Source organism: Bacillus silvicola, assembly GCF_050524305.1.
Taxonomy (GTDB): Bacteria; Bacillota; Bacilli; order Bacillales; family Bacillaceae_G; genus Bacillus_A; species Bacillus_A cereus_AT.
Genome location: NZ_JBNGVC010000013.1, coordinates 1,205,001 through 1,320,343, shown reverse-complemented (window position 1 = coordinate 1,320,343; position 115,343 = coordinate 1,205,001). Strand labels below are relative to the sequence as shown.

The window sequence follows — 115,343 nt, the reverse complement described above, 5'->3', positions numbered from 1 at the left end:
TATCACCAACACCACGTGTTAATGAATCACCTAAACTAACTATTTGTAACGTTCCCGTTTTCTTTTTCTCTTTTGCCACTACATCGGTCTTTTTTATTAAATTTGAAGCTTTCGGATTTAATACATCATTTACACCTGAAACAAAGCCATATGCAAATAAACAGAAAGATGCAATTGTAATGAGTAGAATTACTTTTACTACTTTTGATCTCATATCAAAACCCCTTTTAGCCCTCATAGATTGTCCATAATTATACCAAACGCAATTTTGAAAAGCGATTTTCACACCTTCTCCATTAAGTTGTTTCTCTATCTACTAACCCTGGTAATAACTCTACATGCTTCACATCTAATTTCTCTTCATTAATCTTTTCATATAATAATTCAAACGCTTTTATCCCGACATTTTTACTAGGATGTGAAATCGTCGTAATACCTAATATATCTGCTACCTCTTGATCATCACATCCGATAATCGTCATATCTTCTGGAATTTGAATTCCTTGTTTTTTCGCTTCTGTTACCATTCCCGCTGCAATATGGTTACAAGACACAAGAAACGCTGTTGGTTTTACCGACATACGAGCCCATTCCCTGACTACATTACGCCCATCTTCCACCGTAAAACAGCCCTTAAAATTCCATGCTTCTAACGGTGTTACGGCAATCTGTTGAAGCGAATCCTCATACGCCTGTTTTCTTCTTTGACTATTAATGCTATTACTTCTTCCGATGCAATATCCAATGTGTGTATGGCCGGCATCTATTAAGCTTTTCATACCGCGCGAAAAAACTTTATAGTAATCAATATGTACACTTGAAATGTATTTTGAATCTATTTCTTCACACATAACAATTGGACCAAATTTCGTATATTCTTCAAGCTTCTCCTTACTATTTGCTCGGGAACATATAATAACCCCATCAAGCTTTTTCATTTTTAGCATATTTAGGATTTCTAATTCTCTTTCCTCACTATAATTTGTCTGACAAAGCATCATATTATAATTTTTCTGTGCTGTTTCCTTTGATATTCCCTCAATAATAGCGCTATAATATTGATCATTTACATGCGGCAATAAAACACCGATTACATTAGTTTTTCCTTTCACTAAATGAATTGCATTTACATTTTGCGTATAATTTAATTCTTCTATAATTGCCAAAATTTCTTTTCGTTTCTGTTCATTTACGTACGGATGATTATTAAGTACACGCGAAACTGTTGAAACAGATACCCCAGCGAGTTCAGCAATCTTTCTTATATTCGTCATCTCATTTTCCTCTTCTCACAAAAATTCTCCCTTGACCTGGTAAGCTTTTCACAATATATCCTTTCCTAGCAAATACATTTTGAAAGGATATACAACTATGCTTCGATTCAAATTAGAATATATATTTTTCATTGGCGGTTTACTCATTCTCGCCATCGGTATTAATATGATGACGACAATTACTTCCTTTGGACTTAGCCCTTATGATTCCTTCTTTATTGCACTATATCAAAATTTCGGCATAAGTATTGGTTTTTGGATTTTCATGATTAACTTTGTTTTTACCCTTATCGTACTCTTTTGGGACAAAAAACAAATTACAATCGGCACAATTGTAACGATGATTCTTATTTCTCTTTTTGTTGATTGGGTTGGTTCTATTACAACTATTATGGACGCTATCCGCTCTCTTCCAAAATATATAACACTTATTTGTGGAAATCTATTCATCGGAGCCGGAATCGGCCTTTACGTCTCTACAAACCTTTGCGCAGCACCCCAAGAGGCTTTCGTTTTAACTGTTGCTGAGAAAAAGAAATGGACGTTTAGAAGAACAGAAATTTCATTAGCTTTTTTATTTTTAACATTAAGCTTCTTATTGGATGGGCCAATCTATTTTGGAACAATTATCTTATCCTTTACAACAGGTTGGATTATTCAAGCATTTATTCAAGTTGGTACGCAAATTTTAAATAGAAAAAAACCTATTAAGCAAGCCGCTTAATAGGTTTTTTCGTTTTATCCCGCTATTTGTGAGCAGTAAAACTCCCACCTCAAAATCCAGCGAATGCAAAGAAGTTAGGTGGGAGATAACTGCCCCTAAATGCCCGATTGGTGCGGGCTGATAATCAGTGGGGGATGGACAAAACCCCCACTGATTAAAGTTTCACTTTATGATAAGAGATACTACTTAGCATCTCCTTCAATTCGATAGTTTGCTTTCAAACAATCTATTTCTTCATACGATTGCAATGTATGTAGAATGTAATCGTAATCTGCAAGAGAAGCACGATGCGTTACAATTACGATTTCTGCTTTCCCTTTCTCTTCAAGCGGCATTTGAATAATCTTTTCAAAGCTAACACCGCGCTCTGAGAACAATGACGTGATTTTTGCAAACACACCAATTTCATCTTTCACATGTAGTCTTAAAAACTTTTTCACAACAATTTCATCTGGCTCTTTTAATACTTTTTTATACTGAGGAGATACCGCACTATTTCCGTTTACACCTAACCTAATATTTTGCATTACAGCAACTAGATCTGACACAACAGCTGTCGCTGTCGGTAAGCTTCCTGCTCCCGGTCCATAAAACATCGTTTCTCCTACCGCTTCACCATACACATACACAGCATTATATTCATTTTGCACTGCCGCAAGAGGGTGTGTATTTGGAAGTAACGTTGGTTCAACTGTAACCTCTAATTTTTCACCATCTCGCTTTGCAAGACCAATTAATTTAATTGTATAGCCTAAGCTCTTACTATATTCAATATCTTCTGCTGTAATAGAAGTAATTCCTTTTACCTTCACATCTCCAAGCTCTACATTTGTAGAGAAACCGAGAGTAGCCAAAATCGTCATTTTCCTTGCTGCATCTAAACCTTCTACGTCTGATGTTGGATCTGCTTCTGCAAATCCAAGCTGCTGAGCTTCTTTTAACACGTCGTTATATGCTCTCCCTTCGTCTGACATTTTCGTCAAAATAAAATTTGTCGTTCCATTTACAATTCCCATTACTTTCGTAATAAGATCTGAAGAAAGTCCTTCTACGATGCTTCGTAAAATCGGAATTCCTCCGGCTACACTTGCTTCATAAAACAGATCAGCCTTATTATCCTTTGCTACCGCTAATAATTCCGCTCCGTGTAACGCCATTAAATCTTTATTTGCAGTCACAACGTGCTTCCCACTTTGTAAAGCTTGTAAAATATATGCTTTTGCATCATCAATGCCGCCCATTACTTCGATGACAACATCAATATTAGGATTATCTAAAATTTCATTCACATCTTGTGTTAATAGAGTAGAAGGTACTTCTACTTCTCTCTCTTTCTCAATGTTCTGCACTAGTACTTTTGTTACTTTCACAGGACAACCTACTTGGTGTATAAGTCGTTCTTGATGATCTGTAATAATACGAACTACACCGCTACCAACTGTCCCAAGGCCTAATAAACCAACTTGAATTTCTTTCATAATACTGTCCACCCCTCAAAAATTGTGTTTAGATGAAATTATATGAGTAAAAAATCTGAAAAACAATGTTTTTTGAACATTCGGAAAAATATAAGTTAATCTTTACAAAGAAAACGTTGCCACGTGTTACACAATCTTTTTTTATAATACATAAGGGGTTTCTTGATACACGTAATAATTCAACCAATTAGAGAATAATAAATTCCCATGACTTCTCCACCTAACAAGCGGCTTCTCATCTGGATTATTATGTTTAAAGTAATTTCTTGGCACATCAATATTTAATCCTTTTTGGCAGTCCCGTTCGTATTCTTGCTTTAACGTATCACAACTATATTCACTATGTCCGAGTGCAAAAACTTGCCTTCCCTCTTGCCCAATAACAAGATGAACACCTGCTTCTTCAGAATTGGCTAATAACGTTAATTCTTTTACGTTTTCAATATCGCCCTCTCGTACTTCTGTATGACGAGAATGCGGAGCAAAAAATACTTCATCAAACCCTTGTAACAATTTCACATGTTGCTCACGAACCTCATGTTCAAATACACCAAACATTTTTTCCGCAAGAGGATACTTCGGCACACCATAGTGATAATACAAACCCGCTTGTGCCCCCCAGCAAATATGAAGCGTGGATGTTACATTCGTTTTTGAGTACTCCATAATACGCCCAAGCTCTTCCCAATAATCTACTTCTTCAAAAGAAAGAGTTTCAACTGGGGCTCCTGTAATAATGAGTCCATCAAATTTTTCATCCTCAATATCACGGAATGTCTTATAGAAGCTCGTTAAATGTTCCTGCGCTACATTACGAGACAGATGTGATTCCATATGAAGTAAATGAACATCTAATTGCAGTGGTGTATTTCCAATTAGACGCAGTAATTGCGCCTCTGTTTCTTGCTTTGTAGGCATTAAATTTAATATAGCAATTTTCAAAGCACGTATATCTTGCTTTTCTGCTCGCTCCTTCGTCATTACAAAAATATTTTCCTTCTGTAATACTTTGCGAGCTGGTAAATCTTTATCAATTATGATCGGCATGTTGTTTGCCTCCGACTAGCGCTGCTTCTAAATCTGCAATAATATCAGAAACATCTTCTATACCAACCGATAAACGAATTAAATCAGATGTAACACCAGCTAAACGCTGATTTTCTGCACTTAATTGTCTGTGCGTCGTACTAGCAGGGTGTATGACGCAAGTTCTTGCATCAGCTACATGCGTTACGAGCGTTGCCAGTTTTACATTTGCGATAAATTCTTTTGCTGCTTCTAATCCGCCTTTAATACCGAATGTTAAAACTCCACTAGCACCCTTTTTCAAATACTTTTGTGCTAATGAGTAATTTTCATTACTATCTAATCCTGGATAATTCACCCACTCAATACGATCATGATTAGCAAGCCACTTAGCAACAGCGAGAGCATTTTCGCTATGGCGCTCCATTCGTAAATGCAATGTTTCCAGGCCAATATTGCTAATATATGCATTGAATGGGCTCATACAGTTTCCATAGTCTCTTAATAACTGAACGCGTGCTTTCACAATATAGGCTGCTGCTCCAAAATTTTGAACATAGCTTACACCGTGATAACTCGGATCTGGTTCAACAAGCTCAGGATATTTTCCATTTGTCCAATCAAAGTTTCCTCCGTCAATAACAATGCCGCCTAAAGAGCTTGCATGACCATCGATATATTTCGTCGTTGAATGAACGATAATGTTTGCCCCATGTTCAAACGCCTGGCATAAATAAGGCGTCGCTAATGTATTATCAACGATAAAAGGTATTTCTAATTCTTTTGCTGCCGCTGAAAGTTCTTTGAAATTCAAAACGTTCATTGCTGGATTTCCTAGCGATTCTGCATAAACGAGTTTTGTCTTATCATTAGCAAGTGCCGCAATTTCATCTGCTGTTAAATTTGGATTAAAGAACGTAACATCAATGCCAAGCTTACGTAAACTTACTCCAAATAAATTAAATGTTCCCCCATAAACTGTTGAAGAACAAAGAAGATGGTCTCCACTACTACAAATATTTAAAACTGCTAGCATAATGGCCGCCTGCCCAGAAGCTGTCGCAACAGCCCCTACACCGCCTTCTAAATCTGATAACTTTTGCTCAAATGCAGCTAAAGTAGGATTTCCAATACGCGTATAGATATAGCCTTCTGCCTCTAAATTAAATAGTGCCGCTAAATCATCTGAAGTATCGTATTTATACGTTGTACTTTGATAAAGTGGCAAAACACGCGGTTCACCATTCTTTGGCGTATAGCCACCTTGCACACAAATTGTTCCTTTTCCCCATGATTCTCCCATCTCTCATTCTCCTTTCTTTTATCCCGCTACTTGCGGACAGTAAGACTCCCGCCTCAAAATTCAGCGAATGCGAGGAAGTTAGGTAGGAGATAACTGCCCGATTGGTGAAGGCTAATAATCAGTGAGGGAGGGACAAAACCCCCACTGATTAAAGTTTCACTTTATGCAAAATAAAAAACTGCCCCTTTCCTGAAAACAAGAAAGGAGCAGTTTGAAAACACGCTCTAAAGGCTCTTTCTTATCTCTCAGGATTATTACCTGCAGGATTTGGCACAATTCCGCTATACGGCTGTTGCCAAGGTTTCGTCGGGCCTGTCCCTCCACCTTTTCTTGATAAGACTATGCAATTACCGTTGATTTTATAGCAATAATTTCCTGATGTCAATCGGTTTTTCTGAATGTTCTAAATTAAACGCAAGAACTTTAATATAAACAACAAAAGAAATATATTCCATATTCATTTAAAAAAGACCTTTTAAAAACCTCGATCAATATATAGAATTAAATAAGTAGTTTAAGCGTATAGGTTCAAGATTCTCATGAGACTTCAATATATTGAATAAGCCAACCTCTCAAAAAGATACTATATATATTCAATTCATTTCACACTAGCATATTTAATCCTTTCTACATTAAAACTTACATAACGGAGGTATAACATGACAAATAAAAAAGACATGCACTATATACTCGTCCTATATGGCATTCTTTTAGGCTCTATAGTAGGGGCTACAGTTTGGTTATTTTTAGTTACGCTAAATATCGGAATCCACTTTATTTGGGGATATTTACCTAACGTTTTCTCCTCTCCCCCTTATTACACTCTTTGTGTAACAATCATCGGCGGTATCCTCGTTGGTTTAACACAAAAATACTTCGGTACATATCCACGTCTTATGCCAGAAGTAATGGGTGAATATAAAAAAACAGGTAGAATTGAATACCGTTTTGTACATAAAGCTACTTTAACTGCGCTTATCGTTTTAATATTTGGAGCTAGTCTAGGTCCAGAGGCCGCACTTGTTGGAATTATCGGTGGACTTTGTACATGGGTAGGGGATCGCTTTAACTTCGCTTTAAAGGGAATGAACGAACTAACAGAAGTTGGAATTGGTGCTACTTTAAGTGTAATTTTTAATGCACCATTATTCGGTTATTTAGCTCCGAATGAAAATGAGGGTGAACAAATTAATGGGTTTTCTAAAAGAAAAAAAGCAATTGTATATTTAACTACTACTTTTGCTGGTTTTTCCGTTTATTTATTGCTTAGTAAACTTGATAATCGTGGATCTTTTATTGTTGATTTTGGGGAAGGATCTCTTTCAATCAATGAATGGATCGCCTTTCTCCCTCTTGCTTGTATCGGTGCTATCGTTGGTTTCCTTTATTTCAAAGTAGAATTTACATTAGAGAAAATTATCCATCCTTTCCGCGAATACAAACTAACACTTGGAATTATAGGTGGGGTTTTATTAGGAATTGCGGGGACTTTCCTCCCATACACATTATTTTCTGGAGAACATCAATTGAAAGATTTAGTTGTTGAATGGAGCAATTTATCTTTTTGGGTATTACTTCTTTCAGGAGTTTTAAAATTATGTATTACTGCCGTTTGTTTAAATACAGGTTGGCGCGGTGGACATATCTTCCCAATTATATTTGCTGGATCAAGTATCGGATTCGCGATGGCTTCCATTCTTCCTATAGATCCAATCGCATCTGTGGCCATCGTAACAACAGCAATCTCAAGCTATGCGTTACGAAAGCCAATAGCTATAACCTTGTTATTACTTATGTTTTTCCCGCTCAATTTACTATTACCAATGCTTGGAGCGGCAGCGATTGGTAATGCATTTCCACTTCCTAAAAACAACGAAGCTACAAACGAATAAAAATAGGCAGTAGGGACAAAAGTTCCACTGCCTATTTTTATCCCGCTATTTGTGGGCAGTAAGACTCCCACCTCAAAATCCGGCGAGTGCGAGGGAGTTAGGTGGGAGATAACTGCCCGTAAAAGCCCGATTGGTGAAGGCTAATAATCAGTGGGGGATGGACAAAACCCCCACTGATTAAAGTTTCACTTTATTACACACGCTGCTTTAATAGCGCGTATAACTCTTCAAAACTATGCACTTCATATGTTGGCACAATCTCGCTATTATTTGGTTTCTTTTCTGGATTAAACCAACAAGTATCAATTCCCGCTACATATCCACCTTTAATATCGGCACTTAACGAATCCCCAATAATGAGCCCTTCTTCAAAAGCAAAGTTAGGAATCCTTTCAAAAACATAATCAAAATACTCTTTCAGCGGCTTTTGGAATCCCGTATCTTCAGAAACAAAAATATCTTTAAACAATGAATGTAATCCTGCATTACGTAAACGTTTATCTTGCGTCTTAGAAATACCGTTTGTCACTATATATAAATCATACTCACTTTGAATTTGATTTATAAATTCAAATGCACCTTGCATGAGTTGGTTTCCTTCTTCTAAGTAGCTACGATAATTATTTTCGAATAATATCCCATCTACTTCTTCCCCGTACTCTTTAAACAAAATCGAAAATCGTGTATTTACGACTTCATCACGGTTTATTTCACCTTCTTCAAAAGCATCCCAAAGGCTTTTATTAACTTTTTTATACTGCGCTTCAACCTCGCTAGTTAAAGGAATCCCTTTCTCTTCAAAGAGCATACGTAACGCCACTTTCTCCGCCTTCTGAAAATCTAACAATGTATCATCTACATCAAATAGCAATGTTTTATATTTTTTCATAAACCCCTCACACTCCCTTTTCTACAAAAACAAATTTACATAAATCGTATCATTCTTCCTTGTAAAAATAATAGGAGATATCTCATACTACAAACAGGGGTGAAAATATGAAAATCAGTAAAAATGAGAAAGAAATTTATCAATACATGCAAATTCATCAATTCCATACTCTTTTTTCCTTTCATGTCTTACCATTTGTAGAACTACATTCTTTTCAAAAGAAAGAGATGATATGTAAGGAGGGAATCGATCTCCCTTATCTCTATTACTTAATTTCCGGGAAAGCAAAAATATATATGAGCCATAAAAATGGGAAAGTCTCTTTAATTAATTTTATTCAAGCACCTTCATTCATTGGGGAATTAGGATTAATTGGCGTAGAATCTGTTACGAAAGCGGTTGAGGTGATTGAAGATTGTATTTGCTTAGCGCTCCCTCTTAAAGATTGTCAGCATCTTTTATTGCAAGATGCTACCTTTCTACAGAAACTATGCAAATTTATTGGAGAAAAAACAATTACCCGAACAGAAAATTACGCCAAAAACTATAGTTATCCGTTTGAAAACCGATTAGCTGCGTTTATTTTATTAACGGAACAAAATAATTGCTATACCGAAAAACATACTGAGGCCTCAGAATACTTAAACGTCAGTTACCGCCATCTTTTATATGTATTAAACCAGTTTTGCCAGCAAAACTATTTAAAAAAAGAAAGCCGAACATATTATATACAAGATCGAAATCAATTAGAAAAACTTGCTGACGAGCTGAAAATATAAAAAACAGCATTAACATAAAAGTTAATGCTGTTTTTTGAGTGGCGATTATAATTTCAATTAAAATTTGCTTGCTACTTTAGCTGCTTCTTCAAGACCTGCAGTAATGATTTCTTCTGCTTTATCTGGGAATTGGTTATGTCCCTCGATAACTACTGTTTCCATTTTTGTTGCACCGAAGAAGCCCATCATGCTTGCTACGTATTTAACAGCCATTTCCATTTCAGCTGCTGGTCCTTCAGAATATACGCCGCCGCGTGCATTTAATAACGCAATTTTCTTATCTCCAATAAGTCCAACTGGACCTTCTGGTGTATATTTAAACGTTTTACCAGCACGATTTAAATAATCAATATACGTGTGTAATACGGCTGGAATCGTTAAGTTCCATAATGGGAAACCGAAAACAACTTTATCAGCTTCTAAGAATTGATTTAAATACTTATCAGCAACTGCTACTACTTTTGCTTCTTCTTCTGTTAAATCAAATCCTCTGCTTGCTTTGAATGTACCATTAATCATGTCTACGCCTACATATGGTAATTCTTCTTTATATAAATCAAGTTCTACTACTGTATCATTTGGATGTGCTTCTTTATAGTTTGCTAAAAATGCCTCGTATAATTTCACACTTACTGCTTGTTCCGCTGGGCGGTTGTTTGCTTTTACAAATAAAACTGTTGCCATGATTCTTTTCCTCCTACTACTCACTCTTATGTTGTTATATATTACTTACGAAAAAGGGCTACTCCCTTGTAATTGTTGTTGCTTACAAATACATTTTATCTTTATATCAAGACAATTTCGTCCTCACATAGACGTATTTTTCCATAAAAAAAGTCCACCTTCTAAAGGCGAACTAGGTCTTACAACTTTAGTCTTATACAATTCCATTTTTCACTGCATATAATGCTGCTTGTGTGCGATCTGATAAATGTAACTTACTCAAAATACTACTCACATGAGCTTTTACCGTTTTTTCCGTAATAACTAAAACAGAGGCAATTTCTTTATTACTCATCCCTTTCGCTAATAGCTGCAATACTTCATTTTCTCTCGCTGTTAACACATCCACTTGAACGGAAGGTTCTTCTTCTTTCTCTTCCTCCGGTAATGTTTGAGAGAGAAGAGCATTTGCTATCTCCGGATGTAATTGAATATTACCTTTATACGCACTTCGAATAGCTTCAACAAGTTGGTCTGGTTCTACATCTTTTAAAATATAACCACTCGCTCCAGCTTTCAATGCTGGCAATACATGAGCCTGATCAGAAAAACTAGTTAAGACAATTACTTTCACGTTTGGATATTCTTTTTTAATACAAGCTGTCGCCTCAATCCCATCCATCTCAGGCATATATAAATCCATTAGTACAACATCAGGATTTGTTTCTCCTACTTTCACTAACGCTTCTTTTCCATTATTGGCTTCCCCAACTAATTCAAAATCTTCCTGTGTACTTAGAAAAAACGCTAATCCTTTTAAAACGACTGTATGATCATCAACTAACAATACTTTTATTTTCACAAACTTCCCTCATTTTCACATCATAATGGTACATTTACTTTTACACTTGTTCTTTTCTTATCACTTACAATTTTAATTGTTCCACCAACTAATTCTACTCTTTCACGCATCGTAGTCATACCAAGTGATTTCTTCTCTTTTATATCCTTTTCTTCAAAGCCGTTTCCTTGATCGATTATTTCTAATGATACATTTTTCTCCGTCACCTTGAAATAAATCGTCGCTTCTCGTACATTCGCATGCTTACTTACGTTATTTAAAGATTCTTGTCCAATTCGCCATAGCGCTTCCTCTACTACGCGTGGCAAATCACGAACACCAGTAACCTGTTCCCGAATTTTCAATCCCAAACTTTCGCCATATTGCTTTAGAGCTGGTAATAACCCTTTCTCTAATCCTGCCGGACGAAGCTGCCAAATCAAGGTCCTCATTTCTTTCAAAGCACCTTGCGCTAGTTCACGCATCTCATACAAAGAACTATCTACCTTTTCATTTTGGCCTTTTAAAACAGCTTCAGCACCCTTCGTCATAAAAGTTAATGAAAATAATTTTTGTGATACAGAGTCATGCAAATCTCTAGCTAAACGATTACGTTCTTCCATTCGTACAAGCTCTCGGCGTTTTTCATTTAACCTTAAGTTTTCTATCATTAATGATATATGATTTGCTAAAGCCTGTACTACATCTATCGTATTTATATCAAATTCTCCATTATTAGAACTTACACTTAATGCGCCAAATATATGATTTTGAATATGTATTGGAATGGCAATAACTGCACTATTAGGATGTGCTATATTACTAACCTGACTCTTTAACAAAACAGGTTCTTCTTTTTCCAGCGCTTCCTGTGCCGCTAACTTCAAATCTTCTTGTAGCTCATCCATCTTATAAGAAGCCCTTACAGCAAGTTCATTTTCTTCTCTAATGAAGAATACAACTTGCTCCCATAAAAATAATTTCCCTATTTGTTCTACAATCCCCTCTGGCAATGCATTAAATTTATGAATCGCCCTTAAGGCTTGAATAAAACGCTCTAATTTCACATAATAATGCGCTCTTCGCTTTTCATTTTCATATAGTTTTGCCCGCTTTAAAGCCGTTCCAATTTGGAAAGCAACGGATTGGAGTAGTACTAATTCTTCTTCCGAAAAATGTGTTTTACCTGGACTTGCTACATTTAATACGCCAAACTTTTCTCCTCCAGCTTTTAAAGGAACCGTAGCATGATGAAGAATTCCTTCCGTATCTCCCCAATTATATTCAATTGCATTATTAATTCTTTTACATTCAATAATATTAACAGCTCGTTTTAATTTTCCATCTACAAAGCCTCGTAAACACCAACACTCACCTTCACACATCGGACGTTTATTTTCATATGTAAGTGCCTCTGGTAATTGGTAATCGATTAACTTCGTATACTTCCCATTTTCATCCGCAAGAAAAATCCATCCTGTCGTTAAACCTGTTACACTTAGTAATTTTTCTAGGACCGCTTGCAATACATGGTAGGTATCATTTGAGGTATTCAACGTTTCTGCAATCTCTTTTAATATAACTAATTCATTTGTACGATTATCTCGAAACATATCAAGTCTCCTACATACAATATTTTAAATCGCTTCTCAAGTAAATCATCTACTTTTCACTTTGTACTTATTCGTAACATTGATATAATAGTGAAAACATAGTTTTCATTATATCACTTGAGGGGGCTTTCATAATGACATTAAATAAGGCACTTACAATCGCTGGTTCTGACACAAGTGGCGGTGCTGGTATACAAGCAGATTTAAAAACATTCCAAGAACTTGGCGTATATGGAATGACATCTCTTACGACAATCGTAACAATGGATCCACATAACGGTTGGGCACATAACGTATTCCCAATCGCAGCGTCTACATTAAAACCACAATTAGAAACAACAATTGAAGGTGTTGGCGTAGATGCTTTAAAAACAGGTATGCTTGGATCAGTAGAAATTATCGAAATGGTTGCGGAAACAATTGAAAAGCACAATTTCAAAAATGTAGTAGTTGATCCTGTTATGGTATGTAAAGGGGCGGATGAAGCATTACACCCTGAAACAAACGACTGCTTACGTGACGTTCTTGTTCCAAAAGCATTAGTTGTAACGCCAAACTTATTTGAAGCGTATCAATTAAGTGGTGTGAAAATTAATTCTCTTGAGGACATGAAAGAAGCTGCAAAGAAAATCCATGCTTTAGGTGCTAAATACGTACTAATTAAAGGTGGTAGCAAGCTAGGCACAGAAACTGCTATTGATGTGTTATATGACGGCGAAACATTCGATCTTCTAGAATCAGAAAAGATCGATACGACAAATACACACGGTGCAGGTTGTACATATTCTGCTGCAATTACAGCAGAACTTGCAAAAGGAAAATCTGTGAAAGAAGCAGTAAAAACTGCGAAAGAATTCATCACAGCTGCAATTCGTCATTCATTTAAGATTAACGAATATGTAGGACCAACACATCACGGTGCATATCGTAAATTCGTTGCACAGAAAGAGCTTGTCTAATAATGAATTAAAAAACATACTAAAACCGACAGAGCATTCATTGTTCTGTCGGTTTTAGTATGTCTTGCAAAAATGTTTTAAAGTACTCCCCAAATTCCTATGATGCTGAACTAACTTGGTTTCTACCATTTCTTTTTGAATAATATAATGCATCATCCGCTGCTTGAATAAATTGCTCAGGTGATTTTTTATACTCTGAAATCCCAACAGAAACTGTAATTTTAATTTTTTTCCCGTTTTTCAGTTGGAATGAATGCTTTTCAACAGCTAGTCGAATTTGTTCCCCTATACGAGTTCCAAATGCTAATCCCTTTTTCGGTATCAACAGGGCAAATTCTTCGCCACCCTTTCGAAAAACCAAATTAGGGAATGGTCCATTCTCTAACAAAATACGCCCTACTTGTTTTAACACTTCATCCCCAGCAGGATGACCGTATGTATCATTTACATACTTAAAATGATCAATATCGATAAGTAATAAACAGAGTGAACCATTTTTCATATACTTGTTATCAATATGACGATTCATCTCTAAATCAAACTGTCTTACATTTCCTAGATTCGTTAATGCATCTATCGTTGCATAATGCCTCATCGTTTGAAATAATTCATTCGATTGTAATACATAACTTGCACTTACAAATGTGATGTATCCTGCAACAATACTACAAACAAAATATAATACCACTACAGATACATCCTTAAATAAAATAGACAGTGGTAATATTAAAATAGACAAGCTATACACATTAAGCCATATCCACTTTGTAAATATAGAAATTTTCATCCGCCAAATGAAGACAATACCAATTCCGGTTACTATGATAGTATAGCAAGCTAATTCAGAGGCTAAAGAGTAATCAGTAAAAAGTAGCCGAGTTACTAAAATGATAGCAACTGTTATACTACTGGCTATCGGCCCCCCAATTATAACTGCCAAAATAACTGCCAAGTAACGTAAATCCAACAGACTATCTTCAATATGTACACCAAAATACATTAATAATACCCCTAATATCCCAGTAAAAATACCTACTACACATTTTTGCCAAACAGCGAATCCCTCTTTTAACGGCTTATCTCTTAAAAGCTGAGCACCCACAAAGATAAAGGAAAGAATAATTGTCATATTTACAAATAGATCTCTGAACATAAAATAATCTCCCTACTTTTTCTTTTCCATCTATCCCTTTCTATATGCTATTGTATTATGGAATCCCTATAATTCCCAATATTTTTTATTTTACTGTTCCACGTGGAACAGCAAAATAAAAAAGGAGACGAAATTTCGTCTCCTCCATTAGCAACATCGTGATATCTTTCCGCCTTTTGCATTAAATCTAGCTTCTTGTGCCTCAGCAAAAAATTGCTTTTGACATAGAATTTTCTCTTCTGGGTGATGCGCTTTCATATGATTTACATACGTTTCATAACTTGGAACTCCAACAAGTAAACTAATAAATTGCTTTCTCTTTCCCCATACGTTCCGTAAACTTTTAAGCATAGTTCCTCGACTCACTTTCATCTCTAGGAATATATGGCGCCTCTTTTAGCGGCATTGGCTTATTTCTTAATACTTGGATCCAAATTCGAAGTGCAGAAATTAATACAGCGATTACAACTATCATAAAAATCCCACAAAGTGCTGCATCAATATAATCATTGAAAATAATTTGCTTCATCTGAGCGACATTTTTAGCTGGCGCTAACACTTTCCCCTCATCTAATGCTCCCTGAAACACCTTTGCATGGGATAGAAATCCTATTTTAGGATTTTCATGAAATAGCTTTTGATAACCAGCTGTCATGGTTACAATAAGCAATCCGACAGTTGGAATAAGTGTCACCCAAACATATGCTTTTTTCCCCATTTTGAACAAAATTGTCGTTCCAAGTAATAATGCAATACCTGCTAACATTTGGTTTGCAATACCGAAAAGTGGCCATAGCGTATTAATTCCACCAAGAGGATCTACCACCCCTTGATATAAAAAGTACCCCCATCCTAGTACACATAGTGTTGTAGCTATCACATTTGCTAATGTAGAATCTGTTTTCGCAAACGGCTTATATACATGACCTAAAATGTCCTGAATCATAAATCGCCCTACACGTGTTCCAGCATCAATCGTCGTTAAAATAAATAGTGCTTCAAAAAGAATCGCAAAATGGTACCAAAATGCCATCATCGCCGTTCCGCCTATTACTTGTGAAAATATATACGCCATACCAATTGCTAATGTTGGTGCGCCACCTGTACGTGATAAAATGGTCTGTTCTCCGACATTAACAGCAAGTTCTTTTAATTCATTCGGTGTAATAGCAAATCCCCATGAGGAAATAACTTGAGCTGCTTGTGATACATCAGTTCCAATTAGTGCTGCTGGGCTATTAATTGCAAAATAAGTTCCCGGTGTTAATACACAAGCTGCAATCATAGCCATCGCTGCTACAAATGACTCCATTAACATTGCTCCATAACCAATTGGCTGTGCATGTCCTTCTTGTTCAATCATTTTCGGCGTCGTACCTGATGAAACGAGAGCATGGAATCCAGACACAGCACCGCAGGCAATCGTAATAAATAAGAACGGGAATAAGTTGCCTGAGAAAACAGGACCTGTTCCATCGATAAATTGCGAAACTGCTGGCATTTGTAAATCTGGTGCTACAATTAAAATTCCGATTGCTAATCCAAGTATCGTTCCTATTTTTAAAAATGTACTTAAATAATCGCGTGGTGCAAGAAGCATCCAAACTGGTAATGCTGATGCAATGAATCCATATACGATAAGCATAATAGCAATTGTCTCACCACTAAAAGTAAACATACTTGCAAGCGTCGGATTTTCTGCTACATATTGTCCTCCAGCAAGAGATAAAACTAGCAGAATAATACCAATTGCTGATCCTTCTCCTACACGTCCTGGCCTAATGTAACGCATATAAACTCCCATTAAAATAGCAATTGGAATCGTTGCTGCGATTGTAAACATTCCCCATGGACTTCCAACGAGCGCTTTCACGACTACTAAAGCTAATACCGCTAATAAAATTATCATAATACCTAAAATACCAATCATTGCAATTAATCCTGTAACAGGACCAATCTCATCTTTAATCATTTCTCCTAATGATTTACCGTTACGTCTCATCGAAGCAAATAAAATTACAAAATCTTGTACAGCTCCAGCAATAACTACTCCAACAATAATCCAAATTGTCCCGGGTAAATAACCCATCTGCGCCGCCAAAATCGGGCCTACTAAAGGACCTGCTCCTGCAATCGCTGCAAAGTGATGGCCAAATAAAACCCATTTATTTGTCGGAACATAATCCTTCCCATCGTTTAATGTATGAGCAGGTGTTTGCCTATTATTATCTAGTCCGAAAACTTTCCTCGCTATAAATCTACTATAAAAGCGATAAGCAATCGCATACACTGATACAGCAGCAACTAATAGCCATACAGCATTAATTGTTTCACCTTGAGATAAGGCTATTACACCAAAAGCAAATGCTCCTAATGCTGCAATAACTCCCCAAAGTAAAATTGACTTCAACGTTTTCACATACAATCCCCCCATTACTACTTCTTAGTGGAGATTGTACTAAATTTTCTGAATATTTAAGTTAAATCCTCCTTATCATGAAGGATTTCTAGTTTATCATGTTAAAATTCTCTCATTACTTGTCATAGTTCAATTTTATTTCGAAGTCGTTTTACATAATTACGACTTACTGGAATCGGTTGCTCATCGTACCCGTCTAAATACAAATTATACGTGCCATTATAATAAGGTTTAAGTTCTTGTACATATAACATATTAATTAAATAACTTTTATGTACACGTAAAAAATCGTATGTATTAAGCTTATTTTCTAATTCCTGAAGTGTATATGTTGAAATATAATGATTATTCGTTGTATAAATTGAAACTGTTTTATTTTCCTTATTTTTACTTACATATATAATATCTTCTGGAAAAATATATCTAATTCCCTCATGACCTTCTATCGGCAGTTTACGCAAATGGCTCTTTGCTTTCTCACTTTTTTCTTTCCCCATTTTATATAAAATGAATTGTAAATCTTCTTCACGAAATGGTTGCAATAAATAATAAAATGCTTGGAAACGAAAAGCTGTAATTGTCTCTTCTATATCCTCACCAATAAAAATAAATTTTGTATAACAATTCACTTCTCGTAACAAGCTCGAATATTCAAAACCAGTGCCGTCTACTAGTTGCGAATTTAAAAAAACAAAATCAGGTGTATGTTTTTTCATTATTAGCAAAGATTCTGTTCCGGTTCTCGCTTCAAAACATTCTACATTTCGAATGTTCTCAGTAAAGTACTCAACTAATTTTCTTCGCTCTTCTGTCTCTTCCATGATAAGTAAAATTTTCATTTATCCAACCACCTAATTCCTTTGTCCATATGTCTTGTTGTATACATTCGCTTTAGTAAGAAACAATCCCTTTTTCTTACTATACCATTATTTATCTAAAAAAACAGAAAAAAGGAAACCACTTTGGTTTCCTCTTTTCTTTTATCCCGATTGGTGCGTGCTAATAATCAACAGGGAATGGACAAAACCTCCACTAATTGAGGTTTCACTTTATACCAATTCCTGCTGCTTCGTTTCTTTCCCAAGTATAATCACAGCAAGTGCCCCAATTAAAATTGATCCACAGAAAATCGTAAATATTAGCGATAGTGAAGCTTGTGAAGCAACTAAATATCCTACTAATAGTGGTCCAAGAATACCCCCAATACGTCCAAATGCCGCTGCCATTCCTGCGCCTGTACCGCGAATAACTGTTGGATACTGTTCAGGTGTGTAAGCGTATAATGCACCCCAAGCACCTAAGTTAAAGAAGGATAATAACATACCCGCAACTATTAATGCTGTTAATGAATCCGCGATTCCGAACACATAAGCACTACATGCTGTACCAATTAAATACGTAACCAATACAAATTTACGACCAAGACGTTCAATAAACCATGCTGCTGTAAAATATCCTGGTAATTGAGCTAATGTCATAATAAGTACGTACTGGAAACTTTTTATTAAACTAAAACCTTTCAGTACCATTACACTAGGTAACCAAAGGAACATTCCATAATAGGAAAAGACAACACAAAACCATAAAATCCATAACATAATTGTTGCTTTACGATACTTCCCAGACCAAACCGATTTTATATTCTCAATAATGGATGGCCTTTTTTCAACCTTTTGAAACCTTGGAGAATCGGGTAAATTCCATCTTAAATATAAAGCATATAAAGCCGGAACTGCACTTAATACCATCGCAACTTCCCAACCGTATTTAGGAATCACAAAGTACGAGATAAGAGCTGCAATTAACCAGCCACCAGCCCAAAAGCTTTCTAATAGTACAACTATTTTCCCACGTTCGTGCGCTTCAACACTCTCTGATACAAGGGTAGATGCAACTGGGAGTTCTCCGCCGAGTCCCATACCAATTAAAAAGCGTAACACGAGGAACATTGTGAGTGTCGTCGTTAAGGCTGTTAAGCCACTACCAATAGAAAATAGTAATAATGTAATAATGAAGACCGATTTCCGTCCTATTTTATCTGATAGTACCCCAAAGACAAGCGCTCCTACAGCCATACCAATTGAGTTAATACTACCTATCCAACCCATCTCTTGAGTACTTAATCCCCAATCTTTTTGCAACGCCACTATTACAAATGAAAGCATTCCAACATCCATTGCGTCAAATAGCCATCCAAGCCCTGCTATACCAAGTAGCTTTCGCTTCGAAATTTCTTTTACCTTGCTCACAAGAAGTCCTCCTTACACAGCTGTCTTTACACATCATTTTACATGTGTGTATTGTATAAGTAAAATACTTTCGTGTAAAAAATTCTCCTTCATCATTCCCCCAAAGTAAAATATTTATCCCGCTATTTGAGGGCAGTAAAACTCCCACCTCAAAATCCAGCTGGAGCAAAGAAATTAGGTGGGAGTCTGGCTGCCCGTAAACGCCCGATTGGTGAGGGCTAATAATCAGTGGGGGATGAACACCCCCTACTGATTAAAGTTTCACTTTATCAAAAATAAACAAATAAAAAAGTAGCGATGTTCCGCTACTTTTTTGAACGCATTACTTCTTTTAAAAACTCAGCTAGTACTAACTGACGACGCCAGCGTGTTGGATTACTACATAATCTGTAAAACCACTCTAAGTGGATAGCTTGGATCCATTTTGGCGCACGTTTTACCTCTCCAGCCCACACATCTAAACTACCGCCTACTCCAACAGCCATTTTCGTTTCTAAACGATGCTTATTGTTTTGGATAAAGTTTTCTTGTCTTGGGAAGCCCAGCGCAACAAGTAATAGATCTGGTTTTGCTTCTTGAATACGAGAAACAATATTCTCTTCTTCTTCTTGTTTAAAATACCCATCTTGTGTACCCACAATAGATACAGCCGAATATGTCTTCGTTAAATGATTAGCTGCAGCTTGTACAACATGTGGTTTTGCACCTAATAAGAAAACAGATACTGGTTTATTCTCTTCTGACAACTTCGCAAATAAATTACACATTAAATCGAAACCTGCTACACGTTCTTTCACAGGTGTACCAAGCATACCACTTGCTTTTACAACCCCAATACCATCAGGTGTAATTAAATCTGTATTTAATAATGTTTTACGGAATTTTTCGTCCTTTTTTGCACACATAACAATTTCAGGGTTTGCTGTTACTACCTGAAAAGTATGAGTTCGCTCCAATTCTAGTTGTTCCTTTAAATATTGGACCGTTTCATCCATTGTCATTGTAGAAAAAGGAACGCCTAGAACATCAACTGTTTGTACTGCCATAATTAACTATCCTCTCTATTATTAAAGGTTTTTCTCTATTAATCGATTATATGTCTCTTTCGTATCTTCATATAACTTTTGTAGTGAGAAGTTCATAGTAGCATGTTCGTAAATATGTTTTCCCATTGCTGCTAATTCTCCTGTTTTCCACTTATCATATGCCTCTTCTAATGCCGACGCTAATGCTTTTCCATCACCAGTTGGCACAATCCATCCGTAAGTTTCATCTGCGATTAACGGCTCGATTTCTCCCGCCCTAGTCACAATTGATGGTACACGCTGATTTGCTGCTTCTAATAAAACTAACGGAAATCCTTCGCTATGGGAAGTTAATAAATTTACATGTGATGAAGCAAATAATTGTTTCACATCTTGACGGTGCCCTAAAAATTCAACTTTATCATTAATTCCTTTTTCAGTAGCTAACGCCTTTAACTCTCCTTCTAACGGCCCGTCACCAACTAATAATACTTTAATCTTCTCCAATTTTGTTTGTTGTAACGCATCGAATAAAACTTCATGTCCTTTAACAGGATGCAGACGTGCTACTTGGATTGCCGTAAACACATCTTCATCAATATTAAACATTTCCTTTTTATTATAGCCAGCTGCTTTTTCCTGATCATATTCAATACCGTTATAAATAACATGCATCTTTTCATTTGAAATCCCTAATGCCGCTAAGCTTTTTTTCAACCTATTCGTTACAACAAAAAATAAATCTATATTTTTTAAAGCTTTTAAATTTAACTTAGTAAAAATCCAACCTTTTAGGCCTTGTTTAGTAAAGTCTTGAAATGGATCACTATGAATTGTCGTTACCCATTTTGCCACGAATTTCTTTTTCATTAAAGAAACAAAGAAATTTGCCCTAGGACCGTGTGTATGAACTACATCAAATTTTTCTTTATTAATGAATTCACTTATGTTTTTTAAAATGGATAAATCATAGCGAGATTTTTGTGAAAACACATGAACTTTTATCCCTAGCTCTCTTGCTTCTTTCGCAACAATTCCATCTTCAAATACTGCTAATTCTACTTCACCATCCGGAAACTGATCGAGCAGTGAAATAATATGTGTTTTTCCTCCACCATCTTCTGCTCCTGCATTCATATGCAATATCCTCATATTTTTTCCTCCTTTAAATCCTCGCTACATTTCCATCTATCTTTATTTTACTGTACTAAAAAATAAAAGCTAACAAAAGTTAGCTTTTATTTTTATCATTCAATTTCTAGATCTACAATTAGATAAGCTAACACCACTACAAAGTAAATACCCACTCCTGGTGCTGTCAAAATATGTCCTGCAATGTACGCAATGCCTAGTGCTAATAATAAGCTTGCTGAAATCATTCCATATTTTATATTAAATATTTCCTTAAATCTTGTAACAAATGCTAGTAAGATTCTTAAGCCGTAATAAATAAATGGAATCATCATTAATGCAAAACCAATAATTCCGAAATCATAAAACCAATCATGGAAGTCCATTTCTATTAACTTCGGATCTGGCTCTTTTTGTTCATTATACTTAAAGTTACCTGCGTAACCCATTCCTAATAATTTTTGTGACATTGGCGCTTCCTTAAAGAATTGCTTATGTCTTTCTTCATATACTTGACGTCCGCTGAAAATAAGATTTTCTTGATTTTCTTTCTTTTGCTCTTTCTCAACCTCTTTTTTAACTTCCGCTTCTATCTTTGCTTTTTCTTCCGGTTTTTCAGCTTTATGTTGTTTTTCTTCTTTTTCTTTAATTTCTTGTTCTTTTTTTATTTTCTCTTTAATTTCTTGTTCTTTTTGCCCTTGTTGTGCTACATTTTGTTCTGATAAATAGTTATTATGAATACCCATATTTTGTGCTAATGGTGTCATTTTAAATGTTCCAACTACACCAGCTAATAGGACAATAGCAATTAATGCATTAAGTACAAGAGCTTTTTTGTTTGGATTTTTTCTATCAAATAATAATTGTAGTACAATAATCCCGATTGCTGCCGCTAACGTAGCACCAATTGAGCCCATTCCTACCTTCGTTCCAACTTGAATTAAAGAGTAAATCATTAACAGCGATGGAATCCAATATAAAACGTGCTTCACGCTCTTTGTTTTTTGAATAGAATATAGTACCACAATAGGGAAAATAATAGCTAAGATTGACCCAAGTTCATTACCTGCATAGAACCACCCTCGGGAACCAACTTTCATCCACTCATAACTTCCAAAATCTGTAGAAGTTGTAATAGAAATAACCATAACAGCATTAATAATTAATGTTGAATACACAATGTTATTTCTAACTTTATCGCTAATATTTACTGTCTTCTTCAGTGATTTTAAAGCTAAAATGTATGAGCCGAGCATAATATATATATACAATGCTTTTCCAATGAATTTAACTTCTTCTGCGAGTACAATAGGACTCTTGATTAACTTGTTATTAATAAATCCTATTCCTAATACAACTCCTAGTAATACAAGATAAATCAAAAACTTCCTATTTTCTCTTTCTTTTGCCTGAATTAAAATATAAATGCCACCCATTGCCATAATGAGGAATCTTACCATAATTCCAACTGTCGCATTTACTTTTAATAACTCAATGCTAAGAGACGTTAATAAATCTAAAACAGGCTGTAAAATAATAAAAAAGAGCAAAAAATGCTCAAATCTAACCCTAGCTTGATTTGCTAACATTCCAAGACCTCCATACAAAATCTTCACATTATCTTTTAATCATAGTTTTCTACTGTTTAAACATACCTAGCAATTATAACATAACTCATATTTAAATTGAGAACTATTTTTCATGCCGAAACTATTCAAATCCAGCATTATTAGTAACCGAAAACATTGTCCTTTAGCTATCCTTTCCTATCCCTATAAAAACTATCTAACACATATGCACTTATTTTCGACAGTACAAAAATATTTTTTTATCATTTTATATAAATGTATAAAAAAGGACTTCTCCTATTGTACCATCCCCCTAACTAAGCTACCTCAAAAAAACTATGAAATGAATCTTCTCGCACTTTTTTGCTTTACTTCATTGCTACTTATCAAGCATTTTCAAACGCTTTCTTTAGCTATTTCATCCATTTTTCTACATGTAACGAAAAGTAATTGTTATTTCCAAAACTTTAGTGTATATTTTTTCTCTGGAACATCTTTAAGAGGAAGGAATTAAAGCCATGTTATTAATCGATATATTTACGTTTCTTGGCATTATCGCCGCTGCCATTTCTGGTACATTAGTTGGTTTGAAAAAAGATCTAGATTTATTTGGTGTCCTTTGTTTAGCTGTAGCTACTGCGCTCGGCGGCGGTATTATTCGTGATATTATGATTGGTAACCTGCCTCCTGTCGCATTTGTAAAACCCATTTACTTTTTCGTAAGTGTACTATCAGCATTATTCACATGTATGTTTTTTGAGCGTATTAATAAACTTCAAGTTGTTATTATGCTTTCTGATGCTGTTGGTTTAGGTGTATTTACAGCTATTGGTGCAAATGCAGCAATGTCACATCACGTTGACGCCTCGTTTTTGGTCGTTTCAATGGGAGTTATTACAGGTATTGGGGGCGGTATTTTACGCGACATTTGCGCTCAAGATATCCCGTATGTATTCCGAAAAGAAATATATGCAATTGCTTCTATTTTAGGAGCAGTTAGTTTCCTAATTACACATGCAATGGGGGCACACGTCTTAGCTTTCTATGTTTGTTTATTAGTAACATTCGTTATTCGTGTAGTCACCGTAATATATAACGTACATTTCCCAGTTTTCTTTAAAACACATGCAAAAATTAATAAGGGCCATTAAGAGAATTCTATATACTATAGAGTAATTATATATAAAAAATTGAAAATGAATTAGAAACTATCCCATAAGTAATGAAGGGTATTCAAGACGATTCCTCAAAAATGGCCTTAACGGCGGATAATTTACAACTTGAACTAAACCGATAAGGCGAATCGATACAAAAAAAGAATCCGAAATGGATTCTTTTATTTTCTGAAAAATATTTTTTGGCAATAAAAATAACTCATATAAACACCAAAGCTTTGTAAAATAAACAAAGCTGGCATAATAATATTATAGTATGCCATATCTACTTGAAAGAGCCTTAACGATACATATCCGGTAATTAATAATACAAACAACATATATCCTTCATTTTGCTGTTTCTTAATTAGAAAATGTAATAAAGCTATGGCCATAAACAGTGTCACCACTATATATATAAGCTTTTCACATTTAAAAAGAATAGAATTTATTCCCTCATCTGAAAACTGGCTAATAACTGGTTTTAACAGGTTAAATCTTTCTACTTCCATTTCTTTTAACTCTTGATCAATGTGCTCTTTTACACTTTGATTTTCAGATGTTTTTTCTTCATTTTGACTTTTTCCAATTAAAACAGATTGAACATAATTCTGATTAGAAATCGTATACTGTGACATTCCCATCATCTTGATACCATAGCTCACACCAAAATGAGTACTATAAAACAGAATAAGTATTCCTATCATTTTTAGTAGTAATTTTTGTTTCGCCCCTGATTGAAATAATTCAATTAACAGCACATATACAGCTATAAAAACAGGTAAAAATAACCCCACTGGGAAAATCATATTGCTAAGTGCAAATAAAATGGCTGAAATTACCCACATATAAGGATGATCCAATCCTTTATATAAAAGTATGTAACAAGCACAATAAAATAAAAATATTGCGAGTGATTCCGCCGTTAATACCGAACTCATAAATATATTTGGAATATATAAAGCATAAAACACGGACGCAATACGACCACACTCTTCTCCAAATACCATTGACGCAATGCGATAAATGAAAAATGCAGTTCCTGTACAAAATAAAATATTAAATAATTGTAAAGCGAATACCGTATCACCAAATATACGAATGATTATCGATTCATAAATAATAAAAGGTAACTGCGCTACATTCTCTATATTATTGCCAATTGCAATCTGCTTTGCAGACTCATACATAGCTTTCATATCACCTATTATTGGACCATCTACAAATAGAACTGTGATAAATCTTACAACTATAGATACGCTTATAAGAAAAATAAGAAATTGTTTATCTGTGAAACGATATTGCAAAATCGATGCCACTAACAAAATAAGAATAACAAAAATCACTAATACGATTGTTATACTTGTTGTACTTCCCCAAAAAAATTGCTTACTTGTTTCAAAAGCCGACCAACAACTATAAACAAAAAATGCGAGCATCGCACCAATCGTTATTTTACTGAAGAAAGACGAAAAATTTGTTTGTATATGATTCATATGTCCATTGCACCTCTATTTCCATTCATAACAAAACGATTCTATCATGAATGGGTACAAGGTTAACAGGGAATTTCTATGACAAATACATAGTCATTACTTTTTACTTGCAATGTAAGCGAATCCTCTTTTACACTACATTTTAGATAAAATAAATTTTCTTTCAGTTACATGAATACAAATACAGAAGTTTAAATAATCCTCTTTTGGAATACACTTTACTTCATTAAATATCTAATATGAGTAATCCACTTACACATATTATTCTGATTGAAAACAGACTATAGGGGCTGAATATATGGAAAAGAAATTCATGCGAGAATCTAAAGCAATTAAGACAACACGTGTTTTTCCTAACGATTTAAATAATCACCAAACACTTTTTGGAGGGAAATTATTAGCAGAAATTGATAGTATTGCTTCAATTGCGGCTGCAAGACATAGTCGTAAACATTGCGTAACAGCATCTATTGATTCAGTTGATTTTTTAACTCCAATTCACCAAGCTGATTCTGTTTGTTATGAAGCATTTGTATGTTATACAGGGAAATCTTCAATGGAAGTTTTCGTAAAAGTAATCGCAGAAAATTTATTAGCAGGCGAGCGTAGAATTGCCGCTACTTGCTTCATTACATTTGTGGCAATAAAAGATGGAAAACCTTCGTCGGTACCACAAGTACTACCTGAAACTCAGGAAGAACATTGGTTACACACAACCGGTTTAGAACGCGCGGAAAACCGAAAAAAGGGACGTTTAAAAAGTAAAGAGATGGCTGAAGTTTTAACTTTAAGTAAGCCTTGGAATATTTAATACAATCTTTTCATCATACATGCACAGGTTCTTCCTTGCATGTATTTTTTATTATAAAAAATACTATCGCTTGCCTTTGTATTCAGTGGTCTCCTCCTAAAATCACCCATCAGTTTTTCCTTTATTTTCTTATACTTTTAATGGTATATTAAGTAAAGTTGTTTATAAATAACCATAATATAGTTAAATATGTAAGGGGTGGTGCGGTAATGTCTATCGAAGTACCAATTTCAATACCAAAAACTTTAATTATTATTCCAGCCTATAATGAGGAAGAAGCAATTGCAGATACATTAACAAGATTACTAGAACTAAAACAACATTTTACAGCGTTAAGCATTTGCGTTATTAATGATGGCTCACAAGATAAAACAGCTCAAATCGTAAAAAATTTCCCTGTTCATCTTATTAATCTACCATATAATCTAGGCATCGGTTCAGCTGTACAAACTGGCTATAAATATGCATATGAGAATGGATATGATATTGCAATTCAGTTCGATGCTGATGGACAACATAATCCGGATGATTTATACAAAATTATACAGCCTATTGCTGAAGGCCAATGTGATATGGTGCTAGGTTCACGCTTTACAGAAAAAACAGCTTACAAAGGTAGTATTTCAAGAAGAATCGGTATTTTTTATTTTACTGCCCTACTGAAAGTTTTAACGAAACAAACATTTATGGATCCAACTTCTGGATATCGTGCTATTAATCGAGAAGTAATTACGATTTTTGCACACAATTATCCAAAAGATTATCCAGAGCCAGAAGTCCTTATTCATTTAAAAAAGAAAAAACTTCGCATTAATGAGATATCTGTAAATATGCAAGAGCGACAAGGTGGACAATCTTCCATCACACCTCTTAAATCTGCATATTACATGATTAAAGTAAGCCTTGCTATATTGATGCAAAAAATCGTGAAAGGTTGATAGTGAATGCATATAATTACCTTTTCATTCATCTTTATTTTGTTATTATTCTTCTTAATTATTAATTCTATCCGTCGCGGGGCTTTAGAAACAAAATATGCTATTTTGTGGATTTTTGTTTGTGTTGCAATGGCTATTTTAAGTTCTACTGATAAAATTATAAATTGGATTGGAAAACTATTAAAAGTAGAATATCCACCATCCATTTTATTCTTATTTGGATTATTATTCTGTTTCATCTTAATTTTTGACCTAACAAGAAAAATTTCTAAGCTACACCATCAACTTGTAACATTAACGCAAGATTATGCATTATTAAAGCAAAAATTAAAAGTAGCGCAAACTGAAACAGATAGCGAATAATTTTTTCTATTTAAATACTAACAGATACAAAAAGCACCTTGATTCTTCTAAGATTCAAGGTGCTTTTCATTTCAAACTATTTGTTTCTAATTAATAGTTTACTAATTTTCATAACCGTTGCCACGGTTCCTACTCCAATTATAATAAATAAAAATGGGATTAATGGTAATGCATATCTTTCATATGCGGCATAAAAACATGTTAAAGCTGTTTGCAGTAAAAGAATTGACCATAAAAATGTAGTCTCTCTCCACCTTTTTAAAAGGAAGATAAATGAAAGTATTGTACATATTAAAAACATCGTCTTAATAAAATTATGTATTTCATTCATATCCTTTGCAGAAACATTGAATACTTCAATATTATGCTCTATAGAATAATACGGTTTTTTCCACATAATTTCTGGCTTCAAGATTAAATAACTCTCTATCATGGCATTCTTATCTGTTTTCCACCATTCTTTCATTCTATCTTTCGCTATTTTTTCTTCTAATTCCATAAATTCATGTGCTTCCAGGTTAGGGTACTTTGCGTGTAATTCCACTTCAAGTTCTGCCATATTCTTACCTTCTGGGTAACCTTTCCCTTGATACGTTCCAAGTAATAACGGATTCCCTGCCCCAGCAGTTAGTGGAATAAATTTATCAAATTGAATGTAATTGCGGGCCCACCATGGTCCAAGTACGATAAGTCCTATCCCTATACTTATAATCGCTTGCTTCATCATAATGCGGAATGGATAGCGTTTCATTAAGAGATATATAAATAATGGTATTGGATATAAAGCGACTTGTACGCGTAAGTACAATGCTAAAAAGTAGAAAATTAATACAATTAGAAAATGTTTCGTTTTATGAGTATCAGCTAATTTTAAGCTCCAATATAATAATCCCAATGAAAAGAATAGAAACGGTCCTTCTGTTAAAGTTAAATTTTCCATAACAATCTCTGGAGGATACACAGCTAATAAGAAAGCACCTATTAATCCTGCAGCGGGATTCAATAAATAAGTACCAATCTTATAAGTTAGTAAAATACTAAGTACCCCTAATAGGATAATAATTAATTTAGCTACAAAAAGGCCTTCATTTCCATTTCCAAAAAAGTAAAATACAGTAGCTAAAAACGCTGGAAAACCTGGCATAATATGAATAGTTGGTTTATCCGGCTCATGATATGTTAACATTCCTGTTTCCAATAAAATAGTTGCCGTTTTTTGATAACCTATATCATCGCTAGCTATAGTCAAATCTGCACCATGTGTTTGTAAAGTTGCAAAACGAAGCGCAAAACCTACTATCATAATAATCCCTAAAAGGATTACATTAGATTTGCGAGTAAATCGCCTTAACATCTCATCTTCTCCCTTCAAATACATAATTTTCAAATTATATTTCTATATTTTTACAAGGCAATATATTCTATAATAAATACTTTTTATACAAAGTACAATAATAGAAAGTTGATTTACAAAGTTTATATGCGTTAAACTGATACAGATGTTCTTGTAATCTTCTTCCTTTCAAAAGGCTTGTATATATGGTGCAAGACATAAAAAATTTGAGGAGATAAAAATTCTATGATGGAACAAAAACAACTTGTTTCTGTTGTCATACCCCTGTATAACACAGAAAAATATATTGAAGAAACGATGCAGTCAATACTGGATCAAACATATAAAAACATTGAAATTGTAATTGTAGATGATGGAAGTAAAGATCAATCACCTTCTATCGTAAAAAATCTTGCAGAAAAATATCCGGGTCAAGTAAAATACGTTCACCAAAAAAACCAAGGTGTTTCAGTAGCTCGTAATACAGGGATTGAAAATGCTAGCGGAGAATACGTCGCTTTCCTTGATAGTGATGACTTATGGCATCCAACTAAAATTGAGAAACAAATCGAGAGTATGCATAAAAACAACATGGACGCGTGCTATTGTGGTTATATGAATTTCTACGAAGAAACAAGCGAAAAGGTTGAGCATACAACAAACTTTATTAAAGGTGATATGGCAAAAGCATTCTTAACACACCAAGTTGTTGCTCAAACAAGTACTTGGATTTTCAAACGCTCTATCGCAATGAATCATAATATCCGTTTTACACCAGGATGTAGCTGGGGAGAAGACTTGGAGTTTTTATTTAAACTAATGAGTGTGACAAATGTATGCTATGTCGATGAATACTTAACATATTATAGAATCTTATCAGAAGGAAATCTTTCTTCTAAATATAAAGATTACGAATTAAAAACAACTAAAGAACTGGAAGTATTCAATCGTATGAAAGACTGGGTACATAATAAATCTCAAGACTTCATTACGAAAGACCCTCAGTCACTTATTGAGATTCTTGAGCATTATTTATTCCCTTATACGGTTATCAATAATGCTTGTATATACATTAAAGAGAACTCTCAATTAGATAAGTCCCAAGTTCAATTAATCAAAAAAGATATAAAGAAATATTGCCGTAAAATCTATTCAAAAAACGGAAAGCGTAGTAAAAAACTATATGCAATGCTTTGGTTTGTACGAATTAAATTTCTGTTTTCTTAAACCGAAAATATAATACTATTCTCCCTTTCCATAAACAAATCAAACTTACAAATGGGACGAATCGTGTCCTAAAGAATAGAAAGGTCTTTTTCCATGAAAACAAATAAAATCCTTAAAAACGCCTCCTACCTCTTTGTAGGAAATATTACTGTTCGATTTGTACTTGCTATTGCGACGATTTTCTTTGCAAGATATGTTTCACCAGGTGAGTATGGTATGTTTACAACTGCATTAGCAGTTTCCGCTGTTATTTGTTATTTTACAGATGCAGGTTTAACACATACGTTTATGCGTGAAGGAACGAGAAGTGATGCTAACATTAGTGTGCTAATCAGCAGTTATTTACGCATTCGTTTAGTATTAGCTATCGTAATTTCCGTACTCTTCGCTATTTTTGCTCAGTTCTTCTATGCTGATGCTTACTTACGTGCCATGGTATATTGGGTTGTATTACCGACCATGTTTGGAGCAACTTTACAAGGTGTTGGAATGGCTTATTTCCAAGTAACAGAACGTATGCAATTCACAGCGATTATTTCTGTAATACAAGGTGTCACAGCTGCAGCTGCGCTTCTACTAGGAATGTCATTTAAATGGTCACTTATGATGGTCGCTGCCATGTACGGAATATCTAGTCTTGTAACAGGAGTCATCGCCTTTATAATGGTACTCCGCCATACAACAGTTCATAAAGGCTGGGACAAAGGTATTTTAAATCAATTGCTGATTTTCACAATCAATGGCATTATCATTATGCTCTTACCACAGTTAGGGCCTATTATATTAGAAAAAGTTTCAACGTATGAGCAAGTTGGATTCTTTGGCGCTGCATCGAAAATACCCGCTGTACTTTATCAAATACCAGGTGTAATTGCAGCAGCCTTTTATCCAAAGTTATTTGCTTTTGGAAATGAAAACAATATTGATGAACATAGAAAACTATCTCTGTTTGAATTAAAGCTTATGTCTTTCTTAGGAATGGGAATTTCTATCCCATTTATCGCTGATCCAAGCTTTTGGATTGTTACTTTATTAGGTGAAGAGTATGCACCAGCTGGTGATGCCCTTGCAATTTTAGCCTTTATGGTTATTTTACAATCTATCAACTATCCACTTGCTGATAATTTAACGACAATTGGTCAACAGTGGAAGCGTGCGACAACGATGGGAATTGGATTAGCTGTCGCTATCATAAGTTACATCGCATTAGGCAGCCAATTTGGAATGATGGGCGCTGCGGCAGCTGCGATCATTACCGAGATTACATTATTAATCGGATTTACTTTATTCGTTCGTAAAGGTTTTTCATTACTATTCAAAGGAATAATATTCAATGCACTAGCGTTTATAATCAGTTACGCAATATACCGTACAGCATTAATTAACTTACCGCCACTAATAGCTTTAATACTTACTGGTATATTGTACGGTATTATCGGTCTTGCCATTGACCCACAAATACGTGGATTGATTTTAGGATTTATAAATAAAAAGCTGGCTCGAAAGTAAATAAAAATAAAAACTTCAAATTTAATTTGAAGTTTTTATTTTATCTTCTTCACTTAAAATGAGCCCTGTTTTCAATCTATATCTTAAATTGACTTGCCTTTCTGGAATGATTATACTTGGAAACGAACAGCCCTAGATGTACAACACCTAGTATTAATGCAATTCGCAGTTAATCTTCTATACAAACATTAACTCGTTACACCATAAATTACACAACAGAAAACTTTATTACTACCGTTAAAAATCGTCGATTCATCCATAGTTTTTCTTCATTATAAAACAATATCTAAATATGGAGAATACGGATTAAATCTTAATAATTGTATTGAGGAGGCTTATTCATTTAATGACTTCAGAGGTAAATAAAAGGACATTTTTTACTAAAAGCACACTTATTATCATTCCATTATTAATAATATGTGCATTTGCTTTTCATTACTTTTTCTTAAAATCAGACAGTGTATTTTCTAGTACGGGAGATGCATTATCACAATTCAGCTTCTTTACATTCCTTTTACAACATGCATTTAAAGATGGGAATTTATTTTGGTCTTGGGATTATGGCTTAGGTGGAGATTTATTCGGGGAATTTAGTTATTACTATAGTACAGCACCATTTTTCTGGCTTACGCTTCTACTTCCCAAACTAAATTTTGACCAAATCTTTGAGATGAAGCTATATATGAGTATTTTAAAAAGTACATTAGCGATGTTATTCATGTATGGTTCTTTACGTTATCATAATAAAACTATTTTTTCTTCTTTCATTTCTGCCATTATATATGGAGGATGCGTGACTTTTATTCGCCATTCTTTATTATGGGATTTCATGGCAGATGCTATAGTGTTTTTACCTTTAGTAATATGGGGATTAGATAAATATATTTTAGAGCGAAAAAAGGGATTATTCCTGTTTGCAACAGCACTTATGCTTGCATCAAATTTCTATTTCGCTTTCATTACTAGTATTTTCATCTATATTTATGCCTTTTTCCAATATTTCGCTACACAGCAGAATAAAACAATTAAAACATTTATAACTTATTATATTAGAATTGCTTTCCTATATTCTTTATCACTAGGTTTAGCCGCTGTTTGCTTTATACCATCTGTAAATGGGGTATTTAGTTCAGATCGACTAGCTACAAAATTTACTATTCCATTATTTTTTGAAGATACGTTTTATAAAAACTTAATGGAAAGTATCTTTTTCATTAATAATACAGAGGATTATCAGCTCGCATTCCCAGTTTTCATCCTCTTCCTTATTACAAGTGCGCTTCTAATACGCAATAAACTTGTCACAAATAAGTTACTCTTTACTGGGTTTATGTTAGTTCTATATATGCTTCCATATACGTATTCCATATTTAATGGCTTTTCCGCTATGCAATATAGATGGTTTTACTTATTTGCATTTGTAGTTGCGCAAACTGTTGCCTACATTTTAGACTGGATGCTACTTAACAAAAAGAAGGTTAACTCTTTAATAGGTCCTTTGCTAGCAACAGCACTATTTATTTACGCATTCTATAGAAAAGTAAATATAAACGGACAACCGCTAGAAACGATTGATAAAATTTTAATTGGCACTACTGCTTTATCTATTATTACAATATTACTATGGCGCTATTTGTCAAAAGTAGCTTTACAGTGTTTCATTATATTAAATGTACTGGTCAATGTAATATGTATTAATTACGTCTATTCAGATATTGCTCTTAGTAAACACTTTAATCAAGCAGGCGTAACAAAAGAATCATTACATGGGCCAGGTCTCGATAATAAGGATGAAATTGACGCAATTCGTTACATACAAAATCAAGATAAAGATTTTTATAGAATTATCAACCCAAACAATAATTATAAGAATACACCGATGCTGCAAGGTTATCATGGTACAAGTACTTATCAAAGCTTAGTAAATTATCATGTTCATGACTTTATGAAGAATAAGTACAATGTTTTCCAAGGATATGATAGCCCATCTATGTTCTTCCAGTTAGATAAACGACTATTCCTTGAGAACATGCTAGGGGTAAAATATTATGTATTAAGTGAAGGTGCTAATAAAACTGATATTCCGTATGGTTATAAGTATTTACAACAAGTAGGTCCTTACAACATTTACAAAAATGAATATGCCCTACCATTAGGCTATGTATACGAAGCTGGAATAAGTGATGAAGAATTTTCAAAACTTAATTTCGCTGAGAAAGATCAACTTTTATTAGATGCTGTAGTTGTAGATAACGTTGGAAGTCTTCCATTAAAACAATTTAATACAAAACAGCTAGATTCAAAACAAATTAAGATTAATCCAAATAAAATTAAGTGGGAAAATATAGAGAAAGACAAAGATATACTCACTGTTCATGAAAATGGGCGTATAATAGTACCTGTTGATAATAACGATATGTTAGGTGATCTCCTTGTTGAAATTAAGATTAGAAATATAAACAAGGAATCATTTGGGGTTACTGTGAATGACAAATCTATGATAAAAGGTAATGAAGATGGAGCTTATGCTTACCCGTTAGAAAGATTTGTTTATAACTTAGGAAAAGATGCGAAGCCAACCGAGCTAATCATTTCTATCCCTACTCCTGGTCAATACGAGTTGAAAGACTTACAAGTCAACAGTACCAACTATAAAACTGTCCCGAAAAAAGTAAGTACTTTAAAAGAAAATAGCCTACAAAATATTTACTATAAAGGTAACTACTTAAAAGGTAATATTAATTCTACTAAGGATGGATTACTATATTTATCTGTACCGTATAGTAAAGGATGGTCAATAAAGGTTGACGGTAAAGAAACTGAGTTTACGAAGGCTAATTCTGCCTTTATTGGTGTTCCTATTTCCAAAGGGCAACATGTAGTTGAAATGAAATACGTCACACCTTATTTCAAAATGGGTCTCGTTATTTCTATCATTTCATTTATCATTTGTATCTCGCTTCTAGTTCTCGGAGATAAGGATCGATATACAAAATTTAAAAATCGTTTTAAAAAAAGTTAGTAAAATAGAGTGAAGTAAAAGTTGAAGATAATTGCTTCAACTTTTACTTCATGCTCAGTTTAAAATTACATCTAAGGAGGTCCTAACATGACCCTTTCAATAGTAGTACCTTGTTATAATGAGGAGAAGGTACTTCGAGCTTTCTATTCAGAGACTTCTCTTGAAATTCATAAGCTAACTACTGATTATGAATTTGTTTTCGTCAATGATGGAAGTAAAGATAAAACATTAGAGATTCTACGTGACCTAGCCAATTCAGACTCAAATGTGCATTATATATCATTTAGTAGGAACTTTGGAAAAGAAGCTGCCATGCTTGCCGGTCTAAAGTACGCTGCAGGCGACGCTGTGGTTATTATGGATGCTGATCTACAACATCCACCCGAGCTAATAAAAGATATGTTAGACGGCTATAATAACGGCTATGATCAAGTAATTGCAAAACGAACTAGAACAGGTGATTCACCAGTACGCTCTTTCGTTTCTCGCTTATATTATAAAGTCATGAATAAATTCGTTGATATTGAGCTAGTAGATGGCATCGGTGATTTTAGACTTTTAAGTAGAAGTGCAGTCGATTCATTACTATCTCTAACTGAATACAATCGTTTTTCAAAAGGTTTATTTTCTTGGATCGGTTTCAAAGAACACATTATTGAATACGAAAATGTATTACGTTCTGACGGAGAAAGTAAATGGACTTTCTCTAAGTTATTAAATTACGGGATAGATGGTGTAATTTCGTTTAACAATAAACCATTACGATTATCTATATACCTTGGATTATTAACAACCCTTTTAGCTGTTTTATATGTAATCACTACGTTTATTCAAATTACCGTTAGCGGTGTTGATGTACCAGGGTACTTTACATTAATTTCTGCCATATTATTTATCGGTGGTATTCAACTCATTTTCCTAGGAGTTATCGGCGAATACATCGGTCGTATTTATTATGAAACAAAGCGTAGACCACATTTCATAGTAGCAGAAAAAAAAGTTAGTAAAGTAAAACAAAAAGCTTAGTAAAAAAGTTACTTCTATAAATAGAAGTAACTTTTTTACTATGATATTTCCACAAAAAATGAACGTAAAATAATTCTTGAAAAAATATACATTTTGAAATGATAGCATTATACGAAAGAATTTAGTATCATGATTCAAGGTACTATTTCAAGTTGGACGGAGGATACTATGAGCTTATTAACAGTCGACAAACTAGGACATACATTTGGTGATCGTACATTATTTAAAGATGTATCTATGCGATTACTCGCAGGGGAGCACGTTGGATTAGTCGGTGCAAACGGTGTAGGTAAATCAACATTTATGAATATTATTACTGGTCAACTTATCCATGATGAGGGCCGTGTAGAATGGACACCTGGTACAAATTACAGTTACTTAGACCAGCATACAATTTTAACACCTGGTCGCACAATTCGTGATGTATTAGCTGACGCATTTTTACCTTTATTTGAAAAAGAAAAAGCTTTAAATGAAGTTGCAGAAAAAATGGGAACTGCAACACCAGAAGAATTAGAGGAACTTCTTGAGGAGATGGCGGAAATACAAGATGCCCTCGAAGCAGGTGGTTTCTATTTATTAGATATTAAAATTGAAGAAGCGGCACGTGGTCTTGGAATTGATGCAATCGGTTTAGACCGTGATGTTGCTGCATTAAGTGGTGGACAACGTACAAAGGTATTACTAGCAAAATTATTACTTGAACAACCAGAAGTATTACTATTAGATGAGCCTACTAACTATTTAGATGTTGAACATATTCATTGGTTAACAACTTATTTAAAGGAATACCCACATGCATTCTTATTAATTTCCCATGATACAGAATTTATGAATAAATGTGTTGATGTTATTTTCCATCTAGAATTTACAAAAATGACGCGTTATACAGCGACATATGAAAAATTCCTAGAACTAGCAGAAATTAATAAAAATCAACATATAAATGCTTATGAAAAACAGAAAGAGTTTATTAAAAAGCAAGAAGACTTTATCGCGAAGAACAAGGCTCGTTATTCAACGACAGGTCGTGCAAAGAGTCGTCAAAAACAACTTGATCGCATGGAGCGTATTGATCGTCCTGAAACAGCAATTAAGCCGGAATTCTCATTTAAGGAATCTCGTGCAAGTAGTCGTTTCGTCTTTGAAGGCGAAGATGTAGAAATCGGATATACACATCCATTATTACCAAAACTAACAATGACAATTGAACGCGGTGAAAAAATTGCCATCGTTGGTTGTAATGGTGTCGGTAAATCAACATTACTAAAAACGATTTTAGGAAAAATTAAACCTTTAAGCGGTAAAACAAGTCTTGGTGACTTCTTAGAGCCTGCATACTTTGAGCAAGAAGTAAAAGCGGATAATATAACACCAATTGATGATGTTTGGAACACATTCCCTAGCATGGACCAACATCAAATTCGTGCAATGTTAGCGAAATGCGGATTAAAAAATGAGCATATCTCTCGCCCGCTAAATCAATTAAGTGGTGGCGAACAAGCAAAAGTTCGTTTATGTAAGCTAATGGGTGAAGAAAGTAACTGGATCCTATTCGATGAGCCAACAAACCATCTTGATGTTACAGCAAAGGAAGAACTTCAAAAAGCTCTGAAAGCATATAAAGGGACAATCCTTCTTGTATGTCACGAACCAGAATTTTATGAAGGCTGGATTACAAAAACTTGGAATGTTGAAGAGTGGGCAGAAAAAAACAACTAAATTATTTCATGTCAGTTAAAAAGAGCCGTTCCTAAAAAATATTTAGGGACTGCTCTTTTTTTATAAAAAAGGATTTTTTGTATCTCTCACAATATAAAAAAATTCAAAATGTAAATACTATCCTATTTTTTATAATCTTACATTCCAAAGATAATTTTGGTATTATTTAGATAAAATAGGAAAGGAATTAATTGAAAATGGTATTTAGTAATCTTGTCTTTTTATGTTTATTTTTACCTGCCGTGCTCTTAATTTATTATGCTGTGCGCAAAGAACTAAAAAATATGGTTTTATTATTTTTTAGTTTAGTATTTTATGCTTGGGGCGAACCCATTTATGTTTTCCTAATGCTGTTCTCTATCTTTGTTAACTATTGGTTTGGTATCTTGTTAGGGAATAGTCGCTTCACAAATGGTCAAAGAAAAATATTGTTAACGTTTGCAATTGTAATGAACACCGCTATTTTAGGATATTTTAAATACGCAAACTTTTTGGTCGATAATATCAATTCTATCTTCCATACCAATATTATTCTTGAAAAAATACCTTTACCAATTGGTATTTCATTTTTCACGTTCCATGCAATGAGCTATATTATCGACATTTATAAGAAAAAAGTCGATGCTCAACGAAATATCTTTGATTTAGCTTTATACTTTACTGTATTTCCACAATTAGTAGCAGGACCAATTGTTCGTTATAATACAATTTCTCACCAATTACATCAACGAACTGTTGATGCCGAAAAATTCTCTGAAGGTGTCCGCCGATTTATTATTGGTTTAGGTAAAAAAGTTTTAATCGCTAACCAATTAGGCGCTATAGCCGATGAGATTTTCGCAATGAACCCTTCTGATATGAGTGTATCATTAGCTTGGATGGGGGCCATTGCCTATACACTACAAATTTACTTTGATTTTTCTGGATATAGTGACATGGCAATTGGGTTAGGAAAGATGTTTGGATTTGATTTTCTAGAAAACTTTAATTATCCATATATTTCAAAATCCATTTCTGAATTTTGGCGCCGTTGGCATATTTCACTCGGTTCTTGGTTCCGTGATTATGTCTATATTCCACTTGGAGGAAATCGGGTTACAACTTGGAAAGTTTATCGTAACCTCTTCATCGTATGGGGATTAACCGGTTTTTGGCATGGTGCCAGTTGGACCTTTATGATTTGGGGTATTTATTATGGAATACTAATTGCACTTGAAAAAGCGGGACTTGAAAATCTACTTCAAAAATTATGGAGTCCTCTCCAACATATTTACGTTATGTTTTTAGTTATTATTGGATGGGTATTCTTCCGTGCAGATAATTTTAGTTATTGCCTTGAATTTCTAAAATCCATGTTCGGATTTAACGGTCCGTTAACAGATATTAACAGTTATTTCTATATAATGAATTATTGGGGTATTTTCTTATTAGCTATTATTACTGCAGCGCCCGTATTCCCATGGTTACAAAAAATATTATCAACAAAAAGATTTGTCGTTTTATCGCCAGTATATTATTTAAGTATTTTAGTCATTGTTTTAGTATTCCTAACAAATGCAACTTATAATCCATTTATTTATTTCCGTTTTTAAAGGAGGTTCACTATGAAAAAATTTCAAAACCTCACTTTAATAATGGGGTTCCTTACAGTTATTTTTGGAGTCGGTATTTGGACAGCAAAAGTTATCCTTATAGATAAAAAGACATTTTCTGAATTTGAGAATAGAAACTTAGCAATTAAACCTGCTGTAAATGCTTCTACTATAAAAACTGGAGAATTATTTAAAGGTATCGAAACACATTTTACAGACCATATTGGACCTAGAGATTTCTTTCTTGAAAGTTATATAAAATTCCAACTGTCTATGAATAGAACATTCGTAAACAACATTCATGTTACAAACGATCAATTTATTTTTAATAGACCTAATATGGAAAATCATTTAAACGATGTTGATGCTGGGGTTCAGGAATTAAATACCCTGAAAAACGATTTCCCACAAACAGAATTCTATTTTTCTTTAGTTCCTAGTAAGCAGACAGCGTTACAGTATAAGCTTCCCTCTTACCTAAATCTTGGTTACGAACAAATTCTTAGGGATCACCTTGCTGAGAAATTAACAGAAACGAAATTCCCTATTATTGATGTATTACCAATGTTTAAAGAAAGGTTTACTAACGAAGAATTAGAACGAATGTATTTAACTACAGACCACCATTGGAATATGGAAGGTGCCTTTTATGCGTATGAGGATACGATGAACTTTATTAATTCTCATTCAGACAAATATAAAGGACAACCAATAAAGAAAGATGACTACACGATTAACTGGGGAAAACCGAAAGGAAAGTTTGTTGGTAGCTGGAATAATCAATTGTACCGCTTAATTGATACTTCATCTGTACAAATTCCATATGTCCACTATAATTCCAGTGAATCTTGGGACAACTACACGGTTTACTATGGTGCTATTAAAGATGATACCGCTAAGGAATCTATGGCTCAGTTTTACGGAAAAGAAAAGGATATTCCTGCCCCTGGATATGCTAGTGTTTATCAAACGGATTTCCCTGAAATAAACATCATTAACGAAAAGGCAGAAAACGATTTACACCTTGTTATCTTAAAAGATTCGTATGCTGATGCTACATATCCTTTATTTGCACGTAATTTTGCTAAAACAACGTTTATTGATCCTCGTTACACACAAGGAAAAAGTGTGAAACAGCAACTAGAAGAACAAAATGCAGATATTGTATTGTTTATTTACAACGACACCAATGTTTATGGTGACATGTATAAATTTCAGAATGTAAAATAAAAAATTATTTTCAACTTTAATCAGTGGGAATGAAATCCCACTGATTAAAATCTCAATTTATATAGTAATATCGAGCTAACCTCAATCTAAAATCATTCAAATCATTATACGCTTCCAAATTCGCTAACATCCCTCGAATAACTGGAATCCTCGGATTTTGAACTCTCATTTCGGATTCTAAAACATCTAAAGTGACTAAAACCTCATCATTTTCCAGTTGGTCTGCTAATGTTCGTTTTAATATAATAATTTCATTTAAAAAGTGCTCTTTCACCTGTTCTTTAATAAGCTCTGAGCTACAAAAAAGCTCCCCAATCTTTTCTTCATTTAAAACAGGCTCCTCCGAAGAGTCTAGAAGCCCTTCTACTAAATCGTCTACTCTTTTTAAAATAAAGGAAACAACATGAGAGAAATCAATTTCCGGTTCATTTAAAATAATCAATTGTAAATAACCGTGGCATATCCCTTCTACCATAATTACCAAATCTAATAAATATGGACTGACTTTGTCACCATAAATAGACAGTAAGCTATTCCGATAAAATGCATGAGACTCTAATTTCATCCTCATCATAAACTCTTCTACTTCTTTATTAAACGGAATTGCATTTTCTCTTGCATGCATAATAATAAATTCTTTATGTCTTTGCACATCAGTAAACTGACAATATAATTGTTTTTCAAATTTTTCACGTGGTAATAAAGATTCTTTTTCAATATCCAGCATTTTCTTTTGGATCTTGTCATAATAATATCGAAGTGTGGCCAATAATAACTCATCTTTTGATTTGAAATATAAATAAAAAGCTCCTTTTGATATACCACATGCGGTTACGATTTCTTGTACTGACGTTGCATTTACACCTTTAGTTGCAAATAACTTCATAGCCATCTCTATAATTAAGCGCTCTTTTTCTTTCATATTTTCTCTCCTAAATTTAATCTCGCATCTTATGTAAATTCAAACTTGATTTTATTCCACATTAGCTGAAAATAAAACTTCTCATCTAAAATTTAATGGAGTAAATGGTTTATATAGAAGCCTTTCCATCTTTAAAATCCGGTTAGTAAAAGCCAATGATCAGAAAGAATAGGAAACCGACTACTTACAGTTTGATTTTATTATACCATCTCTTTTCATTGACTACTGACCAATCGGTCAGTTATATTATGTATTAGACTGACCGATTGGTCAATACAATGAAAAGGGAGCGCAAACATGAACAAAATCATCAATTTCTCGTTAAAAAATAAGTTCGCAGTTTGGCTACTAACCATTATTGTTACTATTGCAGGTATTTATTCTGGACTCAATATGAAGCTGGAGACAATTCCTGATATTACAACACCTGTTGTAACAGTAACGACGGTTTATCCTGGTGCTACACCAGAAGAAGTAGCTGACAAAGTTTCAAAACCGATGGAAGAGCAACTGCAAAATTTAAGCGGTGTAAACATTGTTAGTTCATCATCTTTTCAAAACGCATCTTCTATTCAAGTAGAGTATGATTTTGATAAAAATATGGAAAAGGCCGAAACAGAAATTAAAGAAGCTCTCGCGAATGTGAAACTTCCTGAAGGCGTAAAAGATCCGAAAGTTTCTCGAGTAAACTTTAATGCTTTTCCTGTTATTTCGTTAAGCGTAGCTAGTAAAAATGAATCTTTAGCTACGTTAACAGAAAATGTAGAAAAAAATGTTGTTCCAGGATTAAAAGGACTTGATGGTGTTGCATCTGTTCAAATTTCAGGTCAACAAGTAGATGAAGTACAACTTGTCTTCAAGCAAGATAAGATGAAAGAATTAGGTTTAAGTGAAGATACTGTAAAAAATGTAATTAAAGGATCGGATGTATCCTTACCACTTGGCTTATATACATTTAAAGACACGGAAAAATCAGTTGTTGTAGATGGAAATATTACAACAATTAAAGCATTAAAAGAGCTAAAAATCCCAGCTGTACCTTCATCACCTAGCGCTCAAGGTAGTCAAAATGCTGGAGCTGGTGCACAAACGCCGCAAATGAATCCAGCCGCTATGAATGGAATTCCAACAGTTACATTAGACGAAATTGCTGACATTAAAGAAGTTGGGAAAGCAGAATCTATTTCTCGAACGAATGGAAAAGAAGCAATTGGAATTCAAATTGTGAAGGCCGCTGATGCAAATACAGTTGATGTTGTAAATGCAGTGAAAGATAAAGTAAAGGACCTTGAGAAAAAATATAAAGACTTAGAGATCATCTCAACATTCGACCAAGGTGCACCGATTGAGAAATCCGTTGAAACAATGCTTAGCAAAGCAATTTTCGGGGCTATCTTTGCGATTGTTATTATTATGTTGTTCCTACGAAATATCCGAACAACGTTAATTTCTGTCGTTTCTATACCACTTTCTTTATTAATTGCTGTTTTAGTTATAAAGCAAATGGATATTACACTTAACATTATGACACTTGGAGCAATGACAGTCGCTATCGGCCGTGTTGTCGATGACTCAATTGTTGTTATTGAAAATATTTACCGACGCATGTCGTTATCAGAAGAAAAATTGCGTGGGAAAGATTTAATTCGTGAAGCTACGAAGGAAATGTTTATCCCGATTATGTCTTCTACCATTGTAACAATTGCTGTATTCTTACCACTTGGACTTGTAAAAGGTATGATCGGTGAAATGTTCTTACCATTTGCCTTAACTATCGTCTTCGCCTTATTAGCATCGTTACTAGTGGCAGTTACAATCGTACCAATGCTAGCTCACTCCTTATTCAAGAAAGAGAGCATGAGGGAAAAAGAAGTACATCACGAAGAAAAACCAAGTAAATTAGCAAACGGTTATAAACGTATACTTGAATGGGCTTTAAATCACAAAATCATTACATCAAGTATCGCTGTCCTTCTATTAGTTGGTAGTCTCGCACTTGTGCCAATTATCGGTGTAAGTTTCTTACCATCTGAAGAAGAAAAAATGATTATCGCAACGTACAATCCTGAGCCAGGTCAAACGTTAGAAGACGTTGAAAAAATTGCAACAAAAGCTGAGAAGCACTTCCAAGATAAAAAAGAAGTGAAAACAATTCAGTTCTCATTAGGCGGAGAAAATCCAATGAGCCCTGGCCAATCAAATCAAGCTATGTTCTTCGTTCAATATGATAACGACACGAAAAACTTCGAAAAAGAGAAAGAACAAGTCGTTAAAGATTTACAAAAGATGTCTGGAAAAGGCGAATGGAAAAATCAAGATTTTGGAGCAAGTGGCGGTAGTAACGAAATTAAACTATACGTTTACGGAGATAGCTCTGAAGACATTAAGCCTGTCGTAAAAGATATTCAAAATATCATGAAGAAAAATAAAGACTTAAAAGATGTAGACTCTAGTATTGCAAAAACATATGCAGAGTACACTTTAGTCGCAGATCAGGAAAAACTAAGTAAAATGGGTCTAACGGCTGCGCAAATTGGAATGGGACTTTCTAATCAACATGATCGCCCTGTTCTGACAACAATTAAAAAAGACGGTAAAGATGTCAATGTATATGTAGAAGCTGACAAACAAAATTATGAAACAATCGATGACTTAACAAATCGCAAAATTACAACACCACTTGGTAATGAAGTGGCTGTGAAAGATGTGATGACTGTAAAAGAAGGTGAAACTTCGAATACAGTAAAACACCGCGATGGACGCGTTTATGCGGAAGTAAGTGCAAAATTAACATCTGATGACGTTTCAAAAGCATCTGCAGCAGTTCAAAAAGAAGTAGATAAAATGGATCTTCCTTCTGGCGTAGATGTTTCTATGGGCGGCGTTACAAAAGATATTCAAGAATCATTCAAGCAACTTGGTTTAGCGATGTTAGCTGCGATTGCCATTGTATACTTCGTTCTTGTCGTTACATTTGGCGGTGCACTTGCACCATTCGCAATTTTATTCTCGCTACCATTCACAATCATTGGTGCACTCGTTGCCTTATTAATCTCTGGCGAAACATTAAGTATATCTGCGATGATTGGTGCGCTTATGTTAATCGGTATCGTTGTAACGAACGCAATCGTGCTTATTGACCGCGTTATTCATAAAGAAAATGACGGCCTATCAACACGTGAAGCATTATTAGAAGCTGGTACAACACGCCTGCGTCCTATTTTAATGACTGCAATTGCAACAATCGGAGCTCTTATCCCGCTTGCATTAGGATTTGAAGGCAGCGGCTTAATCTCTAAAGGGCTTGGAGTAACAGTAATTGGTGGATTAACAAGTTCAACGTTATTAACACTTCTTATTGTTCCAATCGTTTATGAAGCACTAAGCAAATTTAAAAAGAAAAAAGTAAAATAAACTAAAAAAATAACCTCGCTAACTGCGAGGTTATTTTTTATTTCCAAACAAAATTAAGAAATCACCGTATCCTTCTTTCTCTAACCCCTCTTTTGGGATAAATCGGAGAGCTGCTGAATTTATACAATATCGAAGGCCATTTGGTCCTGGACCATCTGGGAATACATGCCCTAGATGTGAATCGCCTTCCTTGCTTCTCACTTCCGTACGCGTCATATTATGACTAACATCCATCTTTTCTTTCACACTTACTGACATAACTGGCTTTGTAAAACTAGGCCAACCGCATCCACTATCAAACTTATCTAAAGAAGTAAATAATGGTTCTCCTGAAACGATATCTACATACAGTCCTTCCTCTTGATGGTTCCAATATTCATTTTGAAAGGGCGGTTCAGTTCCATTTTCCTGCGTTACATAAAACTGCATCTCATTGAGTTTTTCTTTTAAATGGGCATTATCTTTTGGCCAATGTTGTTTAATAAAAGCATCTCGTCCTGAACCTTTACGGTATAACTCATAACGGAATGTATTTTTCTTATGATACCCTTGATGATATTCTTCAGCTGGATAAAACGTAGTAGCCAGCAATATTTTTGTTGCAATTGGTTTTGAAAAGCGCCCGCTCTTTGCAAGCTCTTCTTTTGAAGCCTCTGCCTTTTTATGTTGTTCTTCATCGTGATAAAAAATCACTGTTTCATAAGACTGTCCGCGGTCGTGGAATTGGCCTCCAATATCGGTCGGATCAATTTGTTTCCAATATATATTTAACAATTCCTCATACGGCATCTTATTTGCATCAAATGTAATCTGTACTGCTTCATAATGTCCCGTTGTTTCCGCGCACACTTCTTTATACGTCGGATTTTCTTTATGACCACCTGTATAACCTGAAACGACCTGTATAATCCCTTCCATCTCTTCAAATGGCGAAACCATACACCAGAAACACCCTCCAGCAAACGTAGCCAATTCTATCTTTTCATTTACAGCCATTATTTCACCCCTATTCTATATTCTCCTTACAGTATGGCATAAGAAACATGATGTTATAAAAGAAAAAGCATCGAATATCGATGCTTTTTCTTTACTTTATTTTTTAGAAATATCTTTCTCATTTTCATCACTTGTTACATCTAAAACATCTAATAAGAAAATGAAAATCGGAATACCGATAATAAGTCCCCATACACCTAAGAAGTGCTCTGAGAAAATTAATACCATAAATGTATAGAAAATCGGTAAATTCGTTTTTTGCGACATAAACTTTGGATTTAATACGTAACTTTCAAGCGCATGAATGACTGTTACGATAACTATAATATAAACAACATACATAATACCGCCGATGTTGTAAGCAATCATACAAAGTGGGAATAACGAAATGATAACACCTGCGACTGGAATTAAACCAAGCAAGAAAATCATTAACGCTAAACCTAGTAATTGTGGGAATCCTAATATCCATAATGCGATAACAGATAAAACACAGTTAACAATTGCGATCAAAAATTGTGCTTCGATTACTTTTCCGAATGAACGTGCAAATTTCTTTCCGAAATACTCTATTTCGTTATAGAAAATTGCAAGTCGACTTTCTTTAAATTTCGAAGTAAAAGCAACGATACGTGCTTTTTCAAGTAAGAAAAATAAGCTTAAAATTACAGAAAGTAAAACTTGAAGGCCAAATTTCCCAACATTCGTAATAGATTTATACAAAATGTCTACGCCTTGCCCCACATATTTAGAAAGCTCCATATGATTAACAGCATTAACCGCATACTTAATTAATTCACTATCAGGTGGATTTCTTAAAAATACATTAAATTGATAAATCAATTGTGAAATTTGTATTGTTAATACCGGCAAATATTTGAATAGCGTAATGGCAATTCCCGCCACTAACATTACATATAAAAGCGCTATAATAATTTTCCGATTAATTGGCATGAAATGATCTAATTTACGAGAAATAAACTTTTGGAATCGATCCATTAAATACGTCAGCATAAACGTAATTAAAATTAAATTTAACATACTTTGCATCCCATACAATATGAGAGCAAGTAATACTAATACGATTAACCTCTGAAATCCTTTGCTTTGAAACAGGTTTTTTATTTGCATAATCGACGAGTACTCTCTCCTGTCCTATAAAGTAAAACGTTAACAAGTAGATCTCTCTCTATTCTCTACTTATAATTATCCTTTAATATTAAAGCCATTGCGAGCAATTTATCTTCAATCCTAACCGCTCGTTAATTGTGCTAATATATTATGTTACTTCTTATTTTACAATACAATGGCCTATTTCAAAATGCATTATGCACAGTATTAATGAAGATTTAAGGAAATTTTTACTCTCCTAAAAATAGGTCTTACCACCACTGTAACATAAAAAGCAAGCTATCAGTAGAAATCCGTCCTACAAATAACTTGCTTTTATATTTTTTTAAGTACGTTTTATCATCCAATAAATGGCATGAACATCGGGATAACCACCACTGTCACGACACCAACTACTGTCACAGCGATACTTGCCATAGCTGCTTCTACTTCACCCATTTCGATACCTACTGCAACCCCTAACGCATGTCCAGCTGTCCCAAGCGCTAAACCTTTAGCAATCGGATGTTTAACTCTAAACGTTTTTAAGAATAAAGCTCCTAATGCGTATACGATAACTGCGTTAAAGATAACTGCAAATGATGTAATTGCTGGAATACCACCGATACTTTCAGAGATTGGTAACGCAATTGCTGTTGTTGCTGCCTGCGGTAACATTGAGTTCATTACAGCTGTATCTAAGCCAATTGCTTTTGCGACAATGAACACGACAACCACTGAACAAATAGATCCAACCACGATAGCCGATAAAATTTGCCACCAATATTTTTTTAACTTATCAACTTGTTTATATAATGGAATTGCAAAAGCGATTGTTGCTGGCTCTAAGAAGAAACTAATCATTTTTCCGCCAGTATTATATTCTTCAAAAGTGAAGTTACCTACCTTTAAAAATACAATCCCTAATACCATTGCTACGAATAGTGGTGTAAATAAGAAGAATCCCTTTGAGTGTTTGAATAAAAACGTTCCGATTCCGTATGCAATTAATGAAACGACGATTCCGAAATATGGAGTCATTGTGCTTGTCATGTTCATTACCTCCTAACCATGTATGGTCTAAAATAGTTATGCGACTTTTCCGTGTTTGCTTCCTTTGTTTACAACTTTCAATTCTTTTGTATCTTTTGTTTCCTTGTCATCCTTACCTAAAATCAATTGTGCAAATAAACCTGTTACAGCAAGTAAAATAATTGTTGCGACAACGATTACAGTTAAGATTTGTACGAAATATTGGCTCATTACACCAAGAGAATTAATAACTGAAATACCTGATGGGACGAAAAGAAATCCGATGATACCTGTTAAAGCTGTTCCGAGTGATTCAACTTGCTCCAATTTAATAACCTTTAAACATAATAGACTAAATAATACGACTAACCCGATTACTGATGAAGGCATCGGAATTGGCAAATGTGTTGAGATAATATTAGAAACCAACATAATAGCTGAAAAAACGAATATTTGTGATAGAAAACCATATACTTTTTTTGTGCTCATTTTGGCCACCTCTTTTGATTTGGTACCTTTATTGTATAGGATATAAATGGATAAGTAAGCGTTTACATAATAGGGCGTCAAATATAAACGGCCAGTTGCAAAAATTATAGGATGAAATACAAAAGCTGCTCCTTAAATACGAAGCAGCTTTTTAAGTTCTTTTGCATATGTACGGCTAACCGGGACTTTAGATCCCTCTTTCATAATTAAGTTATAAGTCGAATTAAACCACGGCTGTATCTCAGTAATATGATTAATATTAGCAATGAAACTACGGTGAACACGCATAAAAATGGTTTGCGGTAATTTCTTTTCCAAAATCACAAGTGTATCATGTGTTACATATGTTTCTTTCATTGTTTTTACAGCTACTTTCCCATCTACAAGCCCTACATAAACAATATCTTCAATATTAATAAGTACAATTGATTCCTCAATTGGTAATGCTAATTTATGCATCTCGGTCGTTACATCTACACTCTTTACATCTTGCTTTGTTTCTAATTTTATTTGCTTTTGTTTTTTATATTTCTTTAATGTCTGTACGATACGTTCTTCATCAAATGGCTTTAAAATGTAATCTAACGCATCTACCTCAAACGCTTGCAGCGCATATTGATCGTATGCAGTAGCAAACACTATTGAAGGTGGATTCTTCATCTTCTTTAATATATTTGCAATTTCAAATCCATTATCATCAGATAATTGAATATCTAGAAAAACAATATCTGGTTTGTTTTTCATTAATTCTTCTAATGCATCCTCTACACAATCCGCCTCACCTACTATCTCTACTTCTTTCGTTTGCTCTAATAAATATTTCAATTCATCGCGTGCTAACATTTCATCATCAACTACTAATACTTTTAACACTCCGTTTTTCCTCCCCTACTTTTTTCGGAATTACAAAGAGGATCTTTGTCCCTTGCTCTAATTCACTTTCAATTTGAAGCATTGTCTCTTTCCCAAACAACCCGATAAGTCGCTCATTAATATTATATAAAGCTGTTCCAGTCCCTTTCTTTGATGGAACTACCATTTTTCCTAATTGCTCTAGACGTTCACTCTCAATCCCTTGTCCATTATCCCTCACTTCAAAATGAACCATCCCCTCCTTTTCAAACACATGTACCTCAACCTGGCACACTGGCTGCTTTTTCGGAAAAGCATGGCGCAATGCATTTTCAACTAATAGCTGTAGCACAAATGGTGGCACTAAAGTTACCTTTAGTGCTTCTTCAATATACATCTTCACTTCATACTTATTCGGAAATCTCGCTTGCTCTAACGATAAATATGCATGCACATGATTCAACTCTTGTTCTAATGGAATAAGTAATTGACGTGCCCCTTGCAAATTACAACGAAAATAAACGCTAAGCTGTAGCAATAATTTTCTCGCTTTCTCTACATCTGTTCGGCATAAAGCTGACACTGTATTAATTGCATTAAATAAAAAATGCGGATTGATTTGTGCTTGCAGCGCTTTTATTTCGGCATCTTGCAATAGCTTACTTTGTAACTCGGCTTCACCTAACTCAAGCTGTGTGGAGAAGATTTTCGCCAGCCCTTCCGCTAGCTCTTCTTCAACACGACTTAATTGATTAGAGTTTTTAAAATAAAGCTTTAATGTTCCTATTGTATTCCCATGTGAAGTTAATGGAATAACAACTGCCGCTTGTAATGGACACCCCTCATGTTGACAATTAATAATCTCACGAGACTTCGCTTTCATTATCTTCCCTGTTTTTAATACGGATTTTGATAAACCTGTTATTAAACTGTGTGAAGGAATATGATGATCTGACGCTAATCCAACGTGAGCTAAGATTTTCTCTGTATCTGTTAAGGATACCGCATCCGTTCCCGTAAAGCGGTGAATAATTTGTGCCACATGTTTACAAGACTCTTCTGTTAACCCTTGGCGAAAATATGGTAATGTCTTATCGGCAATTCGTAATACTTTATGTGTTTGTAGAGCTTTTGCATTCTCTTCCTGACGCAAAATGGCTTGTATCATAGAAAGTAAAATAAAGCTCCCGAAACTATTCACAAGGATCATCGGTATCGCAATTGTTTTCACAATACTAATTCCATCCTCTACAATTAATAGAATCATAACCATTTCTAAAGAAACGATAAAAACACTTAAAACCGCTGAAAATTTAGGTGTAATTGTACGATTATATTTTTTAAAAATGTATCCAATATAACCCGTTATAACTCCTGCTAAAATTGACGAGATTGCACAACTTAGCGCTGTCGTCCCGCCAAGCATATAACGGTGAATACCAGCAATTGATCCTACTCCAATTCCAACGATAGGGCCGCCAAGCAATCCACTAATTCCAACACCCATAATACGTGTATTCGCGATTGTACTTGATGAAGAAACACCTTGTAGCCAATTTTCATTCATAATCGTATTTCCCGCTATTTCAATCCCTGTGTAATTGCTTACAATTGTAAACACTGAAAAAATACAAATAAGCTTAATCCTATCTACATATCCGTCTTGCTTATGAAGAAGACGCCTAAACGTTTTAATATGAGAAAGTAAAAATCCTAAAATAACAATAAGTCCGACACGTTCAATCATCATAAGTACTAAATTTAGCATCTGTGATTCATTCCTTTTTATATTAGTTAGTTTTATTATGGGAAAATAATGAAGCGTGCGTCAAGGAGAATGAAGTATCTTTTGAAATATTTTACACATAACAATACACTCTTTATTTGACAATCTAATAGAAGAGTGCTAAAAATAAGGTAATATAATACAGTCCTTTAACCCAACCCCGTGAGGTTGAGAAGGAAGTCGGAATATACTATACGTATGGTCTTTTTTAGGGATACGTATGCTTTTTTGGCCTTCTCATCATATCAGGTGAGAAGGCCTTTTGTTATTCTTCCATAGCGACTGTAGAAGAAAATTAGGAGGAGTAATAATGAACATTACTACTGATGTACAACCAACAACAGAGGAAACGAAGGAGAAAAGATATAAAACACTGTTTGGTTCTGCGCTAGGATATGCAGCAGAAGGTTTAGATATGTTGCTCTTATCTTTCGTACTCGTCTACATTTTAAAAGAATTTCATTTAAGCCCTGTTGAAGGTGGAAACTTAACATTAGCTACCACAATTGGAATGCTAATCGGGTCTTATTTATTTGGATTTATTGCTGATTTATTTGGGCGTATCCGTACGATGGCCTTCACAATCTTACTATTCTCACTAGCAACAGCACTTATTTATTTCGCAACAGATTATTGGCAATTATTAATTCTTCGCTTTTTAGTTGGAATGGGAGTTGGTGGTGAATTCGGGATTGGGATGGCCATCGTAACTGAAACATGGTCTAAAGAAATGCGAGCTAAGGCGACATCCGTTGTTGCACTTGGATGGCAATTTGGCGTACTAGTCGCTTCACTCCTTCCAGCATTTATCGTACCGCATTTCGGATGGAGAGCTGTTTTCTTATTTGGACTCATTCCCGCTCTACTAGCTGTCTATGTACGCAAAAGTTTAAGTGAACCGAAAATATGGGAACAAAAACAACGATACAAAAAAGAGTTGTTACAAAAAGAGGCTGAAGGTCATTTAACAACTGCTGAGGCAGAACAACTAAAACAAATGAAAAAGTTCCCACTTCGAAAGTTATTTGCAAATAAAAAAGTAACGATAACAACAATTGGTCTTATTATTATGTCATTCATACAGAACTTCGGATATTATGGAATTTTCACATGGATGCCAACTATTTTAGCAAATAAATATAACTACACATTAGCAAAAGCGAGCGGTTGGATGTTCATCTCTACGATTGGCATGCTAATTGGAATTGCAACTTTTGGTATTCTAGCCGATAAAATTGGTCGCCGTAAAACTTTTACAATCTATTATGTCGGTGGTACTATATACTGTCTCATTTACTTCTTCTTATTCACAGACTCAACATTATTGTTATGGGGAAGTGCATTGCTTGGATTCTTTGCCAATGGCATGATGGGAGGATTCGGAGCAGTTTTAGCTGAAAACTATCCTGCTGAAGCTCGCTCGACAGCAGAGAACTTTATTTTCGGAACAGGACGCGGTTTAGCTGGATTTGGGCCTGTTATTATCGGCTTACTTGCTGCAGGTGGAAATTTAATGGGAGCACTATCTCTCATCTTCATTATCTATCCAATCGGTTTAGTTACAATGCTACTATGTGTCCCAGAGACGAAAGATAAAGTATTAGAATAGATTGAAACTGTATAGAGTATGATCCCCTTCGAGAAAAGTAGTTAAATAAATAGTAAAGAGGAAGCATCTCAAATAAAATGCTTCCTCTTTTTATATAAATACAATTATTTATTTTGATTTACTAGCTTTTTGGAATAAGAAAGAAGTTTTCTCTTCTTCTTTTACAATACCTTGTTTTAAGGCTAATTCCCCTGCAACTTTAGGCGCTAGCCATAGCATTGGGAATAACAGAATGGATACCGGGACAGCTGTTACTACGATAAATGATTGTAATGCATTAATACTTCCCTCACCCATGTATAAAAGAATCGCTGCAACTGTTCCCATAATAAGCGACCAAAACACTCGCAAACTAATTCTAGGATCTCCATCTCCAGTCACTGCCATTGAAATCGAATAAGCCATTGAATCTCCTGTTGTCACTACAAATAAGATTGTTAATAAAAGAAATGCAGGTCCAATAATATTAGAGAGTGGCAGTTGCTCTGTAATTGCAATCATAGCCGCTGGCATACCAGATTCACTTAATGCGGTCGAAATAGAACCAGGCTTCATTAACTCATAAAATACACCTGACCCTCCCAAAATCGTAAACCAAAACGTTGTAATAATAGGTGCAATAATTCCAATTGCAACGATGATTTCTCGGATTGTTCTGCCTCTTGAAATACGACTCACTAAAATTGCCATCATCGGTCCATATCCAATAAACCATCCCCAGAAAAAGATTGTCCACGACCCTAACCAACCTGTATCACCACGATATGTGCTCATTGGAATAAATTCATTTATATAAAATCCAAACGAAGAAACAAATGAATCAATAATAAATCCACCTGGTCCAAACAGTAATACGAATACCATTAATAAAACTGCTAACCTAACATTTAAATTACTTATAATTTGAATCCCTTTATCAATTCCCGTTACCGCAGATATAGTAGAAACAGCTACTACACAAACAATAATCGCTAATTGAGTAGTAAACACATCAGGAATGTCAAACAATGCTTGTAACCCATAACTTGCTTGTAGTCCTAAAAATCCGATCGGACCAATCGTCCCTGCAGCTACCGCGATAATGGCAAATACATCGATCATTGTTCCAAGCCAACTCTTTCGCAACTTCTCTCCAAAAATAGGATATAAAAGTGTTCGAGGTTTTAACGGCATACCTTTATGATAATGTCCGTACATCATAACTACCGCACTAATTGTACCTAAAATCGTCCAAGCGAGGAAACCCCAGTGCATATAGCTTTGTGCTAAAGCAGGCATTACCGCTTCTTTCGTTCCAGCAGTTATACCTTCATGTATTGGTGGCACCGTCATCAAATGGTACATCGGCTCTGCAGCTGCCCAAAAAACGCCACCTCCGGCAAGCAATGTAGACATAATAATAGCGAGCCATTTTGTCGTACTAATCTCAGGTTTTTCTAGCCCCCCAAGTTTAACTCTCCCATATTTCGAAAACGCCATACACATTGCCACAATAAATGTACCAATTAATAAAACCTGCCAAAAGGCACCAAAATATTTAATTGAAGCTGCAAAACTGCTATTAATGACTCCCTCTACGTAACTTTTATTTAAAATAACTGCAATTACAAATAATAAAAGTGAGCCACCACTAATAAGAAATACAGGCCAATCCGTTTTTCGACTCTTCATTCTCATTTACACTTCCTCCTTCCTCAGCAATCTAAAAAAACAACTTTATTATGTTTTATTGTTTACACCTAAAACATAATGATTATATAAGTATAATAATTCATCGATTTTCTACACACTTATGTTGTCCCTAAAAATATGCTAAATCCCTTATTTAAAAGAAAATTTCTATTCCTATTACATAAAAAAGCAAAATAAAAGACCTTATATTTCTATAAGGTCTTCGAAACAGAAATTTGATTATAACATAAGGAACTCCTTGGTTCAAAAAGCTCCTTCCAAAAATAACCGAGAGTAAAGGCTTCCATTTGCTACGTAACAGTAATTAAAAAAAATTATATTTTGCATAAAAAACTATACTAAATATCATTTATGAAAGAAATTCGGCTTCAAAATTTCATTCGGATACGGTTTATGATAAATATGAGTGGTAGCTGGTGACAGCGGTGGAATGAGCCACACCCAATTGCCTGTTACAACCCGTCCACATGCTGCTTCTTGCTTCTCAAATTGTTGAAATTGTTGTGCAGCTGTATGGTGATCCACAATACTAACTCCTTGTTTTTTGAAGGAATGTAATACAGCAATATTCAACTCAATTAGTGCCTTGTCTTTCCATAACGTACCGTTTCTCGATGTATCTAACTCCATCATCTCCGCAACAGCCGGCAGTAAATTATAACGATCATGATCCGCTAAGTTACGTGCCCCAATCTCCGTCCCCATATACCATCCATTGAACGGAGCGGCTGTATAGGAAATACCGCCAATTTCTAAGCGCATATCTGAAATCATTGGAACCCCATACCATTTTGCTCCAAGGGATGAAATCGGGTATTCTGGGTGTTCAATTGGCACTTCTTTTACTTCTTCTCTCGGAATTTCTTTATATGTAGGCGCCTTCCCGTTTATAGAAAAAACAAGTGGCAATACATCGAAATTCGTACCTTCTCCTTGCCATCCAAGTTCCTGGCAAAAATCCGTAAACGCAGTAGAATGAGAGTCACCAATCACCCCTATTTCTGTTTTATATCCTGCATACCGAATCAATTGGTGATTATAAATTCGTATATTATTTTCTTCACCTTGATATTGCTTAAAAATTGTAATCGTCGGTTTAACTTTCCCATCGTTCGTTGCATATTTAATATGATGAATTAATGCATTATATAAACCTTCCTCATCATTTACTTCACGTGCATCTAATATGTGCATCTTACTCCAAAATAGTCTTCCGATACATCGATTACTATTGCGCCATGCCATTCGCGATCCATGAACAAGTTCTTCAAATGTATGCTCATACGTCCCCGTCTTCTCTATCTCTATTAAAATTTCTTCCATACGCTCTTTTATTAATTGCTCTTTATTAAGTTCCTTATAGCAAATAGTAATAAAGTTACTTGCTTCCTCTATTAATTGTTTCGTTTTACTCATAAACAATCTCCTTCTATCTCAACAAGACACTACTACTTTACAGTATAAGCAAAAAGGATAAGAGTCACAAACGAAAGTGGAAGTGTTACTTTTATTGTAATATTTTTCAGAAAATTAGAGAATTTACTATTGACTTACATGAAGAATAGGTGTAATTTTGACTCAGGTAAAGTTTTTTTACCTAGACCAACTTTTAAAGAGAAAGGAGGTAATTTTATGTCTTCATTTCAATTGCCAAAGCTTTCATATGACTATGATGAACTAGAGCCATATATCGATAGCAATACACTCTCCATTCATCACGGAAAGCACCATGCGACGTATGTAAACAATTTAAATGCTACTTTAGAAAATTATATTGAATTACATAATAAATCTTTAGAAGAGTTACTATGTAATTTAGATGATTTACCAAAAGAAATTGTTACAGCTGTAAGAAATAACGGTGGTGGACATTATTGTCATAGTCTTTTTTGGGAAGTGATGAGCCCACGAGGTGGCGGCGAGCCTAATGGAGACGTTGCAAAAGTAATTGATTATTATTTCAATACCTTTGACAACTTAAAAGACCAACTGTCCAAAGCGGCCATTAGTCGTTTTGGAAGTGGATATGGATGGCTTGTTCTTGATGGTGAAGAACTCGCTGTTATGAGTACACCAAATCAAGATACACCTTTGCAAGAAGGAAAAATTCCATTACTCGTCATCGATGTATGGGAACATGCCTATTATTTAAAGTATCAAAATCGGCGCCCTGAGTTTGTTACCAACTGGTGGCATACGGTAAACTGGGAACGCGTAAACGAAAAATATTTACAAGCAATTCAATCACAAAAACATTAGTCTTACGTATAAGGTAAATTTGGTAATGTAAAATCAGTATTGTCGAAATCCTCCAGAATCCCCCGGATTGCCACCGGGGGATTTATGATTACTTCATTGTACTTATGTACTGTTGTAAAACATTTTTTATTTCTAGTTTCAGCTCTCGGAACAAAAATCCTAATTCACGAGCCTTTCCGTTATGTAACGTACAGTTAGTTACTTCATTATAAGGAGCTATATTTTCTCCTGCTTCTTGAATGAGCGCTTTTATCCCCGTTTTCTCTTCTATGAAATGAATAATTTCTTCCGTGGAAACTACCCCGTTACTACAGGCATTAATTGGCCCTTCTATGCTTTCCATCCCGCACCAAGCTAAAAACTGCCCTGCTTCTTTTTCATGTATAAACGACAACTCTCCATCTACATGATCCACAACGATAGACTCTTGCTTCACAATATGTTCAACGTAAAATTGTAACCTTTTCGTATAATCGTTTTCTCCAATAACAACTGGAAAACGCACTGCAACGGCTGGGAATGTTGCATGTTGAAATAAAGCCGCTTCGGCTAATCGCTTGCCTTCACTATAATTAAAATCATTCCTATCCCCATACGTAATCGCATACTCGTACGGATTAAAGTTCTCTTCTGCCAAGTCTAGCGCAGGCTCATAGACAGCCATTGAAGATGTCATAATATACTTCTTCGTTTTTCCTTTCAACACTTCACACACTATCTTCGCTGCATTCGAGCTATAACATAAATTATCGTATACAACATCATAGCTTTTACCTTCCAAACGCTCTTCCAGTAACTTTTCGTCTTCTCTATCTACTACAATTCTTTTTACTGTATACCCAAAGGAATCTTCGGTAATTCCCCGCGTAGCAATTGTTATATCATGCCCAGCTTGTAAAAGTGCTTCTACTAAATGTTTGCCGAAAAACCTTGTTCCCCCTAGCACCAATACTTTTTTCACCTTCATCATCCCCATTTTATAAATTGTAAAATACTACCTCTATTATTATAAACGCTAAAATAGAAAAAACATGGAATCAGTTTAACGATTCCATGTTTTTTCTACATACGATACATTAACGTACTCGATATTTAAAGATACAATAACAGAAATATAAAATAGAAATTACTGATACATAAACCCATAGTTCATATACGAATCCCTCTCCCCACACCCCCATAAAATAAAAGAGTGCAGGCAACGTCAATGTTACCCATGATTGTACGAAAGCAATTCTTCCAAGATATTGATTGATATTCTTTTTTTGTGTATTTAATACAAAGAATAAATACCAAAGTAATGCCCACATAAACCATGTTAACGCATTAACAACATCATGGAATTGAACAAACGAAACAACCATATAGAATAACGCAATAATCGCTACCCATATACAAAACCATCCTAGGCCGCTACTATCCATACCCTTAATAAAAGTAACCCCTACGTACAAATACGTTAAACCAAATAAAAAAGTAGCTGCATATGAATATACCGTCCAATTACTTTGATCAGAGATCATAATTAAATAAAACGGAATGATAATTTGTAATGCCCCCACAAATAAATTAAAAACACCTGCACTCTTCATCTCTGCTTTGCCTAGTATGACAAGGCTATTTAAAAATAAGGCTGCACCTGAAAGTAATAATCCTACATAACCCATATATACTCGTGTGAAAATCTTATGTTTTCACACTGTAACCTCCCCACCATATAAAAAATCATATTTCTTATTATCTTTCTTCTTACTTAAAACCACATACATAGTTTTTTATGTTAAAAGTCAGACTTCCTACCTCAAAAAATGAAATGAAACTACCTTTAATAACTGCTATACAGCAATATTATTTCTTGTATAATCTCAGTCAACTTTTCAGTATTTGAAAGTAACAGCATTCCCCTAACATCGCGAATTAAAAACGCTTTCAAAAAGAAGTAATCCTATCAAAAAGTTAATAGGATTACTTGATTATAAACGCACTCTAACAACAAGACAAGACCTGGGATGATTTTTAAATTATTCTCTTTTATTTCCATGAGAATTAATAGAATGATTCATTTATACTAGTTCATTCTACTAATCTTTTACATAGAATATTTTAAATTCATATTAATTTCTTTAGAAAGGTAAGATGTATATGTTTCATCATGGAATTCCTCGATATGTAGTTCGTTCAACTGGCGTTTTAACGAAAGAATCTAATACTATTTCTGCTGTAGTTAACATTGTGAACTTGGATAAATATTATCCCCATCACATAACTATAGAAGTATGGGATTGGTCCACTTATTCTACTCCAATAAAGCTTCCCGTACTAGTCGGGGAAAATGTAGAAGCAAGTTTCCCCTACTCTCTCGACAGTAATAATCTTGCCGTTTTTTACGCCGATTTAGATGACACTGTAGATCTATATGAAATTCGAATTTCCTATAACGATCACCCCAACATTATTGCAAATTGCTTTGGACGAAGCTTACCACCATATTCAAGCCAAGAAGGTAACACAGTGTACCATAAACAGCTCGTTCGAATTCATTAAGTCCATTATTATGTAATAGGTGCTGGTCAGTAATACATTCATCTTTATAAGATAATCGTATTACTGACCTAGGCTGTCATAGTCAATCTTGATAGTTTCTCATTCCTAATAATTGCTATTTATCATAAATATCATTCGGATTGATTGTAGGAATAAATCCATTTATAGAACTATATTTTTTAGATACATTATTTGGAGTAACGGTAAACGTTACAATTTTATTACTTTGTTGTTTAAAATAGCGCATCCAATTTTGACTCCATTCATCTTTCGCAATAACTTGTTTATTGAAGTCTTCCCACAGTACACCATGTATAAAATTCAAGGATGTGTTCTTGATTGTGTCAAATCCCCAATTCTGTATAAGAAACAAGTTGGAATCAACACTTTTAATTTCTTTTAATAAATTTACATATGCTTCTCGAAATTCCCCTTGTGTAGACGGCTGATCATAAAAATAGTCATCAATATCACCAACTGTATCTAAAAACACCCCATCTATTCCTTTTCCAATAGCTTGCTGTTTCACCTTATTCACAACAATCCCACGGTAATGTTCATCAGCTAAATTCATAATATATGTATCCCATTGCTCAATCTTCATTTTCTTACCGTCTCTATAATAATAGTCTGATTCAACTACTTGCGATTTATGCCACGATTCTAATTCTAAAACACTAACATACCCAAGGACTACCGTTCCTGATTTTTTTAATTGCTGAACCTGCTCTTTTGTAAATGCATATGGCTCTATAATAACCATGTCATACTTTGAAAGTCTCTCAATTACTTGCTCATTTGCTTCACCATAATAAATTTTATAACTTCGTACATTTTTTAAAACTGATTCCACAACATTTGCTTGTGCGGATGTACTTGAAGAAAAAATAAAAGAAAATATAGCTAAAAAGCATATAGAACGTTTCCACTCCATAATAATATTACCCCCTATACAATTGTAATTTTCTATTGTTTTAACTTTTAACACCTTTAAATGTTAATACAATTATAGTAATGCCATAACATTCTACATTTTTTTAAACTCGATATCCTTATAAAAATCCCAATAAATACAATACATTAACAGAAATTAGAATTTATTTCACTTGAATTTACTACATCCCTGTTGATAAAATAGTTTGGGCTTTATATATTATCTATATAAGTTGAATTAAAAGATTACAATCGAATGCATAATCGATCGATCACTTTTTCAGGTGTGCGATTTAATTCCTGAATAAAAGCCTGTACATTTTTTTGAATTTCATAAATCGATGAATAAAAAACATTATGAATGATGTCTGATTTGAGCCATTTCCATACCCCTTCAATTAAATTTAAATCGGGACTGTAGGGAGGTAAAAACACTAATTCTAAGCGATGACAGTGTTTCCTTAAAAGTGGTTGGATGAGCTTCGCATGATGAATACGCGCATTATCTAGAATAAGAGCTATTTTCCCGTTGGGATACAGTTCAAGTACATGCTGAAGAAAACGAAGAAATGCTTCGGCATCATACCGCTCCTCTTCTACACAAACTAACTCACCTGTTTCATAATTAAGTGTACCAATAAGTTTAACACCTTGGTGTTTCCCATAAGTAGGAATACTGCGTTGTTTTCCTTTTAAAAACCATGTATGCTGCAGTGCTTGGTAATCGCGGATCATGGACTCATCTTGAAACAGAAGATGGTCAATCTCCTCGTTTAAAAGTTTTTTTTTTATAGGCGGGGAAGGTAACTTCCCTAAACTCTTGTTGTTTCACCGGGTCTGCTTTCGCTAATGTATACGTCGGTTTTGTGTAACTAAGCCCTAAATCATGTAAAAGTCGAGACACCCCGCGAAGTGTGTAACTTACGTTCCATTCTCTTTTAATGAAAGAAGCGATAATGGATAAAGTCCAATTATGTTTAGCTGGAAATCCAACATCAACGGGTAGATGAGATGCAATCACTTGAACTAACTCCTGTTCTTGTTCAGGGGCTAATTTACGTGGTGCTCCTGTTGATTGTCCCATGAGTAAGCCATGCAATCCTTTTTCTTTGTAAGCATTCACATAATTATAGATTGTTTTTTCAGAACGACCAATCATGTTCATTATTTCTTTTATAGAAAAGCCTTGTACATAGAAATAGATCGTTTGATAACGTTCATACATTCGTTTCGTTTTAGTCGTTTTCATTGCTACAAGTAGGCTTTCTTTTTCGTTTTGGTGTACATGTGTCATTTTGCTCCGCTCCATTTGTCAATATATGTTACTTATTATATTTCGACAAACAGTAGCTGTAACCTTTTAATTCAACTTATATATCTTAAAATAATTCTTTTAAATTATGTATTTTATTTCAGTGTACTATTCCTCAAAATTAAATTTGCAAACGAAAGAAGGGATTTTTTTATGCACTATAGACAATCTAATTTATTACAAAAAATGATTGAACCTACGATTCTCTTTATTGCTCTATTTTTTCTCTCAATACTAACTGATTTTCTTACACCAACGTATGAATACTTCTTACTCTTATTTATTACATTAATTGTTTCTAGCCGGTATGGCATATCTATTGCCCTTTTCGCCTTTCTGGAAGCAATGATTTATATCTTTGTAAGCGGTATATGCAAAGGAAATGATATATTGCTGTACTTTTATTCATTAGATTACTGGATAAGTTGGATTTTCTTACTTGTTATTAGTTTATGTTGTGGACTAATGAGTACTGCACAAAAAGAACGTTATGAAGATGTACATATGATAAATAATGAGCTAAAAGCTGAAAATAAAGAATTAAAATATGTTGTGAAACAATTGGATGAAACACGTATTACACTACGTTCTCGTGTACTTGAATCAAATAACCACTTATCTAAAATGTATCATATGTTTAAAGCTTTAAATCATACACATCCTGAAATTGTACTCGATGAAGGAATGAATGTATTAAAAATGTATTTTGGGGCAAAAAAAATTGGTATCTATCACGTCGATAACAATAAACAGTCGCTTCGCATTAAATTAAGAGCAGAAACTGGTAAAAATACATTATCTCAATCCATTTTTGTTAAAAGCGCTTCGTTAGTCATCAAAAATGCGCTAGCGCATAATCGACCTTTTTTCCGTACAGACGAGGATTCTCAAGATGCTCCACTTTTAGTTGGTCCCGTCCTATTCCAAGATGATGTACAATACGTCATTATATTAGACGAAATCGAGTTTTCAAAAGTAACTTCCGAGCAATTTGAACTTTTCACATGGTATTTACGCTGGATGGGTGATCGTTTACAAAACGCTTCTAATCTTTGGCTATCAAGTCAAGAGGATCGCACATTCCCCAAAACAAGCATTTATTATGAAGATGAATTTGAACATTTACTAAAAATAGAAAAGAAACGGTACGAAACATTATCTTATCCATATTCCTATTTTGAGTTCAATGCTCCACAAGATTCTTTAGAAATGATAAATTCTATTTTAAAAGATCATTTACGTAATATCGATATATTAGGTTATAATATGACCGCGCAAAAAATTATGATTTTATTACCTGGCACTGAAGAAAAGTATTTATTACAAGTTCAAACTCGTATACAAAACGCCCTTTCTTCTAAAGGAGTGATATTCTAATGATTTTGCTCCTTCTCTATTTTATTTACGCTATTTTAGTTTTTCTTTTATTCCGATTTACAAAAGGTTTAATTGCTGAAGATAAAAAAGGGATTATTGAATTTTGCTTAATTATCTCGCTTTTTTTCCCGCTTATCGGACTTATTGTATCAGTAATCATGTTATTACTTAATATAAGACGATCAAAAACCGAGTGGTTACAGCAATACTCTGATTATGTTGCCTTTCACGTTGATAATTACGAAGATATTTTAGAATCAGCAAAACAAGATATGGACTTAATTTCATTTTCTTCTGGATTAGAACTAGATAAGCCTGAATTACATAAACAGCTCATTGTACAGTTAAGCTCCTCCTCTATCTCTAATGAAGGAGGCTTATTGAAAGAAGCCATTAACCATAAAGATCCTGAAACTGTACATTACGCAGCAACTACTATTAATTTACTAAATGAACGGTACGAAAAACAGATTGAATACTTAAATAAGCAATTTCTACAAAATCAACAAAATGAAATTGCAAAAGAGTTGGTTTCTAACTATTTAAGATATATAGACAGTGGTCTTCTTTCTAATCAGCAAAAAGAAAAAATAATCGCTGAATTTATGAATTTTATTACACAAAGTGTAGAACTATTCCCTAACGAACCTCTTTACCCTTTCCACCTTGGAAATCTGTTTCTACACACAAAACAATATGCAAAGTCTGAAGAACAATTTTTAAATCTTATTCATTTCTATCCGGAATCATATTACGGTTACGTTGGGTTACTTGAACTATATTATGAGCAAAAGTTATGGGACAAGCTCTATGACTTAATCAATAATCTAGCAGCTGCAAAAAGAATTCATATACTACCGCGTAAATATCAATTATTTGTAAGGCAGTTTGGAGGCGCACACATTGAAAAAGGGGATTAATATATATATCGGGATTATTAGTATCATTTTATTTCTCTTAATTATATCCATCCTTATATATCGAACAGAAAATTTTTATCAAAAATTTTCTGTTCCTAAAAAAGAAACAGATACTGTTAAAACACTCAAAGCGAAAGATGTAGCTCAAAATGGGCAGAAAATGCAATTATACGTTTTAAAAACGGATAATACATTAGGGCAACAAGTCGAATTTAATACGAAGAAGGCAATGGATTACGCACACCTACACTATAAAGATATTACAGCTAATGAAATTAAGGGACTTACTCCTTCTCCCTATACAGGGATTATTATTACAGGTGAAATAATGGAGCAACTTCCACAAGCCGATATTCAAAATTTTGTACAAATGGGCGGAAGGATTATTATCGCAAACCGACTTGATTCAGATCCTTCATGGAACACATTATTTGGTATTACGAAAAAAGAAGGTTTCAAAGATGCGAAAGGATTAACCTTTGAAGAAGTTTTATTCCCTGGTTATCCAGATCTCTCAAGTTCTTCTCCATTGTTTACTCATAGCTCAATGAATATTACGCTAGATGAGAATACAACTAATACCTGGATTACAGCGGAAGATACTCCCATCCTTTGGACCAATGACTACGGTGAAGGAAAAGTCCTATATTGGAATACAACAGCATTGAACGATAAATTAGGTAGAGGTATGTTCGTTCAATCACTGGGTACTATTTTCCCGACTTTCGCTACAGCACAACTTGGAGCGGAGATTATGTATATCGATGACTTCCCATCTCCGATTCCACAGGGAGAACTAAAAAACTTAACAACAGAAAAAATTTCTGTTGAAGAATTTTATAAAAAACATTGGTGGAAAAATATGAAGGATATCTCTGAAGAGCTTGATATTAAATATACGGGGGTTGCAATTGGGACATACCAAAATAAAGTAACGCCACCTTTTGAAGATTTCACAGGTAAAAATAGAAATACCTATTTATTATTTGGAAGAGAATTATTAAGTCACGGCGGGGAAATCGGTATTCATGGCTATAACCATCAACCTTTATTATTACCACCAGACCCAGTAGATAAAGCACTTGAATATGTTCCTTGGAATTCAAAAGAGGATATGGAGAGTTCCTTGGATGCTCTACAAAAACTCGTGTATAACTTCTTTCCAAACGAAAAACTAAAAACCTATGTACCACCATCCAATATTATAAATACAACTGGATTAAATGCATTAAACGACGCGGTTCCAACTATGGAAACAGTTGCTTCTCTATATGTGGGAAGTAAAAGTAACGGCAGTCTAATTCAAGAATTTGGTCCAGATGAATATAACAAAAACATTTATCACTTCCCGCGTATTACGAGTGGCTATGCCATCACAGATGAAGAGCAATTTATCTTAACTGATGTTACCGCAAATTTAGGGGTTATCTCACATTTCGTCCATCCAGATGATATCCTTGATGAAAAACGATCAGGTGAATTAACATGGGAAGAATTATTTAAAGCTTATAAAACGACAATTAAAGAAATACGAGAAAAATATCCTTATATAAAAAGTATGACCCAAAGTGAAGCAACTGCTTCTATGAAAATTTATCAAACTGGTGACCTAGATGTTTCTTATGAAGATGATGCTGTTCACATTGCATATAAAGGGTTGCCAAATCATACTTCAACAATTATACGTGTAGAAGAGGGTAAGAAGATACAACCTGGCTCATTCTCTTACGGTACGGTTAAAAAGCTTGATTCCCAAATTTATAGCGTTACGTTAACGAAAGCCAGTGCTACGATCCCAATTAAAGGAGAATAACAGATGAGAATAGGTTTGGTCGTCGAAGGCAGCTACCCCTTTGTAAGTGGAGGAGTAGCAAGCTGGGTTCAAATGATTATCCAGCAGTTTAAAGAACATGAATTTACGATTTTTGCGATAGTCCCTCAAGTAAAAACAGAAGATGAATATCAATATGAAATTCCAAGCAACGTAAAAGATATCATCATGATTCCTTTGCAATCAGAAAATGAATCAAAACATATAAAAACTAATTTAACTGAGCAAGAAGTACAGACACTTCAAAAATGGTTTACATTTCAAGCCAACGATACAACAGCATTACAAATATTAGGGGATAAACAAAAGCTAGGAACACTCCATTCCTTCTTCGAAAGTCGTGAGTTTTATGAAATTGTTAAAGAAAGCTATTTATATGAAGAAAGTAGTGGTTCCTTCTTAAATTATTTTTGGATGTGGAGATCTATGTTCACACCAATCATTCAAATTTTACAAATTGACTTCCCTGAATTAGATCTTATTCATTCTGTATCGACAGGTTATGGTGGACTGCTTGGTGCTGCAATTAGCGCCAAGTCTGACATACCATTTATTCTAACTGAACACGGTATTTATTCTCGGGAGCGCGAAGAAGAAATACTACAGTCTACTTGGATACCAATTGAATACAAAAAAAGATGGGTTTCTTTCTTTCATCACTTGTCTCATCAAGCATATGAACAAGCAGCTGATGTAATTACGTTGTTCGGCCGAAATAGTGCATATCAAAAAGAATTAGGTGCCCCGGCTCATAAACTAAAAATCGTTCCAAACGGCGTTACTTTATCTGACTATAACGGGTTACGTAAACCAAAGTATAATTCGGATAAACTCATCATTTCCGCTATTATACGAGTTGTGCCAATTAAAGATGTAAAAACAATGATTTATGCAGCTAAATTATTATTTGAAAAAAATATTCCATTTATATTTTACTTACTAGGTCCTGATACGGAAGAAGCAGAATATGCTCAGGAATGTCGTGATTTAATTCAACAATTAGGATTAGAAGAGCATGTAATAATGACCGGCAAAGTAAATATTAAAGATTACTTAAAACAAACAGATATTCTCGTATTAACAAGTATATCTGAAGGGCAACCATTAGCTATGTTAGAAGGAATGGCGGCAGGATTACCATGGGTTGTTACAGATGTCGGTTCTTGTAGGGAGTTAATTTACGGGCAAGACGAAGATCCTTACGGGCAATGCGGATTTGTTGTACCACCTGTATCTCCTGAGCAAGTTGCCATTCATTTAGAGTGGTATTATCGTCACCCTGAATCCATTCAACAATTTGGGGATAATGGGCGCAATCGTATTGAAGCGCACTACCAATTATCAGGTGTCGTTGATAGTTATCGTAAGCTCTACTTAGAAAGAGGTAAAAAAACATGGCAGGAATAGGATTTCGTTTACAAAAATTATTCCAAGAAGACTACTATTCTTCAAGAATAAAAGCGTACGGATTTTCATTATTTGTTACAGCTGGTCCGTGGTTAGTCGTTATTTTAGCAGTAACAGCTATTCGATACATTTTAAGTTTGTTCCATTCTATTTCAATTGAGGAACAGCGCCTTTTCACAATTTCAATTTCATACTGCTTTATTTTTTCTCAAATTATATACGGTGCCTTGCAGCTCATCGTAACTAGATATGTGGCTGACCTTTTATACGAGCAAAAAGCTGATAAAGTATTTTCTTCCTTTTTAGGAATGACGAAAATCACACTTTTCTTAGCTATTATCTTATGGCTTTTGTTTGCAATTTTTACACCATTAGCCTTGTATTATAAAATCGTGATGCTATTTTTATTTTTAGCTTTAAATATCATTTGGATTCAATCCATTTATTTAACAGCAGCTAAAGATTATCAGTCAATCGCTCTTGCATTTTTAATCGGTTCAATTTTTTCTCTATGTGGAATTGCACTTATCGCTTACTTTAATCCAACACTTGGATTAGAGCACGGATTTGCCCTATTGCTTTTAATTTCTTTTACAATCGGGACCTTCATTACATTAGTTTGGTTAAGTATCGTTATTGTACGAATGTTTCCAAATAGTGATGCTACTGAACAATTTACCTTTCTTTCTTATTTAGATAAATATCCAGAACTATTTTGGTCGAGCCTACTTTACAATATTGGCATTTGGGTATGTAACTTTGTTATTTGGTTCGGAGAAGGGCGAGGAAATATTGAAAACACGTTTATTTATCATCAAATATATGATACCTCTGTTTTCTGGGCTTATTTAAGTATTATCCCAACTTATATTTTCTTCGTAGTATCCATTGAAACAAGATTTTATGAACGGTATAAGAAGTTCTTCGGTTCAGTTAACAATGGGGCAACATTAAATACAATTTTACAATTAAAAGAATCAATGAACTTTGTCCTAAAACAAGAAATGGAACGAATACTTCGTAATCAAGGTATTTTTTCTTTACTCATTATTTTTATAATATGGATGTTTAGTTCACAATCTGGGAATGTAGCACTTGAATACTCTATTTTGCAGCTGACTATAATTGGTGCTTATGCAAACGGTATGGTTCTTGTTATTACGTTACTACTCTTATATTTTGAAGATCGTAAAGGGGCATTTCGAACATCGGCTCTGTTCTTTTTTGCAAACCTGTTATTAAGTCTTCTTCTACTACCATTTGGATTCGATGGTTACGGTATTAGTTTTGCACTCGGATCTTCTATTACATTCTTATATGCCATTTCTAGACTCTTTACTTATATTAAAGATATTGACTACTATACATTTTGTCAGTCAAATACTTCTATGAAACAGCGAACTTTCTTTACTAAAGTGGCCAATAAACTTAATGGAAAATAAACAGAAAAAAAATGACCTCTTGCTTATGCAAAGGTCATTTTTTCTGTTTATTAAACTTCTAGATAGCCATTTTTGTTATTTGATTGCCATCTCCAAGAGTCTGCACACATCTCTTCTAATCCGCGTAGTGCTTCCCATCCTAATTCACGCTTCGCTTTTGATGCATCTGCAAAACATACTGCAACATCACCAGGACGACGTTCCGTAATTTTATAAGGAACTTCCTTGCCTGAAACTTTTTCAAATGCTTCAACCATTTCTAATACACTATAACCAGTACCTGTACCGAGATTGTATGCATCTATCCCAGTAGTGCCAAGTACCTTTTCAAGCGCCTTCACGTGACCATTTGCTAAGTCTACAACATGAATATAATCACGGACACCCGTGCCATCTTTTGTTGGATAGTCATTTCCAAATACACTTAATTCCTTTAACTTCCCTACCGCTACTTGTGTTACATATGGCATTAAGTTATTTGGAATTCCATTTGGATCTTCTCCAATACGCCCGCTTTCATGTGCGCCAAATGGGTTGAAGTAACGAAGTAATGCAATACTCCATCCTGCATCCGCAAATGCTACATCACGCATAATTTGTTCAATCATTAATTTCGTTTGACCATATGGATTTGTTGCACTTAATGGAAACTCCTCCGTAATTGGTGATGTTTCTGGGATACCATACACTGTTGCAGACGAACTGAAGATCATCTTCTTCACATCATGCTTCTGCATCACTTCACATAGCACTAATGTGCTTGTAATGTTGTTATGATAATACGTTAACGGAATTGCTACTGATTCTCCTACGGCCTTAAAGCCTGCAAAATGAATAACAGCTTCAATTGTATTTTCTTCAAAAATCGTATCCAGTGCTTCGCGATTTAAAATATCTTCTTTATAAAACTTAAACTGTTTTCCTGTTATCTCTGTCACTCGATTTATAGACTCTACCGAGCTGTTCGAAAGATTATCTACTACTATAATTTCGTAACCGTTATTTAGTAATTCCACGCATGTATGACTACCAATATATCCTGCTCCACCTGTTACAAGTATTGCCATAATTATAGTCCTCCATATTTCATTCATTATAAACTTCTCAAAGTATATCACATATTTCTTATCCCATGTTTATTATGCGAACACAAAAACTTACATTTTATCCCACACTTATTTTATACAATACACGATTCCAATTAGATAATAAAAAAACGCCACATAACAGACATCACGTGGCGTTTTTTGATCAAATTACGTAACAATATACACTTAGAAAATGCGCAAGACTACCTAACAATACAAAAACATGAAAAATTTCATGGTGTCCCATATATTTAAACTCCAACCATTTTGGCTTCGCACCATAAATAAACCCACCAATCGTATAAAAAATACCTCCAAGTACTAGGAAAAGAATACCTCCTGTACTTAAATTATCAGCTAGCGGTGCAAAGAATAGAACAATTAACCAACCCATCAGAAGGTAAATTGCTGTCGATAACCATCTTGGACAATTAAACCAAAACATTTTAAAAACAATACCACAAATCGCAGTTCCATAAACTAAACAAAATAATAGCAAACCATTCGCCGAATTTAATGTAATTAAGCAAAAGGGTGCATATGTACCTGCAATTAATATAAAAATCATAGAATGATCTAGCTTCCTAAAGAAATAAATAACACGTTCACTGGCTACAACACTATGATACACAGCTGATGCCATATAAAGGACCATCATCCCCATACCAAATAAAATAACAGCTGTAATTGCAGCAAAAGATGGCATCTTAACAGAAACCTTCACAATCATAGCTAATAATGCAATAAATGATAATACAGCTCCTCCTAAGTGAGTAAATGCATTAACCGGTTCTCTTACATAAGCATTCATATAAACACCCCTCATATAATTACATGTAGTTTTAATAACTACTTGTAATTATATATATATTATTCATACGGGTCAACATTTACATTTCATTTGTTTCGTAATACCATATTTAAAGATATACTAAACATTAAGTTCCACTAAGTTATAAAAGTGAGGGGTTCTACGTGGAAAATATAAATAAATTACTTGAATCATTACATTTAGAAAAAAATATTAAACTTGAGGATATCCCAAATGTCGACTTATATGTAGACCAAGTTGTCCAACTATTTGAGAATACTTATGCGGATACAACGAGAACTGATGATGAAAAAGTATTAACAAAAACAATGATTAACAATTACGCAAAAGGGAAACTATTCATCCCTATCAAAAATAAAAAGTATTCAAAAGAACATATGATTTTAATCAGCTTAATATATCAATTAAAAGGAGCACTCTCCATTAATGATATAAAAAGCTCCTTAGAAAATATAAATGCACCGTTAATAAACGATGATACATTCGAATTAAATACTCTATATAAAGATTATCTTTCTCTTACTGAAACCAATGTGGAAAACTTTAAGCAAGACGTAAATAAGCGTGTTACGGAAGTAAATGAGGTTTCTTCCTTAGAGGATCCAACACTAGAAAAGTTTTTATTACTAACATCCTTCGTGACAATGAGTAATATGTACAGACGATTGGCGGAGAAGTTAGTGGACGATTTAAAAGAATCGTAAATAAAAAAACTATCCACCTGTTACAGTGGATAGTTTTTTGTTTATTTAATTGCTTCATGAACCTTTAATTGTTTCCCTTTAATCGTTGTATTTTTCATGATTTTTAAAACAAGTGGTCCTTTTCCATTTAATATTTCAACGTAAGAAACATTGTCTTGTATTGTAATAATGCCTATATCTTCTGCTGTAACACCTTTAATTTTAGCAATTGTACCGACGAAATCTACCGCCCTGATTTTCTTTTTCTTCCCGCCATTAAAGTACAATTTCATAATTCCTTTGTTTAGGTCTGCATTTTTATCTTTCTTTATAATTGGTTTAGCATGTATCTTTTCCTCAAATACTGCTTTCCCTTTCATAACTTCTTCCTTTGAAGGTGCAAGTGCCTTTGGAATTTCAAAGCCGATGTACTCCTCAATCTCTTCTAAAAATCTATTTTCATACGGTGTTATGAATGTAATAGCTTTTCCTTTATTACCAGCTCGTCCCGTTCTTCCCGTACGATGTACATAACTTTCTTTTTCTAATGGAATATCATAGTTAATAACATGTGTAATATTATCAATATCAATTCCTCTAGCCGCTACGTCTGTCGCTACTAAATAACGGAACTTTCCTTTTCTAAAATCGTCCATAACTTCAAAACGATCTTCTTGTACCATACCACCATGTATTTTGTCACAAGGATAGTTAACGCGATCTAACTGTCTAAATACGTGATCTACATTTTCTTGTGTACGGCAAAAAATAATACAACTATCTGGATTCTCAATCGTTGTTACATCTTTAAGAAGTGACAGCTTCTCCTCTTCTCTCGTCTCAAAAAGTGTATGTTCAATTTTATCTGTTGTAATCCCAGCAGCCTTAATTTCAATATGCGTTGGCGAATCCATATACTTACGAGATAACTTTTCAACATCTTCTGGAAGTGTTGCTGAAAATAACATTGTCATTCGTTTTGTAGGTAACTCGTCAATAATTGCCTCTACTTGATCGATAAAGCCCATATTCAGCATTTCGTCTGCTTCATCAATAACTAAATACTTCAAACAAGCTAAAGAAAGAGTACCTTTTTCAATATGATCTAACACACGGCCAGGAGTCCCAACTACAATATGTGTTTTTTGCTTTAACTCTAATTTTTGACGTGCAAATGGAGATTTACCATAAACTGCAGCAGCCTTAATTCTTTTGAAGCGGCCTATATTCGTAATATCTTCTTTTACTTGTACCGCAAGCTCTCTCGTCGGTGTTAAAACTAAAGCTTGTGGCTTATTCTCTTCCCACTCCACCATTTCACAAAGCGGTATACCGAATGAAGCGGTTTTTCCACTTCCAGTCTGTGATTTCACAACAAGGTCTTTCTTTTGCAGTGCAACTGGAATAACCTCTCCTTGCACTTCCGTTGGATGTTCATAGCCTAAACCAGTAAGTGCTCTTACAATTTCTTTACTTAATGCATAATCAGCAAAACTTTTTTTACTCATATATTAACCTCTTTTTATGATATATTATTTTCTTTTTTTGCTTTTCCTATCACTGAATCATCATATACGTTATTATCACCTTATTCATTATACTTGAAAGCTCACATAAAAAGGCGAATCATTCGTGATTCGCCTGACTAAACAAAAGGGTTTTCTATTTCAAAAATTTTATAAAAATATTATTTCATTATAAAAATAAACATCTATCATTTCATATACTGTTCAACTAACTGATAACATCTTTCCCTAGTACTAGTTGCCTTCGATGAAATAGTTGCTATCCCTGATAATGTTCCCTGCCCAGATTCATTCCAAGCTTCTTCCGCCTTGCGATCTCGATACGTAATCCATTCACGCTGTTTCTCTCTCAAAGTGTTCATTTCACTTGTAGAAAGTTGCTTTTTCAAAACAGCATAAATCTCATTTAAAGCTTGATCCCATGCATCGTATCTTTTAACTTCCCCTTCTTTCATTTCAGTTGTAATTCCGTTCTCATATAAGTAATCGAACTTTTTCAAACTCTCCTCAATACTATTTAGTTTAGTAATATATTCTGCCTTCTGATCGGTAATAACACTTTCTTTCTTCGGCTTCCCTGCTATTACTTTTTCTTCCTTACGGTTCTCATCTTTTGTTTTATCTACCTCTACTGTCCTCGGCACAATCTGTGTAATTTGTTCATTCGCATTTTGATAATATATTTTAAACTGTTCTTTCCCTTTCGTTTCCCTAATAATTACGTTCAGTTGCTCTTTTACATCCACAAACTTCTGTTGGTTTTTCAACTCTTCTACTTTAGCAAGCATTTGCTTATATTTTTCTTCCTCATCTTTTTGATTAGATAAAGCTTCTCGTTTTTCTTTTGCTTGTTTGGCTAATATAACTGAACTAGCAGAATCATTTTCAATTTCTCTTAATAACGAAATTGCCCGATCTATATTACTTTCCTGCAATGCTTCACTCATTTTATTCGTTTGATTCATCTTCAGCCTTACTTCTCGATCATCCTCCTTTTCTTTTAATGCTAATTCAAAAGATGCGACTGCTCTATCGTATTCTTTATTTTCCAGTGCTAAATCTCCTTGTTTCTTCGCCTTATCAAATGCATCATTATTGCTGCATCCAGCAACAACCAACAAAGTTATTCCTATTGTTAGTATTAACTTTTTCATATTATTTCCTCAGCCCCCTCACCCAAAATAAGAAGCACACATACAATTTTATGCAATTATTGAAACTTTCCTTACTTTTTTTATAAACGAACGTTATTTATATAAAGAACTATTTAAATTCGTTTTTAACGTTATTTTCGAAAGATATTAGCTTTTTTTTAAAAAAAATGTTAAGAAAATCTTTGACTTCTTAATAAAAATAATGTAAATTATCCTATGGACGAACATTTTTAATCAATAAAAATAAAATATTCGTATTTTAGGGGTGTAAATGATGGAAAACGTATTTGACTATGAAGACATTCAATTAATTCCTGCAAAATGTATTGTAAATAGCCGATCTGAATGTGATACAACTGTCACTTTAGGAAAACATAAATTTAAATTACCTGTCGTACCTGCAAATATGCAAACGATTATTGATGAAAGAATCGCAACTTATTTAGCTGAAAATAATTACTTCTATATCATGCATCGTTTCCAACCAGAGAAACGAATCTCATTCATTAGAGATATGCAATCACGTGGATTAATTGCTTCAATCAGTGTTGGTGTTAAAGAAGACGAATACGAATTCGTACAACAATTAGCTGCTGAGCAACTTTCACCTGAATACATTACAATCGATATCGCACATGGTCACTCTAATGCCGTGATCAACATGATTCAACATATTAAAAAACATTTACCAGAAAGCTTCGTTATCGCTGGAAACGTTGGAACTCCAGAAGCGGTAAGAGAATTAGAAAACGCTGGTGCTGATGCAACAAAAGTTGGTATTGGACCTGGTAAAGTTTGTATTACTAAAATTAAAACAGGCTTTGGAACTGGTGGTTGGCAGTTAGCTGCACTTCGCTGGTGTGCAAAAGCTGCAAGTAAGCCAATTATCGCTGATGGTGGTATTCGTACGCATGGTGATGTAGCTAAATCAATTCGATTTGGAGCAACTATGGTTATGGTCGGTTCTCTATTCGCTGGTCATGAAGAGTCTCCAGGGGAAACAATCGAAAAAGATGGCAAACTTTATAAAGAGTACTTCGGTTCAGCCTCTGAATTCCAAAAAGGCGAGAAGAAAAACGTTGAAGGTAAGAAAATGTTCGTTGAGCATAAAGGTTCTTTAGAAGACACTTTAATCGAAATGGAACAAGATCTTCAATCTTCTATCTCTTACGCTGGTGGAACAAAGTTAGACTCAATTCGTACTGTAGATTATGTAGTCGTGAAAAACTCTATTTTCAACGGTGATAAAGTATATTAATTTTTAAATCTAACTAGAAGGACAAGCATTTTTATGCTTGTCCTTCTTTTTCATGTATAAAAATGTAAATTATTTTCATTTTACTGAATTTTCTAGTATCATATTTTTAGATACTTATAATAAGGGGGATATAACAAATGAAAAATGTAATTGAGAAACGCCTTATTCGCGCAGAAGTCCCTACTGAATTGACATGGGATCTTTCTGATTTATACGAATCTGATAAAGAGTGGGAAATTGCATTACGTGTATTAAAAGACGATATAAAAAAGCTTGATACATTTAAAGGACAATTACACACTAGCCCCACTACTTTATTAAATTGCCTGCTTTTAGAGGAAGAGCTTTTAATGAAATTAACAAAACTATATTCATATGCAAATTTAAAAGAATCTGCTGATCGAACGGATCCAGTTATTCAAGCGAACTCTTCAAAAATTTCTGCTTTATGGACAACTGTACATACTGCACTATCCTTTATCCATAATGAAATCCTCTCACTCGAAGAAGGAACAATTGAAAAATATTTAATTGAAGAAACAAAACTTGAACCTTTCCGTAAATCGTTACTAGAAATACTACAAAAAAGGCAGCACACTCTCTCACCTGAAACAGAAGAAGCTCTTGCTGCACTTGGTGAAGTTCATAGTTCTCCCTACAAAATTTACGGTATGACTAAATTAGCCGATATGGATTTCTCTTCTATACAAGATGAACAAGGAAATGATTTGCCTGTATCGTTTGCATTATTTGAAAGTAAATATGAATTTTCTCCAAGCGCATATATACGTAGAAAAGCATATTCATCATTTGTTGCCACATTGAAACGATATAAAAATACAGTTGCAACAACGTATGCTACTGAAGTAAAAAAACAAGTGACACTTTCTCGTTTACGTAAGTACGAGTCTGTTACCCATATGCTTTTAGAACCTCAAAAAGTTCCACTTGAAATGTATAACAACCAACTAGATATTATTTATAACGAATTAGCGCCTCATATGCGCCGTTTTGCAGATTTAAAAAAGAAAGTATTAGGTCTCGATCAAATGCTCTTCTGCGATTTACACGCACCGTTAGATCCTGAATTTAATCCAACCATCACATACGATGAAGCTGGTAAATTAATTCAAGAATCTTTAAAAGTATTAGGACCTGAATATAATACGATTATCAAAACAGGCTTTAAGGAAAGATGGGTAGACCTTGCAGATAATGTTGGAAAATCAACAGGTGCTTTCTGCTCTAGCCCCTATGGTTCCCATCCTTACATTTTAATTACATGGCAAGATACGATGCGCGGGTGCTTCACATTAGCTCATGAATTTGGACATGCTGGTCATTTTTATTTAGCCAATAAAAATCAGCGCATTATGAACGTACGTCCATCTATGTACTTTGTTGAAGCACCATCAACGATGAATGAATTACTATTAGCCCAGCATTTACTAGCGACTACTGACGATAAGAGAATGCGCAGATGGGTTATTCTGCAACTACTCGGCACATATTACCACAACTTCGTCACCCATCTACTTGAGGGAGAATATCAAAGACAAGTATATACCCTAGCGGAAGAAGGGCAAGCACTCACAGCTACAACTTTAACCGAAATAAAAACAAAGGTCCTTTCAACATTCTGGGGAGATTCCGTAGAAATTGATGAAGGCGCTGGCTTAACATGGATGCGTCAACCTCACTATTATATGGGCTTATATTCTTACACATATTCTGCGGGCTTAACTGCATCTACTACTGTAGCTCAAATGATTAAAGAAGAGGGACAACCCGCTGTTGATCGCTGGCTTGATGTACTCCGTGCAGGCGGTACAATGAAACCACTCGAATTAATGAAACACGCTGGAGTAGACATGTCAAAACCAGATGCAATCCGTAAAGCTGTTTCTTACGTCGGTTCCCTAATCGATGAATTAGAGCGCTCTTATCAAGAATAAAAAATAAGCCCTCGCTTTATGAGGGCTTATTTCATATTTATTTTCCAAATCTTTTACGGTATCCACATTTCCTACATAGCTCTTCGACTGCAACTCTTTTCGAAAATCCATCGACAATATTTGTTGCTCTTTCACCTTCAATAATGTTAGAAAATGAATCAGTATTAATATTACCAAGATTGATGATACCTTCACCATCTAAGCAACAAGGAATAACAGTTCCGTTCGCTAAAATTCCAGCCTGATTACGAAGTCCATGACAGAACCCTTTTCCATCATCCTCTTCTTCATGTAATGCCGGCCACTGGAATTCGTAGTCTTGATTAATAAAGACACGTTCCGCAATTTTTATACCTTTTCCTGGTGTAAGCTTCTCTTCAATTTGATAAGATAGATCAAACTCATTTTCAATTATAGATAATAAATCCCTATTTTTCTGGATTTCAGCATTTGTTTTATTATCCTGAGTTAAATTCCATAATCTTAGTGAAACGATTAAATCCGATTGACTTGTCGCCTCTCTAATGAAAGAAAGTATACTCCTTACATAGCCTTCTTTATCTTGCGATCCTGGGTGTCCATCAAAACTGTGCAGCGAAAAATTCATTTGTCTTAACGCAGGCTTATTTAACAGCCTATGCCTTCTCTTATTAATTAACGTTCCGTTCGTTGTAATATTAACTTTAAACCCTTTTTCATGGCTTAAATCTAATAGTTGATCTATTTTCGGATGGAGCAACGGCTCACCCTTCACGTGCAAATAAATGTAGTCTGTGTGAGGTTTAATTTGGTCTAATCTTTTAGCAAAATCCTCTACAGAAATGAATTGCTTCTGCCTTTCCGTCGGCGGACAAAAGCTGCACGCAAGATTACATACACTCGTAATCTCCAAGTAAAACTTCTTAAACTTCTTCACCTTTAATTCCTCACTTCTCTGACTACTTATACTTTTTCCTCTTCATATTACAGCATATTTTTTTAGAAATAGAAACATACTTATTTTAGGAAATAAGCGTTTACTGTATAAAATACTCCTTCAATCTATTTCTAATTTCTGGAAGTTGCATATTACTATCATGTTTTCTATCTTTAATCTCTTGAATACCTCTCTCAAGGATTTCTTTTGCTTTCTCTTCTTTCCCTGACATCATATAAAAATCACATACTTTTTCATAAAAAATAATCGGACTTCTTGTAGCATAATCTGCCGCAGTATTCCAATCATCAATTTGCGAATAATAGGGAATCCCAATATTCATTACATTATGCATGAATTCACTAAATTCCACTTTATCACATTCTAAATTTTTCAGCTTAAAATGCTGGATATTCCTTGTCCATCCTGGAATATTCCACATAGTCCAAAACTCACAATAATTTTCAGAGTTCCATGTACTGAGCGAGAAGCTAAAGGTTAATTCAAAATCGCCTTGTTTACGAGAAAATTTAGGTACACTCTTTGCATAACGGAAGCCCAATCTTTGTAGTTCATCGACTAAAAAATTTTCTATATATAAACTTAGTAGTTGTTTTGGCTTCATACAGTTCTCCTATTACATATTATGAAATATAGAAAACGGCCACATCTGTAGCCGTTTTAATGTACTAGTATACAACTATTTATGATACGGTTCACCGCGATTAATACGAAACGCTCTATATACTTGCTCAAGCAATACTAAACGCATTAATTGATGTGGTAATGTCATCTTTGAGAAAGACAGAGATTCGTTTGAACGCTTCATTACTTCTGAGCTAAGTCCAAGTGATCCACCAATTACAAACGTTACTTTACTCTTTCCATATGTAGCAAGACGATCTAGACTTGCTGCAAATTCTTCTGATGATTTTTGTTTTCCTTCTATTGCTAACGCAATAACGTGCGTATCATCGGAAATTTTATCCAGTATACGTATACCTTCTTTTTCTTTTACAATCAACATTTCTGCTTCACTTAAATTTTCTGGTGCCTTTTCATCTGGCAATTCAATTATTTCTACTTTTGCGTAAGAAGATAATCGTTTTAAGTATTCTGCTATACCTTGTTTTAAGTATTTTTCTTTTAATTTTCCGATTGAAATAATCGAGATATTCACACCTATTCCCCACCTTACAAACACGTTATCCACAGCACTTATCCACATATCCACAAATGTTACCCACATATTGTGTGAGAATCTGTGTTCGATACAACATATGTCGCCTCATTTTGACAAAATTCACATGTTTTCTTCTCTTCTTCAGAGTTATCCACATTGTTAATAACCGGCGCAACTTCACACTCATCCACAATAATATCTAATGCTAATTCAACATGTTCTAAACAACAAGGTAAATTCATATTCTTCACCTCACTTTTCTACAATAGAAAACAGGAGGTAGGCCCTCCTGTTTTTAATACTTTTGAATGCCTAATTTCACAGTTGTTGTCGCTCGTTTTGTACCACGATAAAACGTAAGAGTCATTTTATCATTAATTTTTTTATTATATAAGGCCGTGCGGAACCCAATAATATCGCGCACTGGTTTTCCATCTACCGCCACAATAACATCATGTTCTCTTAGACCAGCTTCCGTACCTGGCGAAGGACTTTTCACATCTAAAACACAAACCCCTTCTGTTACGTTACCTGGTAAGTGTAATGTTTTTGACCAATAGTAATTTGGAATCTCATTTAATGATCTTAGTTCAATCCCAACGTAAGGTCTTTTTACTTTACCGTACTTTTCAAGCTCATTCATAACAGGAACAGCTCTCGTAACTGGAATAGCTAGTCCAATTCCCTCTACTTCTTTTGCTGCAATTTTCATCGAGTTAATACCTATTAATTGTCCAGATACATTTACAAGCGCTCCACCACTATTACCTGGATTAATTGCCGCATCTGTTTGTAATACTTCTACTTGCCAATCGTAATGTCCATCTTGATTTAAATCTACAGGAACAATGCGCTCATTAGCCGAAATAATACCTTGTGTGACAGTTCCGGAAAATTGTAGCCCCAGTGGATTTCCAATTGCAATAACTGGTTCTCCTCTACGAACGGTATTAGAATCACCAATTTCAATCACTTTCTTCACATACTTTGCATCTATTTCTAGTACTGCTAAGTCCGTGACTACATCGGTTCCCAATACTTTACCTGGAACTTTCTTACCGTCACTTAAGCTAACTTCAATACGATTCGCCCCGGCGACAACGTGGTTATTGGTTACAATATACGCATGTCCATCTGTTCTCTTATAAATCACACCAGAGCCTGTACCAGCTTCCGAATCAGCCTCTGAAAAATCATCTCGTTGAATATTAATAACACCCACAACAGCCTCCGAAGCACGATCAACAGCGTCTACAAAGCTAACTTGTTTAACAGACACATTTCCGCTTTGAGCTTCAGCCATATTTTTTTCACTCGCTTCAACTTGCGGAAGCTTACCTTCATGATTTGAAAATAAAGGCGCTCCAAATGCAAATAATGAAGCCCCTACAATTGTTCCCGCTATACTAGAAATAACAATACCTTTATGTTTCTTTTTCCCTGCACGTTTAATACGATATTTTTCTTCATCAATAAAGGACATATTTGTTCACCTATCTTCCTGAAAACAACTATATTCACCTTTATTGTTTACTAAAATGAAGAATTATACGTATTGAATTTTCGTAGGCATTTTTGGATCTGTATCATGTATTTCAAAGGATTCTCCAACCCAAAAACCTTTTTCTTCTAATACTTGTGATACAGACATACGCGCTAATTCTTTCATGTTATTATCTAAGCTTAAATGCGCTAAATAAATGTGTTTTGTCTCGTCTGTAATAACATCCGCCATCGCTAATGCAGCATCCTCATTACAAACGTGACCTACATCACTTAATATGCGTCTTTTAATGCTCCATGGATAGCGTCCCATACGAAGCATTTCCACATCATGATTGCTTTCAAATACGAAAGCGTTCGCTCCCTTAATAACACCTTTCATACGGTCACTTACGTATCCCGTATCTGTAATAAGAGCTAACTTTCTATTGTTGTTATGAAAAGCATAAAACATCGGTTCTGCCGCATCATGAGAAACACCAAATGATTCAACTTCAATATCCCCAAATGTTTTCACGTCGCCTACTGAAAAAATGAATTTTTGATCGGTTGGGATATTACCTATTAAATGTTCCATTGCATTCCATGTTTTCTCGTTCGCATAAACAGGTAAATCATATTTACGCGCCAATACACCTAATCCTTTAATGTGGTCACTATGCTCATGTGTTACAAGAATACCTGATATGTCATTTATATTCAGTTCAGCTTGCTTAAATAAGGCCTCTGTAGCTTTACCACTTAAACCTGCATCGACAAGCAATTTTTTTTCATCTGTTCCTACATATAGCATATTCCCTGTACTTCCACTTGCAAGTACACTAAAATGCATACTCATTCTTTCTCACTCCATTATGTTCTTCCGGCACTTGAGTTTCCCCTAATTCCATAACTTGTCCTTCAATTGCATTCACAAAATAGTCCTTTTTCTGCTCAGTCTTTAAGTTCCACGTTGGAGCAAGCACTTGTATATTAGAAGAAGATTCAGCTAGAGTCGCATATCCAATCTGCGCCTCTTTCACGTGCGTATTTTCTGCAATTTTATTTTTTACATATATATTTTCTAAAGCTGTTTGAGCAGTGATAATTTCTTGTTCTTTCGTTTTTTCACTTTCGCCCATTTCCTTCAAATCCGTTAACATTGTTTGTGTATACGAAACAAGCTCATTTTTTTCATTTAAATCTACAACGATCATTGCATGATTGTTGTAGAAAATCGGCTTCTCCTTATACTTTTGAAAGAAATAAATTTTTGAATCTTTCATTGCCCCAAACTCGTATTTCTGCCCATCAAGCACGTAGTTTTTTAAGAAATCATTATACTTGTCCTTTGATAACGATTTTGCATTTAAAAATGGTTCTTTCAACTTACTTTCTATCTTATATTCTTCTTGCAGATGCACTGTTTGATTTTTTAAAGACTGCACATCTTCTTCCTTAAAGCTTTTATTTTTCGCCATAATAAACGACTCTTTTTTCGGCTCTTTAGGAAAACTCCCCATAGTAATTTTAGACTCTTTTAATTGTTGATCAATTTTTGTTTCTGTCACAAGTTCCAATTGATTACTATCTTGCTTTTGAATGAACTGAAAGATAAGAAAGAGATCTAAAACAAAAAAGGTCACAATAAATATGGTTTTAATTCGATCCCAATCCATTTAGTCCCCCCTCACTCCATTCAAATATTTTTTGCTTACCATTTTCTTCACATTTTACATACCATATCGGCTTTAAAATAACGTTTTTTCCTTCGTTAATGGAATTTTCCAATGATAACTTATAACCAATTCCAACATCCTGAATTGAATTTTTATCAATTTGCGGATTATTCTCTAATGATGTCATCACTGTACGACCCGATGCAAGAGAAGTTGTTAATTGTTTACTAGGTAATTTGAAACTTGGATCAAAAAGGGATCTTTCATACTGCATGATTTCACCCGAACCCCATGCTTGCTTTAATTCCGCCATTCCATCGCTATTAAATACAGGCAACCCATCCTCATATAAACGGAAGGACGTTTTCCCTTTATTAATATAATCAAAACGATAGAGTTTTAAGGCACCACTATGCCCACTTACAAAGTCAAAACTTTTTTGTAAAAGTGCTGCATTATCCATAGATTCATCACTATGTACAGCGGAGTTTTTGTATTTCAACATTGCATTTGACTGATCAATTTCCATAGAACGTATACCATCTGTAAATATTTTTTTTGATTTCTCAGAAATAGGGCTTAAATAACGTGGATCACTAAATAGTGCATTTTTAAATGTATCCTCATCTAACCTAGATCCAAAATACTCTACCTCACTTAATTCCGTAATTCCATCTGGTAAGTACAGTTTTTTTCTATCACTTATTTGATATTCAAAATACGGTCTCGCTACTGTTATAAGTTGATTTTGAGCATTTATAACATCCTTTACATAAACACCACTCAATTTCGCTTCATATATTTTACGATAAGGATAAGTATCATAGGAAACAAAACTAATTTTAATTTCTTGGTCCTTACTTCGAGAAGGGTCGATTATAATACGATTGAAACTCCTATTACCTTCTATGTTTTTATCTTTAAAATTAAACATACTTTTAATCGTATCCAGTGGAATGTTTGTAGGAAAAACAAACTCGATTTTTTCTTCTCCATGTACATACGAAAGAAAATCACCTTTAGGAACTGTCCCTGTCACTTCCTTTAAATCATGTAACTCTCCATTTTCAAGAATTCTATAAATTAAATCCACATTACTCTTGTTTTCACTCACATAATGATTTTTCTCTTTATGAACAATGACAGAGGATGGACGAACAACCTCCGAAAGTTTTATTGGATTTATCTCTTCATTACCTTGAACAAATTTTGCATTTTGTATCGAAGTAGAATCGGGGACATATGTCCATAAGTTAAAAGTAAGAAATAGGCTAATAACAACTAGATTAATTAAAACTATCGTTTTAAAGTTTTCCATACTCATTCCCAATCGTCCTCTTCATCAGTTGCCATTGGCAGTGTGAAATAAATAGTTGTTCCTTTTCCTTCCTCACTTTTCGCCCAAATCGAGCCGCCGTGTGCCTCAATCATTTCTTTCGCAATGGCTAATCCAAGACCTGTACCACCCATTTGTCTTGAGCGAGCTTTATCTACACGGTAAAAACGTTCAAATATTTTATCTACATTTTCCTTCGGAATACCCATTCCTTGATCACTCACACTAATTTCTAATAACTCACCGCGGTCACGCAGACGATATGTTACTGTGCCACCTTCTGGCGAATACTTCAATGCATTGGAAATAATGTTATATAAAACTTGTGTAATTTTGTCTGCATCCATATCAATAAATCGAGATTTTTTAGAGAAAGATCGTTTGAAGCTTACATTTTGCTCTTTCGACATTTCAAAGCGATCGATAACGTTATTAAAGAAATCAGTAAAGTCGACCCATTCCTTCATTAAGCGATGTTCTGTACTATCTAGTTTAGATAGTTGTAACAACGCATTTACAAGTCTAATCATTCTTTCTGTTTCTTCTTGTGTAACTGTTAAAAATTGTGGTGCGATATTCGGATCTTGCCATGCACCATCCGTAAGTGCTTCTAAGTAACTGCGCATTGTTGTTAACGGTGTTCTTAGCTCATGAGATACGTTCGCAACAAACTCACGACGCTCTCGCTCTATACGCTCCTGCTCCGTTACATCATATAATACAGCAATTAAACCATTCGCCTTCCCTGTTTCCTTTTGAATGACAGAGAAACTAGCACGTAAAATATATGGTTCATTCCTCGTACTAAAATCTAATAAAACTGAATCAGGTTCTTCATATAAATGATCCAGCGTAAATTCTTCTTGTATCCCTAACACTTCTAAGACAGATTGATCTAGTGCCGTTTCACGCGAAACATTTAACATTTTTTCCGCAGGATCATTTAATAAAATGATGTCACCTTTTCGATCAGTAGCAATTACTCCATCTGTCATATGTGATAAAACAGATGATAGTTTGCGCCTTTCACTCTCTGTTGAAGAACGGGCTTGTTGTAATTTTTTTGATAAATTATTGAAAGATAATGCTAGTTGTCCAATTTCATCATGGCTATGCACTTTTACTTTTCTCGAATAGTTTCCTTTTGCCATTTCAATTGCTTGTCTCCGCATATCTGAAATTGGTCTTGTAATTGTTTGAGCCAACAAAATCCCAAGTACAGCTGTTACTAGTAAAGCAATTACTGTCCCTGTCGCGAAAATTTGGTTTATATCTTTCATTTGTTTATACACATCTTCCATAGATGCAACAATACGAATGACGCCAAGTACCTCTCCTTCTTGTTCTTTTAGAATAGGAGTAATCATCACTTGAACCCGATGACCTGTTTTCACGTCTTTCTCAACCTTTGACTCTGGTTTTTTTTGTACCATTACCCGTTGTACAGCTGTGTCTGCTGACGTTCGTCCTACTTTATTTTGCTTAGACGCGTCTGAAATTGCCATTAATTTTTTAGTAGAATCAATTACGCTTATTTCTTGAATATCTCTCTTACGATCCGATGCAAGTTTTTGAATCGAATCATTAATAGCTTTATCTACTGATTCTGCTTTAGGACGTTCTTTTACAAACTCTTGCTTCAAGTTATAAGAAAGTAAATTTGTTTGCTGCGTTAAGGAATCTTGAAAACCTTTTACAAGGCTTTTTTCTAATTCCCTAACGAAATATACACCAATTACTTGCATTGCTATTAATATTAACAGCATATATATGAGCACAAATTTTAAATGAATAGATTGAAAAAAACCAACTTTCTTCATATACTATTCCTGTTCTGGGTCACGCAAGTAATACCCTACCCCACGTCTAGTTACAATTAAAGTAGGATGACTTGGATTATCTTCAATTTTTTCGCGTAAACGACGTACTGTTACGTCTACTGTACGTACATCTCCAAAATAATCATAACCCCAAACTGTTTGTAATAAATGTTCGCGAGTCATAACTTGACCTAAATGCTTCGCTAAATAATGTAGTAATTCAAATTCACGATGTGTAAGCTCAATGCTTTCTTCACGCTTCGTTACACTATAAGCATTCGGGTTGATAACGATTGGTCCAATAACCATTTCAGTATTTTCTTCTTTCTCTGCAGCACCACCCTGCTGATGACGACGTAAATTCGCCTTCACGCGGGCAAGTAACTCTCTCGTACTAAAGGGCTTCGTTACATAATCATCCGCCCCAAGCTCAAGCCCTAATACTTTATCAATTTCAGAGTCTTTTGCTGTAAGCATAATAATTGGCATTTCTGAGCTTTTACGTATTTCACGACATACCTCTAAGCCGTCTTTTCCCGGTAACATAATATCTAATAAAACCATATCTGGCTGCTCTTCATTTGCTTTTTCAATCGCCTCATCACCATCATGCGCCATTACAATTTCAAAACCTTCTTTTTCTAGGTTGAACTTCAAAATATCCGCAATCGGTTTTTCATCATCAACTACTAAAATTTTCTTTCCCATCATCGTCTATTTCCTCCTTATAAAAATATGGTCAATAATCCCTAAACACATTGACGTTTATATAGTATGTCCCTATATGACCGCATCCTTGGTTTAAGTATTTTCTCCTCTATTCTCATAGACTCATGTATCATCCACTTTTACACGGAATCCTATACGATCTATAGAAAAACCTCTAGCTTCAACTGCTAGAGGCTCCTCATTCTATTGTAAAATAACTACCCACTTTTGTAAAACTGGACAAAATAAAAAGGATATTAAGTGGGCCCACTTAATATCCTGAGAGTGGCTCGGGACGGAATCGAACCGCCGACACGAGGATTTTCAGTCCTCTGCTCTACCGACTGAGCTACCGAGCCAAAACTATATATAAAACCACTAATGGTGGTATAAACAAAAGTGGCGGTCCCGACCGGGGTCGAACCGGCGATCTCCTGCGTGACAGGCAGGCATGTTAACCACTACACCACGGGACCAAAAATGAACATAAAAAAAACATGACCCGTACGGGATTCGAACCCGTGTTACCGCCGTGAAAGGGCGGTGTCTTAACCACTTGACCAACGGGCCACGAAAAATAAAATGGTGAGCCATGAAGGATTCGAACCTTCGACCCTCTGATTAAAAGTCAGATGCTCTACCAACTGAGCTAATGGCTCATACTCACCAACGTCATGTTTTCGTGACGACAAGACATATCATAACATATTATCTTTTATTTTTGCAATACATTTTTTTATTTTTTTATAAAAGATAAGAAAAAACTCATGAGAGCATGAGTTTTTTCTTACAAAAATCAATTTCTTATATCACTTAAGCTTCGTATACATTACGAACGATATTTGTTTGATTACGATCTGGTCCAACTGAGAACATAGATAATTGGATTCCTGTTAATTCAGAAACACGCTCTACGTATTTTCTTGCATTTTCAGGAAGTTCGTCTAATGATTTTACACCAGTAATATCTTCTTCCCAACCTGGAAGCTCTTCATATACAGGCTCACATTTCGCTAAGATGTTTAAGTTTGCTGGAACTTCATCGATAACTTCGCCATTGTATTTGTAAGCAACACAAATTTTAAGAGTTGGAATACCTGTTAGAACGTCGATAGAATTTAATGATAAATCCGTTAAACCACTAACACGACGTGCATGTCTTACAACAACGCTATCGAACCAACCTACGCGGCGTGGACGACCAGTTGTCGTTCCATACTCACGACCAACTTCACGAATTTGGTGACCAATTTCATCATGAAGCTCAGTAGGGAATGGACCATCACCTACACGACTTGTATATGCTTTACATACACCTACAACGCGAGTAACTTTCGCAGGACCAACTCCAGTTCCAACTGTTACACCACCAGCAATCGGGTTAGAAGATGTAACGAATGGGTACGTACCGTGGTCAATATCAAGCATAACACCTTGTGCACCTTCAAATAATACACGGTGATTGTTATCTAGTGCATCATTTAATACAACAGATGTGTCGCATACATATTGCGCGATTTGTTGTCCATATTCGAAGTACTCTTCAAAGATTTCTTCTACGCTGAAACCTTCTGTGTCGTACATTTTTTCAAATAAACGATTTTTCTCTACTAAATTGCGCTCAAGCTTCTCTTTAAATGCTTCACGGTCTAAAAGATCAGCCATACGGATACCAATACGAGCAGCTTTATCCATATATGCAGGACCGATACCTTTTTTCGTTGTACCGATTTTGTTATCACCTTTACTAGCTTCTTCTAACTCATCTTGTTTTAAGTGATAAGGTAAAATAACGTGTGCACGGTTACTTACACGTAAATTATCAGTACTTACACCACGATCGTGTAAGTATTTTAACTCTTCAAGTAATGCTTTCGGATCTACTACTAAGCCGTTTCCGATTACACAAATTTTCTCTTTATAGAAAATACCAGATGGAATTAAGTGTAATTTATATTTAACTCCGCCGAAAACAATTGTATGTCCCGCGTTATTTCCACCTTGATATCTTGCAACTACTTCCGCATGCTCAGAAAGAAAATCAGTGATTTTACCTTTTCCTTCGTCGCCCCATTGTGTTCCTACAACTACTACTGAAGACATTATTAAAGCACCTCCGCGATTTTCAAACGATCTATTCAAACAATATAATTGTACCAAAACCGAAAAAGAAGTCAACCAAAAAGCGAACATTTTTTTAATAAAATTCATTTTCGTTCGTAAGAATTATATTTTCACATTATGAAAGCCTTATCTTTCCTATATAAAAAAAGAAACACATCTTATTATAAGAAATGTGTTTCTTTTTTATACTGCCTTTATGCCCCATCTTCAAAGCGTCGTTCTAAGTTGACGAATTTATTAAATTCCTTAACAAACGCAAGCTCTACTGAACCTACGGGACCATTACGCTGCTTTGCAATAATAATTTCAATGGTGTTTTTATTTTCCGTTTCTCGGTCATAGTAATCTTCACGATACAGGAAAGCTACAATATCCGCATCCTGCTCGATACTTCCCGATTCACGAATATCAGACATCATTGGACGTTTATCTTGACGAGATTCTACACCACGAGATAACTGCGATAAGGCAATAACTGGCACTTGCAATTCACGTGCAATCCCTTTTAATGTACGAGAAATCTCAGATACTTCCTGCTGACGGTTTTCTCCTGATTTCCCGCTACCTTGAATAAGCTGCAAATAGTCAATTAAGACCATACCAAGACCTTGTTCTTGCTTTAACCTACGACATTTTGCTCGAATCTCATTTACTTTAATCCCTGGTGTATCATCAATATATATACCAGCATTAGAAAGGCTACCCATCGCCATTGTTAATTTTGCCCAATCATCAGAAGTTAATGAACCGGTACGAAGTCTTTGTGCATCAATATTTCCTTCTGCACAAAGCATACGCATAACAAGCTGATCAGATCCCATCTCTAGACTGAAGATCGCTACATTTTCATCAGTTTTTGTCGCTACGTTTTGTGCGATATTTAATGAAAATGCAGTTTTCCCTACCGATGGACGCGCCGCCACGATGATTAAATCATTTCGCTGGAAACCTGCGGTCATCTTATCTAATTCAGTAAATCCAGTTGGTATTCCCGTAACTTCACCTTTTTGATTATGCAAAAGTTCAATTTTATCATAAGCATCTACAAGAACATCTTTAATGTTTTGAAATGCTTTTGCATTTGTTTGATGAGATACTTCTAATATTTTTTTCTCAGCCTCATTTAAAAGGCCGTCCACATCATCTTCTCTCTCATATCCATCAGACACGATATGGGTCGCCGTTCGAATTAAACGACGTAACAGCGCCTTTTCAGCGATGATTCGTGCATAATACTCTACGTTAGCAGCAGTTGGAACAATCTCTGCTAACTCCGCTAAGTAAGAAACCCCACCAACTTCTTCTAGTAATCCTTGATCAGCCATCGCTGACGTCATCATTACTAAGTCAATTGGTTCTCCTTTATCCGACAACCCAAGCATCACTTCAAAGATTTTTTGATGTTTCGTTCGATAAAATGAGTCAGGTACCAATAGTTCTGATGCTGACGTTAACGCATCTTGATCAATCAATATGGCACCTAAGACTGCCTGCTCAGCTTCTATATTATGCGGAGGGGTACGATCAGCCATTACATCACTCATGCGCAATCCTCCTTATTTAATTTATTTTTATTGTTCACTAACATGAACTTTTACTTTTGCTGTTACTTGCGGATGCAATTTCACAGTCACATTTGTATAACCTAATGCACGGATTGCATCATCCATTTCAAATTTACGTTTATCAAGTTTGATTTTGTGTGATTTTTGCATTGCGTCTACGATTTGTTTGCTTGTGATAGAACCAAATAAACGGCCACCTTCTCCAGATTTCGCCTTCAGTTCCACAGTTAATTTCTCTAAAGTTTCTTTCAGCTCTTTTGCATTCTCAAGCTCTGCTGCTGCATCTTTTTCTTCTTTGCGTTTTTGAGCTTCTAAAGTTTTCATACTGCTGTTTGTTGCTTCCGCAGCTAATCCTTGTTTTAATAAGAAATTATTTGCATAACCGTCTGGTACGTTTTTTATTTCTCCTTTTTTACCTTTACCTTTTACGTCTTTTAGAAAAATTACTTTCATGATTGTGTGCCTCCCTGTAAATAGTCATCAATAACAAATCGAAGCTTCTCCTCAGCTTCATCTACTGTAACATTTTTCATTTGTGTGGCTGCATTTGTCAAATGCCCGCCACCTCCTAAATTCTCCATGATTAGCTGTACATTCAATTCACCTAAAGACCTGCCGCTAATCCCAATGAAATTCTCTCCGCGTTTCGCAATAACAAATGATGCAATGATACCTGTCATCGTCAATAACGTATCCGCTGATTGTGCAATAAGCACCTGATCATAATAATCATCGCTATCAACTTTAGCAATCGCAATTCCATTTTTATAAATGTACGCATTTTTAATGGCTTTTGCAACTCGTAAATACTGATTCATGTCTTCTTTTAAAAGCTCTTGTACAAGTACAGTGTCTGCACCATGCGAGCGTAAATAAGAAGCTGCATCAAATGTGCGAGCGCCTGTACGGAATGTAAAACTTTTCGTATCAACAATAATACCAGCTAACAATGCCGTTGCTTCTAACATTGTCATCTTTAAATTTTTCGGTTGATACTCAAGTAATTCTGTAACAAGCTCTGCTGTTGAAGAAGCATACGGTTCCATATAAACAAGCAATGGATCTTCAATGAAATCTTCCCCGCGGCGATGATGGTCAATAACCACTACATTTTCAATCTTATGTAACAGTTTTTCCTCCATCACCATCGAAGGTTTATGCGTATCAACAACAACAAGTAATGAATCATCATTTGCAAATTCCATCGCTTGCCCTGGTGTAATAAAGTGTGACCATAACTCTTCATTTTGTTTCACTTTATCCATCAAACGTTTGATTCCTTTATCCGAATCATTTTCGTCTAACACAATATATCCTTTGCGCTCATTTAATTGCGCTACCTTTAAAATACCAATCGCTGCACCAATCGCATCCATATCAGGAGCTCTATGCCCCATTATAATGACATTACTGCTTTCTAATACTAAATCCTTTAACGCATGCGAAATAACTCTAGCACGTACACGAGTGCGCTTTTCGACCGGATTCGTTTTACCGCCGTAAAATTTAACTTTACCTGTCGCTTGTTTAATAGCTACTTGATCTCCACCACGTCCAAGCGCAAGGTCTAAACCAGATTGAGCCATTGCTCCAAGCTCTGATAAAGGCATATCACCCGATCCGACACCTACACTTAATGTAAGTGGTATATTCCTTTTGGATGTTTCTTCACGCACTTGATCTAAAATGTTAAACTTACCTTTCTCCATTTGCGCTAAAATACTTTCATTTAGTACAACGAAGAACCTCTCTGAAGATGCACGTTTTAAATAAGCACCATACTTAACAGCCCATTCATTTAGACGTGACGTGACAAGGCTTGTTATATTCGTACGTAATTGATCATCTAATCCTTGTGTAACTTCATCATAATTATCTAAATAAATAACGGCTAAAACCGTACGCTGATCCTCATACATTTTTTCAATCTCTGTTTGCTCAGTTACATCAAAAAAATAAATTAGTTTTTCTTCTTTCCTTACAAAAACACGGAACTTTCGACTATTTAAAGATACTATATCGTCCGAAGTCTCTCCTTTAATAAAAAGGAGTAATGTTTCTGATACATCGTACAGATGCCACCCAGCTAATGCGTGTTGCCCCAAACATGAAGACAAGTAAGGATTTGCCCAATCAATCCCATACTCTTTATTGTATAACAATATACCGATTGGCATCTGGTTGAATGCTTCGTTACTCACTTTTTTTACCCTAGTAATCATATCTGTCGTATACTTTTCAAAATTCCTTTGAAAGTTAAGTTCAAATCGTATAACTAAAAAGAAAACGATGCTAAAAATAAAAAAGGCGGCTATCCCCATAATTAAGTGAAAATAACAAAGAATCGAGATTAGCACCAAAACAAAAAATGCCAATACGTAAACAGGATATAAAAACCACTGTTTCTTATAAAATTCAGGCATGTATACAACTCCTATAACGTAAAACCAACACAATTTCTAGTTAGTTAAACAGATTAAACACCTTAAAATAGCATAAAAATGCTATTTTACCCCTTTGTTTTTCATTGCATTTTAGAACGCAATGAAATCCCTAAATCAATTATACCTAAGATTGTCACAAGAGGAAACAGCATTGGAATAAACATACATACAATAAAACTAATAATAGGAACGCCTTTCGTAAAACCTTTTTTGTGTGCTAAAAAAGTGATAAACGTTAATCCTTGCAATACAAGTAGCAAGGCAAAGATTACATGTAGATTAGCAAATACCATATGCAAATATGATGTTGGTTCAACTTTCATGAAAGTTGATAGCAAAATAAACATGACGTAATACCAGACAATACTCTTTGGCAATTGTATATCTTTAAATTTAGGCCAAGGTGTCGCGTCGTACTTTAACTTTCTCAAAACACTACCTGATATTATCACTGTGATCCAAGAAAAACATACAGAAACTAGCACAAGTATACTTGGAAATAACGTTTGTAATATATCGTTCATTTGTGCAAATAACTCTTTTTGTTCTTTACTAACTGGCATACCAGCCGCATTTGCTATTTTTTCACTTTGCGCGATGCTTTCACTAAACATATTTTGCATTTGCTTCATTAAATCTATGTTAAAGAACTTTATACTTCCCACATAAATGAGCATCATACCAATTAAATATGCAAGTGTTCCAGCTATCAATATCTCCACTGGTTTTTTCCCTTTTTTATACATATATCCTAATACAATACCTATTAATCCAAACATCACTGTCTTTATGAGACTAATCGGTTGACTCACGATAACTGTAACAAAAAGCGCCGCTACAAAAATTACGAGCACATTAGATAGTTTATGTCTTACTGTTAATAATATAAATGGTAACGGCAACGCAAATATTGCAACTGTGCCTAAAATCGGAACATACATAGATATCAGCAATAACATTGCATATACAGCCAATAACGCTGCGCCTTCGGTAATAAACCTTGCTTTTTTCACATTTTAACCTCTCTTTCAAAAAGAAAAGCATAGCAAAATGCACAGTAGAGTCCGACTCTACTGTGCATTTCATACGCTATTATTCACCAACATATGGTAAAAGTGCCATTTGACGAGCACGTTTAATTGCAACTGTAAGTTTGCGTTGGTATTTTGCGCTTGTTCCTGTTACACGACGAGGTAAAATTTTACCACGCTCAGAAACGAAACGTTTTAATAAATCAACATCTTTATAGTCAATGCGAGTGATGCCGTTAGATGTGAAGAAACACACCTTACGACGCTTCGCACGTCCACCTTTGCGTCCTGCCATGTCTATTCCCTCCATTCTTTGTTAAAAATAGCCGATTCATACCATTAAAATGGTAAATCGTCGTCCGAAATGTCAATCGGTTGACCAACATTCGAAAATGGATCGTCATTCTTCGTAAATCCAGAGTTACCTTGATTACCTTGGTTACCTGAATTACTAGATTGACCAAATGGGTTAGAGCTTTGGTTACCGAAACCAGCTCCTGATGGTTGCTGATTGAATGAACCACGTTGCTCCCCACCGCCATTACGCGGCTCTAAAAATTGTACGCTCTCCGCAAGAACTTCTGTTACATATACACGTTTACCATCTTGTCCATCGTAATTACGAGTTTGAAGACGTCCGTCTACGCCTGCTAAGCTACCTTTTTTCAAATAATTTGCCACGTTTTCTGCTTGTTTACGCCATATTACACAATTAATAAAGTCAGCTTCACGCTCACCTTGTTGATTCGCAAATGCGCGATTCACAGCTAACGTAAAAGTAGCTACTGCAACACCATTGGGCGTGTAACGTAAGTCAGGGTCCTTAGTTAAACGACCAACGAGGATAACACGATTCATCAATCGAACCACTCTCCCTTATATATCAATTATTTTTCTTCTTCTTTAACAACGATATGACGAAGGATATCTTCGTTGATCTTAGCTAAACGGTCGAATTCGTTAATCGCCTCTGAGTTAGAGTTCACGTTTAAGATCATGTAGAAACCTTCACGTAAGTCGTTGATTTCGTAAGCTAAACGACGCTTACCCCACTCTTTCGTGTTAATGATTTCTGCACCATTGTTTGTTAAAACACCTGCAAAACGTTCAACTAAAGCTTTTTGAGCTTCTTCTTCAACGCCAGGACGAATGATGTACATAATTTCGTACTTTCTCATTACACTTTCACCTCCTTTTGGTCTAAACGGCCCATAATGGGCAAGGAGCAATTAATTTATAGTAATTACTCACGAGTTTAGATTATATCATAGTAAGTTATATGAATCAACTCACCAATACGTAAAAAACTTGGCAAACATATAATATATTTGCCAAGTTCATATCTTTATTTTTCCTAGGAAATATTAAATTAAACGTTAAAGCGGAAGTGCATAACATCTCCGTCTTTTACGATATACTCTTTTCCTTCTAAACGTACTTTTCCAGCTTCTTTTGCAGCTGTCATAGAACCGTTTGTCATTAAATCATCATAAGAAACTGTTTCTGCGCGAATAAATCCACGCTCAAAGTCTGTATGAATTACGCCAGCACATTGTGGTGCTTTCATACCTTGTTTAAACGTCCATGCACGCACTTCTTGCACACCAGCTGTGAAGTAAGTAGCAAGTCCTAATAAGTCATATGCAGCACGAATTAACTGATCTAAACCAGATTCTTCAATACCTAATTCTTCCAGGAATACTTTTTTCTCTTCTTCGTCTAACTCAGCGATTTCTGATTCGATTTTTGCACATACAACGATAACTTGAGAATTTTCATTTGCAGCAAATTCTTTTACCATTTGTACATATTTATTTTCAGAAGGATCCATAATATCATCTTCACTTACGTTTGCTACGTATAGCATTTCTTTCGTTGTAAGTAAATGAAGGCCTTTAACAATCTTCATTTGCTCTTCTGTAAATTCAACAGTACGAGCTGGTTTTCCCTCTTCGAAAGCTTCTTTTAAACGCACTAAAATTTCATGCTCATATACTGCTTCTTTATCTTTTTGTCTTGCTAATTTCGCGACACGCTCGATACGTTTATCAACTGATTCTAAATCCGCTAAGATTAGTTCTAAGTTGATTGTTTCAATATCATCAATTGGATCTACTTTCCCTGAAACGTGTGTAATGTTTTCATCTTCAAAACAACGAACAACTTGGCAAATTGCATCTACTTGGCGAATGTGAGATAAGAATTTATTTCCTAATCCTTCACCTTTACTTGCACCTTTTACGATACCTGCAATATCAGTAAATTCGAATACAGTCGGAACAGTTTTTTTCGGTTCTACTAATTCCGTTAATTTATTTAAACGCTCATCTGGTACTTCTACGATCCCTACGTTTGGGTCAATCGTACAGAATGGATAGTTCGCAGATTCTGCTCCTGCTTGTGTAATTGCATTAAATAAAGTGGACTTTCCTACGTTAGGTAATCCAACAATCCCAGCCGTTAATCCCATATTTTTCACTCCTATGTCTCAATCTTTCATCATTATAGATAGTAACGAAAAAAATGACAAGTTTCCTCCAAACGAAAAAAAGTAACAATTGCCCACTGCAACTGTTACTTTCTCTCTATTCTTCATGCTTCACAAGTATTTTTTTTACCTTACGATCAAACTCTCTTCGAGGAATCATTACCGAATGGTCACATCCCTCGCACTTAATGCGGATATCCATTCCCATACGAATAATCTTCCAGCGATTTACACCACATGGATGGGCCTTCTTCATTTCCACAACATCGTACAAGTTATATTGCTTTTGCTCCACTCTCCAAACCCCTCTCTATACTAAATTGCTTTTTCACTAACCAATTCTTCACGATTATATAAAACCATACGTGGATATGGAATTTCAATTCCATGTAAATCTAGACGATTTTTAATTTCTTTACGAAGGGCTCTTGCAATAACTGCATGTTGCATTGGCTCCACTTCAACAATAACACGTAATATAACTTCTGATGCAGCTAATGTTTGTACACCTAACAATTGAGGTGTTGTTACCATCTTCTCGTACTTTGCAGGTAATTCTACTAATAACTCTTCAATTACTTGCTCTGCTTTTGCTATGTCAGCCTCATACGAAATAGATACATCAACGAATGCCACGCTATTACTGACTGAAAAATTAGTAACTTGAATGATACTTCCGTTTGGCAAAGTATGAATTTCACCTGTCCAACTCTTTACTTTTGTCGTACGCAGTCCAATTTCTAAAACGACTCCTTCAAACTGACCAATTCTTACATAGTCACCTACTGAAAACTGATCTTCTAACAAAATAAATAGTCCTGTAATGACATCTTTCACTAAACTTTGAGCACCAAATCCGACTGCTAAACCAATGACCCCAGCACCAGCTAATAGACCTGATGCATTAATATTGAACACGCCTAAAATCGCAATTAACATGATAAACATAACAACGTATGCCACAATATTTTCAAGTAACTTCGCTACTGTAACTGTACGACGTTCTGAAATTTGAATTGGCGAGCGACTTCCCATACGAAACGCATTTCGTACAATTGCCCTTGCAACTCGCACAACGATTGCACCAAGTATTAAAATAACGACTATTTGTAGTGATTTTACACCTATATTCGTCCAATCAATAGACTCAAACCATTTCAACGCTAAATCCATGTACCTCTACCTCTCCAGCTAAAATTTCTTTTTAGTTATCCTTCTTATTGTATCAGAAGTCTCTCTGATTTCTGAAAAAATTTTATGACTTTAATTCCATTTGTTAACTTCTATCCAGGTATAAAATGGAGCGAATATATATATACTAGTACTATTATTTCCGTTTTCACTCACATTTTGCAAAAAGTACGCACTTATAGTTTTCCATTTTACTCAACGTATAACATATTTTGAAAATTTATTAAAAGGATGGGTGCTTCATGAATATTGGAAGTTTTCGCTTACCTTTTTTCGAAAAAGAAACTCAAAATGTTATGCATCAAGACTTAGAAGCCTCCGAGACAATCAGTAATTTCCTACTTTCCCATATCCCTATTAGAACTAATACACCACTTATTCTCGTTTGTATTGGGACGGATCGTTCCACCGGTGACGCACTCGGTCCATTAGTCGGTACAAAACTGGAACAAGTAGAAATTAAGAACTTCCAAGTATTCGGCACACTAGATGAACCAATACATGCGTTAAATTTAGAAGAGAAAATTCAGAATATACAGAAAGGAAATCCTACTTCTTTTATAATTGCTGTTGATGCATGCTTAGGAAAATCTCAAAGTATCGGTTCAATCACTACCGGAATGGGACCTAGTAAACCTGGAGCTGCGATGAATAAGAAATTACCTGCAGTTGGTGATTTGCATATACATGGCATCGTCAATCTAAATGGTTTTATGGAGTTTTTCGTTCTTCAAAATACAAGGTTAAGTTTAGTCATGAAAATGGCTGATGTAATCGCACAAAGTATCAAAGAAACGGACCAAAAATTATCTACGTTAAAAAAAGCAAACCATCTCTAAATAATAAGATGGTTTGCTTTTTAGTTTTTCTGTGCTAATAATTCTAAAATACGATTTAAATCTTCTTTATTGAAAAATTCAATTTCAATTTTACCTTTTTCTTTTTTTGTTTCTTTAATTTTTACATCTGTACCAAACTTTTCTCTTAAGAACGTTTCGCGCTCTACGAAGAATATATTTCGCTCTTTTTTTATCTGTTTTGTTTCACGTGAAACGCTTTGATTAATCTCTTGGACAATTTTTTCTAATTGGCGAACATTTAATCCTTCTTTTTCGATTCGTTTCAATAAAGACTTCAGCTGTTCTTCATCTTTTATCGTAAGTAAGGTTCTACCGTGAGCCATTGAAAGTTGACCATTTGCAATCATATCTTGTACGAACGAAGGGAGGCTTAATAACCGAGTATAATTTGCAATGTAAGGTCTGCTTTTACCAAGACGTTTCGCTAATCGTTCTTGCGTTACATTTAGCTCATTCATTAACATCTGATATGCCATTGCCTCTTCCATAGGATTTAAATCTTCTCGTTGTAGGTTTTCAAGCAAAGCAAATTCCATCATTTGCTGCTCGTTTAATTGCCTTACAACAGCAGGCACCTTTTCAAGTCCAGCCTCTTTAGCAGCACGATATCTTCTTTCACCTGCAACAATTTCATATCCCTTAATACTCTTTCTAGCGATTAATGGTTGCAATATGCCATGTTCTTTAATAGAAGCCGCCAATTCCTGAATTGCTTCTTTATTGAAATGCTTACGTGGTTGATATGGATTCGGCCTTAATTCAGTTACTATAATCTCCTGAATCGTTTCTTCTTCCTTCACATCCAAATCAGGAAAAAACACATTAATTCCTCTTCCTAATCCTTTAGCCACCTGCAATCACTTCCTCTGCTAAATCTATATATACTTCTGCTCCTCTTGATTTAGCGTCATACTGCATAATCGGTTTCCCATGACTTGGCGCCTCACTTAAGCGCACATTTCGAGGAATAATCGAACGGTATACTTTATCCCTAAAGTATTTTTTCACTTCATCTATAACTTGAATCCCTAAATTTGTACGGGCATCCAACATCGTTAACAATACACCTTGGATTGCTAAATTTTTATTTAAATGTTTTTGCACAAGTCGAACTGTATTTAATAGCTGACTTAATCCTTCTAGTGCGTAATATTCACACTGAACAGGAATAATAACTGAATCTGCTGCTGTTAATGCATTAATCGTTAATAACCCTAAGGATGGGGGACAGTCGATAATAATATAATCATATTCATCACGAACTGGCTGTAATGCCCTTTGCAAACGTACTTCCCGGGAAATAGTCGGTACCAATTCAATTTCAGCACCGGCCAATTGAATTGTAGCGGGTAGAACATCTAAGTTTTCAGTTGCGGTTTTCCGTATAACTCCTTGAACATCTGCATCTTCCACCAGAACATTATAAATACATTGATCTAATTCGGATTTTTCAATTCCCACACCAGTCGTGGCATTTCCTTGAGCATCAATGTCTACGAGAAGGACCTTTTTACCTACTTGCGCCAATCCAGCCCCTAAATTAACAGATGTTGTTGTTTTTCCAACACCGCCTTTTTGATTAGCAATAGCAATGATTTTTCCCATGATGTCACCTACTTTCAACCTTTCTATCTTATTCTAGTAACAATTACGTTTATTGTAACATGAAATAAAAGCTTTTCTTTTACGTCCTTATTAAACTTCAAAATTTATTTCTAAACTCCTTCTTCATTAACAAGAAAATATAGTAAAAGAGACCTCTCCACTAGGATAAGGTCTCTAACACGCCATTATTATTTTTTCTTCGGAATTTTAATCGTAATTTGATAGTACTCATCAAATTCTTCTTCCTCAGAATTAACATTTAAACCACTATTAGTAACCATTTGTAATGACTGCCTAATTGTATTCATAGCAATTCTCGTATCTCTACTTACAGCTTTTTGCTTTGCTTTACGCTTCGGTTTTGCTTCCTCTAGTAATTTTGCAATTCGTTCTTCTGTTTGCTTTACATTCAGTTGTTTTTCCACAATTTCTTGTAAAACCTTCAGTTGTAATTCCTCATTTTTTAAAGGAATGAGAGCACGAGCGTGACGTTCTGTAATAGTTTTTTCTAATAACGCACTTTTTATTTCCTCAGGCAACTTTAATAATCGCAACTTATTTGCGATTGTGGATTGCCCTTTTCCAAGTCGTTGTGCCAATGCTTCTTGTGTTAAATTATGTAACTCAATCAGCTTTTGATATGCCACAGCTTCCTCGATTGCTGTTAATTCCTCACGTTGCAAATTTTCAATTAGCGCTACAGAAGCTGTCTCTGTATCATTTAAGTTCTTTATAATTGCAGGAACCTTTTCCCACCCTAGCTTCGTTGCTGCGCGGAAACGTCTTTCTCCAGCAATAATCTCGTACTTATCATCCTCATATTGCCTCACGACAATCGGCTGGATAAGCCCATGAGTACGAATCGTTAATGCTAGTTCATCGATTCGTGCATCATCGAAAACTGTTCGTGGTTGATAACGGTTAGGGGTAATATTTACTATCGGGATTTCTTGTATTTCCTCATATACCTTTTTATCTATTTCTTCATGGCTTTCCTCTTGTAATTCGAATTCGCTCTCTTTATCTCCAAAGCCAAATAAACGAGAAAACGTATTTTTCATACATATTCCACCACCTTTTAGGCCTATTGACTATTCTCCATAAAATGTTTCCTATGAAACATTTACGTTTTCATTTATATAATTCAATCTTACGTCTAATAAGATTTATTTTTCAATAGGTAATTTATTGGGTGTTCCCGGTTTGCGTGGATATTTCTTTGGTGTCTTGCGCTTTTTCTCGATTAATAAAATATTACGTTCACTTTCCTCAAATGGTAATTGGAATGTAGACATTTCTTTTAATTCCCCGCCTAGCACCTCTAAAGCATACTTACCATTTTCGATTTCTTCATTAGCTGCAGCGCCTTTCATTGCAATAAATGTTCCTCCAACTTTTACAAGCGGTAAACATAGCTCACTTAATACAGAAAGACGCGCAACTGCACGTGCCATTACAATATCGTATGATTCACGTACACCTTCTTTTTTCCCAAATGTTTCAGCACGATCATGACAAAATGCAACATCACTTAACTCTAATTTTTGCGCTAAGTGATTTAAGAAATTAATACGTTTTTGTAATGAATCTACAATTGTTACTTTTAAATGCGGGAAACAGATTTTCAGCGGGATACTTGGGAATCCAGCTCCTGCGCCAACATCACAAATAGAGAATGGTTTCGAAAAATCATAATAAAAAGCAGCTGTAATAGAATCAAAAAAGTGTTTTAAGTATACTTCTTCCTTCTCCGTAATAGCTGTTAAATTCATTTTTTCATTCCACTCTACTAACGTTTCAAAGTAGATTTTGAACTGCTCTAATTGTCTAGAAGAGAGGGTGATACCCTTCTCTTCTAGCATAGATTGAAATTGTTCTATGTTCATCTAGCAATATCTCCTTACTATTTATTGGTTCGATACTCGTGCAATTTTTCCTTGTTCGATATACACAAGCAAAATGGAAACATCAGCTGGATTTACGCCAGAAATACGTGAAGCCTGCCCCATTGAAAGTGGACGAACATCTTTCAATTTCTGTCTCGCTTCTGAGGCAAGGCTAGAAATCGCATCATAATCAATATCCACAGGAATTTTTTTGTTTTCCATTTTCTTCATACGCTCTACTTGCTGTAAAGATTTTTCAATGTATCCTTCGTACTTAGTCTGAATTTCAACTTGTTCCGTAATTTCATCACTTAACGCTACTTCACTTGGTACTAAAAGATGAATATGCTCATATGTCACCTCTGGACGACGTAATAAGTCACTTGCACGTATTCCATCTTTCAATTCACTTCCGCCAATACTACGAATTAATTCTTGAACTTCAGGACGTGGTTTAATAATAATGCTCCCTAAACGTTCCTTTTCCTGTTCAATTTGTAACTTTTTATTTGTAAATCGCTCATAGCGATCTTCTTTAATTAAGCCAATTTCACGACCAACTTCAGTTAAACGAAGATCAGCATTATCGTGACGTAATAATAGGCGATATTCTGCACGAGACGTTAATAAACGATATGGTTCATTTGTACCTTTCGTTACAAGGTCATCAATTAAGACACCGATATAAGCATCAGCACGACCTAAAATAACTTCTTTTTTACCTAAAGAACGACACGCTGCATTAATCCCAGCCATAAGCCCTTGTCCTGCTGCTTCTTCATAACCAGAAGTTCCATTAATTTGTCCTGCTGTATATAAATTTTTAATTTTTTTCGTTTCAAGTGTCGGCCATAATTGAGTTGGTACAATTGCATCATATTCAATTGCATAACCTGTACGCATCATTTCAACATTTTCTAGACCAGGGATTGTTCTAAGCATGTCACGTTGCACATCTTCTGGTAAACTTGTCGATAACCCTTGAACATATACCTCTTGTGTATTACGTCCTTCTGGCTCTAAGAAAATTTGATGACGTGGTTTATCATTAAATCTAACTACCTTGTCTTCAATTGAAGGGCAATATCTAGGCCCTGTTCCTTTAATCATACCAGAATACATAGCTGAGCGATGTAAGTTTTCATCTATTAAACGATGTGTTTCTGTACTTGTATACGTCAACCAACATGGAATTTGATCCATAATAAATTTTGTCGTTTCAAAAGAGAAAGCTCGTGGCTTGTCATCACCTGGTTGGATTTCTGTTTTACTGTAATCAATCGTATTACTATTTACACGCGGAGGCGTACCTGTTTTAAATCTAACAAGATCAAAACCAAGTTCCTCTAAATGTTCAGATAAAGTAATAGATGGTTGCTGATTATTTGGACCGCTTGAATATTTTAAATCTCCCATAATAATCTCACCGCGTAAAAATGTTCCAGTTGTAATTACAACTGTTTTCGCTGTGTATTCAGCACCAGCTTGTGTAATTACCCCTTTACATACACCATCTTCAACAATTAAACGCTCTACCAGGCCTTGAAACAACGTTAAGTTTGGTGTTTCTTCAATTGTTTTCTTTAATTCATGTTGGTAAGAGAATTTATCAGCTTGTGCACGAAGCGCACGTACAGCTGGTCCCTTACCCGTATTTAACATACGCATTTGAATATGTGTCTTATCAATATTGCGTCCCATTTCTCCGCCTAATGCATCAATTTCACGAACAACAATCCCTTTTGCTGGTCCACCAACAGAAGGGTTACATGGCATGAATGCTACCATATCTAAGTTAATTGTTAACATTAAGGTGTTTGAGCCCATTCGTGCTGCCGCAAGACCAGCTTCACATCCTGCATGACCTGCACCGATTACTATGACATCGTATGAACCGGCATTGTATCCCATTGTTTATTCCTCCTAATAATCTCTATCTTTCTAAAACGTTGCTTCGCTTTATTATTTTCCTAAACAAAACTGAGAGAATAACTGGTCAATTAGGCTTTCATGGACGGTATCACCAGTAATTTCACCAAGTATTTCCCACGTTCTTGTTAAATCAATTTGTACCATATCGATTGGAACACCATTTTCTATCGCTTCAATTGCATCTCCAATTGTCGTTCCTGCTTGTGTTAATAATCCAATATGTCTCGTGTTAGAAACATATGTCATATCTGCAGAATCAATTGCTCCTTCAAAGAATAAATCAGCTATCGCCTTTTCAAGCTCATCAATTCCCTGCTCCTCAATTAAAGACGTCGTAATAACACGATTTCCTGCAGCTAGCTCTGTAACACGTTCCATATCAATTTCTTGCGATAAATCTGTCTTATTGACAATAATAATGAAGTCTTTTCCTTGTACGGCACGGAATAGTTCTTCATCTTCATTCGTTAAAGCTTCACTATAATTGACTACAACTAACACTAAATCGGCTTGGCTCATCATTTCTTTTGAACGCTCTACACCAATTCGTTCAACAACATCTTCTGTTTCACGAATACCAGCTGTATCTATAAGTTTAAGTGGTACACCACGCACATTAACGTACTCTTCAATAACATCTCTCGTTGTTCCTGCAATATCAGTTACGATTGCCTTTTTCTCTTGAACGAGACTATTTAATAGCGATGATTTTCCAACGTTAGGTCTACCAATAATCGCAGTAGCAATACCTTCACGTAAAATCTTTCCTTGCTTCGATGTCTCTAATATTTTTGCAATTTCAGCACGAACATGTGTAGCTTTCTCAATTAAGATATTATGCGTCATCTCTTCTACATCATCATATTCTGGGTAATCTATATTTACCTCAATATGGGCTAACGTTTCCAATATGTCTTGACGCAGGCGACCAATTAATTTAGATAATCGCCCTTCCATTTGGTTGATTGCCACGTTCATAGCACGATCTGTTTTTGCACGGATTAAATCCATAACAGCTTCCGCTTGTGATAAATCAATACGCCCATTTAAAAAAGCACGTTTCGTAAATTCACCAGGCTCTGCCAAACGTACTCCTTGTGCTAAAATAAGCTGTAATACTTTATTTACCGAAACAAGTCCACCATGACAGTTGATTTCTACTATATTTTCACGCGTAAAAGTCCTAGGTGCACGCATAATCGATACCATAACTTCTTCAATTACTTGATTTGTATCTAAATCGACAATATGACCATAATGAATTGTATGAGAATCAACCTGTGTTAAATCTTTCCCTTTAAAAATACGATCGACTTTCTCAATCGCATCATCCCCACTTACTCGAACAATGGCAATTGCACCTTCCCCAAGAGCTGTGGAAATTGCGGCAATTGTATCGAATTCCATGTCCTTTCACCTCACTTGCTTATTTATCTCTATTTCAACATGATTTTTTTACGTCACTAAATTATTAGGATACCATAACGAACCTATCTGCAAAAGAATAATAACTCATTTTATTATGTCCTCATGTAAAAAACACTAAACTTATTAACAGTGGATAAGTTTAGTGTTTTTTAGTTATCCACATTTGTTTTCGCCTCAAAAAAAACCGGCACTCAATTGAGTCACCGGTCACTTGGAAGATATTACAACATATCGATGTGGTTCTTTTCCTTCAGAAGTTGTAATGATATTTTGATGATTAGATAATGCTTGATGAATAATCTTTCGTTCAAAAGATGGCATAGGTTCCAACATAACTCTTTTTTTCGTACTTACTGCTTGTTTTGCTAATCGATAAGAAAGCAATTCTAACGTAATTTTTCTTTTACTACGATAATTTTCAGCATCTAGTGTGATGCCAATATATTGCTTTGTATTACGATTCGCCACAAGTTTTGTTAAATACTGTAAAGAATTCAAGGTATTTCCTCTTTTACCAATCAAAACACCTACATTTTCACCATAAATTGTAAATTCCACTTCGCGGCCTTTTACAACTTTTCTAATCTCAACTTCCACACCCATATTGCGAATAACATTTTTCAAATATTCTTCACACTCTTGGATGGGATCTTTCTTCACTACAACTTCTACTATAGCGGGGCGATTCCCAAATAAACCCAGGAATCCCCTCTTACCCTCATCAATAATCTTTATATCTACTCGATCTTTCGAAACATTTAATTGTCTTAAAGCATCTTGTACTGCCAGCTCGACTGTTTGTCCTTTAGCAGTAATTATACTCACTTGCTTGATCCTCCTGCCTTACTAGCCTTAATTTCAGGCCCTTTGATCAAATACATTTGAGCAATACCAAAGATGTTACCAACTACCCAGTATAGTGATAATGCTGCTGGGAAGTTAATTGCAAAGACTAAAATCATGATTGGCATAAGCCAAATCATCATTGCCATTTGCGGGTTTTGTCCAGCTGTCCCTGCCATTGCAAGTTTTTGCTGAATAAAGGTCGTAATAGCCGCAACAACTGGAAGGATATAGTAAGGATCTGCCTGTCCTAAATCAAACCATAAGAATGTATGCTTACTAATTTCTGATGTTCTCATAATCGCATGATAAAACGCGAATAAAATAGGCATCTGAACAAAAATTGGTAAACATCCTGCTAATGGATTTACACCATTTTTTTGATATAACTGCATCATTTCTTGTTGTAGTTTTTGCTGTGTTGCTTGATCTTTAGAGCTATATTTCTCTTTTAATCTTACCATTTCTGGTTGTAACGCTTGCATTGCCTTCGTACTTTTCGTTTGTTTAATCATTAATGGTAATAATGCAAAACGAATAATAAGAGTCGTAACAACGATTGCTAAACCATAATTCTTACCGAATAATTCTGCAAAATACGTGATTAACTGAGACAGTGGATATACGAAATATTCGTTCCAAATCCCAGTACTATTTGGCGTAATCGGCTGACCCGTTTCACTACAACCAGTAGCAATTGCCATTAATGCAACAACCATGGCTAGTAAACCTAGTTTCTTTTTCAAAGCCTACTCCTCCTTGTATCGGTATGTATATAGTGTAATTCATTTCCTTACGCTACTTTTTTATTCTTTTCATACCAGAGCGTTTAAAGACATGAATTAAGCTTTTCTTTACTTCTTCATATGTCATCTCTGCACAAGGCTTCCTTGCTATTATAACAAAATCTTTTCCAGAATCTATCTCATCTTTTAATTCCATAATCGCTTGGCGAATCATACGCTTAATTCGATTACGAACTACTGCATTTCCTATTTTCTTACTAACAGAAAGGCCGATGCGAAAGTATGGCTGTTTTTCTTTATTTAATTGGTATACAACAAACTGACGATTAGCATTCGACTGTCCTTTTTGGAAAACAGCCTGAAATTCATCATTCTTTTTTATACGATTTTTTTTCTTCATATCAATTGACACTCCTGTATTTCATCAGCGGAAATTCATTATTATTAGAAAAAAAGACCACTGAACGATCAGTGGTCTACGCAGATAATACTTTTCTTCCTTTACGACGACGAGCTGCTAGCACTTTACGTCCGTTCGCTGTGCTCATACGGCTGCGGAAACCATGTACTTTGCTGCGCTTACGTTTATTTGGTTGGTAAGTTCTTTTCATTATATGACACCTCCCTGAGGAATATCTGTTAAAGACAGTCTAATAAATTATAGTAAATCAACTAGGAAAATGTCAATGGTTCTTGAAATTTTCATCAAATATTCATTTTGAACCTATTCACAGACTTTTTCACAGCCCCTATATTTCCTTGTGGATAAATATATTTTCTCTTTTTTTGTATCCACAAACTCTTTTTTTACTTTTACACAGTATATCGTGTTGTGGACAAGTTTATTCCACAAGGTATTGATTTTGTGGATAACTTTCTTAAATTCATTGCTATAGCTACTGTTTTTTGATATTATAGTTGTGTTTTCACTTTGAATAAGTTTTCCACATCTTTATTTTATCCACAATTTGTGTATAACATGTGGACAGTTTAAATCACATGTGGGTAAATAGTTGTCCACATTTGTTTTTTTGTCGAAAACTCTATCTCGGATACAAACAACGTTTTTATATTTTAAAATACGTTTCGTATAAATATGCATTTAAAATACTTATGGGTTGTACAATTGTTGCGCAACCTTATTCTTTTACCATCTTTGTAAAGGAGGGACACCTTTGGAAAATATCTCTGATTTATGGAATAGTGCCTTGAAAGAATTAGAAAAAAAGGTAAGCAAGCCAAGTTATGAAACATGGTTAAAATCAACAACCGCTCATAACTTGAAAAAAGATGTATTAACTATTACAGCTCCAAATGAATTTGCTCGTGACTGGCTAGAATCCCATTATTCGGAACTAATCTCCGAAACACTTTATGATTTAACAGGGGCAAAACTAGCTATTCGTTTTATTATTCCCCAAAGTCAGGCGGAAGAGGATATAGATCTCCCTTCTGTTAAAAAAAATCGAGCACAAGACGATTCTACTCATTTACCACAGAGCATGTTAAATCCAAAATATACATTTGATACATTTGTTATTGGCTCTGGTAATCGTTTTGCACATGCTGCTTCTTTAGCTGTAGCTGAGGCGCCAGCTAAAGCTTATAATCCGCTCTTTATTTATGGGGGCGTTGGACTTGGAAAAACACATTTAATGCACGCAATTGGGCATTATGTAATTGAACACAACCCGAATGCAAAAGTTGTATATTTATCATCTGAAAAATTCACAAATGAATTCATTAACTCAATTCGTGATAATAAAGCTGTCGATTTTCGTAATAAATATCGTAATGTAGATGTCTTATTGATAGATGATATTCAATTTCTTGCTGGAAAAGAACAAACACAGGAAGAGTTTTTCCACACATTTAATGCGTTACATGAAGAAAGTAAACAAATCGTGATTTCAAGTGATAGACCACCAAAAGAAATCCCAACTTTAGAAGATCGCCTTCGTTCTCGCTTTGAATGGGGTTTAATTACGGATATTACGCCACCAGATTTAGAAACTAGAATTGCAATTTTACGTAAAAAAGCAAAAGCAGAAGGCCTTGATATACCGAATGAGGTTATGCTTTATATTGCAAATCAGATCGATTCTAACATTCGTGAGTTAGAAGGTGCACTTATTCGAGTTGTAGCTTATTCATCTTTAATTAATAAAGATATTAATGCTGATTTAGCAGCTGAAGCACTTAAAGATATTATTCCAAACTCTATACCTAGAATTATTTCTATTTCTGATATTCAAAAGGCCGTTGGGGGCGTCTATCAAGTAAAATTAGAAGATTTCAAAGCAAAAAAACGTACAAAATCCGTTGCATTCCCTCGCCAAATCGCAATGTATTTATCACGTGAACTTACGGACTCATCTTTACCAAAAATAGGTGAAGAATTTGGTGGCCGCGATCATACAACAGTAATCCATGCTCACGAAAAAATTTCGAAGCTATTAAAAACGGATACTCAATTACAAAAACACGTCGAAGAAATTAATGATATTTTAAAGTAGTAGTAGCTGAATAGTGTGAATAACTTACCTTATTTTACGCACAGTCTATCCACATGTAGATAGACTGTTTTTACATCTTTAAATGGGGTTATCCACATATCCACAAGCCCTATTACTATTACTACTATTTTTTTATCTTTATTAAATAAATAAAATCTTATACTTACCGGAGGTTTTTCGTTATGCGTTTTACAATACAAAAAGACTATCTTGTAAGAGGTGTACAAGATGTAATGAAGGCAGTTTCTTCTCGTACAACAATTCCAATTCTTACAGGAATTAAGGTTGTAGCAACTGAAGAAGGAGTTACTTTAACAGGTAGCGATGCAGATATCTCTATCGAATCATTTATCCCAGTCGAAGATGCTGGAAAAGAAGTTGTTGAAATTGAACAATCAGGAAGTATTGTTTTACAAGCAAAATACTTTAGTGAGATCGTAAAAAAATTACCTAAAGAAATTGTTGAAATTTCTGTGGAAAATCATTTTATGACAAAAATAAAATCTGGAAAATCAGAGTTTAATTTAAATGGTTTAGATTCAGCTGAATATCCGTTACTACCTCAGATTGAAGAACATCATGTATTTAAGATTCCAACAGATTTACTTAAACATATGATTAGGCAAACAGTATTTGCAGTTTCAACTTCTGAAACAAGGCCCATCTTGACAGGTGTAAACTGGAAAGTATATAACAGCGAGTTAACTTGCATTGCAACAGATAGTCACAGACTAGCGCTTCGTAAAGCAAAAATTGAAGGGCATAATATTGCTGATGAATTTCAAGCCAATGTCGTTATTCCTGGTAAGAGCTTAAATGAATTAAGTAAAATCCTAGATGAATCTGAAGAAATGGTAGATATCGTTATTACGGAGTATCAAGTATTATTCCGTACAAAACATTTATTATTCTTCTCGAGATTGTTAGAAGGTAACTACCCAGATACAACACGTTTAATTCCAGCCGAGAGTAAGACAGATATTTTTGTGAATACAAAAGAATTTTTACAAGCAATTGATCGTGCTTCGCTATTAGCAAGAGATGGTCGTAACAATGTTGTTAAATTATCGACATTAGAACAACAAATGCTTGAGATTTCTTCAAATTCACCAGAAATCGGAAAAGTAGTAGAAGAAGTTCAATGTGAAAACGTAGATGGAGAAGAATTAAAAATATCTTTTAGTGCAAAATATATGATGGACGCATTAAAAGCTTTAGATAGTACAGAAATTAAAATTAGCTTTACTGGGGCGATGAGGCCGTTTTTGATTCGTACAGTGAATGATGATTCCATCATCCAATTAATTTTACCGGTACGTACTTACTAAGTAAGGGTTGAGGGTTGCTAGTTTAAAGGTACTAGTGACCCTTATTTGATTTTAGGGTATTGCTTTCCTAATGCTAGTTTATTTAGTACAATGAAAGAATGAACACTTTCAGAAAGTGAGCGATTTTTATGAAAAGTATTAAAATTTCAACAGAATACATTACACTAGGACAATTTTTAAAGCTAGCCGATGTAATTGATACGGGCGGGGCTGTGAAATGGTTCTTACAAGAATATGAAGTGTACGTGAATCAAGAACTTGAGAATAGAAGAGGTCGCAAGTTATATGCGAATGATATTATTGAAATTCCGGGAAGTGGAACTTTCCAAGTTCAGGCATAAAGGGGGATCCCTTTGTTTATTACAGAAATACAATTAAAAAACTATCGCAATTATGAAAAATTAGAGCTCTCCTTTGAGGACAAGGTCAATGTAATTATTGGTGAAAATGCACAAGGGAAAACAAATTTGATGGAAGCCATTTATGTATTAGCGATGGCGAAATCTCATAGAACCTCTAATGATCGTGAGCTTATTCGATGGGATGAGGATTACGGTCAAATCAAAGGTAGATTACAAAAAAGAAATAGTTCTTTGTCTTTAGAATTAAATATTTCCAAAAAAGGTAAAAAGGCAAAGCTAAATCAACTTGAACAACAAAAGTTAAGCCAATACATTGGTGAAATGAACGTTGTGATGTTTGCCCCAGAAGATTTAAATCTTGTAAAAGGAAGCCCTCAAGTAAGAAGACGCTTTTTAGATATGGAACTAGGACAAATAGCGCCCATTTATTTGTATGAACTAAGCCAATATCAAAAAGTGCTCACGCAACGAAATCACTTGCTTAAAAAGATGCAAGGGAATAGTAAAAATGAGGAAACGATGTTGGATGTATTTACACTTCAACTCATTGAGCATGGTGCAAAAATATTGCGAAAACGTTTTGAGTTTTTGAATTTACTACAAGAATGGGCTGCGCCGATACATCGCGGGATTAGCAGGGGATTAGAGGAATTAGAAATCGTCTATAAACCAAGCCTAGATGTATCAGAATCAATGGATTTGTCGAAAATAAAAGAAGTATACTATGAAAGTTTTCAATCTGTGAAACAACGTGAAATTTTCCGTGGTACAACTTTAATTGGTCCTCATCGTGATGATTTACAATTCTTCGTTAATAGTAAAAATGTTCAAGTCTTTGGTTCGCAAGGACAACAACGAACGACCGCACTGTCCCTAAAATTAGCTGAAATTGAATTGATTTACTCAGAAGTTAAGGAATATCCTATTCTTTTATTGGATGATGTATTATCAGAATTAGATGATTATCGTCAATCACATCTGTTAAATACAATTCAAGGAAAAGTGCAAACATTTGTGACAACGACGAGTGTCGACGGAATTGAACACGAAACATTAAAAGAAGCGAAAACAATTCATGTAATGAACGGCACGGTAGATTGTGAAATGGACAGGGCATAATCCCTGTTTAAATGGAAAAGTAGGTGATCTTTGTGTCAATGGAACAAAAGCAAATGCAAGAAAATGCATATGATGAAAGTCAGATACAGGTACTTGAAGGACTAGAGGCAGTTCGGAAACGTCCGGGTATGTACATTGGTACTACAAGTGGAAAAGGACTTCACCACCTTGTATGGGAGATTGTCGATAATAGTATCGATGAAGCCTTAGCGGGGTATTGCGATGAAATCAACGTTAGTATTGAAGAAGATAATAGTATTCTTGTAACGGATAATGGACGTGGTATTCCAGTTGGTATACAAGAAAAAATGGGACGCCCTGCAGTAGAAGTTATCATGACTGTCCTTCACGCTGGAGGTAAATTTGGCGGTGGCGGTTATAAGGTTTCTGGTGGTTTGCATGGTGTTGGTGCATCTGTTGTAAATGCCTTATCAACAGAACTAGAAGTATTTGTACATCGTGATGGGAAAATCCATTACCAAAAGTATGAGAGAGGTATTCCAGTTGCAGATTTAAAAGTCATCGGTGATACAGATAAAACTGGAACAATAACTCGCTTTAAGCCGGACCCAGAGATTTTTAAAGAGACGACAGAATATGAATTTGATACGTTAGCGACTCGTATGCGTGAGTTGGCATTTTTAAATCGTAATATTAAATTAACAATTGAAGATAAGCGTGAACATAAGCAAAAGAAAGAGTTTCACTATGAAGGTGGAATTAAATCGTATGTTGAACATTTAAATCGTTCAAAACAACCAATTCATGAAGAACCTGTATATGTAGAAGGTTCAAAAGATGGTATTCAGGTTGAAGTTGCACTTCAATATAACGAAGGATATACAAATCATATTTACTCATTTACAAATAATATTCATACGTATGAAGGTGGTACACATGAGGTAGGATTTAAAACTGCCCTAACACGTGTGATCAACGATTATGGTCGTAAAAATAATATTTTAAAAGATGCGGATAGTAATTTAACTGGTGAAGATGTTCGTGAAGGTTTAACAGCGATTGTGTCAATTAAACATCCGAATCCACAATTCGAAGGACAAACGAAGACGAAACTTGGAAATAGTGAAGCAAGAACAATTACAGAGTCAGTATTCTCAGAGGCATTTGAAAAGTTCTTACTGGAAAATCCCAATGTTGCACGTAAAATTATAGATAAAGGGACGATGGCAGCGCGTGCACGTGTAGCAGCTAAAAAGGCTCGTGAGTTAACTCGCCGAAAGAGTGCTTTAGAAGTTTCAAGTTTACCAGGGAAATTGGCAGACTGCTCTTCTAAAGATCCAGCAATTAGTGAAATTTATATCGTAGAGGGTGACTCTGCGGGTGGATCTGCAAAACAAGGGCGCGATCGTCATTTCCAAGCAATTTTACCGTTGAAGGGTAAAATTATTAATGTTGAAAAGGCACGCTTAGATAAGATTTTATCAAATGATGAAGTTCGTACAATTATTACGGCGATCGGTACAAATATCGGCGGAGACTTCGATATTGAGAAAGCACGCTATCATAAAGTTATTATTATGACCGATGCCGATGTTGATGGTGCACATATTCGTACCCTATTATTAACGTTCTTCTATCGTTATATGCGTCAAATAATTGAGTGTGGATATATATATATCGCACAGCCGCCTTTGTTTAAAGTACAACAAGGTAAGAAAATTCAATATGCTTACAACGATAAGGAACTTGAAAAAATCTTAGCGGAATTACCAGCTCAACCTAAGCCAGGGATTCAGCGTTATAAAGGTCTAGGGGAAATGAATCCAACTCAGTTATGGGAGACGACAATGGACCCGGAAGTACGTTCATTACTTCAAGTTTCTCTTCAAGATGCAATTGAAGCAGATGAAACATTTGAAATTTTAATGGGAGATAAAGTAGAGCCACGTCGTAACTTTATCCAAGAAAATGCAAAATACGTGAAAAACCTTGATATTTAAATGAGTAATGACAGGAATCTAAGTATTCCTGTCTTCTACATATAAATCAATGTATGTGTAACGGAAATGTAAGAGGAGGTGCTCGTTGATGTCAGACAATCAACAACAAGCACGAATTCGAGAAATTAATATTAGTCATGAAATGCGTACCTCGTTTTTAGATTACGCAATGAGTGTTATCGTATCTCGTGCATTACCAGATGTTCGTGATGGATTAAAACCTGTGCATCGTAGGGTTTTGTATGCGATGAATGATTTAGGGATTACAGCTGATAAAGCGTATAAGAAATCAGCGCGTATTGTCGGTGAAGTAATCGGTAAGTATCACCCGCACGGTGATTCAGCTGTTTACGAGACGATGGTACGTATGGCGCAAGATTTTAGTCAACGTTATATGCTTGTTGATGGGCATGGTAACTTTGGTTCTGTTGATGGTGATTCGGCAGCAGCAATGCGTTATACAGAAGCAAGAATGTCTAAGATTTCTATGGAATTAATACGTGATATTTCAAAAAATACGATTGATTATCAAGATAACTATGATGGTTCTGAAAGAGAGCCAATTGTATTGCCAGCGCGTTTCCCTAATTTATTAGTGAATGGTACGACGGGTATTGCAGTTGGTATGGCAACAAACATTCCGCCGCATCAACTTGGTGAAGTAATTGATGGCGTATTGGCGCTAAGCCATAATCCCGACATTACTATTGCGGAATTAATGGAGTTTATTCCGGGACCAGATTTTCCAACAGCAGGTTTAATTTTGGGACGAAGTGGGATTCGAAGAGCGTATGAAACAGGTAGAGGCTCTATTATGCTCCGAGCTAAAGTTGAAATTGAAGAGAAGTCAAATGGTAAACAATCTATTCTCGTAACTGAACTACCTTATCAAGTTAATAAGGCGCGATTAATTGAAAAAATTGCAGAATTAGTTCGTGATAAGAAAATTGAAGGTATTACGGATTTACGTGATGAGTCAGATCGAAACGGTATGCGTATTGTTATGGAAGTACGTCGTGATGCAAATGCTAATGTACTATTAAATAATCTATATAAACATACAGCACTTCAAACAAGTTTCGGTATTAATATGTTGTCTCTTGTAAATGGAGAGCCACAAGTATTGAATTTAAAACAAAATTTATATCATTACTTGGAGCATCAAAAGGTAGTAATTCGTCGACGTACTGCTTATGAATTAGAAAAAGCAGAGGCGCGTGCTCATATTTTAGAAGGATTACGTATTGCTCTAGATCATCTCGATGAAGTTATTACGTTAATCCGTAGTTCGAAAACAGCAGATATTGCAAAGCAAGGCTTAATGGAACGTTTCGGTTTAAGTGAGAAACAAGCACAAGCAATTTTAGATATGCGTCTGCAACGTTTAACAGGATTAGAACGTGAAAAAATTGAGCAAGAATATCAAGACTTAATGAAGTTAATTGCTGAATTAAAAGCAATCTTAGCAGATGAAGAGAAAGTTCTTGAGATTATTCGTGAAGAATTAACGGAAGTAAAAGAGCGCTTCAATGATAAGAGACGAACGGAAATTACAATTGGTGGCATGGAATTTATTGAAGATGAAGATTTGATTCCAGAGCAAAACATTGCAATTACGTTAACTCATAACGGTTATATTAAGAGGCTACCAGCTTCTACGTACAAAACGCAGAACCGTGGTGGGCGTGGTGTGCAAGGAATGGGAACGAATGATGATGATTTCGTAGAGCATCTATTGACTACTTCTACACATGATCATATTTTATTCTTCACTAATAAGGGTAAAGTATACCGTACGAAAGGATATGAAATCCCAGAGTATAGCCGTACAGCAAAAGGTATACCGATTATTAACCTATTAGGTGTAGATAAGGGTGAGTGGATTAACGCCATTATTCCAATTCGTGAATTTGGTGATGATCAGTTCTTATTCTTTACAACAAAACAAGGTATCTCTA

Annotated in this window: 100 protein-coding genes, 4 tRNA genes, 1 pseudogene and 1 riboswitch (2 of these 106 cut by a window edge); of the genes and pseudogenes, 34 read left to right on the top strand and 71 right to left on the bottom strand. The window is 34.9% G+C overall.

Translation table 11 applies throughout. The features are described 5' to 3' along the window. Window positions 1-286 carry the 5' end (the start) of an SGNH/GDSL hydrolase family protein gene (locus ACP6L7_RS28935; RefSeq protein ID WP_141533519.1) on the bottom strand. It extends 596 nt beyond the left edge of the window, so only the first 286 of its 882 coding nucleotides appear in the window; its start codon is at window positions 284-286; its stop codon lies beyond the left edge, outside the window. A 10-nt stretch (window positions 287-296) separates the two neighbouring features. Continuing rightward, the gene (locus ACP6L7_RS28930; protein WP_097831416.1) at window positions 297-1,274 is read right to left on the bottom strand and encodes a LacI family DNA-binding transcriptional regulator; all 978 of its coding nucleotides are present in this window, start codon (window positions 1,272-1,274) and stop codon (window positions 297-299) included. A 97-nt stretch (window positions 1,275-1,371) separates the two neighbouring features. Here ACP6L7_RS28930 and ACP6L7_RS28925 point away from each other — a divergent pair, with 97 nt between their 5' ends. After that, complete coding sequence (locus tag ACP6L7_RS28925; protein WP_097831415.1) at window positions 1,372-1,998, top strand: YczE/YyaS/YitT family protein; 627 nt, start codon at window positions 1,372-1,374, stop codon at window positions 1,996-1,998. Window positions 1,999-2,180: 182 nt separating this feature from the next. Here the strand turns inward: ACP6L7_RS28925 and ACP6L7_RS28920 are convergent, their stop codons facing one another. From ACP6L7_RS28920 to ACP6L7_RS28910, 3 genes are all read right to left on the bottom strand, one after another. Then, window positions 2,181-3,476 carry a homoserine dehydrogenase gene (locus tag ACP6L7_RS28920; protein ID WP_097831414.1) on the bottom strand — a complete coding sequence of 432 codons (1,296 nt, stop codon included), beginning with the start codon at window positions 3,474-3,476 and terminating at the stop codon, window positions 2,181-2,183. 141 nt (window positions 3,477-3,617) lie between these two features. Beyond that, window positions 3,618-4,523, bottom strand: coding sequence for a homoserine O-acetyltransferase MetA (gene metA / locus ACP6L7_RS28915; protein ID WP_097831413.1), 906 nt, complete (start codon window positions 4,521-4,523; stop codon window positions 3,618-3,620). After that, complete coding sequence (locus tag ACP6L7_RS28910; protein WP_097831412.1) at window positions 4,507-5,805, bottom strand: bifunctional O-acetylhomoserine aminocarboxypropyltransferase/cysteine synthase; 1,299 nt, start codon at window positions 5,803-5,805, stop codon at window positions 4,507-4,509. Before ACP6L7_RS28910 ends, metA begins: the two co-directional genes overlap by 17 nt. Window positions 5,806-6,040: 235 nt before the next feature. Beyond that, a riboswitch (SAM riboswitch) is annotated at window positions 6,041-6,145 on the bottom strand. Between the two features lie 319 nt (window positions 6,146-6,464). On the opposite strand from ACP6L7_RS28910, the gene ACP6L7_RS28905 reads away from it, so the two are divergent. Further along, window positions 6,465-7,697 carry a chloride channel protein gene (locus tag ACP6L7_RS28905; protein WP_097831411.1) on the top strand — a complete coding sequence of 411 codons (1,233 nt, stop codon included), beginning with the start codon at window positions 6,465-6,467 and terminating at the stop codon, window positions 7,695-7,697. Between the two features lie 193 nt (window positions 7,698-7,890). Here the strand turns inward: ACP6L7_RS28905 and ACP6L7_RS28900 are convergent, their stop codons facing one another. Beyond that, window positions 7,891-8,586: a YjjG family noncanonical pyrimidine nucleotidase gene (locus ACP6L7_RS28900; protein ID WP_097831410.1), complete on the bottom strand. Its 696-nt coding sequence runs from the start codon at window positions 8,584-8,586 to the stop codon at window positions 7,891-7,893. Window positions 8,587-8,693: 107 nt separating this feature from the next. On the opposite strand from ACP6L7_RS28900, the gene ACP6L7_RS28895 reads away from it, so the two are divergent. Continuing rightward, the gene (locus ACP6L7_RS28895) at window positions 8,694-9,365 is read left to right on the top strand and encodes a transcriptional regulator YeiL (RefSeq protein ID WP_097831409.1); all 672 of its coding nucleotides are present in this window, start codon (window positions 8,694-8,696) and stop codon (window positions 9,363-9,365) included. 57 nt (window positions 9,366-9,422) lie between these two features. Here ACP6L7_RS28895 and ACP6L7_RS28890 read toward each other — a convergent pair whose 3' ends face one another. The 3 genes from ACP6L7_RS28890 to ACP6L7_RS28880 form a co-directional block, all read right to left on the bottom strand. After that, the gene (locus tag ACP6L7_RS28890) at window positions 9,423-10,049 is read right to left on the bottom strand and encodes an FMN-dependent NADH-azoreductase (protein WP_097831408.1); all 627 of its coding nucleotides are present in this window, start codon (window positions 10,047-10,049) and stop codon (window positions 9,423-9,425) included. A gap of 193 nt (window positions 10,050-10,242) precedes the next feature. Then, complete coding sequence (locus ACP6L7_RS28885) at window positions 10,243-10,890, bottom strand: response regulator (protein WP_097831407.1); 648 nt, start codon at window positions 10,888-10,890, stop codon at window positions 10,243-10,245. A 20-nt stretch (window positions 10,891-10,910) separates the two neighbouring features. Beyond that, a complete protein-coding gene (locus ACP6L7_RS28880) occupies window positions 10,911-12,482 on the bottom strand; it encodes a GAF domain-containing sensor histidine kinase (RefSeq protein WP_097831406.1) in 1,572 nt (523 codons plus the stop codon). A gap of 134 nt (window positions 12,483-12,616) precedes the next feature. On the opposite strand from ACP6L7_RS28880, the gene pdxK reads away from it, so the two are divergent. After that, complete coding sequence (pdxK, locus tag ACP6L7_RS28875; RefSeq protein WP_097831405.1) at window positions 12,617-13,441, top strand: pyridoxine/pyridoxal/pyridoxamine kinase; 825 nt, start codon at window positions 12,617-12,619, stop codon at window positions 13,439-13,441. Between the two features lie 97 nt (window positions 13,442-13,538). On the opposite strand, the gene ACP6L7_RS28870 is transcribed toward pdxK, so the two are convergent. From ACP6L7_RS28870 to ACP6L7_RS28835, 8 genes are all read right to left on the bottom strand, one after another. Then, window positions 13,539-14,594 (bottom strand): diguanylate cyclase, encoded by a 1,056-nt coding sequence (locus ACP6L7_RS28870; protein ID WP_097831404.1) that lies wholly within the window; start codon window positions 14,592-14,594, stop codon window positions 13,539-13,541. Between the two features lie 147 nt (window positions 14,595-14,741). Next, on the bottom strand, window positions 14,742-14,945 hold the full coding sequence (locus tag ACP6L7_RS28865) for a YbdD/YjiX family protein (RefSeq protein ID WP_097831403.1): 204 nt from the start codon (window positions 14,943-14,945) through the stop codon (window positions 14,742-14,744). Continuing rightward, complete coding sequence (cstA, locus tag ACP6L7_RS28860; protein WP_097831402.1) at window positions 14,938-17,013, bottom strand: carbon starvation protein CstA; 2,076 nt, start codon at window positions 17,011-17,013, stop codon at window positions 14,938-14,940. The genes ACP6L7_RS28865 and cstA overlap by 8 nt, the downstream gene beginning before the upstream one ends. A 122-nt stretch (window positions 17,014-17,135) precedes the next feature. Beyond that, entirely contained in the window at window positions 17,136-17,852 is a 717-nt protein-coding gene (locus ACP6L7_RS28855) for a LytR/AlgR family response regulator transcription factor (RefSeq protein WP_097831401.1), read from the bottom strand. Between the two features lie 210 nt (window positions 17,853-18,062). Then, complete coding sequence (locus ACP6L7_RS28850) at window positions 18,063-19,262, bottom strand: MFS transporter (RefSeq protein ID WP_097831400.1); 1,200 nt, start codon at window positions 19,260-19,262, stop codon at window positions 18,063-18,065. A gap of 305 nt (window positions 19,263-19,567) precedes the next feature. Beyond that, window positions 19,568-20,308: a WecB/TagA/CpsF family glycosyltransferase gene (locus tag ACP6L7_RS28845; protein WP_097831399.1), complete on the bottom strand. Its 741-nt coding sequence runs from the start codon at window positions 20,306-20,308 to the stop codon at window positions 19,568-19,570. Between the two features lie 21 nt (window positions 20,309-20,329). After that, window positions 20,330-21,439 carry a glycosyltransferase family 4 protein gene (locus ACP6L7_RS28840; RefSeq protein ID WP_097831398.1) on the bottom strand — a complete coding sequence of 370 codons (1,110 nt, stop codon included), beginning with the start codon at window positions 21,437-21,439 and terminating at the stop codon, window positions 20,330-20,332. Between the two features lie 95 nt (window positions 21,440-21,534). After that, window positions 21,535-23,007: an O-antigen ligase family protein gene (locus ACP6L7_RS28835; RefSeq protein ID WP_098361898.1), complete on the bottom strand. Its 1,473-nt coding sequence runs from the start codon at window positions 23,005-23,007 to the stop codon at window positions 21,535-21,537. 497 nt (window positions 23,008-23,504) lie between these two features. On the opposite strand from ACP6L7_RS28835, the gene ACP6L7_RS28830 reads away from it, so the two are divergent. Next, complete coding sequence (locus ACP6L7_RS28830) at window positions 23,505-24,137, top strand: trimeric intracellular cation channel family protein (protein ID WP_097831396.1); 633 nt, start codon at window positions 23,505-23,507, stop codon at window positions 24,135-24,137. 185 nt (window positions 24,138-24,322) lie between these two features. Here ACP6L7_RS28830 and ACP6L7_RS28825 read toward each other — a convergent pair whose 3' ends face one another. Then, the gene (locus ACP6L7_RS28825) at window positions 24,323-25,636 is read right to left on the bottom strand and encodes an ArnT family glycosyltransferase (protein ID WP_097831395.1); all 1,314 of its coding nucleotides are present in this window, start codon (window positions 25,634-25,636) and stop codon (window positions 24,323-24,325) included. A gap of 298 nt (window positions 25,637-25,934) precedes the next feature. Here ACP6L7_RS28825 and ACP6L7_RS28820 point away from each other — a divergent pair, with 298 nt between their 5' ends. The 3 genes from ACP6L7_RS28820 to ACP6L7_RS28810 all read left to right on the top strand — a co-directional run bounded on the left by ACP6L7_RS28820 (window position 25,935) and on the right by ACP6L7_RS28810 (window position 27,748). Beyond that, entirely contained in the window at window positions 25,935-26,447 is a 513-nt protein-coding gene (locus ACP6L7_RS28820; RefSeq protein WP_000412126.1) for an acyl-CoA thioesterase, read from the top strand. Window positions 26,448-26,656: 209 nt separating this feature from the next. Beyond that, window positions 26,657-27,385 (top strand): glycosyltransferase family 2 protein, encoded by a 729-nt coding sequence (locus ACP6L7_RS28815; protein ID WP_000021473.1) that lies wholly within the window; start codon window positions 26,657-26,659, stop codon window positions 27,383-27,385. Between the two features lie 6 nt (window positions 27,386-27,391). Next, on the top strand, window positions 27,392-27,748 hold the full coding sequence (locus tag ACP6L7_RS28810; RefSeq protein ID WP_097831394.1) for a DUF2304 domain-containing protein: 357 nt from the start codon (window positions 27,392-27,394) through the stop codon (window positions 27,746-27,748). Window positions 27,749-27,824: 76 nt separating this feature from the next. Here ACP6L7_RS28810 and ACP6L7_RS28805 read toward each other — a convergent pair whose 3' ends face one another. Then, window positions 27,825-29,102: a glycosyltransferase family 39 protein gene (locus ACP6L7_RS28805; RefSeq protein WP_141533518.1), complete on the bottom strand. Its 1,278-nt coding sequence runs from the start codon at window positions 29,100-29,102 to the stop codon at window positions 27,825-27,827. 225 nt (window positions 29,103-29,327) lie between these two features. Here ACP6L7_RS28805 and ACP6L7_RS28800 point away from each other — a divergent pair, with 225 nt between their 5' ends. The 7 genes from ACP6L7_RS28800 to ACP6L7_RS28770 all read left to right on the top strand — a co-directional run bounded on the left by ACP6L7_RS28800 (window position 29,328) and on the right by ACP6L7_RS28770 (window position 40,409). Next, complete coding sequence (locus ACP6L7_RS28800) at window positions 29,328-30,308, top strand: glycosyltransferase family 2 protein (protein WP_097831393.1); 981 nt, start codon at window positions 29,328-29,330, stop codon at window positions 30,306-30,308. 93 nt (window positions 30,309-30,401) lie between these two features. After that, window positions 30,402-31,817, top strand: coding sequence for an oligosaccharide flippase family protein (locus tag ACP6L7_RS28795; protein WP_097831392.1), 1,416 nt, complete (start codon window positions 30,402-30,404; stop codon window positions 31,815-31,817). Window positions 31,818-32,163: 346 nt separating this feature from the next. Beyond that, window positions 32,164-34,839 (top strand): YfhO family protein, encoded by a 2,676-nt coding sequence (locus ACP6L7_RS28790; protein WP_097831391.1) that lies wholly within the window; start codon window positions 32,164-32,166, stop codon window positions 34,837-34,839. A gap of 87 nt (window positions 34,840-34,926) precedes the next feature. Beyond that, window positions 34,927-35,865, top strand: coding sequence for a glycosyltransferase family 2 protein (locus ACP6L7_RS28785; RefSeq protein WP_097831390.1), 939 nt, complete (start codon window positions 34,927-34,929; stop codon window positions 35,863-35,865). Window positions 35,866-35,994: 129 nt separating this feature from the next. Then, window positions 35,995-37,587, top strand: coding sequence for an ABC-F family ATP-binding cassette domain-containing protein (locus tag ACP6L7_RS28780; protein ID WP_128856139.1), 1,593 nt, complete (start codon window positions 35,995-35,997; stop codon window positions 37,585-37,587). Window positions 37,588-37,784: 197 nt separating this feature from the next. After that, window positions 37,785-39,179 (top strand): MBOAT family O-acyltransferase, encoded by a 1,395-nt coding sequence (locus ACP6L7_RS28775; RefSeq protein WP_097831388.1) that lies wholly within the window; start codon window positions 37,785-37,787, stop codon window positions 39,177-39,179. Window positions 39,180-39,191: 12 nt separating this feature from the next. After that, the gene (locus ACP6L7_RS28770) at window positions 39,192-40,409 is read left to right on the top strand and encodes an alginate O-acetyltransferase AlgX-related protein (protein ID WP_097831387.1); all 1,218 of its coding nucleotides are present in this window, start codon (window positions 39,192-39,194) and stop codon (window positions 40,407-40,409) included. A gap of 52 nt (window positions 40,410-40,461) precedes the next feature. On the opposite strand, the gene ACP6L7_RS28765 is transcribed toward ACP6L7_RS28770, so the two are convergent. Continuing rightward, window positions 40,462-41,331 carry a TetR/AcrR family transcriptional regulator gene (locus ACP6L7_RS28765; protein ID WP_097831386.1) on the bottom strand — a complete coding sequence of 290 codons (870 nt, stop codon included), beginning with the start codon at window positions 41,329-41,331 and terminating at the stop codon, window positions 40,462-40,464. 297 nt (window positions 41,332-41,628) lie between these two features. Here ACP6L7_RS28765 and ACP6L7_RS28760 point away from each other — a divergent pair, with 297 nt between their 5' ends. After that, a complete protein-coding gene (locus tag ACP6L7_RS28760; protein WP_097831385.1) occupies window positions 41,629-44,745 on the top strand; it encodes an efflux RND transporter permease subunit in 3,117 nt (1,038 codons plus the stop codon). Window positions 44,746-44,775: 30 nt separating this feature from the next. Here the strand turns inward: ACP6L7_RS28760 and msrB are convergent, their stop codons facing one another. From msrB to lytS, 6 genes are all read right to left on the bottom strand, one after another. After that, entirely contained in the window at window positions 44,776-45,741 is a 966-nt protein-coding gene (gene msrB / locus ACP6L7_RS28755; RefSeq protein ID WP_097831384.1) for a peptide-methionine (R)-S-oxide reductase MsrB, read from the bottom strand. A 96-nt stretch (window positions 45,742-45,837) separates the two neighbouring features. Continuing rightward, window positions 45,838-46,872, bottom strand: a complete 1,035-nt coding sequence (locus ACP6L7_RS28750) for an AI-2E family transporter (RefSeq protein ID WP_097831383.1) — start codon at window positions 46,870-46,872, stop codon at window positions 45,838-45,840. A 339-nt stretch (window positions 46,873-47,211) separates the two neighbouring features. Beyond that, entirely contained in the window at window positions 47,212-47,904 is a 693-nt protein-coding gene (lrgB, locus tag ACP6L7_RS28745) for an antiholin-like protein LrgB (RefSeq protein WP_002113184.1), read from the bottom strand. A 36-nt stretch (window positions 47,905-47,940) separates the two neighbouring features. Beyond that, window positions 47,941-48,372, bottom strand: a complete 432-nt coding sequence (lrgA, locus tag ACP6L7_RS28740; protein WP_002113185.1) for an antiholin-like murein hydrolase modulator LrgA — start codon at window positions 48,370-48,372, stop codon at window positions 47,941-47,943. Window positions 48,373-48,504: 132 nt separating this feature from the next. Further along, window positions 48,505-49,245, bottom strand: coding sequence for a LytR/AlgR family response regulator transcription factor (locus tag ACP6L7_RS28735; protein WP_097831382.1), 741 nt, complete (start codon window positions 49,243-49,245; stop codon window positions 48,505-48,507). Then, entirely contained in the window at window positions 49,223-50,992 is a 1,770-nt protein-coding gene (gene lytS / locus ACP6L7_RS28730; RefSeq protein ID WP_097831381.1) for a two-component system sensor histidine kinase LytS, read from the bottom strand. The genes ACP6L7_RS28735 and lytS overlap by 23 nt, the downstream gene beginning before the upstream one ends. Before the next feature lie 328 nt (window positions 50,993-51,320). On the opposite strand from lytS, the gene ACP6L7_RS28725 reads away from it, so the two are divergent. Beyond that, window positions 51,321-52,619: an MFS transporter gene (locus ACP6L7_RS28725; RefSeq protein ID WP_097831380.1), complete on the top strand. Its 1,299-nt coding sequence runs from the start codon at window positions 51,321-51,323 to the stop codon at window positions 52,617-52,619. A gap of 108 nt (window positions 52,620-52,727) precedes the next feature. Here the strand turns inward: ACP6L7_RS28725 and ACP6L7_RS28720 are convergent, their stop codons facing one another. Both ACP6L7_RS28720 and ACP6L7_RS28715 read right to left on the bottom strand, forming a co-directional pair. Continuing rightward, window positions 52,728-54,296, bottom strand: coding sequence for a BCCT family transporter (locus ACP6L7_RS28720; protein ID WP_097831379.1), 1,569 nt, complete (start codon window positions 54,294-54,296; stop codon window positions 52,728-52,730). Between the two features lie 360 nt (window positions 54,297-54,656). Beyond that, window positions 54,657-55,727 carry a nitric oxide synthase oxygenase gene (locus ACP6L7_RS28715; RefSeq protein WP_097831378.1) on the bottom strand — a complete coding sequence of 357 codons (1,071 nt, stop codon included), beginning with the start codon at window positions 55,725-55,727 and terminating at the stop codon, window positions 54,657-54,659. Between the two features lie 216 nt (window positions 55,728-55,943). On the opposite strand from ACP6L7_RS28715, the gene sodA reads away from it, so the two are divergent. Beyond that, a complete protein-coding gene (sodA, locus tag ACP6L7_RS28710; RefSeq protein WP_097831377.1) occupies window positions 55,944-56,570 on the top strand; it encodes a superoxide dismutase [Mn] in 627 nt (208 codons plus the stop codon). 88 nt (window positions 56,571-56,658) lie between these two features. Here sodA and ACP6L7_RS28705 read toward each other — a convergent pair whose 3' ends face one another. Both ACP6L7_RS28705 and ACP6L7_RS28700 read right to left on the bottom strand, forming a co-directional pair. Next, the gene (locus tag ACP6L7_RS28705) at window positions 56,659-57,546 is read right to left on the bottom strand and encodes an NAD-dependent epimerase/dehydratase family protein (protein WP_141533517.1); all 888 of its coding nucleotides are present in this window, start codon (window positions 57,544-57,546) and stop codon (window positions 56,659-56,661) included. Between the two features lie 100 nt (window positions 57,547-57,646). Next, the gene (locus ACP6L7_RS28700; protein WP_097831376.1) at window positions 57,647-58,237 is read right to left on the bottom strand and encodes an AmiS/UreI family transporter; all 591 of its coding nucleotides are present in this window, start codon (window positions 58,235-58,237) and stop codon (window positions 57,647-57,649) included. A gap of 475 nt (window positions 58,238-58,712) precedes the next feature. On the opposite strand from ACP6L7_RS28700, the gene ACP6L7_RS28695 reads away from it, so the two are divergent. Continuing rightward, a complete protein-coding gene (locus tag ACP6L7_RS28695) occupies window positions 58,713-59,114 on the top strand; it encodes a hypothetical protein (RefSeq protein ID WP_097831375.1) in 402 nt (133 codons plus the stop codon). Window positions 59,115-59,229: 115 nt separating this feature from the next. Here the strand turns inward: ACP6L7_RS28695 and ACP6L7_RS28690 are convergent, their stop codons facing one another. Together ACP6L7_RS28690 and ACP6L7_RS28685 are read right to left on the bottom strand one after the other, a co-directional pair. After that, window positions 59,230-60,048 (bottom strand): endo alpha-1,4 polygalactosaminidase, encoded by an 819-nt coding sequence (locus tag ACP6L7_RS28690; RefSeq protein ID WP_097831374.1) that lies wholly within the window; start codon window positions 60,046-60,048, stop codon window positions 59,230-59,232. Between the two features lie 245 nt (window positions 60,049-60,293). Then, window positions 60,294-61,341 (bottom strand): annotated as a pseudogene (locus ACP6L7_RS28685) (IS630 family transposase). A 171-nt stretch (window positions 61,342-61,512) separates the two neighbouring features. On the opposite strand from ACP6L7_RS28685, the gene ACP6L7_RS28680 reads away from it, so the two are divergent. Genes ACP6L7_RS28680 through pelG form a run of 5 tightly spaced genes read left to right on the top strand, consistent with a single transcriptional unit; the run spans window position 61,513 to window position 68,336 of the window. After that, on the top strand, window positions 61,513-62,736 hold the full coding sequence (locus ACP6L7_RS28680; RefSeq protein ID WP_097831373.1) for a nucleoside-diphosphate sugar epimerase: 1,224 nt from the start codon (window positions 61,513-61,515) through the stop codon (window positions 62,734-62,736). After that, entirely contained in the window at window positions 62,736-63,656 is a 921-nt protein-coding gene (locus ACP6L7_RS28675) for a tetratricopeptide repeat protein (RefSeq protein WP_097831372.1), read from the top strand. The genes ACP6L7_RS28680 and ACP6L7_RS28675 overlap by 1 nt, the downstream gene beginning before the upstream one ends. Further along, window positions 63,640-65,469 (top strand): DUF2194 domain-containing protein, encoded by a 1,830-nt coding sequence (locus tag ACP6L7_RS28670; RefSeq protein WP_097831371.1) that lies wholly within the window; start codon window positions 63,640-63,642, stop codon window positions 65,467-65,469. The genes ACP6L7_RS28675 and ACP6L7_RS28670 overlap by 17 nt, the downstream gene beginning before the upstream one ends. A gap of 3 nt (window positions 65,470-65,472) precedes the next feature. Next, the gene (pelF, locus tag ACP6L7_RS28665; RefSeq protein ID WP_097831370.1) at window positions 65,473-66,894 is read left to right on the top strand and encodes a GT4 family glycosyltransferase PelF; all 1,422 of its coding nucleotides are present in this window, start codon (window positions 65,473-65,475) and stop codon (window positions 66,892-66,894) included. After that, entirely contained in the window at window positions 66,882-68,336 is a 1,455-nt protein-coding gene (gene pelG / locus ACP6L7_RS28660; protein WP_098361897.1) for an exopolysaccharide Pel transporter PelG, read from the top strand. Before pelF ends, pelG begins: the two co-directional genes overlap by 13 nt. Window positions 68,337-68,386: 50 nt before the next feature. Here the strand turns inward: pelG and galE are convergent, their stop codons facing one another. Together galE and trhA are read right to left on the bottom strand one after the other, a co-directional pair. Next, window positions 68,387-69,403, bottom strand: a complete 1,017-nt coding sequence (gene galE, locus ACP6L7_RS28655) for a UDP-glucose 4-epimerase GalE (RefSeq protein ID WP_097831369.1) — start codon at window positions 69,401-69,403, stop codon at window positions 68,387-68,389. A gap of 184 nt (window positions 69,404-69,587) precedes the next feature. Next, a complete protein-coding gene (gene trhA, locus ACP6L7_RS28650; RefSeq protein WP_097831368.1) occupies window positions 69,588-70,235 on the bottom strand; it encodes a PAQR family membrane homeostasis protein TrhA in 648 nt (215 codons plus the stop codon). A gap of 164 nt (window positions 70,236-70,399) precedes the next feature. Here trhA and ACP6L7_RS28645 point away from each other — a divergent pair, with 164 nt between their 5' ends. Further along, window positions 70,400-70,960, top strand: a complete 561-nt coding sequence (locus ACP6L7_RS28645; RefSeq protein ID WP_097831367.1) for a DUF1836 domain-containing protein — start codon at window positions 70,400-70,402, stop codon at window positions 70,958-70,960. A 41-nt stretch (window positions 70,961-71,001) separates the two neighbouring features. Here the strand turns inward: ACP6L7_RS28645 and ACP6L7_RS28640 are convergent, their stop codons facing one another. Together ACP6L7_RS28640 and ACP6L7_RS28635 are read right to left on the bottom strand one after the other, a co-directional pair. Further along, complete coding sequence (locus tag ACP6L7_RS28640; protein ID WP_097831366.1) at window positions 71,002-72,447, bottom strand: DEAD/DEAH box helicase; 1,446 nt, start codon at window positions 72,445-72,447, stop codon at window positions 71,002-71,004. A 206-nt stretch (window positions 72,448-72,653) separates the two neighbouring features. Then, the gene (locus ACP6L7_RS28635; protein WP_097831365.1) at window positions 72,654-73,619 is read right to left on the bottom strand and encodes a lysozyme inhibitor LprI family protein; all 966 of its coding nucleotides are present in this window, start codon (window positions 73,617-73,619) and stop codon (window positions 72,654-72,656) included. Between the two features lie 274 nt (window positions 73,620-73,893). On the opposite strand from ACP6L7_RS28635, the gene guaC reads away from it, so the two are divergent. Both guaC and pepF read left to right on the top strand, forming a co-directional pair. Beyond that, on the top strand, window positions 73,894-74,877 hold the full coding sequence (guaC, locus tag ACP6L7_RS28630) for a GMP reductase (RefSeq protein WP_000432440.1): 984 nt from the start codon (window positions 73,894-73,896) through the stop codon (window positions 74,875-74,877). A 137-nt stretch (window positions 74,878-75,014) separates the two neighbouring features. Further along, window positions 75,015-76,832: an oligoendopeptidase F gene (pepF, locus tag ACP6L7_RS28625; RefSeq protein ID WP_097831364.1), complete on the top strand. Its 1,818-nt coding sequence runs from the start codon at window positions 75,015-75,017 to the stop codon at window positions 76,830-76,832. A 37-nt stretch (window positions 76,833-76,869) separates the two neighbouring features. On the opposite strand, the gene ACP6L7_RS28620 is transcribed toward pepF, so the two are convergent. From ACP6L7_RS28620 to ACP6L7_RS28500, 25 genes are all read right to left on the bottom strand, one after another. Next, entirely contained in the window at window positions 76,870-77,748 is an 879-nt protein-coding gene (locus tag ACP6L7_RS28620; RefSeq protein ID WP_097831363.1) for a radical SAM/SPASM domain-containing protein, read from the bottom strand. Window positions 77,749-77,848: 100 nt separating this feature from the next. Beyond that, a complete protein-coding gene (locus ACP6L7_RS28615) occupies window positions 77,849-78,373 on the bottom strand; it encodes a hypothetical protein (RefSeq protein WP_097831362.1) in 525 nt (174 codons plus the stop codon). Between the two features lie 75 nt (window positions 78,374-78,448). Beyond that, entirely contained in the window at window positions 78,449-78,928 is a 480-nt protein-coding gene (gene rlmH, locus ACP6L7_RS28610; protein ID WP_097831361.1) for a 23S rRNA (pseudouridine(1915)-N(3))-methyltransferase RlmH, read from the bottom strand. Between the two features lie 59 nt (window positions 78,929-78,987). Continuing rightward, window positions 78,988-79,173 carry a CxxH/CxxC protein gene (locus ACP6L7_RS28605; RefSeq protein ID WP_001052825.1) on the bottom strand — a complete coding sequence of 62 codons (186 nt, stop codon included), beginning with the start codon at window positions 79,171-79,173 and terminating at the stop codon, window positions 78,988-78,990. A gap of 53 nt (window positions 79,174-79,226) precedes the next feature. Beyond that, the gene (locus ACP6L7_RS28600; RefSeq protein ID WP_097831360.1) at window positions 79,227-80,414 is read right to left on the bottom strand and encodes a S1C family serine protease; all 1,188 of its coding nucleotides are present in this window, start codon (window positions 80,412-80,414) and stop codon (window positions 79,227-79,229) included. Between the two features lie 63 nt (window positions 80,415-80,477). Further along, window positions 80,478-81,272, bottom strand: a complete 795-nt coding sequence (locus tag ACP6L7_RS28595) for an MBL fold metallo-hydrolase (RefSeq protein WP_097831359.1) — start codon at window positions 81,270-81,272, stop codon at window positions 80,478-80,480. Next, complete coding sequence (locus tag ACP6L7_RS28590; protein ID WP_097831358.1) at window positions 81,256-82,092, bottom strand: two-component system regulatory protein YycI; 837 nt, start codon at window positions 82,090-82,092, stop codon at window positions 81,256-81,258. Before ACP6L7_RS28590 ends, ACP6L7_RS28595 begins: the two co-directional genes overlap by 17 nt. Beyond that, the gene (locus ACP6L7_RS28585; RefSeq protein ID WP_097831357.1) at window positions 82,073-83,416 is read right to left on the bottom strand and encodes a YycH family regulatory protein; all 1,344 of its coding nucleotides are present in this window, start codon (window positions 83,414-83,416) and stop codon (window positions 82,073-82,075) included. The genes ACP6L7_RS28590 and ACP6L7_RS28585 overlap by 20 nt, the downstream gene beginning before the upstream one ends. Continuing rightward, window positions 83,413-85,248, bottom strand: a complete 1,836-nt coding sequence (gene walK, locus ACP6L7_RS28580; RefSeq protein ID WP_097831356.1) for a cell wall metabolism sensor histidine kinase WalK — start codon at window positions 85,246-85,248, stop codon at window positions 83,413-83,415. Before walK ends, ACP6L7_RS28585 begins: the two co-directional genes overlap by 4 nt. Window positions 85,249-85,251: 3 nt before the next feature. After that, entirely contained in the window at window positions 85,252-85,959 is a 708-nt protein-coding gene (gene walR / locus ACP6L7_RS28575) for a cell wall metabolism DNA-binding response regulator WalR (RefSeq protein WP_002174499.1), read from the bottom strand. A 283-nt stretch (window positions 85,960-86,242) separates the two neighbouring features. Next, window positions 86,243-86,315 (bottom strand) — tRNA-Phe (locus tag ACP6L7_RS28570). Between the two features lie 41 nt (window positions 86,316-86,356). Continuing rightward, window positions 86,357-86,432 (bottom strand) — tRNA-Asp (locus ACP6L7_RS28565). A gap of 22 nt (window positions 86,433-86,454) precedes the next feature. Then, window positions 86,455-86,526, bottom strand: a tRNA-Glu gene (locus ACP6L7_RS28560). 13 nt (window positions 86,527-86,539) lie between these two features. Further along, window positions 86,540-86,615 (bottom strand) — tRNA-Lys (locus tag ACP6L7_RS28555). 154 nt (window positions 86,616-86,769) lie between these two features. Next, window positions 86,770-88,059 (bottom strand): adenylosuccinate synthase, encoded by a 1,290-nt coding sequence (locus ACP6L7_RS28550; RefSeq protein ID WP_000100227.1) that lies wholly within the window; start codon window positions 88,057-88,059, stop codon window positions 86,770-86,772. 215 nt (window positions 88,060-88,274) lie between these two features. Next, window positions 88,275-89,624 (bottom strand): replicative DNA helicase, encoded by a 1,350-nt coding sequence (gene dnaB, locus ACP6L7_RS28545; RefSeq protein WP_001286243.1) that lies wholly within the window; start codon window positions 89,622-89,624, stop codon window positions 88,275-88,277. A 27-nt stretch (window positions 89,625-89,651) separates the two neighbouring features. Next, a complete protein-coding gene (rplI, locus tag ACP6L7_RS28540; protein ID WP_000864222.1) occupies window positions 89,652-90,098 on the bottom strand; it encodes a 50S ribosomal protein L9 in 447 nt (148 codons plus the stop codon). After that, window positions 90,095-92,068, bottom strand: coding sequence for a DHH family phosphoesterase (locus tag ACP6L7_RS28535; protein WP_097831355.1), 1,974 nt, complete (start codon window positions 92,066-92,068; stop codon window positions 90,095-90,097). Before ACP6L7_RS28535 ends, rplI begins: the two co-directional genes overlap by 4 nt. Window positions 92,069-92,169: 101 nt before the next feature. Then, window positions 92,170-93,102: a YybS family protein gene (locus ACP6L7_RS28530; RefSeq protein ID WP_430529540.1), complete on the bottom strand. Its 933-nt coding sequence runs from the start codon at window positions 93,100-93,102 to the stop codon at window positions 92,170-92,172. Window positions 93,103-93,181: 79 nt separating this feature from the next. Further along, a complete protein-coding gene (rpsR, locus tag ACP6L7_RS28525) occupies window positions 93,182-93,415 on the bottom strand; it encodes a 30S ribosomal protein S18 (protein ID WP_000918874.1) in 234 nt (77 codons plus the stop codon). Window positions 93,416-93,459: 44 nt separating this feature from the next. Further along, window positions 93,460-93,981: a single-stranded DNA-binding protein gene (gene ssb, locus ACP6L7_RS28520; protein WP_000981963.1), complete on the bottom strand. Its 522-nt coding sequence runs from the start codon at window positions 93,979-93,981 to the stop codon at window positions 93,460-93,462. Between the two features lie 26 nt (window positions 93,982-94,007). Further along, on the bottom strand, window positions 94,008-94,298 hold the full coding sequence (gene rpsF, locus ACP6L7_RS28515) for a 30S ribosomal protein S6 (RefSeq protein ID WP_001233782.1): 291 nt from the start codon (window positions 94,296-94,298) through the stop codon (window positions 94,008-94,010). 191 nt (window positions 94,299-94,489) lie between these two features. Then, window positions 94,490-95,590 carry a redox-regulated ATPase YchF gene (ychF, locus tag ACP6L7_RS28510; RefSeq protein ID WP_000524664.1) on the bottom strand — a complete coding sequence of 367 codons (1,101 nt, stop codon included), beginning with the start codon at window positions 95,588-95,590 and terminating at the stop codon, window positions 94,490-94,492. Window positions 95,591-95,705: 115 nt separating this feature from the next. Continuing rightward, entirely contained in the window at window positions 95,706-95,903 is a 198-nt protein-coding gene (locus ACP6L7_RS28505) for a DUF951 domain-containing protein (protein WP_000436055.1), read from the bottom strand. 20 nt (window positions 95,904-95,923) lie between these two features. Then, a complete protein-coding gene (locus tag ACP6L7_RS28500; RefSeq protein WP_071744219.1) occupies window positions 95,924-96,781 on the bottom strand; it encodes a mechanosensitive ion channel family protein in 858 nt (285 codons plus the stop codon). Window positions 96,782-97,041: 260 nt separating this feature from the next. On the opposite strand from ACP6L7_RS28500, the gene yyaC reads away from it, so the two are divergent. Beyond that, window positions 97,042-97,638: a spore protease YyaC gene (yyaC, locus tag ACP6L7_RS28495; RefSeq protein ID WP_097831354.1), complete on the top strand. Its 597-nt coding sequence runs from the start codon at window positions 97,042-97,044 to the stop codon at window positions 97,636-97,638. Between the two features lie 20 nt (window positions 97,639-97,658). Here the strand turns inward: yyaC and spo0J are convergent, their stop codons facing one another. The 10 genes from spo0J to rpmH form a co-directional block, all read right to left on the bottom strand. Next, window positions 97,659-98,510, bottom strand: coding sequence for a stage 0 sporulation protein Spo0J (spo0J, locus tag ACP6L7_RS28490; RefSeq protein ID WP_097831353.1), 852 nt, complete (start codon window positions 98,508-98,510; stop codon window positions 97,659-97,661). Beyond that, a complete protein-coding gene (gene soj, locus ACP6L7_RS28485; protein ID WP_000516117.1) occupies window positions 98,503-99,264 on the bottom strand; it encodes a sporulation initiation inhibitor protein Soj in 762 nt (253 codons plus the stop codon). The genes spo0J and soj overlap by 8 nt, the downstream gene beginning before the upstream one ends. A gap of 188 nt (window positions 99,265-99,452) precedes the next feature. Next, a complete protein-coding gene (gene noc / locus ACP6L7_RS28480) occupies window positions 99,453-100,325 on the bottom strand; it encodes a nucleoid occlusion protein (protein ID WP_097831352.1) in 873 nt (290 codons plus the stop codon). 105 nt (window positions 100,326-100,430) lie between these two features. Then, window positions 100,431-101,150, bottom strand: a complete 720-nt coding sequence (gene rsmG / locus ACP6L7_RS28475) for a 16S rRNA (guanine(527)-N(7))-methyltransferase RsmG (protein ID WP_001019628.1) — start codon at window positions 101,148-101,150, stop codon at window positions 100,431-100,433. A gap of 21 nt (window positions 101,151-101,171) precedes the next feature. After that, window positions 101,172-103,061, bottom strand: a complete 1,890-nt coding sequence (gene mnmG / locus ACP6L7_RS28470) for a tRNA uridine-5-carboxymethylaminomethyl(34) synthesis enzyme MnmG (RefSeq protein ID WP_097831351.1) — start codon at window positions 103,059-103,061, stop codon at window positions 101,172-101,174. A 51-nt stretch (window positions 103,062-103,112) separates the two neighbouring features. Next, window positions 103,113-104,489 carry a tRNA uridine-5-carboxymethylaminomethyl(34) synthesis GTPase MnmE gene (gene mnmE / locus ACP6L7_RS28465; protein WP_098361819.1) on the bottom strand — a complete coding sequence of 459 codons (1,377 nt, stop codon included), beginning with the start codon at window positions 104,487-104,489 and terminating at the stop codon, window positions 103,113-103,115. Window positions 104,490-104,717: 228 nt separating this feature from the next. Beyond that, window positions 104,718-105,335 (bottom strand): RNA-binding cell elongation regulator Jag/EloR, encoded by a 618-nt coding sequence (jag, locus tag ACP6L7_RS28460; RefSeq protein ID WP_097831349.1) that lies wholly within the window; start codon window positions 105,333-105,335, stop codon window positions 104,718-104,720. Further along, window positions 105,332-106,099, bottom strand: coding sequence for a YidC family membrane integrase SpoIIIJ (gene spoIIIJ, locus ACP6L7_RS28455; RefSeq protein ID WP_071744226.1), 768 nt, complete (start codon window positions 106,097-106,099; stop codon window positions 105,332-105,334). Before spoIIIJ ends, jag begins: the two co-directional genes overlap by 4 nt. Window positions 106,100-106,151: 52 nt before the next feature. Beyond that, window positions 106,152-106,499, bottom strand: a complete 348-nt coding sequence (gene rnpA, locus ACP6L7_RS28450) for a ribonuclease P protein component (RefSeq protein WP_071744227.1) — start codon at window positions 106,497-106,499, stop codon at window positions 106,152-106,154. 76 nt (window positions 106,500-106,575) lie between these two features. Continuing rightward, window positions 106,576-106,710 carry a 50S ribosomal protein L34 gene (gene rpmH, locus ACP6L7_RS28445; protein WP_000831901.1) on the bottom strand — a complete coding sequence of 45 codons (135 nt, stop codon included), beginning with the start codon at window positions 106,708-106,710 and terminating at the stop codon, window positions 106,576-106,578. Between the two features lie 564 nt (window positions 106,711-107,274). Here rpmH and dnaA point away from each other — a divergent pair. From dnaA to gyrA, 6 genes are all read left to right on the top strand, one after another. Further along, window positions 107,275-108,615, top strand: coding sequence for a chromosomal replication initiator protein DnaA (dnaA, locus tag ACP6L7_RS28440; protein ID WP_097831348.1), 1,341 nt, complete (start codon window positions 107,275-107,277; stop codon window positions 108,613-108,615). Between the two features lie 182 nt (window positions 108,616-108,797). Next, window positions 108,798-109,943, top strand: a complete 1,146-nt coding sequence (gene dnaN, locus ACP6L7_RS28435; RefSeq protein ID WP_071744229.1) for a DNA polymerase III subunit beta — start codon at window positions 108,798-108,800, stop codon at window positions 109,941-109,943. A gap of 128 nt (window positions 109,944-110,071) precedes the next feature. Then, window positions 110,072-110,284: a S4 domain-containing protein YaaA gene (gene yaaA / locus ACP6L7_RS28430; RefSeq protein WP_000835828.1), complete on the top strand. Its 213-nt coding sequence runs from the start codon at window positions 110,072-110,074 to the stop codon at window positions 110,282-110,284. A gap of 12 nt (window positions 110,285-110,296) precedes the next feature. After that, window positions 110,297-111,424 carry a DNA replication/repair protein RecF gene (recF, locus tag ACP6L7_RS28425; protein WP_097831347.1) on the top strand — a complete coding sequence of 376 codons (1,128 nt, stop codon included), beginning with the start codon at window positions 110,297-110,299 and terminating at the stop codon, window positions 111,422-111,424. 38 nt (window positions 111,425-111,462) lie between these two features. After that, entirely contained in the window at window positions 111,463-113,385 is a 1,923-nt protein-coding gene (gyrB, locus tag ACP6L7_RS28420; RefSeq protein WP_097831346.1) for a DNA topoisomerase (ATP-hydrolyzing) subunit B, read from the top strand. Window positions 113,386-113,473: 88 nt separating this feature from the next. Then, window positions 113,474-115,343, top strand: the 5' portion of a protein-coding gene (gene gyrA, locus ACP6L7_RS28415; protein ID WP_097831345.1) for a DNA gyrase subunit A. 602 nt of this gene lie beyond the right edge of the window; the window shows 1,870 of its 2,472 coding nt (coding positions 1-1,870); it begins with the start codon at window positions 113,474-113,476; its stop codon lies off the right edge, out of view.

Excerpts from the sequence above, each read along its gene's own strand:
- ACP6L7_RS28870 (WP_097831404.1), bottom strand. The coding sequence starts at position 14,594 with ATGTTCAGAGATCTATTTGTAAATATGACAATTATTCTTTCCTTTATC.
- ACP6L7_RS28500 (WP_071744219.1), bottom strand. The coding sequence starts at position 96,781 with ATGGATTTAGCGTTGAAATGGTTTGAGTCTATTGATTGGACGAATATA.
- ACP6L7_RS28865 (WP_097831403.1), bottom strand. The coding sequence starts at position 14,945 with ATGCTTAAAAGTTTACGGAACGTATGGGGAAAGAGAAAGCAATTTATT.
- ACP6L7_RS28770 (WP_097831387.1), top strand. The coding sequence starts at position 39,192 with ATGAAAAAATTTCAAAACCTCACTTTAATAATGGGGTTCCTTACAGTT.
- ACP6L7_RS28820 (WP_000412126.1), top strand. The coding sequence starts at position 25,935 with ATGGAAAAGAAATTCATGCGAGAATCTAAAGCAATTAAGACAACACGT.
- galE (WP_097831369.1), bottom strand. The coding sequence starts at position 69,403 with ATGGCAATACTTGTAACAGGTGGAGCAGGATATATTGGTAGTCATACA.
- ACP6L7_RS28835 (WP_098361898.1), bottom strand. The coding sequence starts at position 23,007 with ATGTTAGCAAATCAAGCTAGGGTTAGATTTGAGCATTTTTTGCTCTTT.
- ACP6L7_RS28900 (WP_097831410.1), bottom strand. The coding sequence starts at position 8,586 with ATGAAAAAATATAAAACATTGCTATTTGATGTAGATGATACATTGTTA.
- ACP6L7_RS28765 (WP_097831386.1), bottom strand. The coding sequence starts at position 41,331 with ATGAAAGAAAAAGAGCGCTTAATTATAGAGATGGCTATGAAGTTATTT.
- rpsF (WP_001233782.1), bottom strand. The coding sequence starts at position 94,298 with ATGAGAAAGTACGAAATTATGTACATCATTCGTCCTGGCGTTGAAGAA.
- ACP6L7_RS28910 (WP_097831412.1), bottom strand. The coding sequence starts at position 5,805 with ATGGGAGAATCATGGGGAAAAGGAACAATTTGTGTGCAAGGTGGCTAT.
- metA (WP_097831413.1), bottom strand. The coding sequence starts at position 4,523 with ATGCCGATCATAATTGATAAAGATTTACCAGCTCGCAAAGTATTACAG.
- mnmG (WP_097831351.1), bottom strand. The coding sequence starts at position 103,061 with ATGGGATACAATGCCGGTTCATACGATGTCATAGTAATCGGTGCAGGT.
- gyrB (WP_097831346.1), top strand. The coding sequence starts at position 111,463 with ATGGAACAAAAGCAAATGCAAGAAAATGCATATGATGAAAGTCAGATA.
- ACP6L7_RS28720 (WP_097831379.1), bottom strand. The coding sequence starts at position 54,296 with ATGAGAATGAAGAGTCGAAAAACGGATTGGCCTGTATTTCTTATTAGT.
- ACP6L7_RS28880 (WP_097831406.1), bottom strand. The coding sequence starts at position 12,482 with ATGTTTCGAGATAATCGTACAAATGAATTAGTTATATTAAAAGAGATT.
- ACP6L7_RS28725 (WP_097831380.1), top strand. The coding sequence starts at position 51,321 with ATGAACATTACTACTGATGTACAACCAACAACAGAGGAAACGAAGGAG.
- ACP6L7_RS28785 (WP_097831390.1), top strand. The coding sequence starts at position 34,927 with ATGACCCTTTCAATAGTAGTACCTTGTTATAATGAGGAGAAGGTACTT.
- pelF (WP_097831370.1), top strand. The coding sequence starts at position 65,473 with ATGAGAATAGGTTTGGTCGTCGAAGGCAGCTACCCCTTTGTAAGTGGA.
- ACP6L7_RS28595 (WP_097831359.1), bottom strand. The coding sequence starts at position 81,272 with ATGAGTATGCATTTTAGTGTACTTGCAAGTGGAAGTACAGGGAATATG.
- rpsR (WP_000918874.1), bottom strand. The coding sequence starts at position 93,415 with ATGGCAGGACGCAAAGGTGGACGTGCGAAGCGTCGTAAGGTGTGTTTC.
- rpmH (WP_000831901.1), bottom strand. The coding sequence starts at position 106,710 with ATGAAAAGAACTTACCAACCAAATAAACGTAAGCGCAGCAAAGTACAT.
- ACP6L7_RS28585 (WP_097831357.1), bottom strand. The coding sequence starts at position 83,416 with ATGAGTATGGAAAACTTTAAAACGATAGTTTTAATTAATCTAGTTGTT.
- lytS (WP_097831381.1), bottom strand. The coding sequence starts at position 50,992 with ATGCTAAATTTAGTACTTATGATGATTGAACGTGTCGGACTTATTGTT.
- ACP6L7_RS28905 (WP_097831411.1), top strand. The coding sequence starts at position 6,465 with ATGACAAATAAAAAAGACATGCACTATATACTCGTCCTATATGGCATT.
- walR (WP_002174499.1), bottom strand. The coding sequence starts at position 85,959 with ATGATGGGAAAGAAAATTTTAGTAGTTGATGATGAAAAACCGATTGCG.
- ACP6L7_RS28805 (WP_141533518.1), bottom strand. The coding sequence starts at position 29,102 with ATGTTAAGGCGATTTACTCGCAAATCTAATGTAATCCTTTTAGGGATT.
- rnpA (WP_071744227.1), bottom strand. The coding sequence starts at position 106,499 with ATGAAGAAAAAAAATCGTATAAAAAAGAATGATGAATTTCAGGCTGTT.
- ACP6L7_RS28790 (WP_097831391.1), top strand. The coding sequence starts at position 32,164 with ATGACTTCAGAGGTAAATAAAAGGACATTTTTTACTAAAAGCACACTT.
- ACP6L7_RS28675 (WP_097831372.1), top strand. The coding sequence starts at position 62,736 with ATGATTTTGCTCCTTCTCTATTTTATTTACGCTATTTTAGTTTTTCTT.
- ACP6L7_RS28640 (WP_097831366.1), bottom strand. The coding sequence starts at position 72,447 with ATGAGTAAAAAAAGTTTTGCTGATTATGCATTAAGTAAAGAAATTGTA.
- ACP6L7_RS28795 (WP_097831392.1), top strand. The coding sequence starts at position 30,402 with ATGAAAACAAATAAAATCCTTAAAAACGCCTCCTACCTCTTTGTAGGA.
- mnmE (WP_098361819.1), bottom strand. The coding sequence starts at position 104,489 with ATGGAATTCGATACAATTGCCGCAATTTCCACAGCTCTTGGGGAAGGT.
- ACP6L7_RS28830 (WP_097831396.1), top strand. The coding sequence starts at position 23,505 with ATGTTATTAATCGATATATTTACGTTTCTTGGCATTATCGCCGCTGCC.
- ACP6L7_RS28700 (WP_097831376.1), bottom strand. The coding sequence starts at position 58,237 with ATGGGTTATGTAGGATTATTACTTTCAGGTGCAGCCTTATTTTTAAAT.
- trhA (WP_097831368.1), bottom strand. The coding sequence starts at position 70,235 with ATGAATGCTTATGTAAGAGAACCGGTTAATGCATTTACTCACTTAGGA.
- walK (WP_097831356.1), bottom strand. The coding sequence starts at position 85,248 with ATGAAGAAAGTTGGTTTTTTTCAATCTATTCATTTAAAATTTGTGCTC.
- ACP6L7_RS28715 (WP_097831378.1), bottom strand. The coding sequence starts at position 55,727 with ATGAGTAAAACGAAACAATTAATAGAGGAAGCAAGTAACTTTATTACT.
- ACP6L7_RS28695 (WP_097831375.1), top strand. The coding sequence starts at position 58,713 with ATGTTTCATCATGGAATTCCTCGATATGTAGTTCGTTCAACTGGCGTT.
- ACP6L7_RS28605 (WP_001052825.1), bottom strand. The coding sequence starts at position 79,173 with ATGAATTTACCTTGTTGTTTAGAACATGTTGAATTAGCATTAGATATT.
- guaC (WP_000432440.1), top strand. The coding sequence starts at position 73,894 with ATGGAAAACGTATTTGACTATGAAGACATTCAATTAATTCCTGCAAAA.
- ACP6L7_RS28840 (WP_097831398.1), bottom strand. The coding sequence starts at position 21,439 with ATGAGGATATTGCATATGAATGCAGGAGCAGAAGATGGTGGAGGAAAA.
- pdxK (WP_097831405.1), top strand. The coding sequence starts at position 12,617 with ATGACATTAAATAAGGCACTTACAATCGCTGGTTCTGACACAAGTGGC.
- ACP6L7_RS28855 (WP_097831401.1), bottom strand. The coding sequence starts at position 17,852 with ATGAAAATTTTACTTATCATGGAAGAGACAGAAGAGCGAAGAAAATTA.
- ACP6L7_RS28600 (WP_097831360.1), bottom strand. The coding sequence starts at position 80,414 with ATGTCCTTTATTGATGAAGAAAAATATCGTATTAAACGTGCAGGGAAA.
- ACP6L7_RS28690 (WP_097831374.1), bottom strand. The coding sequence starts at position 60,048 with ATGGAGTGGAAACGTTCTATATGCTTTTTAGCTATATTTTCTTTTATT.
- ACP6L7_RS28775 (WP_097831388.1), top strand. The coding sequence starts at position 37,785 with ATGGTATTTAGTAATCTTGTCTTTTTATGTTTATTTTTACCTGCCGTG.
- ACP6L7_RS28920 (WP_097831414.1), bottom strand. The coding sequence starts at position 3,476 with ATGAAAGAAATTCAAGTTGGTTTATTAGGCCTTGGGACAGTTGGTAGC.
- ACP6L7_RS28845 (WP_097831399.1), bottom strand. The coding sequence starts at position 20,308 with ATGGCAGTACAAACAGTTGATGTTCTAGGCGTTCCTTTTTCTACAATG.
- sodA (WP_097831377.1), top strand. The coding sequence starts at position 55,944 with ATGTCTTCATTTCAATTGCCAAAGCTTTCATATGACTATGATGAACTA.
- ACP6L7_RS28890 (WP_097831408.1), bottom strand. The coding sequence starts at position 10,049 with ATGGCAACAGTTTTATTTGTAAAAGCAAACAACCGCCCAGCGGAACAA.
- dnaB (WP_001286243.1), bottom strand. The coding sequence starts at position 89,624 with ATGAGTGATGTAATGGCTGATCGTACCCCTCCGCATAATATAGAAGCT.
- soj (WP_000516117.1), bottom strand. The coding sequence starts at position 99,264 with ATGGGAAAAATCATTGCTATTGCTAATCAAAAAGGCGGTGTTGGAAAA.
- ACP6L7_RS28780 (WP_128856139.1), top strand. The coding sequence starts at position 35,995 with ATGATTCAAGGTACTATTTCAAGTTGGACGGAGGATACTATGAGCTTA.
- ACP6L7_RS28810 (WP_097831394.1), top strand. The coding sequence starts at position 27,392 with ATGCATATAATTACCTTTTCATTCATCTTTATTTTGTTATTATTCTTC.
- pepF (WP_097831364.1), top strand. The coding sequence starts at position 75,015 with ATGAAAAATGTAATTGAGAAACGCCTTATTCGCGCAGAAGTCCCTACT.
- rplI (WP_000864222.1), bottom strand. The coding sequence starts at position 90,098 with ATGAAAGTAATTTTTCTAAAAGACGTAAAAGGTAAAGGTAAAAAAGGA.
- ACP6L7_RS28635 (WP_097831365.1), bottom strand. The coding sequence starts at position 73,619 with ATGAAAAAGTTAATACTAACAATAGGAATAACTTTGTTGGTTGTTGCT.
- ACP6L7_RS28930 (WP_097831416.1), bottom strand. The coding sequence starts at position 1,274 with ATGACGAATATAAGAAAGATTGCTGAACTCGCTGGGGTATCTGTTTCA.
- lrgB (WP_002113184.1), bottom strand. The coding sequence starts at position 47,904 with ATGACAAGCACAATGACTCCATATTTCGGAATCGTCGTTTCATTAATT.
- dnaN (WP_071744229.1), top strand. The coding sequence starts at position 108,798 with ATGCGTTTTACAATACAAAAAGACTATCTTGTAAGAGGTGTACAAGAT.
- ACP6L7_RS28760 (WP_097831385.1), top strand. The coding sequence starts at position 41,629 with ATGAACAAAATCATCAATTTCTCGTTAAAAAATAAGTTCGCAGTTTGG.
- ACP6L7_RS28535 (WP_097831355.1), bottom strand. The coding sequence starts at position 92,068 with ATGCCTGAATTTTATAAGAAACAGTGGTTTTTATATCCTGTTTACGTA.
- ACP6L7_RS28705 (WP_141533517.1), bottom strand. The coding sequence starts at position 57,546 with ATGGGGATGATGAAGGTGAAAAAAGTATTGGTGCTAGGGGGAACAAGG.
- ACP6L7_RS28680 (WP_097831373.1), top strand. The coding sequence starts at position 61,513 with ATGCACTATAGACAATCTAATTTATTACAAAAAATGATTGAACCTACG.
- ACP6L7_RS28615 (WP_097831362.1), bottom strand. The coding sequence starts at position 78,373 with ATGAAGCCAAAACAACTACTAAGTTTATATATAGAAAATTTTTTAGTC.
- rsmG (WP_001019628.1), bottom strand. The coding sequence starts at position 101,150 with ATGAACATAGAACAATTTCAATCTATGCTAGAAGAGAAGGGTATCACC.
- lrgA (WP_002113185.1), bottom strand. The coding sequence starts at position 48,372 with ATGAGCACAAAAAAAGTATATGGTTTTCTATCACAAATATTCGTTTTT.
- yyaC (WP_097831354.1), top strand. The coding sequence starts at position 97,042 with ATGAATATTGGAAGTTTTCGCTTACCTTTTTTCGAAAAAGAAACTCAA.
- noc (WP_097831352.1), bottom strand. The coding sequence starts at position 100,325 with ATGAAAAATACGTTTTCTCGTTTATTTGGCTTTGGAGATAAAGAGAGC.
- yaaA (WP_000835828.1), top strand. The coding sequence starts at position 110,072 with ATGAAAAGTATTAAAATTTCAACAGAATACATTACACTAGGACAATTT.
- msrB (WP_097831384.1), bottom strand. The coding sequence starts at position 45,741 with ATGGCTGTAAATGAAAAGATAGAATTGGCTACGTTTGCTGGAGGGTGT.
- ACP6L7_RS28750 (WP_097831383.1), bottom strand. The coding sequence starts at position 46,872 with ATGCAAATAAAAAACCTGTTTCAAAGCAAAGGATTTCAGAGGTTAATC.
- pelG (WP_098361897.1), top strand. The coding sequence starts at position 66,882 with ATGGCAGGAATAGGATTTCGTTTACAAAAATTATTCCAAGAAGACTAC.
- ACP6L7_RS28815 (WP_000021473.1), top strand. The coding sequence starts at position 26,657 with ATGTCTATCGAAGTACCAATTTCAATACCAAAAACTTTAATTATTATT.
- ACP6L7_RS28800 (WP_097831393.1), top strand. The coding sequence starts at position 29,328 with ATGATGGAACAAAAACAACTTGTTTCTGTTGTCATACCCCTGTATAAC.
- ychF (WP_000524664.1), bottom strand. The coding sequence starts at position 95,590 with ATGGGATTAACGGCTGGGATTGTTGGATTACCTAACGTAGGAAAGTCC.
- ACP6L7_RS28895 (WP_097831409.1), top strand. The coding sequence starts at position 8,694 with ATGAAAATCAGTAAAAATGAGAAAGAAATTTATCAATACATGCAAATT.
- ACP6L7_RS28925 (WP_097831415.1), top strand. The coding sequence starts at position 1,372 with ATGCTTCGATTCAAATTAGAATATATATTTTTCATTGGCGGTTTACTC.
- ACP6L7_RS28550 (WP_000100227.1), bottom strand. The coding sequence starts at position 88,059 with ATGTCTTCAGTAGTAGTTGTAGGAACACAATGGGGCGACGAAGGAAAA.
- ACP6L7_RS28590 (WP_097831358.1), bottom strand. The coding sequence starts at position 82,092 with ATGGATTGGGATCGAATTAAAACCATATTTATTGTGACCTTTTTTGTT.
- ACP6L7_RS28825 (WP_097831395.1), bottom strand. The coding sequence starts at position 25,636 with ATGAATCATATACAAACAAATTTTTCGTCTTTCTTCAGTAAAATAACG.